101 protein-coding genes, 7 tRNA genes and 6 rRNA genes (2 of these 114 only partly in view) are annotated in these 115,343 nt (G+C 39.2%); 86 read left to right on the forward strand and 28 right to left on the reverse strand.

Translation table 11 applies throughout. The features are described from left to right. The 4 genes from ACZ48W_RS07030 to ACZ48W_RS07045 form a co-directional block, all read left to right on the forward strand. On the forward strand, positions 1–1,292 hold the 3' portion of the coding sequence (locus ACZ48W_RS07030) for a GspE/PulE family protein (RefSeq protein WP_464827633.1). Its footprint begins 220 nt before the window's first position; the window shows 1,292 of its 1,512 coding nt (coding positions 221–1,512); its start codon lies beyond the left edge, outside the window; its stop codon occupies positions 1,290–1,292. After that, positions 1,285–1,884 carry a PulJ/GspJ family protein gene (locus ACZ48W_RS07035; protein WP_464827635.1) on the forward strand — a complete coding sequence of 200 codons (600 nt, stop codon included), beginning with the start codon at positions 1,285–1,287 and terminating at the stop codon, positions 1,882–1,884. The genes ACZ48W_RS07030 and ACZ48W_RS07035 overlap by 8 nt, the downstream gene beginning before the upstream one ends. 131 nt (positions 1,885–2,015) lie before the next feature. Beyond that, on the forward strand, positions 2,016–4,346 hold the full coding sequence (locus ACZ48W_RS07040) for a helicase HerA domain-containing protein (protein ID WP_464827637.1): 2,331 nt from the start codon (positions 2,016–2,018) through the stop codon (positions 4,344–4,346). Positions 4,347–4,408: 62 nt separating this feature from the next. Then, positions 4,409–4,918, forward strand: coding sequence for a PAS domain-containing protein (locus ACZ48W_RS07045; protein ID WP_464827638.1), 510 nt, complete (start codon positions 4,409–4,411; stop codon positions 4,916–4,918). A gap of 35 nt (positions 4,919–4,953) precedes the next feature. Here ACZ48W_RS07045 and pyrE read toward each other — a convergent pair whose 3' ends face one another. The 5 genes from pyrE to ACZ48W_RS07070 all read right to left on the reverse strand — a co-directional run bounded on the left by pyrE (position 4,954) and on the right by ACZ48W_RS07070 (position 7,800). After that, positions 4,954–5,559, reverse strand: a complete 606-nt coding sequence (gene pyrE, locus ACZ48W_RS07050; protein ID WP_464827640.1) for an orotate phosphoribosyltransferase — start codon at positions 5,557–5,559, stop codon at positions 4,954–4,956. Positions 5,560–5,561: 2 nt separating this feature from the next. Next, complete coding sequence (gene frr / locus ACZ48W_RS07055) at positions 5,562–6,119, reverse strand: ribosome recycling factor (RefSeq protein WP_464827641.1); 558 nt, start codon at positions 6,117–6,119, stop codon at positions 5,562–5,564. Positions 6,120–6,264: 145 nt separating this feature from the next. Beyond that, on the reverse strand, positions 6,265–6,606 hold the full coding sequence (secG, locus tag ACZ48W_RS07060) for a preprotein translocase subunit SecG (protein ID WP_464827642.1): 342 nt from the start codon (positions 6,604–6,606) through the stop codon (positions 6,265–6,267). 257 nt (positions 6,607–6,863) lie between these two features. Beyond that, positions 6,864–7,550: a Bax inhibitor-1/YccA family protein gene (locus ACZ48W_RS07065; protein WP_464827644.1), complete on the reverse strand. Its 687-nt coding sequence runs from the start codon at positions 7,548–7,550 to the stop codon at positions 6,864–6,866. 73 nt (positions 7,551–7,623) lie between these two features. Continuing rightward, a complete protein-coding gene (locus ACZ48W_RS07070; protein WP_464827646.1) occupies positions 7,624–7,800 on the reverse strand; it encodes a hypothetical protein in 177 nt (58 codons plus the stop codon). Between the two features lie 367 nt (positions 7,801–8,167). Here ACZ48W_RS07070 and ACZ48W_RS07075 point away from each other — a divergent pair. The 10 genes from ACZ48W_RS07075 to ACZ48W_RS07120 all read left to right on the forward strand — a co-directional run bounded on the left by ACZ48W_RS07075 (position 8,168) and on the right by ACZ48W_RS07120 (position 23,292). Beyond that, positions 8,168–9,679 (forward strand): 16S ribosomal RNA (locus tag ACZ48W_RS07075). A 178-nt stretch (positions 9,680–9,857) separates the two neighbouring features. Beyond that, positions 9,858–9,933: transfer RNA gene (locus ACZ48W_RS07080), tRNA-Ala, on the forward strand. 425 nt (positions 9,934–10,358) lie between these two features. After that, positions 10,359–13,233, forward strand: a 23S ribosomal RNA gene (locus ACZ48W_RS07085). Between the two features lie 157 nt (positions 13,234–13,390). Further along, a 5S ribosomal RNA gene (gene rrf, locus ACZ48W_RS07090) occupies positions 13,391–13,506 on the forward strand. Positions 13,507–14,685: 1,179 nt separating this feature from the next. Continuing rightward, positions 14,686–16,197, forward strand: a 16S ribosomal RNA gene (locus tag ACZ48W_RS07095). A 125-nt stretch (positions 16,198–16,322) separates the two neighbouring features. Then, positions 16,323–16,399: transfer RNA gene (locus tag ACZ48W_RS07100), tRNA-Ile, on the forward strand. A gap of 330 nt (positions 16,400–16,729) precedes the next feature. Continuing rightward, positions 16,730–19,604, forward strand: a 23S ribosomal RNA gene (locus ACZ48W_RS07105). A 157-nt stretch (positions 19,605–19,761) separates the two neighbouring features. Next, positions 19,762–19,877, forward strand: a 5S ribosomal RNA gene (gene rrf / locus ACZ48W_RS07110). Together the 16S, 23S and 5S rRNA genes with 2 tRNA genes alongside form the textbook arrangement of a ribosomal RNA operon. Before the next feature lie 821 nt (positions 19,878–20,698). Further along, positions 20,699–22,129, forward strand: coding sequence for a DUF3373 family protein (locus ACZ48W_RS07115; RefSeq protein WP_464827648.1), 1,431 nt, complete (start codon positions 20,699–20,701; stop codon positions 22,127–22,129). 224 nt (positions 22,130–22,353) lie between these two features. Continuing rightward, positions 22,354–23,292: a DUF302 domain-containing protein gene (locus ACZ48W_RS07120; RefSeq protein WP_464827650.1), complete on the forward strand. Its 939-nt coding sequence runs from the start codon at positions 22,354–22,356 to the stop codon at positions 23,290–23,292. Positions 23,293–23,344: 52 nt separating this feature from the next. On the opposite strand, the gene ACZ48W_RS07125 is transcribed toward ACZ48W_RS07120, so the two are convergent. After that, positions 23,345–23,782 (reverse strand): MOSC domain-containing protein, encoded by a 438-nt coding sequence (locus tag ACZ48W_RS07125; protein WP_464827652.1) that lies wholly within the window; start codon positions 23,780–23,782, stop codon positions 23,345–23,347. Between the two features lie 362 nt (positions 23,783–24,144). On the opposite strand from ACZ48W_RS07125, the gene soxC reads away from it, so the two are divergent. The 4 genes from soxC to soxZ all read left to right on the forward strand — a co-directional run bounded on the left by soxC (position 24,145) and on the right by soxZ (position 27,479). Beyond that, positions 24,145–25,458 (forward strand): sulfite dehydrogenase, encoded by a 1,314-nt coding sequence (gene soxC / locus ACZ48W_RS07130; protein WP_464827654.1) that lies wholly within the window; start codon positions 24,145–24,147, stop codon positions 25,456–25,458. Then, positions 25,439–26,575 (forward strand): c-type cytochrome, encoded by a 1,137-nt coding sequence (locus ACZ48W_RS07135; RefSeq protein WP_464827656.1) that lies wholly within the window; start codon positions 25,439–25,441, stop codon positions 26,573–26,575. The genes soxC and ACZ48W_RS07135 overlap by 20 nt, the downstream gene beginning before the upstream one ends. 96 nt (positions 26,576–26,671) lie before the next feature. Continuing rightward, positions 26,672–27,127: a thiosulfate oxidation carrier protein SoxY gene (locus ACZ48W_RS07140; protein ID WP_464827658.1), complete on the forward strand. Its 456-nt coding sequence runs from the start codon at positions 26,672–26,674 to the stop codon at positions 27,125–27,127. Positions 27,128–27,176: 49 nt separating this feature from the next. Then, positions 27,177–27,479, forward strand: a complete 303-nt coding sequence (gene soxZ / locus ACZ48W_RS07145) for a thiosulfate oxidation carrier complex protein SoxZ (protein WP_464827660.1) — start codon at positions 27,177–27,179, stop codon at positions 27,477–27,479. Positions 27,480–27,548: 69 nt separating this feature from the next. Here the strand turns inward: soxZ and ACZ48W_RS07150 are convergent, their stop codons facing one another. Beyond that, positions 27,549–28,016, reverse strand: coding sequence for a hypothetical protein (locus tag ACZ48W_RS07150; protein ID WP_464827662.1), 468 nt, complete (start codon positions 28,014–28,016; stop codon positions 27,549–27,551). Between the two features lie 91 nt (positions 28,017–28,107). Between ACZ48W_RS07150 and ACZ48W_RS07155 the strand changes: the two genes are divergently transcribed. Continuing rightward, positions 28,108–29,127, forward strand: a complete 1,020-nt coding sequence (locus ACZ48W_RS07155) for an MBL fold metallo-hydrolase (protein WP_464827664.1) — start codon at positions 28,108–28,110, stop codon at positions 29,125–29,127. 29 nt (positions 29,128–29,156) lie between these two features. Here ACZ48W_RS07155 and prfA read toward each other — a convergent pair whose 3' ends face one another. Next, positions 29,157–30,224 (reverse strand): peptide chain release factor 1, encoded by a 1,068-nt coding sequence (gene prfA / locus ACZ48W_RS07160; protein WP_464827666.1) that lies wholly within the window; start codon positions 30,222–30,224, stop codon positions 29,157–29,159. Positions 30,225–30,272: 48 nt separating this feature from the next. Next, complete coding sequence (gene rpsT, locus ACZ48W_RS07165; protein ID WP_464827668.1) at positions 30,273–30,542, reverse strand: 30S ribosomal protein S20; 270 nt, start codon at positions 30,540–30,542, stop codon at positions 30,273–30,275. Positions 30,543–30,729: 187 nt separating this feature from the next. On the opposite strand from rpsT, the gene glmM reads away from it, so the two are divergent. The 3 genes from glmM to ACZ48W_RS07180 are packed head-to-tail and all read left to right on the forward strand — an operon-like array spanning position 30,730 to position 33,460. Then, positions 30,730–32,067, forward strand: coding sequence for a phosphoglucosamine mutase (gene glmM, locus ACZ48W_RS07170; protein WP_464827669.1), 1,338 nt, complete (start codon positions 30,730–30,732; stop codon positions 32,065–32,067). Then, a complete protein-coding gene (lspA, locus tag ACZ48W_RS07175; RefSeq protein ID WP_464827670.1) occupies positions 32,067–32,516 on the forward strand; it encodes a signal peptidase II in 450 nt (149 codons plus the stop codon). Before glmM ends, lspA begins: the two co-directional genes overlap by 1 nt. Then, the gene (locus ACZ48W_RS07180) at positions 32,513–33,460 is read left to right on the forward strand and encodes an esterase-like activity of phytase family protein (protein ID WP_464827671.1); all 948 of its coding nucleotides are present in this window, start codon (positions 32,513–32,515) and stop codon (positions 33,458–33,460) included. The genes lspA and ACZ48W_RS07180 overlap by 4 nt, the downstream gene beginning before the upstream one ends. Here ACZ48W_RS07180 and ACZ48W_RS07185 read toward each other — a convergent pair. Next, positions 33,452–34,234 carry an inositol monophosphatase family protein gene (locus tag ACZ48W_RS07185; RefSeq protein ID WP_464827672.1) on the reverse strand — a complete coding sequence of 261 codons (783 nt, stop codon included), beginning with the start codon at positions 34,232–34,234 and terminating at the stop codon, positions 33,452–33,454. The two genes, ACZ48W_RS07180 and ACZ48W_RS07185, sit on opposite strands and share 9 nt — an antisense overlap. Positions 34,235–34,258: 24 nt before the next feature. Between ACZ48W_RS07185 and ACZ48W_RS07190 the strand changes: the two genes are divergently transcribed. Then, a complete protein-coding gene (locus ACZ48W_RS07190) occupies positions 34,259–35,095 on the forward strand; it encodes a paraquat-inducible protein A (RefSeq protein WP_464827673.1) in 837 nt (278 codons plus the stop codon). On the opposite strand, the gene thiI is transcribed toward ACZ48W_RS07190, so the two are convergent. Further along, positions 35,083–36,543, reverse strand: a complete 1,461-nt coding sequence (gene thiI / locus ACZ48W_RS07195; protein ID WP_464827674.1) for a tRNA uracil 4-sulfurtransferase ThiI — start codon at positions 36,541–36,543, stop codon at positions 35,083–35,085. The genes ACZ48W_RS07190 and thiI overlap by 13 nt on opposite strands. A gap of 692 nt (positions 36,544–37,235) precedes the next feature. Next, positions 37,236–40,448 (reverse strand): choice-of-anchor I family protein, encoded by a 3,213-nt coding sequence (locus tag ACZ48W_RS07200; RefSeq protein WP_464827675.1) that lies wholly within the window; start codon positions 40,446–40,448, stop codon positions 37,236–37,238. Between the two features lie 155 nt (positions 40,449–40,603). On the opposite strand from ACZ48W_RS07200, the gene ACZ48W_RS07205 reads away from it, so the two are divergent. Together ACZ48W_RS07205 and ACZ48W_RS07210 are read left to right on the forward strand one after the other, a co-directional pair. After that, complete coding sequence (locus tag ACZ48W_RS07205) at positions 40,604–40,828, forward strand: hypothetical protein (RefSeq protein WP_464827676.1); 225 nt, start codon at positions 40,604–40,606, stop codon at positions 40,826–40,828. A gap of 492 nt (positions 40,829–41,320) precedes the next feature. Further along, entirely contained in the window at positions 41,321–42,478 is a 1,158-nt protein-coding gene (locus ACZ48W_RS07210; protein WP_464827677.1) for an IS256 family transposase, read from the forward strand. A gap of 41 nt (positions 42,479–42,519) precedes the next feature. On the opposite strand, the gene ACZ48W_RS07215 is transcribed toward ACZ48W_RS07210, so the two are convergent. The 3 genes from ACZ48W_RS07215 to moaC form a co-directional block, all read right to left on the reverse strand. Continuing rightward, on the reverse strand, positions 42,520–42,867 hold the full coding sequence (locus tag ACZ48W_RS07215) for a hypothetical protein (RefSeq protein WP_464827678.1): 348 nt from the start codon (positions 42,865–42,867) through the stop codon (positions 42,520–42,522). A 433-nt stretch (positions 42,868–43,300) separates the two neighbouring features. Next, positions 43,301–43,570, reverse strand: coding sequence for an HP0495 family protein (locus ACZ48W_RS07220; protein WP_464827679.1), 270 nt, complete (start codon positions 43,568–43,570; stop codon positions 43,301–43,303). Further along, positions 43,554–44,024 carry a cyclic pyranopterin monophosphate synthase MoaC gene (gene moaC / locus ACZ48W_RS07225; protein WP_464827680.1) on the reverse strand — a complete coding sequence of 157 codons (471 nt, stop codon included), beginning with the start codon at positions 44,022–44,024 and terminating at the stop codon, positions 43,554–43,556. The genes ACZ48W_RS07220 and moaC overlap by 17 nt, the downstream gene beginning before the upstream one ends. A 161-nt stretch (positions 44,025–44,185) precedes the next feature. On the opposite strand from moaC, the gene ACZ48W_RS07230 reads away from it, so the two are divergent. The 4 genes from ACZ48W_RS07230 to ACZ48W_RS07245 are packed head-to-tail and all read left to right on the forward strand — an operon-like array spanning position 44,186 to position 47,691. Then, the gene (locus ACZ48W_RS07230) at positions 44,186–44,860 is read left to right on the forward strand and encodes a recombinase family protein (RefSeq protein ID WP_464827681.1); all 675 of its coding nucleotides are present in this window, start codon (positions 44,186–44,188) and stop codon (positions 44,858–44,860) included. A 1-nt stretch (position 44,861) separates the two neighbouring features. Beyond that, complete coding sequence (gene ccoG, locus ACZ48W_RS07235) at positions 44,862–46,310, forward strand: cytochrome c oxidase accessory protein CcoG (protein ID WP_464827682.1); 1,449 nt, start codon at positions 44,862–44,864, stop codon at positions 46,308–46,310. 9 nt (positions 46,311–46,319) lie between these two features. Then, a complete protein-coding gene (locus tag ACZ48W_RS07240) occupies positions 46,320–46,508 on the forward strand; it encodes a hypothetical protein (RefSeq protein ID WP_464827683.1) in 189 nt (62 codons plus the stop codon). A 13-nt stretch (positions 46,509–46,521) separates the two neighbouring features. After that, positions 46,522–47,691, forward strand: a complete 1,170-nt coding sequence (locus tag ACZ48W_RS07245; protein WP_464827684.1) for an NAD(P)/FAD-dependent oxidoreductase — start codon at positions 46,522–46,524, stop codon at positions 47,689–47,691. A gap of 479 nt (positions 47,692–48,170) precedes the next feature. Here the strand turns inward: ACZ48W_RS07245 and ACZ48W_RS07250 are convergent, their stop codons facing one another. Next, complete coding sequence (locus ACZ48W_RS07250) at positions 48,171–49,421, reverse strand: IS110 family RNA-guided transposase (protein ID WP_464827685.1); 1,251 nt, start codon at positions 49,419–49,421, stop codon at positions 48,171–48,173. Positions 49,422–49,638: 217 nt separating this feature from the next. On the opposite strand from ACZ48W_RS07250, the gene ACZ48W_RS07255 reads away from it, so the two are divergent. The 8 genes from ACZ48W_RS07255 to ACZ48W_RS07290 all read left to right on the forward strand — a co-directional run bounded on the left by ACZ48W_RS07255 (position 49,639) and on the right by ACZ48W_RS07290 (position 55,391). After that, positions 49,639–50,031 (forward strand): DUF6858 family protein, encoded by a 393-nt coding sequence (locus ACZ48W_RS07255; RefSeq protein WP_464827686.1) that lies wholly within the window; start codon positions 49,639–49,641, stop codon positions 50,029–50,031. Next, positions 50,031–50,435, forward strand: a complete 405-nt coding sequence (locus tag ACZ48W_RS07260) for a hypothetical protein (protein WP_464827687.1) — start codon at positions 50,031–50,033, stop codon at positions 50,433–50,435. The genes ACZ48W_RS07255 and ACZ48W_RS07260 overlap by 1 nt, the downstream gene beginning before the upstream one ends. 480 nt (positions 50,436–50,915) lie before the next feature. Beyond that, the gene (tpx, locus tag ACZ48W_RS07265) at positions 50,916–51,431 is read left to right on the forward strand and encodes a thiol peroxidase (protein WP_464827688.1); all 516 of its coding nucleotides are present in this window, start codon (positions 50,916–50,918) and stop codon (positions 51,429–51,431) included. Positions 51,432–51,603: 172 nt separating this feature from the next. After that, a complete protein-coding gene (locus ACZ48W_RS07270; RefSeq protein WP_464827689.1) occupies positions 51,604–52,923 on the forward strand; it encodes an IS1380 family transposase in 1,320 nt (439 codons plus the stop codon). Positions 52,924–53,201: 278 nt separating this feature from the next. After that, complete coding sequence (locus ACZ48W_RS07275) at positions 53,202–53,780, forward strand: L,D-transpeptidase family protein (protein WP_464827690.1); 579 nt, start codon at positions 53,202–53,204, stop codon at positions 53,778–53,780. 13 nt (positions 53,781–53,793) lie between these two features. Beyond that, positions 53,794–54,180 (forward strand): hypothetical protein, encoded by a 387-nt coding sequence (locus tag ACZ48W_RS07280; RefSeq protein ID WP_464827691.1) that lies wholly within the window; start codon positions 53,794–53,796, stop codon positions 54,178–54,180. A gap of 6 nt (positions 54,181–54,186) precedes the next feature. Further along, positions 54,187–54,780 (forward strand): L,D-transpeptidase family protein, encoded by a 594-nt coding sequence (locus ACZ48W_RS07285; protein WP_464827692.1) that lies wholly within the window; start codon positions 54,187–54,189, stop codon positions 54,778–54,780. An 86-nt stretch (positions 54,781–54,866) separates the two neighbouring features. Further along, positions 54,867–55,391, forward strand: coding sequence for an Lcl C-terminal domain-containing protein (locus ACZ48W_RS07290; protein WP_464827693.1), 525 nt, complete (start codon positions 54,867–54,869; stop codon positions 55,389–55,391). A 20-nt stretch (positions 55,392–55,411) separates the two neighbouring features. On the opposite strand, the gene ACZ48W_RS07295 is transcribed toward ACZ48W_RS07290, so the two are convergent. After that, a complete protein-coding gene (locus tag ACZ48W_RS07295; protein WP_464827694.1) occupies positions 55,412–56,188 on the reverse strand; it encodes a UDP-N-acetylmuramate dehydrogenase in 777 nt (258 codons plus the stop codon). Positions 56,189–56,390: 202 nt separating this feature from the next. Further along, positions 56,391–57,257: a menaquinone biosynthesis family protein gene (locus ACZ48W_RS07300; RefSeq protein ID WP_464827695.1), complete on the reverse strand. Its 867-nt coding sequence runs from the start codon at positions 57,255–57,257 to the stop codon at positions 56,391–56,393. Positions 57,258–57,413: 156 nt separating this feature from the next. Here ACZ48W_RS07300 and recA point away from each other — a divergent pair, with 156 nt between their 5' ends. The 5 genes from recA to ACZ48W_RS07325 all read left to right on the forward strand — a co-directional run bounded on the left by recA (position 57,414) and on the right by ACZ48W_RS07325 (position 62,011). Further along, positions 57,414–58,451 carry a recombinase RecA gene (gene recA, locus ACZ48W_RS07305; protein WP_464830480.1) on the forward strand — a complete coding sequence of 346 codons (1,038 nt, stop codon included), beginning with the start codon at positions 57,414–57,416 and terminating at the stop codon, positions 58,449–58,451. A 142-nt stretch (positions 58,452–58,593) separates the two neighbouring features. Next, positions 58,594–59,664, forward strand: a complete 1,071-nt coding sequence (locus tag ACZ48W_RS07310) for a hypothetical protein (protein ID WP_464827696.1) — start codon at positions 58,594–58,596, stop codon at positions 59,662–59,664. A gap of 170 nt (positions 59,665–59,834) precedes the next feature. After that, positions 59,835–61,109 carry a phosphopyruvate hydratase gene (eno, locus tag ACZ48W_RS07315; protein ID WP_464827697.1) on the forward strand — a complete coding sequence of 425 codons (1,275 nt, stop codon included), beginning with the start codon at positions 59,835–59,837 and terminating at the stop codon, positions 61,107–61,109. Positions 61,110–61,131: 22 nt separating this feature from the next. Then, positions 61,132–61,383 carry a hypothetical protein gene (locus ACZ48W_RS07320; protein ID WP_464827698.1) on the forward strand — a complete coding sequence of 84 codons (252 nt, stop codon included), beginning with the start codon at positions 61,132–61,134 and terminating at the stop codon, positions 61,381–61,383. 4 nt (positions 61,384–61,387) lie between these two features. Next, positions 61,388–62,011, forward strand: a complete 624-nt coding sequence (locus ACZ48W_RS07325) for a hypothetical protein (protein WP_464827699.1) — start codon at positions 61,388–61,390, stop codon at positions 62,009–62,011. Here the strand turns inward: ACZ48W_RS07325 and ACZ48W_RS07330 are convergent. The 5 genes from ACZ48W_RS07330 to ACZ48W_RS07350 all read right to left on the reverse strand — a co-directional run bounded on the left by ACZ48W_RS07330 (position 62,008) and on the right by ACZ48W_RS07350 (position 67,816). Beyond that, a complete protein-coding gene (locus tag ACZ48W_RS07330; RefSeq protein ID WP_464827700.1) occupies positions 62,008–63,165 on the reverse strand; it encodes a cation:proton antiporter in 1,158 nt (385 codons plus the stop codon). The two genes, ACZ48W_RS07325 and ACZ48W_RS07330, sit on opposite strands and share 4 nt — an antisense overlap. After that, on the reverse strand, positions 63,152–64,000 hold the full coding sequence (locus tag ACZ48W_RS07335) for a biotin synthase (RefSeq protein WP_464827701.1): 849 nt from the start codon (positions 63,998–64,000) through the stop codon (positions 63,152–63,154). Before ACZ48W_RS07335 ends, ACZ48W_RS07330 begins: the two co-directional genes overlap by 14 nt. An 11-nt stretch (positions 64,001–64,011) precedes the next feature. Further along, the gene (gene topA, locus ACZ48W_RS07340) at positions 64,012–66,210 is read right to left on the reverse strand and encodes a type I DNA topoisomerase (RefSeq protein ID WP_464827702.1); all 2,199 of its coding nucleotides are present in this window, start codon (positions 66,208–66,210) and stop codon (positions 64,012–64,014) included. A 196-nt stretch (positions 66,211–66,406) separates the two neighbouring features. Continuing rightward, positions 66,407–66,973: a dCTP deaminase gene (gene dcd, locus ACZ48W_RS07345; RefSeq protein ID WP_464827703.1), complete on the reverse strand. Its 567-nt coding sequence runs from the start codon at positions 66,971–66,973 to the stop codon at positions 66,407–66,409. A 27-nt stretch (positions 66,974–67,000) separates the two neighbouring features. Beyond that, complete coding sequence (locus ACZ48W_RS07350) at positions 67,001–67,816, reverse strand: peptidylprolyl isomerase (RefSeq protein ID WP_464827704.1); 816 nt, start codon at positions 67,814–67,816, stop codon at positions 67,001–67,003. A 369-nt stretch (positions 67,817–68,185) separates the two neighbouring features. Between ACZ48W_RS07350 and rfbA the strand changes: the two genes are divergently transcribed. The 17 genes from rfbA to ACZ48W_RS07435 all read left to right on the forward strand — a co-directional run bounded on the left by rfbA (position 68,186) and on the right by ACZ48W_RS07435 (position 84,858). Beyond that, complete coding sequence (gene rfbA, locus ACZ48W_RS07355; protein ID WP_464827705.1) at positions 68,186–69,076, forward strand: glucose-1-phosphate thymidylyltransferase RfbA; 891 nt, start codon at positions 68,186–68,188, stop codon at positions 69,074–69,076. Continuing rightward, positions 69,073–69,645: a dTDP-4-dehydrorhamnose 3,5-epimerase gene (gene rfbC / locus ACZ48W_RS07360; RefSeq protein WP_464827706.1), complete on the forward strand. Its 573-nt coding sequence runs from the start codon at positions 69,073–69,075 to the stop codon at positions 69,643–69,645. Before rfbA ends, rfbC begins: the two co-directional genes overlap by 4 nt. Continuing rightward, entirely contained in the window at positions 69,638–70,546 is a 909-nt protein-coding gene (gene rfbD / locus ACZ48W_RS07365; RefSeq protein ID WP_464827707.1) for a dTDP-4-dehydrorhamnose reductase, read from the forward strand. The genes rfbC and rfbD overlap by 8 nt, the downstream gene beginning before the upstream one ends. After that, complete coding sequence (gene rfbB, locus ACZ48W_RS07370) at positions 70,546–71,607, forward strand: dTDP-glucose 4,6-dehydratase (RefSeq protein WP_464827708.1); 1,062 nt, start codon at positions 70,546–70,548, stop codon at positions 71,605–71,607. Before rfbD ends, rfbB begins: the two co-directional genes overlap by 1 nt. 76 nt (positions 71,608–71,683) lie before the next feature. Continuing rightward, positions 71,684–72,517, forward strand: a complete 834-nt coding sequence (locus ACZ48W_RS07375) for an ABC transporter permease (protein ID WP_464827709.1) — start codon at positions 71,684–71,686, stop codon at positions 72,515–72,517. Beyond that, positions 72,518–73,873 (forward strand): RNA-binding domain-containing protein, encoded by a 1,356-nt coding sequence (locus tag ACZ48W_RS07380; RefSeq protein ID WP_464827710.1) that lies wholly within the window; start codon positions 72,518–72,520, stop codon positions 73,871–73,873. Then, positions 73,863–74,129, forward strand: coding sequence for a hypothetical protein (locus ACZ48W_RS07385; protein ID WP_464827711.1), 267 nt, complete (start codon positions 73,863–73,865; stop codon positions 74,127–74,129). The genes ACZ48W_RS07380 and ACZ48W_RS07385 overlap by 11 nt, the downstream gene beginning before the upstream one ends. Then, positions 74,122–75,195: a DegT/DnrJ/EryC1/StrS family aminotransferase gene (locus tag ACZ48W_RS07390; protein ID WP_464827712.1), complete on the forward strand. Its 1,074-nt coding sequence runs from the start codon at positions 74,122–74,124 to the stop codon at positions 75,193–75,195. The genes ACZ48W_RS07385 and ACZ48W_RS07390 overlap by 8 nt, the downstream gene beginning before the upstream one ends. Continuing rightward, a complete protein-coding gene (locus ACZ48W_RS07395) occupies positions 75,192–75,893 on the forward strand; it encodes a WbqC family protein (RefSeq protein WP_464827713.1) in 702 nt (233 codons plus the stop codon). Before ACZ48W_RS07390 ends, ACZ48W_RS07395 begins: the two co-directional genes overlap by 4 nt. Further along, positions 75,890–76,699 carry a sulfotransferase family protein gene (locus tag ACZ48W_RS07400; RefSeq protein WP_464827714.1) on the forward strand — a complete coding sequence of 270 codons (810 nt, stop codon included), beginning with the start codon at positions 75,890–75,892 and terminating at the stop codon, positions 76,697–76,699. The genes ACZ48W_RS07395 and ACZ48W_RS07400 overlap by 4 nt, the downstream gene beginning before the upstream one ends. Then, the gene (locus tag ACZ48W_RS07405) at positions 76,700–78,166 is read left to right on the forward strand and encodes a lipopolysaccharide biosynthesis protein (RefSeq protein ID WP_464827715.1); all 1,467 of its coding nucleotides are present in this window, start codon (positions 76,700–76,702) and stop codon (positions 78,164–78,166) included. 1 nt (position 78,167) lies between these two features. Beyond that, positions 78,168–79,202: a glycosyltransferase gene (locus tag ACZ48W_RS07410; RefSeq protein ID WP_464827716.1), complete on the forward strand. Its 1,035-nt coding sequence runs from the start codon at positions 78,168–78,170 to the stop codon at positions 79,200–79,202. Next, positions 79,199–80,146 (forward strand): glycosyltransferase family 2 protein, encoded by a 948-nt coding sequence (locus ACZ48W_RS07415; RefSeq protein ID WP_464827717.1) that lies wholly within the window; start codon positions 79,199–79,201, stop codon positions 80,144–80,146. Before ACZ48W_RS07410 ends, ACZ48W_RS07415 begins: the two co-directional genes overlap by 4 nt. Beyond that, entirely contained in the window at positions 80,143–80,985 is an 843-nt protein-coding gene (locus ACZ48W_RS07420; protein WP_464827718.1) for a glycosyltransferase family 2 protein, read from the forward strand. The genes ACZ48W_RS07415 and ACZ48W_RS07420 overlap by 4 nt, the downstream gene beginning before the upstream one ends. Next, positions 80,975–81,961 carry a glycosyltransferase family 2 protein gene (locus ACZ48W_RS07425; RefSeq protein ID WP_464827719.1) on the forward strand — a complete coding sequence of 329 codons (987 nt, stop codon included), beginning with the start codon at positions 80,975–80,977 and terminating at the stop codon, positions 81,959–81,961. Before ACZ48W_RS07420 ends, ACZ48W_RS07425 begins: the two co-directional genes overlap by 11 nt. Further along, complete coding sequence (locus ACZ48W_RS07430; RefSeq protein ID WP_464827720.1) at positions 81,948–82,715, forward strand: glycosyltransferase family 2 protein; 768 nt, start codon at positions 81,948–81,950, stop codon at positions 82,713–82,715. Before ACZ48W_RS07425 ends, ACZ48W_RS07430 begins: the two co-directional genes overlap by 14 nt. 40 nt (positions 82,716–82,755) lie before the next feature. Further along, entirely contained in the window at positions 82,756–84,858 is a 2,103-nt protein-coding gene (locus ACZ48W_RS07435) for an STT3 domain-containing protein (RefSeq protein WP_464827721.1), read from the forward strand. A gap of 5 nt (positions 84,859–84,863) precedes the next feature. On the opposite strand, the gene ACZ48W_RS07440 is transcribed toward ACZ48W_RS07435, so the two are convergent. Then, on the reverse strand, positions 84,864–85,883 hold the full coding sequence (locus ACZ48W_RS07440; RefSeq protein WP_464827722.1) for a glycosyltransferase family 4 protein: 1,020 nt from the start codon (positions 85,881–85,883) through the stop codon (positions 84,864–84,866). Positions 85,884–86,030: 147 nt separating this feature from the next. Between ACZ48W_RS07440 and ACZ48W_RS07445 the strand changes: the two genes are divergently transcribed. Both ACZ48W_RS07445 and gltX read left to right on the forward strand, forming a co-directional pair. Then, positions 86,031–86,297 carry a ComEA family DNA-binding protein gene (locus ACZ48W_RS07445; RefSeq protein ID WP_464827723.1) on the forward strand — a complete coding sequence of 89 codons (267 nt, stop codon included), beginning with the start codon at positions 86,031–86,033 and terminating at the stop codon, positions 86,295–86,297. Positions 86,298–86,400: 103 nt separating this feature from the next. After that, positions 86,401–87,789 carry a glutamate--tRNA ligase gene (gene gltX, locus ACZ48W_RS07450; protein ID WP_464827724.1) on the forward strand — a complete coding sequence of 463 codons (1,389 nt, stop codon included), beginning with the start codon at positions 86,401–86,403 and terminating at the stop codon, positions 87,787–87,789. A 72-nt stretch (positions 87,790–87,861) separates the two neighbouring features. On the opposite strand, the gene ACZ48W_RS07455 is transcribed toward gltX, so the two are convergent. Then, complete coding sequence (locus tag ACZ48W_RS07455) at positions 87,862–88,497, reverse strand: MqnA/MqnD/SBP family protein (RefSeq protein WP_464827725.1); 636 nt, start codon at positions 88,495–88,497, stop codon at positions 87,862–87,864. An 86-nt stretch (positions 88,498–88,583) separates the two neighbouring features. Between ACZ48W_RS07455 and ACZ48W_RS07460 the strand changes: the two genes are divergently transcribed. The 5 genes from ACZ48W_RS07460 to ACZ48W_RS07480 all read left to right on the forward strand — a co-directional run bounded on the left by ACZ48W_RS07460 (position 88,584) and on the right by ACZ48W_RS07480 (position 93,235). Further along, positions 88,584–88,805: a MoaD/ThiS family protein gene (locus ACZ48W_RS07460; protein WP_464827726.1), complete on the forward strand. Its 222-nt coding sequence runs from the start codon at positions 88,584–88,586 to the stop codon at positions 88,803–88,805. Between the two features lie 100 nt (positions 88,806–88,905). Next, entirely contained in the window at positions 88,906–89,340 is a 435-nt protein-coding gene (locus tag ACZ48W_RS07465; RefSeq protein WP_464827727.1) for a molybdopterin synthase catalytic subunit, read from the forward strand. Positions 89,341–89,360: 20 nt separating this feature from the next. Next, on the forward strand, positions 89,361–90,566 hold the full coding sequence (locus tag ACZ48W_RS07470; RefSeq protein WP_464827728.1) for a molybdopterin molybdotransferase MoeA: 1,206 nt from the start codon (positions 89,361–89,363) through the stop codon (positions 90,564–90,566). Positions 90,567–90,891: 325 nt separating this feature from the next. Beyond that, on the forward strand, positions 90,892–92,142 hold the full coding sequence (locus tag ACZ48W_RS07475) for an IS110 family RNA-guided transposase (protein ID WP_464827685.1): 1,251 nt from the start codon (positions 90,892–90,894) through the stop codon (positions 92,140–92,142). Positions 92,143–92,581: 439 nt separating this feature from the next. Continuing rightward, the gene (locus tag ACZ48W_RS07480; protein WP_464827729.1) at positions 92,582–93,235 is read left to right on the forward strand and encodes a LexA family transcriptional regulator; all 654 of its coding nucleotides are present in this window, start codon (positions 92,582–92,584) and stop codon (positions 93,233–93,235) included. Between the two features lie 20 nt (positions 93,236–93,255). On the opposite strand, the gene ACZ48W_RS07485 is transcribed toward ACZ48W_RS07480, so the two are convergent. Further along, the gene (locus ACZ48W_RS07485; RefSeq protein WP_464827730.1) at positions 93,256–93,594 is read right to left on the reverse strand and encodes a TraR/DksA family transcriptional regulator; all 339 of its coding nucleotides are present in this window, start codon (positions 93,592–93,594) and stop codon (positions 93,256–93,258) included. Between the two features lie 167 nt (positions 93,595–93,761). Between ACZ48W_RS07485 and ACZ48W_RS07490 the strand changes: the two genes are divergently transcribed. From ACZ48W_RS07490 to ACZ48W_RS07500, 3 genes are all read left to right on the forward strand, one after another. Then, positions 93,762–95,765, forward strand: a complete 2,004-nt coding sequence (locus ACZ48W_RS07490; RefSeq protein WP_464827731.1) for a thioredoxin domain-containing protein — start codon at positions 93,762–93,764, stop codon at positions 95,763–95,765. Beyond that, on the forward strand, positions 95,766–96,128 hold the full coding sequence (locus tag ACZ48W_RS07495; RefSeq protein ID WP_464827732.1) for a DUF309 domain-containing protein: 363 nt from the start codon (positions 95,766–95,768) through the stop codon (positions 96,126–96,128). 126 nt (positions 96,129–96,254) lie between these two features. After that, complete coding sequence (locus ACZ48W_RS07500) at positions 96,255–97,529, forward strand: SagB family peptide dehydrogenase (RefSeq protein ID WP_464827733.1); 1,275 nt, start codon at positions 96,255–96,257, stop codon at positions 97,527–97,529. Positions 97,530–97,681: 152 nt separating this feature from the next. On the opposite strand, the gene ACZ48W_RS07505 is transcribed toward ACZ48W_RS07500, so the two are convergent. Then, the gene (locus tag ACZ48W_RS07505; RefSeq protein WP_464827734.1) at positions 97,682–98,014 is read right to left on the reverse strand and encodes a translation initiation factor; all 333 of its coding nucleotides are present in this window, start codon (positions 98,012–98,014) and stop codon (positions 97,682–97,684) included. A 118-nt stretch (positions 98,015–98,132) separates the two neighbouring features. Then, a complete protein-coding gene (locus ACZ48W_RS07510; protein ID WP_464827735.1) occupies positions 98,133–98,870 on the reverse strand; it encodes a YaaA family protein in 738 nt (245 codons plus the stop codon). Between the two features lie 153 nt (positions 98,871–99,023). On the opposite strand from ACZ48W_RS07510, the gene ACZ48W_RS07515 reads away from it, so the two are divergent. From ACZ48W_RS07515 to ACZ48W_RS07595, 17 genes are all read left to right on the forward strand, one after another. Further along, positions 99,024–99,100, forward strand: a tRNA-Thr gene (locus tag ACZ48W_RS07515). A gap of 50 nt (positions 99,101–99,150) precedes the next feature. Beyond that, a tRNA-Tyr gene (locus ACZ48W_RS07520) sits at positions 99,151–99,235 on the forward strand. Between the two features lie 22 nt (positions 99,236–99,257). Further along, positions 99,258–99,334: transfer RNA gene (locus tag ACZ48W_RS07525), tRNA-Gly, on the forward strand. A gap of 178 nt (positions 99,335–99,512) precedes the next feature. Continuing rightward, positions 99,513–99,587: transfer RNA gene (locus tag ACZ48W_RS07530), tRNA-Thr, on the forward strand. Positions 99,588–99,707: 120 nt separating this feature from the next. Further along, on the forward strand, positions 99,708–100,916 hold the full coding sequence (gene tuf, locus ACZ48W_RS07535) for an elongation factor Tu (RefSeq protein ID WP_464827736.1): 1,209 nt from the start codon (positions 99,708–99,710) through the stop codon (positions 100,914–100,916). Between the two features lie 55 nt (positions 100,917–100,971). Then, positions 100,972–101,124 carry a 50S ribosomal protein L33 gene (gene rpmG, locus ACZ48W_RS07540; RefSeq protein WP_011979817.1) on the forward strand — a complete coding sequence of 51 codons (153 nt, stop codon included), beginning with the start codon at positions 100,972–100,974 and terminating at the stop codon, positions 101,122–101,124. Between the two features lie 62 nt (positions 101,125–101,186). After that, positions 101,187–101,262: transfer RNA gene (locus tag ACZ48W_RS07545), tRNA-Trp, on the forward strand. A 17-nt stretch (positions 101,263–101,279) separates the two neighbouring features. Then, positions 101,280–101,459 carry a preprotein translocase subunit SecE gene (gene secE / locus ACZ48W_RS07550; protein WP_295419007.1) on the forward strand — a complete coding sequence of 60 codons (180 nt, stop codon included), beginning with the start codon at positions 101,280–101,282 and terminating at the stop codon, positions 101,457–101,459. Positions 101,460–101,467: 8 nt separating this feature from the next. Beyond that, a complete protein-coding gene (gene nusG / locus ACZ48W_RS07555) occupies positions 101,468–101,998 on the forward strand; it encodes a transcription termination/antitermination protein NusG (RefSeq protein WP_464827737.1) in 531 nt (176 codons plus the stop codon). Between the two features lie 34 nt (positions 101,999–102,032). Continuing rightward, a complete protein-coding gene (rplK, locus tag ACZ48W_RS07560; RefSeq protein ID WP_464827738.1) occupies positions 102,033–102,458 on the forward strand; it encodes a 50S ribosomal protein L11 in 426 nt (141 codons plus the stop codon). A 69-nt stretch (positions 102,459–102,527) separates the two neighbouring features. Next, positions 102,528–103,232, forward strand: a complete 705-nt coding sequence (rplA, locus tag ACZ48W_RS07565) for a 50S ribosomal protein L1 (RefSeq protein WP_464827739.1) — start codon at positions 102,528–102,530, stop codon at positions 103,230–103,232. Between the two features lie 206 nt (positions 103,233–103,438). Further along, positions 103,439–103,924 carry a 50S ribosomal protein L10 gene (gene rplJ / locus ACZ48W_RS07570; RefSeq protein ID WP_464827740.1) on the forward strand — a complete coding sequence of 162 codons (486 nt, stop codon included), beginning with the start codon at positions 103,439–103,441 and terminating at the stop codon, positions 103,922–103,924. 83 nt (positions 103,925–104,007) lie between these two features. Next, complete coding sequence (gene rplL / locus ACZ48W_RS07575) at positions 104,008–104,382, forward strand: 50S ribosomal protein L7/L12 (protein ID WP_464827741.1); 375 nt, start codon at positions 104,008–104,010, stop codon at positions 104,380–104,382. A 178-nt stretch (positions 104,383–104,560) separates the two neighbouring features. Further along, positions 104,561–108,718, forward strand: a complete 4,158-nt coding sequence (rpoB, locus tag ACZ48W_RS07580; RefSeq protein WP_464827742.1) for a DNA-directed RNA polymerase subunit beta — start codon at positions 104,561–104,563, stop codon at positions 108,716–108,718. Next, positions 108,711–113,240, forward strand: coding sequence for a DNA-directed RNA polymerase subunit beta' (gene rpoC, locus ACZ48W_RS07585; protein ID WP_464827743.1), 4,530 nt, complete (start codon positions 108,711–108,713; stop codon positions 113,238–113,240). Before rpoB ends, rpoC begins: the two co-directional genes overlap by 8 nt. Before the next feature lie 283 nt (positions 113,241–113,523). Next, positions 113,524–114,183: an REP-associated tyrosine transposase gene (locus ACZ48W_RS07590; RefSeq protein WP_464827744.1), complete on the forward strand. Its 660-nt coding sequence runs from the start codon at positions 113,524–113,526 to the stop codon at positions 114,181–114,183. 263 nt (positions 114,184–114,446) lie between these two features. Then, positions 114,447–115,343: the 5' portion of an IS110 family RNA-guided transposase gene (locus ACZ48W_RS07595; protein ID WP_464827745.1), read on the forward strand. 108 nt of this gene lie beyond the right edge of the window; 897 of the gene's 1,005 nt are visible here — the first part of the coding sequence; it begins with the start codon at positions 114,447–114,449; the stop codon falls past the right edge of the window.

The following is a 115,343-nucleotide window of genomic DNA, read 5'->3' on the forward strand; positions in this document are numbered from 1 at the left end:
TGAAAAATAAATTTCTGGAGATCCAGACAGGGTCTGACTTTGAAGAGATGTCAACTACTTCGGATGAACTCATAGAAGTAGAGTCAGATCTTCTGGAATTCATCCGAAATTCACAGGATCTGCTTTCAAGTGAAGAATCCGCACCCATTATCAAACTGGTCAATTCACTTTTTTTTCAGGCACTTCAGAAAGGTGCAAGTGATATCCATATAGAGAATGGAGAAAAAAAAGGTGAAGTAAGGCTGCGTATAGACGGAGCACTTAAAAAGCATATTGATCTGGAAAAAAGTATTGTGACTTTGGTGATCAACCGTATCAAGGTTATCTCCAATCTGGATATTTCAGAGAAAAGAGTACCCCAGGATGGCCGTACACAGATCAGTATCTCAGGCAAAACACTGGATGTAAGGGTTTCTATCCTTCCTACCTATCATGGAGAGCGGGTGGTCATGAGGATACTGGCACAGAGTGAACATATCCCGACACTTGAATCTTTGGGATTTCAGGATGATATAACACGAAACCTTTACAGACTTTTAAACCATGCACACGGAATGCTGCTTGTTACAGGACCTACAGGCTCAGGTAAATCCACCACACTGCATGCCTGTTTACAGCATATTGCAACGCCGGATAAAAACATCATTACGGTAGAAGATCCTGTAGAGTACAATGCAGACAACATCAGTCAGATACAGGTCAATACAAAAGTAGGACTTACCTTTGCTGCCGGTCTGCGATCCATCCTGAGACAAGATCCGGATATTATCATGGTAGGGGAGATCCGTGATTCTGAAACAGCAGATATTGCTTTGCGATCTGCATTGACAGGGCACCTTGTTCTCTCTACTCTGCATACAAATGATTCGACTTCCTCTCTGAGCCGTCTGATGGATATGGGCATAGAAAACTTTCTTATCTCTGCCACACTTTTAGGTGTATTGGCACAAAGACTTACCAGAAAACTCTGTGTAGCATGTAAAGAAGAAGCATTACTGCCACCGGCGATTGCCGAAGAGATAGATGTACCGGCAGAGAAGTCCTATTTCAAGGCAGTGGGCTGTAAAAAGTGTGATTTTACAGGCTACAAAGGACGACAGGCAATAGGTGAACTTTTTATTATCGATGATAACGTAAAAGAGATGATGAAAGACGGATTCAATGACCATCAGGTTAGGGAAGTAATGAAAAAGAATGGTATGAAAACGATTGCAGATAAGCTTAAAGAGATGCTTCTGGCAGGAGAGACAAGTTATGAAGAAGCGATCCGTGTCGGCTTGATGGATGGCTGAAAAAATGTCTAACCGAAGTGCATTTACGCTGATAGAGGTGCTTATCTCTATTGCACTTCTTGGACTTATTCTCCCTGCACTTTACAAAAGTGTAGATCTGCTGCAAGATTCCAACCAGCACCTCTTTACCTATTTGGAAAAATCCAAAGAAGTCAGTAAAGTCACACAAACACTCTATTTGGATATTTTAAGTTCTGATGGTAATATCAATATCACAAAAGATGAATTTAGCAGGCTGTGTATAGAAAAAACCCAAAATTCTCTCTATGCATTGCCTGTGGCAAAAGTATGCTGGGTTGTATTAAAAAGGGATAATACACTGCTGCGGGTGGAAGGAAATGCCTATACTCTTCCTCTGGGAGCAGAAGACAAAGTGGAAGTCGATCCTGTGATGCAAGATCTGGAGACCTTTGATGTCTATTATCAAAAAGACAAGGTTCTGGTACTCTTGCAGGAGAAAAGCAAAGAACCGATCAGTTTTATGGTGCAGGGTGTTTCCGCGGCAGTAAAGAAGAAAAAATCCAAAAAGATCGAAAAGAAAGTTCCGATACTTCCGAAAGATACAAATCTTTCTACTCCCTCTCCTGCATAAAAGTAAGCTTTCTTCCCTCTAAATTCTGTTACAATAATTGAGAGAATATCCAAAAATCATCGATCAAATAAGTCCGGAAGATGTGCCTGGAACGACTCAAAAACCCTTTACAAAAGCAAAAGGAAGATTGTATGCAAGAGATCTATGAAAAGTTAGGACTGTTTTATCTGGGAAGAGATGTAGATAAAACAACAATGGAAGCAACGGATGCACTTACATTGCTGAAAAACAAGAATTTTACAACACATGCTGCCATTATAGGTATGACAGGTTCCGGTAAGACAGGGCTTGGGGTAGGCATCATAGAAGAAGCAGTGATCGACAATATTCCTTCGATCATCATAGATCCAAAAGGAGACATGGGTGACCTCTGCCTTACGGATCCCAGTTTCTCTTCAACCTCTTTTGAGCCATGGGTAAAAGATGAAGCAAACGCCAAAGAAGCAGATGTAGGTGAGTATGCGAAAAAGATATCCGGTATATGGAAAGAAGGCATAGAAAGTTCCGGACAAACGGCTGAACGGGTAAAAAAGTTTCACCAGGTGAAAAAGACTATCTATACCCCGGGAAGTTCTGCCGGAGTAGCGGTCAATATTATGTCTTCGCTGGAGACACCTCCTTCAGAGATTATGGAAGACAGTGATACATTTGCTTCCTATCTCAAAAGTACAACAACAAGTCTTCTTTCACTGGTAGGGATAGATGCTGATCCTTTGGACTCAAAAGAGTATATCCTTCTTGCTCAGATCATTACAAAATCCTGGTTGGAAGGGGAGGATCTGGGTATAGAAAGTATCATAGGAAAGATCATTAACCCTTCCTTTAAAAAGATAGGGGTACTTCCTTTGGATGACTTTTATCCGCAAGATGTCCGCTTTAAACTTGCAACAAAGTTCAATTCTCTTCTTGCAAGTCCCAGTTTTTCACTCTGGATGCAAGGAGACAATCTGGATATTCAAAAGCTTCTTTACGATGAAAACGGCAAAGCAAAAGTGGCTATTTTCTCTATCTCCCATTTGAATGATGAGGAGCGTATGTTCTTTGTCACATTGCTGTTGAACAAATATATTGCATGGATGCGTCGTCAAAGCGGTACATCAGCACTTAAAACACTACTCTATATGGATGAAATATTCGGCTTCTTCCCTCCCACCAAAAATCCGCCGAGCAAAGAACCGATGCTGCTTCTTCTGAAGCAGGCACGGGCCTTTGGTGTCGGTGTGGTGCTCAGTACCCAAAATCCGGTAGATCTGGATTACAAAGGGCTTTCAAATATCGGTACATGGTTCATAGGACGATTGCAGACAACCCAGGATATAGAGAGAGTGATAGATGGACTTAGAGGAAAAGTAGGCTCCAGTTTTGATAAAAGTGAGATCAGGCAGTTATTGGCGAATCTGAAAAAGAGAACTTTCTTTCTCAAGAGTGCACACTTGGATGATATCCGTCTTTTCAGTACGCGCTGGGTTATGAGTTACCTTAAGGGGCCATTGAAAAGAGATGAGATATCTGCATTGATGCAAACACAAAAAGAGAGCCGGAGTCTCAAGACGGAAACAGTAGATACCATGATACGGAAACATGATGGACTGGAAAGTTTTCAACATATAGATGACTCGATACCGCAGTATTATGAACCGGATGCAACACAGAAAAATATCTTCTCTCCAACATTGGGAGCGAAAGTAAAAGTACATTTTTATCAGCAGCGCAGAGGGATCGATGAGGAAAAAGAGCTTTGTCTCTTTCTTGCTCTGGATGGAAAAGAGCAAATTCTTTCCTGGGAGGATGCAGTTGGGGAAGAAGTGAATTTTACACACTTTCCTACAGTTGCACCTACAGGTGCAAAATTTTATGCACTTCCCAATATTGTTCTGGAAGACAAAGGATTGAAAAGAGCTATACGGGAACTCAAGGAAACCCTTTATCAAAAAGAAAATATAGAGCTTTTCCGTTGTACTTCACCCAAATTGGAGTCCAAAACAGGAGAGTCCCGTTCAGATTTTATTGTAAGGCTGCAGGATACTTTACAGGAGAAGAAGGAGATCGAAATAGAAAAACTCCAGACACGTTATAGTACGAAAGAGAAAACACTTTTGGCAAGACTTTCTCGTGCGAAAGAGCGTGTAGATAAAGAAGCATCAGATTCCACCGGAACAATGATAGAAGCAGGGATCGCTGTACTTGGAGCCCTTTTTGGACGTACCAGTCCTGCAAAGATAGGACGTGCGGTCAGCAAGGGCAGCAAAATACTCAAAGAACGGGGAGATATGAGTAGAGCAGAAGCACGGATGGCAGCTATTAAGGATGATATTGAAGCATTGGAATATGAACTTGAAGATAAGATAGATGCATTAAATGATAAATTTGATGTAGAGAATTGTGAAATTGAAACATTTAAAATAAAACCGCGCAAGACGGATATAGATGTAGAGATATGTGCCATAGTATGGAGAAGATAAAGAGAAGTTTAAAATAACTTATAATATAATAAAATATTATCTTTAAACATAGGATGTTCTAAATGCTTACATATACAAATAGAAATACCGGCAATATAGTACAGCGTCATGCAGTTCAGGACAAAGTATTTTCTTATACAGGAAAGACCATGATACTTGAAACAGATAAAGAAGGGTATATTACCTATGCAAACAGAAGGTTTGTAGAAACAAGCGGTTATCTCAAAGAGGAATTGATAGGACTTCCGCATTGTATTCATATGCATCCCGAAATGCCTGAAGATATTTTTAGAGATGCATGTCAAATGACATCATCCGGAAAAACATGGAGTGGGTATGTAAGAAATATTTCCAAAGAGGGGATCTCTTATTGGACAAAAACAGTGATCCAGCCGAAATTTGATAATGATCAAAATATCATAGGCTACATGTCTACCAGAAAAGAACCTGAAGAATCAGAACTTTTGAATGTAATTTCAGAGTATAAAAAATTAAAAGAAGCAAATAATACGGGACAGAAGAGTCAATACTGCGGAGAAGTATATCTTGGAAGAGGTTCATGCAGTTTCTAAAACCGGGCATCATAGTCTGATACCCGGTTTTAGAATTAATTCTTGCTCCCAGGTTTAACAGCGATACTGCCTTCTTTACACATAGGACATTCCTCAGGACTGAACATTTCGAAAGTAAAGTCTTCCAGTGAAAAGAGTGGTAGATCCTTTGGAAGCTTACACTCAGGTTTTGCTTCATTCTGACCACCTACACGTTTACAGAATCCACGGTTTGCAAGAGAAGCAAATGCAACGACTTTTGCACCGAGTGCTTCAATGGCCTGTGCCGCTTTGAGTGCAGAACCGCCTGTTGTGATGATATCTTCACAGATAATGATCTTCTCTCCGGGACGTACTTCAAAACCGCGACGCAGCTCCATACCTCCCTCTTTCTTCTCAACAAAGATAGAGCGGACATCCAATGAGCGTGCCAGTTCATATCCTGCGAGAACACCGCCCAGTGCCGGAGCACAGACAGTATCGACTTCGATCCCTGAATCACGGATCATCTTTGCCAGTGCATCAGTGAGTTCAGCCACCTTTTTGGGATACTCTAGTACTTTTGCACTTTGAAGATAACGTGCAGAGTGGTTGCCGCTTGCGAGAAGGAAATGTCCGTCAAGCAGAGCATTGGCATCTTTATAGACCTGTTCTACATTCATTATTATACCTTTAGAATATCTGCTTCTTTGTTTTTAAACGCTTCTTCTACTTTGGCAATATGCTCATCAGTGATCTTTTGTATCTGTTCTTGGGCTTTTTTAGATTCATCTTCACTGATCTCTTTCTCTTTTTCAAGCTTTTTGATCTTGTCATTACCGTCTTTTCTAACATTTCTGATAGCAATTTTGGCATGCTCTACCATTCCTTTTGCCTGCTTTACGATCTCTTGTCTCTGTTCGGATGTCATAGGCGGGAAAAAGAGTTTAATGAAGTCTCCGTCATTATTTGGATTCACACCGATATTTGCTTCCTGGATAGCTTTTTCAATAGCTCCGAGAAGATTCTTTTCCCATGGTGTGATACTGATGGTAGTAGCATCGGTTGCAATAACGTTTCCTACTTGATTGAGTGCGGTCATTGTACCGTAATAGTCTACTTTGATATTATCTACGATCCCCGTTGTGACCTTTCCTGTTCTAAGTGTAGCGAAGTCTCTTTTCAAGGCCTCTATACTTTTTTGCATATTTTCAGTTGTGTGTTCGAAAATTTCATTTACCATAACCATCTCCTTGGTATTATTTTAGGGAAATTTTACCCTTTTTTACCTTTTTATGTACTTCATTGATCTATTAAGGAATGCTATGGATGGGGGGTAGAAAGATAGCAAGAAGGGATTATGCCTTCTTGTCGAAATTTTTTAGATATCAGTTGGCTGTTGGAGCGGCTGGAGCAGCAGGTGCTGTACTTGCTGGGGTTGTAGGGGCAGCTGGAACAGCTGCATTGTTTTTAGGAACGATAGTGTCCGCAACTGAACTGCTGCTTTCTGAAGTATAAAGATACCCTAAAGTCAATGTATTTACAATAAAAAGAAAGGCAAGTGAAAATGTAAGTTTTGCAAGAAATCCTGTAGGGCCTTTTGCTCCAAATACAGATTCGTTACTTCCGCTGTAAGCACCCAGCCCTATACTTGAACTTTTCTGCAGCAGTACAGCGATTGTAATAGCAATTGCCAATACGATTTGTACGATTAAAAGTGTTGATGTCATTTATTCCTCTTTACTTTATTTAAGTAGCCCAAACTGAAATCGGGTATAATTTTGGCGATTATACCCAAACTATATTGAAACAGTGATAAAGCCGTCAATAATGGTATAGTAAAGTAATAAAATAAATTTGGGATCTGAGATTTGGTTATGGAGTACTGGTAGAGATATAAATGATCAAAAATGATCAAAAATGATCTTTGACAGTTTCCTGCTGGTTGAGATATGACATCTTTTAAAGATGCCAATCCCAATTTTTATTAGTCATCACTGCCAAAAATGCCAAGAAGTTGAAGTATTGCGGTGAACATATTGAGGAAATCCAGGTAAAGGGAGACAGCCGCATCTACAGGTGAGTCATAAGCCCCATTGGCAATATTCTGCGTATCATAGATAGTAAAGATACCAAATAAAAGCAAGATACCCGCTGTAATGACAACATGCATTATAGGACTTTGAAGTATGAACATATTGACAAGTGAAGCAATGATAACCACAATAAGCGTAATAAAAAGTGGTTTTCCCCAACTGGAATAATCTGTTTTGCTGTTAATCGCAAAAAGACTAAGTGCACCAAAAAGAACAGAAGTCATCAAGAAAGCATTTCCTATTACTGCACCGTTTCCTGCGCCTATCAATGAAGCCAAAAGCGGCACCAAAGAGATACCTGTAACAAAAGTAAAGACAAAAAGTGCTGCCAGATTTAATCCGGGTTTATTTCTTGTCATACCGAGCCCGATAAAAAGCATAAAGAGTTCAAATCCGAAAATAAACCATTTATATTGTAATACGGTCTCTGCATAAGGCATCGTAACATAAGCCCCTGCTGCTGCAGCTATCATGCTAGCAGCCAAGAGTTGGTAGGTTCGCTTCATAAAACTTATAGAAGCCCCTTCTTGTACATAAGCAGCTTCTGCTGATGTATAATTTCTATCATATAAAGCCATTGTATTCCTTCTAAATTATTGAATTTAGTGCAAGTATAGTGGAGTCAGATTAATCTAAGGTTAATAGAATATTTTATTCGATATTACGTTGTTTCTGGAGGCTAAGATACTCATTCTGTGCCTTTTCTGCTTCCGTTTGATTGGATTTTATCTGGTCTTTGGCTACCTTCTCTTTGGAGGGAGAAAGTTCAGGCGTCTCCATGCATCCGGAGATAATCAATAAAATAAGAAAAATAAATAATGATCGCATAGAAAGTCCTTAATTATAGTTGATGGTTATTGTAAATAAAGTTGTCTTAAAAAAAGATATGAAAGTGTTATTAATAATATAATAATGTAAGCAAAGAATTTTTTTCAATAAATTTCAAATATTTTCACAAAAACCCTTGACAAGGGAAAGTTTCGGTGCTATAATACGCGTCCAACAACACATGGACGGCTAGCGAGTTGCTAGGAAGAGTGTTGATGAATGATCTTTGACAACCAAATATAAGTAAACAAATCAACGTCTATTTGAGATTTAATTTTTGCACTTTTTTAAAATAATAAAAGTGATATGAATTAACTTAAGTAGAATAACTTAAGTGATTCTGACAATGGTTCAAACCATTCTATTTTTAATGGAGAGTTTGATCCTGGCTCAGAGTGAACGCTGGCGGCGTGCTTAACACATGCAAGTCGAACGAGAACGGTCCTAGTTTACTAGGATGTCAGCTAAGTGGCGGACGGGTGAGTAATGTATAGTTAATTTGCCCCTTGGAGGGGGATAACAGTTAGAAATGACTGCTAATACCCCATACTCCTTTCTACTTAATGTAGATTGGGAAATGTTTTTTCGCCAAGGGATAAGACTATATGGTATCAGTTAGTTGGTGGGGTAATGGCCTACCAAGACAATGACGCCTAGCTGGTCTGAGAGGATGATCAGCCACACTGGAACTGAGACACGGTCCAGACTCCTACGGGAGGCAGCAGTGGGGAATATTGCACAATGGAGGAAACTCTGATGCAGCAACGCCGCGTGGAGGATGACGCATTTCGGTGTGTAAACTCCTTTTATATGGGAAGATAATGACGGTACCATATGAATAAGCACCGGCTAACTCCGTGCCAGCAGCCGCGGTAATACGGAGGGTGCAAGCGTTACTCGGAATCACTGGGCGTAAAGCGCGCGCAGGCGGTCTGATAAGTTGGATGTGAAAGCCTACGGCTCAACCGTAGAACTGCATCCAAAACTGTCAGACTAGAGTCTGGGAGGGGAAGATGGAATTAGTTGTGTAGGGGTAAAATCCGTAGAGATAACTAGGAATACCAAAAGCGAAGGCGATCTTCTGGAACAGTACTGACGCTGAGGCGCGAAAGCGTGGGGAGCAAACAGGATTAGATACCCTGGTAGTCCACGCCCTAAACGATGAATGTTAGTCGTCGGGTAGCTAGTCTATTCGGTGATGCAGCTAACGCATTAAACATTCCGCCTGGGGAGTACGGTCGCAAGATTAAAACTCAAAGGAATAGACGGGGACCCGCACAAGTGGTGGAGCATGTGGTTTAATTCGAAGATACGCGAAGAACCTTACCTAGCCTTGACATATATTAGAACACACCAGAGATGGAGTGGTGCCTTCGGGAGCTTTTATACAGGTGCTGCACGGCTGTCGTCAGCTCGTGTCGTGAGATGTTGGGTTAAGTCCCGCAACGAGCGCAACCCTCGTCACTAGTTACTAACGGTTCGGCCGAGGACTCTAGTGAGACTGCCTTCGCAAGGAGGAGGAAGGTGAGGACGACGTCAAGTCATCATGGCCCTTACGGCTAGGGCAACACACGTGCTACAATGGGCAGGACAATGAGACGCGATACCGCGAGGTGGAGCAAATCTATAAACCTGTTCTCAGTTCGGATTGTAGTCTGCAACTCGACTACATGAAGCTGGAATCACTAGTAATCGTAGATCAGCTATGCTACGGTGAATACGTTCCCGGGTCTTGTACTCACCGCCCGTCACACCATGGGAGTTGATTTCACCCGAAGCGGGGAAGCTAAACTGGCTACCCTCCACGGTGGGATCAGCGACTGGGGTGAAGTCGTAACAAGGTAACCGTAGGAGAACCTGCGGTTGGATCACCTCCTTTCAAGAGTATAGATGATGTAACCTCACAGTGCATCATCACAACAAATAAGACAATGAGATGTTTAAATTGTTCAATCAATAACTTATGTTTGGTTGTCTAAGATCATTGGGATCTTTGACTTAAAAGTATAGTTGAGAAAGATAGTCTATCACTATCCACTGTCACTATCACTAATTCTGGGGAATTAGCTCAGCTGGGAGAGCGCCTGCTTTGCACGCAGGAGGTCATCGGTTCGATCCCGTTATTCTCCACCATTTGATGCATATTGCACAAAAGTTTTTGACTCACGTACTTTAGTACGCTTCGCCAAAAACATTTTGCACAATCTACACCAAATCACGTGGAATGAAAAACTTAATTCAAGTTCTTAGAAAAGAGTTTGAATTAGGTTTTACACCTAAAGTTATTTAACTTATTATTGTTAAGAGTCTAACGTAATGTTGCAAAACGAGACGAAGTAATTTATTTTACTAAGTCAGATTTTACAAAAAATTACAATTTAACATAAACATATTAACTATAAAGAATTATCTTTAGAAATTAATATCTTTCATGTGCAAGAAACTCAATATTTAGAAGACGTAAGAAATCTTCGACTTATTAAACATACAAAAACGAACCAAACGTGGAAACACAGAAGAGTTCATTTTGCATTTAATAAGGTAGTACCTTAGAATTAAGTAAATTAATCTAAGGGCAGATGGTGGATGCCTAGACCAGGAGAGGCGATGAAGGACGTACTAGGCTGCGATAAGCCGGGGGGAGCTGCCAAGAAGCTTTGATCCCCGGGTTTCCGAATGGGGCAACCCGGCATGGTGCGAATCATGTCACTCTTTCGAGAGAGCGAACGTAGGGAAGTGAAACATCTCAGTACCTACAGGAAAAGAAATCAACCGAGATTCCCAAAGTAGCGGCGAGCGAAATGGGATTAGCCCTAAAATCTTTGAGGTGTTAGTAGAATAAGCTGGAATGCTTGACCGCAGAGGGTGAAAGTCCCGTATACGAAAACTAATCATAGACTATTCGAGTAGGTCGGGACACGTGGAACCCTGACTGAATATGGGAGGACCACCTTCCAAGGCTAAATACTACTCCAGGATCGATAGTGAACCAGTACCGTGAGGGAAAGGTGAAAAGAACCGCGGCAAGCGGAGTGAAATAGAACCTGAAACCATCTGCCTACAATCATTCAGAGCCCCATGCTATATGCGGGGTGATGGACTGCCTTTTGCATAATGAGCCTGCGAGTTATGGTGACTAGCAAGGTTAAGCAAACGCGAAGCCGTAGCGAAAGCGAGTCTTAATAGGGCGCTAGTTAGTTGCTGTAGACCCGAAACTAAGTGATCTATCCATGGGCAGGTTGAAGCTGGTGTAAGAGCTAGTGGAGGACCGAACGGGTGAAGGTTTAAAACTTCTCCGATGACCTGTGGATAGGGGTGAAAGGCCAATCAAACTTAGTGATAGCTGGTTCTCTCCGAAATATATTTAGGTATAGCGTCATGTTCGAAGCATGAGGGGGTAGAGCACTGATTGGGCTAGGGCCTATACCAAGGTACCAAACCCAGTCAAACTCCGAATACCTCATGTGAATTCATGGCAGTCAGGCGTAGGGTGATAAAATCCTATGTCGAAAGGGAAACAGCCCAGACTACCAGCTAAGGTCCCAAAGTTCTATTTAAGTGGAAAAGGATGTGGAGTTGCTTAGACAACCAGGAGGTTGGCTTAGAAGCAGCCATCCTTTAAAGAAAGCGTAACAGCTCACTGGTCTAGCGATTCTGCGCCGAAAATATAACGGGGCTAAAATAGACACCGAAGCTGTAGATTTGTACATTAGTACAAGTGGTAGGAGAGCGTTCTAGTCAGCATTGAAGCCATACCGGTAAGGAGTGGTGGAGCGGCTAGAAGTGAGCATGCAGGCATGAGTAGCGATAAAACAGGTGAGAATCCTGTTCGCCGTAAACCCAAGGGTTCCTACACGATGCTCGTCAATGTAGGGTTAGTCGGGTCCTAAGCTGAGTCCGAAAGGGGTAAGCGATGGCAAATTGGTTAATATTCCAATACCAACTGATAGTTTAGTACGAAGGGGGGACGCATAGGGTTAAACGAGGTCACTGATGGAATAGTGGCTCGAAGGGTGTAGATAAGCTGGATAGGAAAATCCGCCGGCTGTTTTCGAGACCTGACAGGCTGATGACGCTCTTCGGAGTTGATTCAGAATCGTTGATACCGTCGTGCCAAGAAAAGCCTCTAAGTGTATTATTAGTTGCCCGTACCGTAAACCGACACAGGTGGGTGAGATGAGTATTCTAAGGCGCGTGGAAGAACCCTGGTTAAGGAACTCTGCAAACTAGCACCGTAACTTCGGAATAAGGTGTGCCTACTTTTGTATATGGATTTACTCCAGAAAGCAAAAGAGGTTGCAACAAAGAGTCCCTCCCGACTGTTTATCAAAAACACAGCACTTTGCTAACTCGTAAGAGGATGTATAAGGTGTGACGCCTGCCCGGTGCTTGAAGGTTAATTGATGGGGTTAGCTTCGGCGAAGCTCTTGATCGAAGCCCAAGTAAACGGCGGCCGTAACTATAACGGTCCTAAGGTAGCGAAATTCCTTGTCGGTTAAATACCGACCTGCATGAATGGCGTAACGAGATGGGAGCTGTCTCAACCAGGGATCCAGTGAAATTGTAGTGGAGGTGAAAATTCCTCCTACCCGCGGCAAGACGGAAAGACCCCGTGCACCTTTACTATAGCTTGACACTGCAATTGGGATATATTTGTGCAGGATAGGTGGGAGGCTTTGATGCTGTGGCGCTAGCTGCAGCGGAGCCATCCTTGAGATACCACCCTTATATATTCTGATTGCTAACTTGCGCCAGTTATCCTGGCGGAGGACAATGTCTGGTGGGTAGTTTGACTGGGGCGGTCGCCTCCTAAAAAGTAACGGAGGCTTACAAAGGTTGGCTCATGTCGGTTGGAAATCGACAGCAGAGTATAATGGTACAAGCCAGCTTAACTGCGAGACGTACATGTCGAGCAGAGACGAAAGTCGGTCATAGTGATCCGGTGGTTCTGTGTGGAAGGGCCATCGCTCAAAGGATAAAAGGTACGCCGGGGATAACAGGCTGATCTCCCCCAAGAGCTCACATCGACGGGGAGGTTTGGCACCTCGATGTCGGCTCATCGCATCCTGGGGCTGAAGCAGGTCCCAAGGGTATGGCTGTTCGCCATTTAAAGCGGTACGCGAGCTGGGTTCAGAACGTCGTGAGACAGTTCGGTCCCTATCTGCCGTGGGCGTTGGATGATTGAGGAGAGTTGCCCCTAGTACGAGAGGACCGGGGTGAACGAACCACTGGTGTACCAGTTGTCCTGCCAAGGGCATCGCTGGGTAGCTATGTTCGGATGTGATAACCGCTGAAAGCATCTAAGCGGGAAGCCAACTCCAAGATGAATCATCCCTGAAGATCCGCAGAAGACTACTGCGTTGATAGGCTGGGTGTGTAAGTGATGTAAGTCATTTAGCTGACCAGTACTAATAGATCGTTTGTATTTACTTTATTCTTCAATAGGTACTACCTTATTAAGTGCAAACTTATTAAGAAAGTATTTCTTAAAGTTGTAATTACAACATTACGCCTAGACTCTTAACAATACTAAGTTTCTCTAAACTCAATCAGAGAGAATTAAGCACATTACGGTGTTCTTACTTCTCTTTGTGGTGGGGCTAGAGGGAGGGTCATACCCAGCTCCATTCCGAACCTGGAAGTCAAGCCTCCCATCGCCGATAATACTGCAGGCTACGTCTGTGGGAATGTAGGTCGCTGCCACATTGAGTTTTTATCTAACCTCTTAACAATAATCTATCAACTTTTACTTTTACTTTTACTCTTAATAATTTATCTTTTTATCTATTTCTTTATTTCTTTATTTCTTTATTTCTTTATTGTTCTGTCTTTTACACCAACTTCCGTATCTTACTTTAATTTGCTCTCCTCTCTTGCTTTCTATGGTTCCTTTTTTTATTTGTTAATGCAATAAATAAAGAAACGAACCCAAAAAAACAAAATGTAAGGAACTGCCGTGATCGAAATCTCTTTCTTACTTGGGTAATTCTTTTACCTAATGGATTTTCTTTTGATATAGGGTAATTATTCCTGTTTTAATTGGCTAATGGCTGCACTCTTTGTCTTGAAAATTTATTGAGCATATATCAATTGTCCAGGAATAACTGTCTTTGATTATGACAAATGGAAATTCTTAGTTATCAAACAAACAGCTTTATCATCATATGACAGCTCTTTGTACTTTTTTCTTTTCTAAAGAAGTCTTTGTTATCGAAAATCGCATTTGCTGACTTTGGATTCGTTTTCTTGTTTCTCGTATCAACAAAGAAGAAAACGCATGAACAAACCAAATAATAACTACAATAAAAGCTTTGTTTACTATAGTCTGATCAAAACTTTGATGAAAAAACTATTGATTAATCGTCGATTAACTCCTCATTAACTCTCATCGTTTATAATGTTATTAGAAAAGGTGACCATCCCCTTTCAAGAGAATTTGTTTTACTCCTTGTCCAAATTTGTAAACTTCCTTGTTTTTCCCTCTCTTGATCCGGTCACCTTTTACAGAAGAGCCTTTTCCCCTTAGATTTAACTTCCCTTATTTTGTTGGGCTCTTCGCCCTTTGATAGAGATAAATAATATCTATCTATAACAGCGTATATTAGGGCTTCGGTGATTATTTTTAAAGAATTTCAAATATTTTCACAAAAACCCTTGACAAGGGAAAGTTTCGGTGCTATAATACGCGTCCAACAACACATGGACGGCTAGCGAGTTGCTAGGAAGAGTGTTGATGAATGATCTTTGACAACCAAATATAAGTAAACAAATCAACGTCTATTTGAGATTTAATTTTTGCACTTTTTTAAAATAATAAAAGTGATATGAATTAACTTAAGTAGAATAACTTAAGTGATTCTGACAATGGTTCAAACCATTCTATTTTTAATGGAGAGTTTGATCCTGGCTCAGAGTGAACGCTGGCGGCGTGCTTAACACATGCAAGTCGAACGAGAACGGTCCTAGTTTACTAGGATGTCAGCTAAGTGGCGGACGGGTGAGTAATGTATAGTTAATTTGCCCCTTGGAGGGGGATAACAGTTAGAAATGACTGCTAATACCCCATACTCCTTTCTACTTAATGTAGATTGGGAAATGTTTTTTCGCCAAGGGATAAGACTATATGGTATCAGTTAGTTGGTGGGGTAATGGCCTACCAAGACAATGACGCCTAGCTGGTCTGAGAGGATGATCAGCCACACTGGAACTGAGACACGGTCCAGACTCCTACGGGAGGCAGCAGTGGGGAATATTGCACAATGGAGGAAACTCTGATGCAGCAACGCCGCGTGGAGGATGACGCATTTCGGTGTGTAAACTCCTTTTATATGGGAAGATAATGACGGTACCATATGAATAAGCACCGGCTAACTCCGTGCCAGCAGCCGCGGTAATACGGAGGGTGCAAGCGTTACTCGGAATCACTGGGCGTAAAGCGCGCGCAGGCGGTCTGATAAGTTGGATGTGAAAGCCTACGGCTCAACCGTAGAACTGCATCCAAAACTGTCAGACTAGAGTCTGGGAGGGGAAGATGGAATTAGTTGTGTAGGGGTAAAATCCGTAGAGATAACTAGGAATACCAAAAGCGAAGGCGATCTTCTGGAACAGTACTGACGCTGAGGCGCGAAAGCGTGGGGAGCAAACAGGATTAGATACCCTGGTAGTCCACGCCCTAAACGATGAATGTTAGTCGTCGGGTAGCTAGTCTATTCGGTGATGCAGCTAACGCATTAAACATTCCGCCTGGGGAGTACGGTCGCAAGATTAAAACTCAAAGGAATAGACGGGGACCCGCACAAGTGGTGGAGCATGTGGTTTAATTCGAAGATACGCGAAGAACCTTACCTAGCCTTGACATATATTAGAACACACCAGAGATGGAGTGGTGCCTTCGGGAGCTTTTATACAGGTGCTGCACGGCTGTCGTCAGCTCGTGTCGTGAGATGTTGGGTTAAGTCCCGCAACGAGCGCAACCCTCGTCACTAGTTACTAACGGTTCGGCCGAGGACTCTAGTGAGACTGCCTTCGCAAGGAGGAGGAAGGTGAGGACGACGTCAAGTCATCATGGCCCTTACGGCTAGGGCAACACACGTGCTACAATGGGCAGGACAATGAGACGCGATACCGCGAGGTGGAGCAAATCTATAAACCTGTTCTCAGTTCGGATTGTAGTCTGCAACTCGACTACATGAAGCTGGAATCACTAGTAATCGTAGATCAGCTATGCTACGGTGAATACGTTCCCGGGTCTTGTACTCACCGCCCGTCACACCATGGGAGTTGATTTCACCCGAAGCGGGGAAGCTAAACTGGCTACCCTCCACGGTGGGATCAGCGACTGGGGTGAAGTCGTAACAAGGTAACCGTAGGAGAACCTGCGGTTGGATCACCTCCTTTCAAGAGTATAGTTCATGCTTCTCACAAAGTATGAACACAATCAAAAGACTTGGTTTGTTTATATGTTCGATCATAACTTATGTTTGGTTGTCAAAGATTATTAGGGTCTTTGATTTAGTTCATATGGGCGTATAGCTCAGCTGGTTAGAGTGCACCCCTGATAAGGGTGAGGTCCCAGGTTCAAGTCCTGGTACGCCCACCATATGTTTAATAGAAGTATTTTATGGAATATTTCTATTAGGCATTTGTCTAAAAGTTATTTAACTTATTATTGTTAAGAGTCTAACGTAATGTTGCAAAACGAGACGAAGTAATTTATTTTACTAAGTCAGATTTTACAAAAAATTACAATTTAACATAAACATATTAACTATAAAGAATTATCTTTAGAAATTAATATCTTTCATGTGCAAGAAACTCAATATTTAGAAGACGTAAGAAATCTTCGACTTATTAAACATACAAAAACGAACCAAACGTGGAAACACAGAAGAGTTCATTTTGCATTTAATAAGGTAGTACCTTAGAATTAAGTAAATTAATCTAAGGGCAGATGGTGGATGCCTAGACCAGGAGAGGCGATGAAGGACGTACTAGGCTGCGATAAGCCGGGGGGAGCTGCCAAGAAGCTTTGATCCCCGGGTTTCCGAATGGGGCAACCCGGCATGGTGCGAATCATGTCACTCTTTCGAGAGAGCGAACGTAGGGAAGTGAAACATCTCAGTACCTACAGGAAAAGAAATCAACCGAGATTCCCAAAGTAGCGGCGAGCGAAATGGGATTAGCCCTAAAATCTTTGAGGTGTTAGTAGAATAAGCTGGAATGCTTGACCGCAGAGGGTGAAAGTCCCGTATACGAAAACTAATCATAGACTATTCGAGTAGGTCGGGACACGTGGAACCCTGACTGAATATGGGAGGACCACCTTCCAAGGCTAAATACTACTCCAGGATCGATAGTGAACCAGTACCGTGAGGGAAAGGTGAAAAGAACCGCGGCAAGCGGAGTGAAATAGAACCTGAAACCATCTGCCTACAATCATTCAGAGCCCCATGCTATATGCGGGGTGATGGACTGCCTTTTGCATAATGAGCCTGCGAGTTATGGTGACTAGCAAGGTTAAGCAAACGCGAAGCCGTAGCGAAAGCGAGTCTTAATAGGGCGCTAGTTAGTTGCTGTAGACCCGAAACTAAGTGATCTATCCATGGGCAGGTTGAAGCTGGTGTAAGAGCTAGTGGAGGACCGAACGGGTGAAGGTTTAAAACTTCTCCGATGACCTGTGGATAGGGGTGAAAGGCCAATCAAACTTAGTGATAGCTGGTTCTCTCCGAAATATATTTAGGTATAGCGTCATGTTCGAAGCATGAGGGGGTAGAGCACTGATTGGGCTAGGGCCTATACCAAGGTACCAAACCCAGTCAAACTCCGAATACCTCATGTGAATTCATGGCAGTCAGGCGTAGGGTGATAAAATCCTATGTCGAAAGGGAAACAGCCCAGACTACCAGCTAAGGTCCCAAAGTTCTATTTAAGTGGAAAAGGATGTGGAGTTGCTTAGACAACCAGGAGGTTGGCTTAGAAGCAGCCATCCTTTAAAGAAAGCGTAACAGCTCACTGGTCTAGCGATTCTGCGCCGAAAATATAACGGGGCTAAAATAGACACCGAAGCTGTAGATTTGTACATTAGTACAAGTGGTAGGAGAGCGTTCTAGTCAGCATTGAAGCCATACCGGTAAGGAGTGGTGGAGCGGCTAGAAGTGAGCATGCAGGCATGAGTAGCGATAAAACAGGTGAGAATCCTGTTCGCCGTAAACCCAAGGGTTCCTACACGATGCTCGTCAATGTAGGGTTAGTCGGGTCCTAAGCTGAGTCCGAAAGGGGTAAGCGATGGCAAATTGGTTAATATTCCAATACCAACTGATAGTTTAGTACGAAGGGGGGACGCATAGGGTTAAACGAGGTCACTGATGGAATAGTGGCTCGAAGGGTGTAGATAAGCTGGATAGGAAAATCCGCCGGCTGTTTTCGAGACCTGACAGGCTGATGACGCTCTTCGGAGTTGATTCAGAATCGTTGATACCGTCGTGCCAAGAAAAGCCTCTAAGTGTATTATTAGTTGCCCGTACCGTAAACCGACACAGGTGGGTGAGATGAGTATTCTAAGGCGCGTGGAAGAACCCTGGTTAAGGAACTCTGCAAACTAGCACCGTAACTTCGGAATAAGGTGTGCCTACTTTTGTATATGGATTTACTCCAGAAAGCAAAAGAGGTTGCAACAAAGAGTCCCTCCCGACTGTTTATCAAAAACACAGCACTTTGCTAACTCGTAAGAGGATGTATAAGGTGTGACGCCTGCCCGGTGCTTGAAGGTTAATTGATGGGGTTAGCTTCGGCGAAGCTCTTGATCGAAGCCCAAGTAAACGGCGGCCGTAACTATAACGGTCCTAAGGTAGCGAAATTCCTTGTCGGTTAAATACCGACCTGCATGAATGGCGTAACGAGATGGGAGCTGTCTCAACCAGGGATCCAGTGAAATTGTAGTGGAGGTGAAAATTCCTCCTACCCGCGGCAAGACGGAAAGACCCCGTGCACCTTTACTATAGCTTGACACTGCAATTGGGATATATTTGTGCAGGATAGGTGGGAGGCTTTGATGCTGTGGCGCTAGCTGCAGCGGAGCCATCCTTGAGATACCACCCTTATATATTCTGATTGCTAACTTGCGCCAGTTATCCTGGCGGAGGACAATGTCTGGTGGGTAGTTTGACTGGGGCGGTCGCCTCCTAAAAAGTAACGGAGGCTTACAAAGGTTGGCTCATGTCGGTTGGAAATCGACAGCAGAGTATAATGGTACAAGCCAGCTTAACTGCGAGACGTACATGTCGAGCAGAGACGAAAGTCGGTCATAGTGATCCGGTGGTTCTGTGTGGAAGGGCCATCGCTCAAAGGATAAAAGGTACGCCGGGGATAACAGGCTGATCTCCCCCAAGAGCTCACATCGACGGGGAGGTTTGGCACCTCGATGTCGGCTCATCGCATCCTGGGGCTGAAGCAGGTCCCAAGGGTATGGCTGTTCGCCATTTAAAGCGGTACGCGAGCTGGGTTCAGAACGTCGTGAGACAGTTCGGTCCCTATCTGCCGTGGGCGTTGGATGATTGAGGAGAGTTGCCCCTAGTACGAGAGGACCGGGGTGAACGAACCACTGGTGTACCAGTTGTCCTGCCAAGGGCATCGCTGGGTAGCTATGTTCGGATGTGATAACCGCTGAAAGCATCTAAGCGGGAAGCCAACTCCAAGATGAATCATCCCTGAAGATCCGCAGAAGACTACTGCGTTGATAGGCTGGGTGTGTAAGTGATGTAAGTCATTTAGCTGACCAGTACTAATAGATCGTTTGTATTTACTTTATTCTTCAATAGGTACTACCTTATTAAGTGCAAACTTATTAAGAAAGTATTTCTTAAAGTTGTAATTACAACATTACGCCTAGACTCTTAACAATACTAAGTTTCTCTAAACTCAATCAGAGAGAATTAAGCACATTACGGTGTTCTTACTTCTCTTTGTGGTGGGGCTAGAGGGAGGGTCATACCCAGCTCCATTCCGAACCTGGAAGTCAAGCCTCCCATCGCCGATAATACTGCAGGCTACGCTTGTGGGAATGTAGGTCGCTGCCACATTGAGTTTTTTAACTATCTTCAATTTCAACTTATCAATCAACTTTTTACAATTATAACTTACTCTTAACAGTTTATCTTCATCTTTTTTCTATTGTTCTGTTATGTTCTATCATTTTCTATTATTTCCTTATCTTAGTTTAACTTGCTCTCCTCTTTTGCTTTTTGTACTACGACGAAAAAGAAAGGAAAGTAACCAAAAAAGCACCGTCCCGGCATAAACAAAAAAACGTAAGGAACTGACGTGATCGAAATATCTTTCTTTCTTATGTAATTTTTTTGCCTTATGGGTTTCCTTTTGATATTGGATAATTATTGCACTCGTCAGCAGTTTGCATTTTGTTCTTTTCTTGTCTGTTACATTAACAAAGAAGAGAAGGAATGAATAAATCAAATTATAAACGTAAATAAAACTTTACGAGTTTTTATTAAAACCTTGATGAAAAAACTATTGATTAATCGTCGATTAACTCCTCATTAATTCTCATCGTCTCTAATGTTATTAGAAAAGGTGACCATCCCCTTTCAAGAGAATTTGTTTTACTCCTTGTCCAAATTTGTAAACTTCCCTGTTTCTCCCCCCCTCTCTTGATCCGGTCGCCTTTTACAGAAGAGCCTTTGAAGCCTAGAACTTCTACTTATATTTTTTCTTATATCCTCTTATTTTTAGTTCAAATAAGGATTATCCTTTAATAATTTTTATAACTTCATATTAAATAACTTTAAAACTCATTAATTTTTTGTTAATTTAAGTGTAAACTTAGGATTTGTATCTTAGACTAGGGTTACATGTTTTTGGACAAACATAAATTTAAGGAGTAAACATGAAAAAAATTGTAACGATGTCACTTGTCGCGGCAATGGCAATGACTAGTGCGCATGCTGTATCTAACTCGTCACTTGCAGCGAAGTTATCTGCATTGGAAGCAGAGCTTGCAACGGTGAAGAAGGATCTTAAGAAACAAAATAAAAAGATCAATAAAGTAAAATCACATGATGCGAATGATAACATCAAATGGGGTGCTGACTTAAGAACAGCGATTGACAACATCAATTATGATATGGCAGATGGATCAAGTCAAGGGAAGAATGATCTTATGTCTATGAGACTCTGGTTAAATATGGCATACTCACCTGACAGTCATAATGTTTTCAAAGGGCAACTTTCTATGCATAAAGCATTTGGTGCTGATTTTGGCGCTAGAGGCTGGGGTATGGATAACTTTGACTGGGTAACGAATGAAGCACTGACAAATGATAATTTGAGAGTACGTCAAGCATACTGGCTTTATTTAGGAGACAAAGCATTTGGTGCAGATATTCCTTGGACATTCTCTATAGGAAGAAGACCGTCTACAAACGGATTCCTTGCAAACCTGAGAGATGATGATGCAGCACAGTCACCACTTGGCCATGTGATCAATGTTGAGTTTGACGGTTTGAGTTCAAAACTTGATCTTTCCAATATTACTGGTGTACCTGGTATGTCAATCAAACTTTGTATGGGACAAGGTTCAACAAATGCAGCTGCAAGATTCAGTACGTCGACAGATTATGCCAATCTTGATGGCGCAGTAGATGATATTGCACTTGCAGGATTTATCTTTGAACCATATAATGATGGTCAGTATATTGTAAAATCGACATATTACAAAGCATTTGACTTACCGGATGTTGTTGATCCTATGGATCCAACTGCTGGAATGGAGAATGTAGGTGATATGGAAGGTGCTGCTCTTTCTGTATTGGTAGACGGTCTTACTGATGATGGTTTCTTGGCAGATACAAAAGTATTTGGTTCATTTGCATGGAGTAAAACACACCCGGATGATGGTGAATCAATGCTAGGTTCTTCAGAGAATGAGACAGGTACATCATACTGGTTCGGTGCACAAGTACCTCTTCTTGGCGGAAAACTTGGTGCTGAGTTTAATCATGGAAGCCAGTATTGGAGACCATTCACCTATGCGGAAGATACAATGATCGGTTCTAAATTGGCGGCCCGTGGTGATGCTTTTGAAGTATATTATACATATCAGTTAACTGAATCATTAAGTGCGCAACTTAGATATACGTCTATTGATTACGATTATACAGGAAGTAACGGATTCTTTGGAAGTACAACAGGAACTTCTTACAGTATTGATGATGTTAAAGCATGGGCTGCTGCCGGCGATCTGACAGCACAGGGTATGCTGCCTTATATTGTAGAAAAAGCACAGGATGCTAGATTCTATATTAGATACAGATTCTAATCCTCTTTAACAAAGGGTTTTCCCCTTTGTTAACCTCTCTTTACTTCTTTCCACATTTTACACACTTTTCTTTTTTATACTATATAAATATAAATTATAAATATGGATTAAAAGATGTTTGGTTATAATATTATATTGTTCTGAATAATGGTAACATGCTTCAGAATTTTGGCGCTTTCTTTACGATAGATAAGCGTCAACCTATTCACACACAAAGGAACACAATGAAATCAATGATCAAAGGTTTAATGGTAGCACTTTTGGTAACTACCGGACTAATGGCAGAGGCAGCTCAAGAAAATGATGTTAGAGTATTTACATCCGATAATACAGAGGGAAAGATCACAGCAAAAAGTATAGAAGAGGCATTTAAAAAAGCAGGTTTTTTCATAGCGGCGAATAATGATATGAATTTTCCATTCAAGCGTGACTTTAAAACAACTCCTTTTGATGTTTATAATCTCATGGTTGTATTCAGAAAAGATACGGCTTTGGCATTGGCTGAAAAATATCCTGATATCGGACTTTTCACACCTATGAGTATGTCTATTTATACAAGAAAAGGAGATAAAACCATTTCTGTTTCATCTCTTGAAGCTTCAGCAATGGCTAGAATGATGAATATCCCTGAAGATAATCCGGAAATGGTTGCATTGGGCAAGAAAGTAGAAGAGGCACTGAAAGCAGCTATGCCTAAAGGTAAATTTGTACCTCTCCCGTATAAGATGAAAAAGCCTACACATGATATTATCACTCGTGTTACATTTGAGCAAAAAGGTGATGACTGGGAAGAGGCGAAAGATGATTTTGAAACAGCATTTGAAGAGCAGTTGGCTCCAAACGGATTTGTGATGGCCGGATTTACTGACTTGAACTATGATTTTGACGAACATGATAAAGACTGGTATCTTTTCTATGATGTCTATTCAATCTGTAAAATTGCAGTGATCTATGAAGTAGCAAAACTACATCCTGAAGCTGGTGCTTTTGCTCCTTGTTCAGCATATAAATATCAGAAAAAAGATGAAAAGACAGTGCATATGGCATTCCCTAATGTATATAAATGGATTGCAGCACTGAATATAGAAGACAAAGCATCGATCGATGTACTTCTTGATGCTCAGAAGAGATTTGAAGATATGTTATTAAAGATCACAAAATAGTGATACTTAATCATGCAGGCAGACTGCCTGCATGATGCATAGTTAAAAACAACTAAGCCAAGAGATAGATACTGTCTCCTACTTTTACAGACCCCTCTTGAATAACTTTCCCAAAAATACCTCTGTCATTTCTTAATAATTTCGGTAACAGTTTATCTGCTTTGGATAGATGATTACATAATGTACAGTTTTGACTGATCTCGAGAACAGTATCACCTATTTGAAGTTTTGTCCCTATATCCAAATGATAAGGGTTGTAGTCTATTAATAAGTTTTCACCCAAGGTACCGTAGGGAATATCGATTTGATGTTTCTTAACAAGTTCATAGCTTTGAATAGATGTAATTAGCACAGACCTCTGTATATCTTTATTATAATGCTTGTCTTCAATAACTCCCTGCGTATCTACTTCTATTTCTCTTTTAGCTATGGGAGTTGAACTCTCTTTTATTGAGATATAGAGAGACAGAACTTTTCCTACGTGTATCATTTATATAAAAATCCTTATCAATTAATGTACCTATTCTAACATAAAAAGATTAGATATTAGATGAGAAATTCAGCTTATAATATAAAGTAGATCACTGTTAATATTCAGGTAAGTATTCTCCATTATACTGTCATATATGATTTATTTTTAAAACATATATTTTATTGATAATAATCACATATTTTATTGATCATGTATTTTGAAATGTAATAATTTGTATATATTTTACAAATATATTAGAAAAAGTGATAATTATTCAATAATTACTTGACATTTTAATTTGTTTTCTATTACAATCAAACACAATAGTAACTCTAACTATAACCAAAATTGAGTATTACTAATAAAAATAAGGAGGTTATATGACTAAGATAAGTAAAGCTTCTCAGGCTGAAACACAGCAGTCCAGCAGAAGAGACTTTTTTAGAAAAACAGCGGCGTATTCGGTCAGTGCATTGGCAGCAGCAAGTGTAATGGCACCGGTAAAAATAAATGCAGAAGATGATCCTGCGATCGTAGAAGAAAAACCATGGGGGACAACATTCGGTTTCCCTGTAACACATAATCTTTATGGACAACCATCTCCATATGAGCATCATGTTACAAGAAGAAATACAAAACTTCTTTCTTCCGGAAACTACTATGCATCGATAGCAATGTGTCCAATTCATGAATTACACGGTATCATAACACCAAATGGTCTTTTCTTCAGCCGTAGTCATGGAGGTACTGCAGAAATCGATCCGAATGAGCATCGTTTGATGATCCATGGTTTGGTTGAAAAGCCACTGGTATTGACTATGGATGAGTTGAAAAAATATCCAAGTGTAAGCAGAATTCACTTTATTGAGTGTCCTGCAAACGGTGGACCGGAGTGGAGAGGGCCTCAGTTCCCTTCTATTCAGTTTGCCAAAGGAATGATGAGTTGTGCAGAGTGGACTGGTGTTTACATCAAAGATATTCTTAAAGATCTTGGCCTTAAAAAAGAAGCATTATGGATGTTGGCAGAGGGTGCAGACAATTCACATATGGGTAGAACGATACCTGTAGATAAAGTTCTTGATGATGCAATGATTGTATGGGGACAGAATGGTGAAGCGTTACGTCCTGAACAAGGATATCCTATAAGATTGCTTGTTCCAGGTTGGGAAGGTAACCTTTGTGTTAAATGGCTTAACAGACTTGAATTTGCAAGTGAGCCTTTCTATGCCAAAGAGGAAACAGCAAAATATACTGCGCTCAAGCCAAGCGGAAAAGCAATACAGCATTTCTATGCCAATGAGGTAAACTCTATCATTACATCACCATGTCCGGATAAACCATGGATTGACCTGAAAAAAGGTGACATTGTTGAGATCGAAGGTTTGGCATGGAGCGGTATGGGTACGGTCGAAGGTGTTGATATCTCTTTTGACGGCGGTAAGAACTGGGTTGAAGCGAGTCTTAAAGGATTGGTGCTGCCAAAAGCATGGACCAGATTCAGCTATATCTATAAGTATGAGGGTAAACCACTGCTTCTTTCAAGCCGTGCAAGAGATGATGCCGGTCATATTCAGCCTTCTGTCAAGCAGGAAAGAGAAGTTATGGGTGTAGAATCCATATATCACAGAAATGGTATAGCAACATGGGAAGTTACAGAAAAAGGAGAGGTGAATAATGTTCAAGTCTTATCATAAATTATTATTATCAACAGTTCTGGTTGCTGCTGCAACTTCAACTGTTGCATTTGCAGGGGATAAAAGTGTATCTCATACTTATGCAAATGGGAAAAAAGTCATCGATGGTGGTGTAACTTATCCTGTAACAAAAGGAAAAACAGCATCATATTATGTAAATACAAAAGCATCTAAAGGCGGATTTACATTTGGTAGAAAACCAACAACTAATGAGATAAAAGCCTGGGATATTGATGTAATGCCTGATGGTACAGGTTTACCGGAAGGTAAAGGTACAGTTGAAGAGGGTGATACAATCTATGAAGAAAAATGTGCATCATGTCACTTTGACTTTGGTACGGGAGGTGCCGGATATCCTGCATTGCAAAAAGGTAATGCCTATGAAGGTCAAAAGTCACTTAAGAACCAAAGATTAGGTCCAGATGATGATGGTCCGATACGTGTTTTTGGAACATACTGGCCAGCAGCAAGTACATTATGGTGGTACATTAAGACAGGTATGCCTCACCCGGCACCAATGACTTTGACAAATGATGAAGTCTATGCATTATCTGCATATATTTTATCAATTAATGAGATGACAATAGACGGTGAAGAACTTGATGATGAATATGAGTTGAATAAAGAGAAGTTCATGAAGATCGTTATGCCAAACAAAGATGGATTTGAACCTAAAATTGATGGTCCAAAAGGTCCGGATAATGCACGTGCATATTTCAATAATGTTAAAAATTACGGAAATGGTACAAGATGTATGAAAAACTGTTTTGACGGTAAGCCGGTACTTGCAAGAATCTCTGGGGCAGGAATCAGTGATTATGAACCACCTATTTCTACAAAGAGAGAATTGCCTCCGAAAAAAGAGGGTGCAGGTGCTGAGCATCCGGGGAAGAAAACTTATGAGGCATCATGTGCAGTATGTCACGCAACAGATGCAATGGGTGCACCGGCAGTAGGCGATAAAAAAGCATGGGAAGCTGTGCTTAAAAAAGGTTTGGATAAAGTCTATGCTAATGCGATTAACGGTATCAACGGAATGCCTCCAAAAGGTGGAACATCATTGGATGGTGCCAAAATGAAAGAAATAGTAGACTATATGGTCGGTGCAAGTAAATAAGAGCATTCACATTTGCTTCACAATAAATTTGTAATATAATAGGAAAGGGTGTAAAAACCTTTTGCTTCATAGTAAATCTATATTTAAGGAAACAACATGAACAGAAGAAAATTTTTAGGTTTAGGTGTTATGGCAGTAGCTGCAATGCCGGCGACTTTGAGTGCATTGAGTACAATTGACTTTAGAGCGACAAAACCTGATACATGGACTGCACATAAAGTAGATGCAGCAATTAAAGCACTTTACGGTGATATCAAGGTGGAAGAGAGCGGTGTAACGGTAAAAGCACCAAAAGTTGCAAGTAACGGTGGAGCGATCCCTGTAACAGTAAAATCTGACCTCTCTGCAAAATCAGTAGCGGTATTCCAGGATGCCAATCCTGAAGCGACTGTATGTGTATTCAACACAGACAAAGATTCGATCATTGATTATATGTTCAAAATCAAAATGAAAACCTCTGGTACAATTACTGCGATCGTTGAAGGTCAAGATGGTAAGTTCTACAAAGGTGCGATCACTATTGAAGTTGCTAAAGGTGGATGTGAAGGTTAATTTGACCTTTCACACAGTTTGAAATAAAAAGTAAAGATAAAGGAATATCATGGGTAATATGAAAATTAAAGCAAAACTAAAAGGTGATGTGATTGGTGTAAAAGCGATGGCTAAACACGATATGCTTACTTACGACCAGGCGAAGAAAAAAGGTAAAGAAGCAAATTTCATTACACATATCACTGCTAAAGTAGGTGACAGAGTAGTTTATGATGTATCTACAAGCCAGTTCTGGTCCAAGAACCCGCAGTGGAAGTTTAAATTCAAAGGTGCAGCAAAAGGTGATATGGTAGATATTACTTGGACAGACCTTTCCGGAAAAACTGTTACTGAGAGCAAAAAAATTAAATAATTTTTTTGCATATCTGTCTTGACCTTCGGGTCAGATAGAGTAATATTCTATAAGTCACTTAAGAGTGATTTATATGGTTTTACTTACTTCAAACCAGTGTGTTACGACTCTTGTGAGTGTGGCCTCTTTTCTTCTTTTGAAATGTCCATTCAGATCAAACCCTTCCGTACCGTATCCCTCTTTGTATTCATTGATAAATGCCGCATAGGTATCTTCTTTCATGGCAGTAATTTCATAGGTGACTTTGTCATAGATAAGCCCATCCTCTTTACTCTGTTCTCTTGATATTTTGTTGACATTAATACTACCGTATCTCTCTTCTTTTGTTTGTGTCATATTCATCTCAAGGTATGCACGCATGGAAGTGATCATATGCTCTAACTGTGGCAGTGGTATATCATTCTGATTGGCCTCTATAACTGTTGCTAAGACCTTAGTGTATCCCCATGCTCCGCTTACAGAAAGATCAGTGTCAAATGCTGACCTGATCACGTCTTTAAGATCGTTGTCGGATGCTATTTGTTTAAAATCTGACATATTCACTCCATTTATGAATTCAATAACGCGCATTATAGCCTATTTACTAAAATCACACTATAATCTGTAAAGCAGATAGTTAGGAGAATATATGAAAAAGTATATTGGGTTGTTTATGGTCGTATTATGGGCTGCAGCAGGAGTTCAAGCGATAGAAACAGAGAAATCGGTGATAAAAAAAGCATCATCAGGAACAAAAGAGAGTGAATTTACTTTAGGTCAATATGGTGCATTCAAGTTTGAAAAAGTCAATGGCAATGTTTATGTGATGCATGGACCTGTGGTAGAACCGAACAAAGAGAATGAAGGGTTTATGAATAACCCTGCCATCATAGAGGGAAAAACAGGTCTGATCATTGTTGATCCGGGCGGGAACTATAATGTAGGTAAGAAGATCTTGGCACAGATAGAAAAGGTAAGCAAGAAGCCTGTTTTGGCAGTTTTCAATACGCATAAACATGGTGATCATTGGTTTGCCAATAAAGCCATTGTAGAGAAATACCCTCATGTGACCATCTATGCACATGAACATATGATCAAGGTAGCCAAAGAGGGGGAGGCAGATAAGTGGTACGGGATACTGGATAGAATGACTGAGGGGAATCTTGAGGGGACAAAAGTGTTTGCCTACCCTACAAAAGCACTTAAAATGGGCGACAAAGTAGAAGTGGATGGAGAGACTTTTGTGGTAAGACATCCCAAAGTTGCACATACGGATACAGATCTTCTTATTGAGCATGTGAACAGTAAAACACTCTTTTTGGGTGACAATGTAATGAGAGGGCGTTTGGGTGCATTTGACAGCTCTTCCAGTCTTTTAGCCAACATTACTTTGCTTGAAGAAGTAAAATCCCAAAAAGCCTTGACATTATATGTTCCCGGACATGGAAGATCCGGAAAGAGAGATGAGACAATAGATCCTTATGTGAATTATCTGAAAATTGTTAAAGAAGAGGTAGCTAAAGCCTATGAGGATGATAAACAAGCCTATGAAGTGAAAGATAAAGTACTTGAGCGACTTAAAGCGTACAAAGATTGGGATGCAATAGATCATGTCTTGGGAAAACATATGAGTAAAGCATATGCTGAGATAGAGATGAGTGATATGTAACACAGCACGTATGTGCTATGTAGTTAAGTTTAAAGTCCGGCTTCCTGAATAGCTTCTGTTTGTGCATGTGCAATAAGTGGATCAATCACGAGTTTTAAGTTCCCGTTGTTCATTACATCATCCAATGCATAAAGCGTAAGTCCTATACGATGGTCTGTGAGCCTGTTTTGCGGGTAGTTATAGGTTCTGATCTTTTCAGAACGATCCCCTGAACCTACCTGGAGTTTTCTTTGGCTTGATGTTTCATCAAGTTGTTTTTGAAGTTCTGCTTCATAGACCCTTGCTTTGAGTACTTTCATTGCTTTATCTCTGTTTTTATGTTGTGACTTCTCATCTTGGATCGCCACAACGATACCTGTCGGAATGTGTGTTAAACGTACAGCAGAATCTGTAGTGTTAACTGATTGTCCCCCACATCCGCTTGAACGGTAGACATCCATCTTGATCTCATTCGGTTTGATATCCACTTCAACATCATCTACTTCAGGGATGACCGCTACAGTGATGGCAGAGGTATGTACACGCCCTTGTGTTTCTGTATCCGGAACACGTTGAACACGGTGGGTACCTGCTTCATATTTGAGCTGAGAGTAGACACCCTCACCTTTGATCTGTGCAATGAGTTCCTTGTATCCTCCGGCAGTTCCGTCATTGGTACTGACGATTTCTACTTTCCACCCCATTTGCTCAGCATAGCGTGAGTACATTCTAAATACATCAGCCACAAAAAGAGCACTTTCGTCTCCTCCGGCACCGGCTCGAAGTTCAAGGAAAATGTTTTTGTCATCATTTCTGTCTTTGGGGATCATAAGGATCTTGATCTCATCTTCCAAAGCAGGAAGCATGGGCTCAAGTTCACTGAGTTCCTCTTTTGCTAGATCACCTAGCTCGGCATCTCCCAGAAGTTCTTTGTTCTCTTCTATGGCATCAGCAGTCTCTATGTAGAGTTTTGCTTTTTCTACCAGATCATTAAGCCCTGACTGTTCTTTGCTGAGTTCTGTCATACGGCTGATATCACTGGCAATATCCGGAGAACTTAGAAGTTTGCTGATTTCGTTATATCTATCGATGAAAGGTTGAAGTTTTTCTTTGAACATAGGCGTTCTTTATGTTAGATTGTGTTTATGAAGGGGTATCGAGACTGCTTATGCAGCTTCGATTTTGTTTACCATTTTATGAAGACGACTTACTTTTCTAGCTGCAGTTGTTTTTTTGATAAAACCTTTGCTTACTAGTGAGTGGATTTGTCTGTTTGCTACTTTGAATGCTTCTGCCGCTGCAGTTTTATCTGCTGCTTCTACCGCTTCATGTACTGCTTTAGTGATGTTTTTGATTCTTGTTCTGTAATATCTGTTTCTTTCAGTTCTTACAGCAGTTTGCAAAATACGTTTTTTTGCTGATTTATGGTGTGCCATAGTCGGTTCCTTTAAGTGTTGTCTCGAATATAGATTAGTACTTTCTAGCTATTTCGAGTGAAATTAGTGCGCGAATGATATCCAAAATAACATTAAAGAATTATTAAAAAATATTTTTGAAAGTGTTTAGAGGTACTCTTAATTAAAGTTCCGTTAAAATTAAGACATTATATTTAAGGAAATTATTGTGACACTTTTTGGAACAGATGGCGTACGCGGGAAAGCAGGTAAAAAAGTAAATGCAGTTAATGCTATGAAATTGGCGATGGCAACAGGAATTTACTTTAAGCAGTTTAGAAAAACCAATAAGATCCTGGTAGGAAAAGATACAAGACGAAGTGGTTATATGATTGAAAATGCCATTGTTTCTGGATTGACTGCAGTAGGTTTCGATGTGATCCAGGTTGGTCCTATGCCCACACCGGCCATTGCCTTTTTAACAGAGAATATGCGCTGTGATGCCGGTATTATGATTTCGGCAAGCCATAACCCGTATTATGACAATGGAATCAAATTCTTTGATGGAGAGGGTAATAAACTTAATCGTGATGAGGAAGAAAAGATTGAGACGATCTATGAAGATGATGAAGCAATAAATGCGGCACAGGCTACAGGCAGATCTATAGGAAAATCAAAAAGAATCGATGATGTGATAGGTCGTTATATTGTACATATCAAGAACTCATTTCCCAAACCGTTGACACTCTTCGGAAAGCGTATAGTAATAGATTGTGCAAATGGCGCAGGTTATATTGTCGGTCCTACCATTTTCCAGGAATTGGGTGCTGATGTCATCGTTATAGGAGCTAAACCGGATGGATTCAATATCAATGAAGGCTGTGGTGCAATGTATCCTGAAAATCTGGGCAAAGCAGTATTGGAGTCTCGGGCGGATATAGGGATCGCACTTGATGGTGATGCAGACAGGCTGGTCATGGTAGATGAAAAAGGAGAAGTGATCGATGGAGATAAACTGATGGGTGTTCTTGCAGTGTATCTTCAAGATCAAGGAACACTGAAAGGTGGAGGTATGGTCGCTACTGTAATGAGCAATCAAGGGCTTGATGAGTATCTTTCAGGACAAGGTCTGAAACTTTTAAGATCTGCAGTAGGGGATAAAAATGTGGTAGAGATGATGCAGGCAAACGGTATGAACTTCGGTGGTGAGCAGAGTGGACATATTATTTTTTCTGATTATGCAAAAACAGGAGATGGTATTTCGAGTGCTTTACAGGCATTGGCATATTTGGTAAGTACAGAACAGAAGGCCAGTGAAGCATTTAATCCTTATGAATCATCTCCTCAACTACTGGTAAATTTATGGGTAGAAGAGAAGAGAGAATTTGAAACGATCAAGGGGCTGGATCTTCTGAAAGAAAAAGTTGAGAGCTTAGGTATGCGACATCTTTTCCGATATTCGGGTACGGAAAACAAGATACGCCTCTTACTTGAAGGCAAAGATGAAGCAAAGCTTGAGGCAATGATGGAAGAGTGTGTGCGTTTCTTTCAGGGAGAGCTGGTTTAATGCGGGAAGTTGCTGTCTTTCTGATTGTTGTATTGGGGACATTCATTATCGATCAGAATATCAAGTCGCTTTTTCTTGAAGGCTATTATCATGCAGGTACATGTATAGACCTGGAGCTGCATTATAATAAAGGTGTTGCTTTTTCCATGTTCTCTTTTATCGGTCCTTATTTGAAATGGATACAGAGTCTTTTGATCATTGCAATACTTTATTATGTTTTTTCGGAAGGTTATATTAAACGATATGCTTTCCCGACAGGGCTGCTTATAGGCGGAGCGCTGGGTAATGTGTATGACCGTTTTGTACATGGTGGAGTGGTTGATTATGTCGCATGGCATTGCGGGTTTAACTTTGCAGTATTCAATTATGCGGATGTTGCTATAGATATTGCGGTTGTATGGATCGTTATCGGGGTATATTTTTTCCCTGAAAAATCTCAGGCAAAATGAGAAAGTTCCTTGTTTTTATACTTTGCCTCGGATGGCTCTACGGAGGTGTTTCTTCTGTCAATATTATTCCGGATCAGGGAGAGGATCATTGGACGGGTATCCGGATTCTTGACCAGAAGCAACTCTCTTTTGAATCTATTGGCGGTATAACATTTTCTGAGATCTCAGATATTGCCTATCACCGGCAATCTAAAAAACTGTATATGGTGAGTGATGAAGGAAAGCTTTTTGTTTTTAAAGCCAAATTCATGGAAACGATAGAAGAATTAGAGGCACTTTCCTCTGTAAAACTTAGAAAAAAGAACGGTAAGAAATTTAAAAAATGGCGCCGGGACAGTGAAGGAATGACGCTTGACGGAAGAGGAAGGCTTCTTATCTCTTTTGAAGGAAAAGCAAAAATAGCCTGCTTCCATAAAAATTCCAAGAAATATGGACATCTGATACAAAAATACCATTTGCCTAAAAAATTAAGAGATACCAAAAATTACCGCAGTAAAAACAAATCTCTTGAAGCCCTTGCCTGGCATCCACAATATGGTATATTGACTGCTGCCGAATGGCCTTTGAAAAGAGATGATAAGAAAATACATACGATCTATGCTTTGAGCGGAAAAGAGTGGCATTTTAAAGCAGAACCGGAAGCGAAAAGTGCTGTCTCTGCCATAGAAGTGATGGATGACGGGAATGTGCTTGTTCTTGAACGCTCGTATACGGGATTACTGAACCCTTTTGTGGTAACATTGAAAAAAGTGTATTTAAAACAGTGTAAAAAAGGGGTATGCAGAAGTAAGGTTATAGTAAAGATGAACAGCCATAAAGGGTGGAATATTGATAATTTTGAAGGTTTGGCAAAAGTAGGCCCCCATCGTTATGTGATGATCAGTGATGACAATGATAACTTTTTTCAGAAAACACTTTTAATTTATTTTGAGGTACTAGATTAGCTCGAGGTATCCCAGTAGTTGTTCATGTACTTTTCCATTACTGGCGATGATGCTTTTATCATCAAAATCAAATGTTTTTCCATGTACATTGGAAACTTTGCCACCCGCTTCTAAAAGTATGAGTATTCCTCCGGCAACATCCCACGGTTTTAAGTCTATCTCATAAAAAGCATCGAACTTACCTTTCGCTAAGTAGCAGAGGTCAACAGAAGCAGCACCTAAACGGCGTATGTCTCTGATGTGTGGTAGTAGATTTGTTATGCAGTTGATAACCCAGTGGTATTCGATACCTTGGTTGACTTTTGCATAAGGGAATCCTGTAGCGATGAGGGACTGTTGGAGTTTGTCTTGTTTGCTTACGGCTAGTTTACTTCCATTACAGTAAGATCCTTTACCTTTGACTGCCCAGAACATCTCTTCCAAGACGGGGTTATACACTACAGCCATTACAGGGTTTCCTCCTTCCCATACTCCTAGAGATATAGCAAGATAAGGTATACCGTGGATGAAATTTGTGGTGCCATCTATGGGGTCTATATAGATAGCCTTGTTGTAATGGTAGTTACCTTTGTGACTCTCTTCACCGACAAGGGTGTAGTCCGGAAAATATTTTTTAAGTTCTTTTAAGATGAAGTTCTCTGTTTTGACATCATACTCCGTAACGAGATCAACAACACCTTTATGGGTTATCTCTTTTGATGTATGGTAGCCTTCTTTAACTATTTTTCCCGCATCTTTTGCTATCTGTTTAAGTATTTCTATTTTATTATCCATAATAAAGTATAGTATAATCTCCCTATGAAAAAACAGTTACTCTATACTATATTAATACTTCTTTTGGGCATGATGGTGTTTTTTGGTTCAAAAGCCTATACTCAGGCAAAAGCATATGAAAGAGCAACGGCATTACTTGTGAGTCATATGAGTGCAAAGAAATTGGCAGAATTTCAGCTTAAAGAGCTTGCCGAACGCTTCTCTTTAGGACTTTACAAAAATGGTAAAAAAGACAATCTTGAAAAATTGAGAGTAGAACAAAAGATTCACAAAAAGAAGAGTCAAGTGTATACACTCTATTTTATACTGTGGCTTCTTGGAATACTGGGGAGCTATTTCTTGATCTCTTTACGGGTATTTACTTTTTTTGGTTCTTTAGCTGCATTGGTGACGTTGGTGTTTGGACTGATCACTCCTGTTATGATGGTGACTATTCACAAAGAAGTGGAGTATTTGGGTGATGTGGTACTTTCATTTGAATCCAAAGGAGTCATTGGTTCTATTGAAAAACTTTTTGGAAGCGGAGATATTGTAGTGGCGATAGCCATATTGCTTTTCTCTGTATGTATACCTATGGTTAAAACACTCTCGTTACTTTTTGTTTCTCTCTTTAAAGATAGTAAATTTGCTCATGGTATCGTGACATTTTTTAAGATGATAGGAAAATGGTCGATGGTAGATGTCTTTGTGGTGGCGACTTTTTTAGTCTATCTTACTGCAAACAAAGGAGATGTAAGTCGTGCAGAGGTTGAGGTGGGGCTTTACTTTTTCCTTGCATATGTGATCGTCTCTATGTTGGTGAGTCTGAGTGCAGACAGGATGTTGCACAGGAGCAAAGCAATCAATGATCAGGGTCTGTAAACCCTTACATTTTCACGTGACTCCGAGTCGCGTAAGTATTGTGCATGCAGTTGGCTCATAATACCTTTTTCACAGTAGAGCAGGTACTCTTTGTCCTGTGGTAATTTTTTAAACTCTGTTTTGAGTTTATAAAAAGGTATCTTAATACATTTGCAAGGCGTAGTAATGCACTCCTCTTCAGCACGAATATCTATGACAACATATTCTCCTTTGGTCAGATCATGTATTACTTCTATCGGGGCTGCGTTGCTTACATCATCTATGATCTCATCAACATAAATCTTAACAGAGTCTTCCACAGCTTTGTCCAGTACAGTGTAATTAAAACGTTTGGCTTCTTTTTCCATACGTTTGTACGAACCGTGTACAATGGGATTCTTGGAGATGACACCGCAATACTCCGGCATATTTTCTGCAAATCGGCGGGTGCCTATTTCATTGGCTATATTGATGATATCCGGTTTATTCATTGTTGCCAGCGGGCGCAGGATAAGTTTATTGGAAACTTGGTCTATAAGAGCCAGGTTACGCAGTGTCTGACTGGAGACCTGTGCAACACTCTCACCCGTTACAAGTGCATCTATCTCCATGGAATCAGCGATCTTTTCTGCTGCCATGAGCATGAGGCGTTTAAGGGTAACTCCCATATATGTTTCATGGGTAGAACGGAATATCTCTTCTATGACTTTATCAAAAGGTACAGAGATAAAAGAGACACGATGTGAAGCACCATACTTCGACCAAAGGTAGAATGCAACCTGTTTTACTCCTATTTCATGAGCGATACCCCCAAGGTTAAAGAAAATAAAGTGGGTTTTTATCCCGCGTTTCATCGTCAGATAACTGGCTACTGTAGAGTCAAAACCACCAGACATAAGAGAAAGAATGTCTCCTTGTGTACCTATAGGAAAACCACCGAGTCCTGCATGTTTGGTGGTGATGATGTTGAGTTGTTTGTTAATGAGTTCTATGCGCACTGTTACTTCCGGCTGATGCAGGTCTACGCCTTTTGCATTGCAGTGTGCCAGCATATACCCTCCAACTGTCTGCTCCATTTCTGTAGAGTTGAAGGAGTGTGTACCTGTACGTTTTGCACGGATCACAAAGGTTTTGCCTTCCACCTCTTTTGCCATCACTTCTGCAACTTTTACTTTAATGTCTGAGAGTTCATCCATGCCATCAAACTGTAAAGCTTCAAGTACCTGTTCTATGCCGGGAGTGTGTAACAGGGTTTGTCGTACCTCTGTAAGTACATCCGTGGGGGTAACGACTTCTATTTTATCGCTAAATTTTTTAACTTTAATTTCAGGGCTGTATATTTTTAAGAGTTTTATGAGGTTATTGTAGAGTTGTCCCACCATCTGTCTTTTGGCAGAAGAGCCTTTCACCATGATTTCAGGAAAGAGTTTTAAGATAAATTTCTGTGTATTGACTGATGTGAATTCCACGATTTATAGCCTTGTTTTTAAAGAACATTATAACACAAGAGGACTAAGGCTTGAAACAATATGTATGGGTTGAGAAGAATATACTTATTCCAGATATCGGCTCGGAACTTGGCGAAGCGCATTTGCTAAAGAGTATCTGTCCAAAGGAGACAATGTCTATGCCATAGGGAGAAGTTTCCCGAAAGAGCTTGACCATGATCCTCATTTTTTCTTTTTTCCTTTTGATTTTAGTCAAACTTTTATGATACAGATCCGTATTAAAGAGTTCATCGACAAACACTCGTTTGATCTTGTTATTTTAAATGCAGGTATCTTTTCTCGTTCCCACGTTGCACGTGGTAACCCATACTCTAATATGAAAATAAAAAAGTTTATAAACTGCCCTTGGAAGATTTCTCTCAGCAGACACGGTCATACAAGCATAAAGGGAACAGGCTGAATTAATCTTGTTCAGCTACTTTTATTTACGCCATAATACATAAAGTATATAATAAAAAAATCTTAACTTTCGTACCTAAATACTCCTTAACAGACAACCTTGTCAACAAGAGGATCTCCATTTGCTACACCATGATAGAATACAACATCTGTGTAATTATTTAAAGTATTTTCATCTCCGCATCCACTTACAGATGTAGAGATAAAGAGTGCCGTAGCGCTTAATGCTGATATTTTTATAAACTCTCTTCTATTTATTTCACCTCATAAATTGCAGTTGAACCACTCATTTCATAAGAGACTAAAAGTAATGCTTTACCATTTGGTGACTCTTCTGCTGGTATAAACTTCATTCCTTCAGGAGAGATATCATCTTCAATTTCAGCTCTGTGATATGCCACAAATTTTACATTATTGATATCAGTGATGTCATAAACCAAAATAGCACTTTGTCTCTCAAGTCCTACAAATGCATATGTTTTATCTCCTACTGTTCCAACTGCAAGTGCTTCAGGTTCTCCACCTTTATTACCACTTCTTCCATCCATTTCACCATCATCTTGATTAAAAAGTTCTGGCTCATAAAGTGCGATTTTTTCCTCAATCTCATCTCCACTGTCAAATACCAAATTTGCATTCTCATCCCAGATAGAAAAACTTCTAGCACCGTAGCTGTAAAGTTTATCGTAGTCACCATCGCCATCGGTATCTCCCATGTCTACTACAACTTTTAAATCGTTCTCATCTTCATAGTCATTTGCTATAGCACTATCTAAATCAAGTTTAGAGATTTTTGATTCATCGTTAAAATCCCCATACTCTCTACCGTCACCCTCATTGGCAGTCAAAAGATATGTTGAGTTATCTGGTGTGTATGATACGATGCTGTCAGGCATATAAAGACCATAGAGCTCTTTGTATGATTTTCTTATGATTTTGCCTTCTTCTTCAATATCTATTGTATTGCCACTCTCAGGAGTCCAAGCTTTGGCACCAAGAGATTTCACCAGCTCTATTGAACTATCTGTTAGATTGACTTTTGCGATTGCATTATTCTCCTGCAATGTAATATAAGCATAATCTCCACTTACTGCTATATATTCAGGCTCTATATCTTTTTCCTGGTCATCACTAGGTGTATCACCAAGTCTTACAGGAGTCGAATCATCTGCATCTGTAAGGGCAACTGATGAGAAGTTTATATCTGTATATGAGCCGTCTGAAACATTGATAATTCCAACAGAACCTATAGGATCGATACTATAGTCATCATTTGGTTCACCTTCGTTTGCTACAATTATTTTTGTTCCGTCTTCGTTGAATGTTAGCATATCTGGAAGATATCCAACAGTTACATTTTTATCATATTCTCCATCTGTATCAAAAAAGACGACTTTACCTTTTAGTTGTTTTAAGCCAACAGTATCGTTACCATTCTGCACCGCAACCGCAACGCTTTCGTTTTTTACTGCTACAGAGTTTACACCCGTTCCGTATGGTGACAGATCTATCTGGGATACTAATTTTGGTGTTTTAATATCTGAAATATCAATAATATCAATTTTGTTTACAGCCCCATTCGTTACAAACATTCTTTTGCTTGTTTTATCATACGCAACAATTTCTGCTGCTGCTTCCGTAGTTGTGTTGAAGCTAGCAACTTTTACAAGAGATGAATTGAAATTTTTTATACAATGTTCATCAGGAGAAAGTTTTTCAATACCCTCGTTGTTTTCAGCTTTATTCTCAACATACGTTACAAAGCTCATAGCATAATCAAGATAAGTATCTACTCCTGTACCTCTCTCTTCTTGAACAGTTGCAAATGTTGTGTATCCATCTTTTCCACCTGCAATATAGCTGTTTGTGACTATTGTATACATTGTATCCATATCAATAGCTGACCACTCTTTCGTCTCTCTGTCCATAATTTCTAAATTACTTACTCTTTCATTTGCAGGATTATTTTCATCTATATCGTATCTCAGAGCATAAGCATAAGGAAAAGATCCGCTTGAACCACCATTGTCAATATAGTTAGCAAGTGCATCTTCAAGCACTTGTTTGATCTCACTTCCTTTCATATTAATTTCAAAAAGTGTATTGGAAAACGGAAGAAGTTCATAAGCTGTACCTATAGTGATATTGCCTTCGTTCACAGTGATGCGAACTCCACCGGCATTTTGAATACAAGCATCAGCAAGATTGCTTAACTCGTAAAACGACTTTGCGACAATTGGTGCTATTTCACTTCCAAGAGGCAAGAGTGTACCGTTTATATCTCCATAATCAACACCAGGAATTCTTATATGTCGTAAGTCACTTTTAGCACTGCCTATAACGGTTTCTTTTTGAGCATCTACTTGATCTTTATACTCCTGTATCATAGAGTTTATAGCTGCATCTTGTGAAACTATTTCAACGCCAGTTTGTTCAATAATATTATCAACCTGATCTTTTACCTCGCTACTTAGTGCAACATAGTTTCCATCAGCATCTTTTTGTGTAAAAGTATCTCCAATGAGCATGTAAGCTTCACCGCCACACTCTTGTACTATACCATTTGCATTAAATTCAACTTCAAGATCACCAACTATTTTTGCATATTGTCCTGCTTGTGCTATACAAACTTTTTCGCCATCTGCATTCGTTGCCTCATAAGGGTAAGCCTCTTCACTAGAAGCAAAATTTGAAAAATTTCCAAGATATGTATGTGAATCACCGCCAACTATAACATCAACACCTCTAAGTTTTGCTGCCATTTCTTTGTCTGCAGAAAAGCCCTGATGTGTAAGAAGAATAATTTTATCTACACTTTGATTGCTAAGCTCATCTATATATTTTTGGGCAGTTTCCAGTTCATCTAAAAACTCTATCTCATCACTTGGATTTGAAGAATCTCTTGTCTTTTGAGAAGTTGTGATACCAATAATACCTATTTTTTCACCTCCAACCTCTTTTATAGTATATGGGCTGAAACTGTTTTGTAAAATATTTCCATCTATTGGTACTATATTCGCACTCAAAACAGATATATTGTCATCTAGTCTATCTAAAAAGGTTTTAAGGGCATTATCACCATCATCAAATGAATGGTTTCCCAAGGTATAGGCATCAAAGCCAATGGCATTAAGCATTTTTGCATCTGCTTCACCTTTAAAAAGTGTATAGTAAAGTGTTCCTTGGAAAACATCTCCCGCATTAAGTGTTAAAGAGTTTGAATGTTGACTTCTAAGTTCCTGTATTTTTGTAGCAACTCTAGCATATCCACCAGCATCATAATAAACTTTTGTCCCATCATCAAGATAGAAACTTGATGATTCACTGTCAAGATGTGAGTGTGTATCATTTATATGAAACAAAGAGAGTGAGTATTCTTGTTCTGTATCTGTATTATTGCTGTCACAAGCATTGAAAAAGAGTATAGCAGATGTTACTATACTAAGAGGGAGAATGTTTTGCTTCATTGTTGTATATCCTTTTTTTTGTATTTTATTATGCTATGGAAACAAAACGGAAACAAAACAGTTAGACAATGTCCTTAAAAGTTCGCAATTCCCAGAACGGTATAGGTATCAAGCAATAACGATAACTTACTTTATGCTCCAACCAAGGAGTAATCATGCCAAGACGGTCACGTATAGAGATAGCAGGGTATCAGCATATTATCAACAGAAGTGTAGAACAAAGAGTTGTTTTTAAAGAAGCATCTGATTATGAATATTTTGAAGAGCTGATATGCTTCTATATGAAATACAAAAGTATTGGGTATATCTCAGCCTGCTGTGAGCGGTGTGATAAGGAGGAGTTATCATTATCACCCGACCACTATACTTCCTATACTTAGAGGAGGATTACCATTGTATCGAGGAGTATATGGCTACACATTTCCCTTTATAACAATCTTCATATCCTGATACCTAAAAATAGTAGGTTTGATCAATTTTAATTGTTTGCCAATATTTTAAATCGAAACTTTATTAGAAAAAAATATATTATTTTTATTTTAAACTTCCTCTTGTATTGCAACTTTCATGTCTTTGTATTTAAAGATATTCGGATTAATAATTGCAATATTTTCTTTCAGAGATTCTGATATTGTACTACTAGAAGAAATATATAGTGTCTTTCTAATCAAATAATCTTCTTGATTTTCTTCAATATCTGAAATGTATGATTTAAGAGTTTCATATTCGATTTTAATTTTTAAATATTTTCTTATACTTAATGCTCCAAAATTAAATTTAAATTTAAATTTTTCTAGTTTATAATGGTAGTGTCATAAAAGTTCTGTAAATTCAAAAATCAGCTATTGTTTTATAAAAAAAGGAAACGATAGATGAAAATAGAAAATGACAAGATAGAATTTGACATGAATGAGTTTACACCTTTACTGCTTCAAGACAAGCAAGAGGGCTTTAGACGTATAGGAGAGATGTTTCTCAATGCAGTACTTGAAAAAGAGTTTGCAGCCTTTATAGGGGCTGAAAAAAGTCAAAGGAATGAAGACCGTAAAGATTATCGAAACGGTTCTAAGGAGAGACGGTTAAAGACTACATTGGGTGAATTGAATCTTTTAAGACCGTATGCCAGAAACTCTAAATTTGAAACAAAGTTGTTTGAAAATTATTCCAGAGTTGATAAAGCTTTAGCCTCCATAGTAGTAGAAAGTTATCTCAAGGGAGTCTCAACAAGAAAGGTAGAATCCATTGTGGGTGAATTGGGTATCGATCTAAGTCATGAGACCGTAAGCAGGCTCTCACATGAACTTGTCACGACCTTTAAGTATTCTGCACTTGATGCTTATTATCCCTATTTGTATATTGATGCCACATATCTTAAAGTATTTGATGGTGTACGATTTGTTTCCAGAGCTGTGATGGTCGCTATTGGGGTCAATGATAATGGGATGAGAGAAATACTTGATATTGCCCCAATGGAGAGTGAGTCCTATGATACCTATACAGATTTTTTTGATGGCTTAAAAGAACGAGGAATTGAAAAAGTAGATCTGATTATCTCTGATGGTCATAAGGGAATCAAAAAAGCTGCCAGGGAAAGTTTCGTCGGCTCATCCTGGCAGTTTTGTACGGTACACGTAAAGCGTAACCTAATGAAGATTGTAGCAAAAAAAGATTTGGAAGAAGTTTTAGCCTACCTCAATGATGTACTCTCATGTGATACTTTTGAACAAGCAACTTCTGAAGCTAACGGTATGATCGCAACTTATGAAAACACTCATCCAAAATTGACAGAGTTTCTTATGAACAATCTTTATGATGCTTGTATGTTTTTAACTTTCCCTAAAACACACAGACGCAAAATACACTCTACCAATATACTGGAACGATTTAACAAGGAGATCAAAAGACGAACAAAAGTAATCGGTGCATTCCCTAATGATGGCTCAGTACTAAGACTTTTAGTACCTTTGGCTATTGAAACAAATGCAAAATGGCTCACCAGAAAATATGTTAATTGGGATAATTTGGTATAATTACAAAAAGCTGAAGATGAAATTACAGAAATATTCTGACGCTACCTTAAATTATCGTACCGTTTACACGTAAGTTCCAATATATACATATTTTCCATATCATTATGAACTTTTATTTTTGTTTCTTTAAAATCATTTTGTGCTTCTACCCAGATATTGTCTTCGCCATAAAGATAAAACAATTTAACAGTTTTACCATCATCATTAACCTGAGAGCCTTTCCACACACCAGTCAATAGCCTACCTTCAAAACTCACAGTAATCCCATAATCACCATCTCTCAAAATGATGGCACCTTTATCTTTATCACCTACGCAAGTATATGCTGTTGCATAAGTATCTACAGCCAAAATGGATAGGATAGATAGAATTGATAATATTTTTTTCATTGAATTTCTTTACCTTTTTATTATAGAGAAGTATATAGTCGCTGCTCCCCATCCAGCACTTCAAATAATAAACGCAATTTTTTACTTGGGAGGATCATCTTTAATCACATGTTTTTTTACTTCCAAGTAAATATATTATACACAAATTATATCAAGCACACATATTTTTCAATACGTTGGGATATCTAAATAATCTTGTTAGCAAACCTTATAAGGCATAAAGGAGACAGGCTGAATTAATCTTATTCAGCTACTTTTATTTACGCCATAATACATAAAATATATACTGAAAAAATTGTAGTTTATGTGTAAAAGTAGCCTGTCCCCATTATCTGGTCCCCATTATCTCTTTTGGTGGATACCATGTTGGTGGACTTTTCTAAACTAATTATATGTTAGGTAATTGTATCTAAAATTCAAAAAGTATTTTGAATTAAATCACCATCTCAACATCATCATGGTTCTGAAAGCATTTAAAAAGCCTGTCCCGCTCTTCCTGGCTTTCTACGATACAGCTTGCATTGTAACTGTGAAATTTTCCTGTTCTTGATGGATTTCCAAGAGAACAGAGGTGCTCTTTCTCTCCCATCACTTCTTTGATACAGGCAAGCAGAGTTTCTTTATCTCTGCCTATGAGTTTAAATCCCCAATTGGTCGGGTATTCTATTTGTGGTTTTTCTTGTGTTTTATCGTCTAAAATCACCGCTGTTCCCTCCTGATTTCTGTTCTAATTGTACATTTCTTATCACCATACCTTTATCAATGGCTTTAAGCATATCATAAATAGTAAGTAATCCTATGCTTACACCGGTCAGTGCTTCCATTTCTACACCTGTCTGTCCGTTAAGCTTGGCTGTGACAGTAAGTTTGAAACCAGGCAGTTCCGGCAACTCTTCAATGTCTGTTTTGACTGAAGTAAGCATAAGCGGATGACACATAGGAATGAGTGTACTTGTCTGCTTTGTTCCTTGTATCGCTGCAATGACAGCGGTTTGAAGGACGGGCCCTTTTTTTGCAGAGTTGGCGACAACCGCATCAAAGGCAGGCTGACCTACCTCGATGATACCGCTTGCCGTTGCAATACGTGTTGTATTGTCTTTTTCTGAAACATCTACCATTTTAGGTTTATTCTGTTCATCAAGATGTGTTAAGTTCACTAATGCATCCTCATAGTTTAAATTTTAATTATTTTAGCATAAAAAATGACGTAAATAAAGCGATCTTGACGAAAAAAGACCTAAAGTGACGTTTTTAATATAAAAATAAGTTAATTTTAACATCATCCAAGTTAAAATTGTCAAAATGACAAAGGAGAAGTATGAATTATGCGTATTTAAGACAAATGCCAGACAACAATAATATGTCTGAGCAGCAGCGTAATATCCTCTCGTTTTCATTGGCTCAAAATCTGGAAATAGAGAAGGAGGTTATAGAGTATTCAAGCAAAAATCATCTCATAGAAGAGAGAAAACAGTTTGAAGAATTTATGCACTCTCTTGAAGAGGGGAGCAGTCTTGTTGTGGATACACTTTCCGTGTTAAGTGATCGTGCGGAAGAGTTGATCAAGATCATTAATTGTATGTTAAGTCACAGTATTGATCTTTATATCGCCAGTGCAAAAACGCTTATCAACAAAGAGACCACAGTAGTAGAGATATTTCCCTTGCTGAATGACCTTCGTGAAGCACAAAAAGCAAAATCAAACAAGATAGGACGTCCGAAAGGAAGCCGTTCTTCCTCTAAGTTCGATGCGTATCAGCCGCAGATCATCTCTTTACTGAAAGAAGGGATGAATGTGAGTGCTATTGCAAGGGAGTTAGGCGTAAGTCGAAGTTCTTTGAAAGATTATATAGTGTCAAGAGGGATAAGAGAATTGGTTGAAGGTTCCTGGATGGAGATCAATCAGCCGCAAGATATTTCAGGTACGGATAATACCCTGTTGGTATGTCCGTTTGAACAAGAGAAACAACAAAAAGAAAAAAGGATATCGTAAAATGGAAGCAATTACGAATGAAGAGACAAAACCAAAGAAGAATCAGGCAAAAGAGTATTTAAAGGGGTGGGTGCCTTACCGTATTAAGCGGTATTGGGCATATGTGGTCGCAACGATCATGGCTCTTGTGATGCCTTGGATCACTATCGGGGGGAATCATCTTTTTCTATTAAGTTTTGATCATAAAAAACTACACTTGGCAGGTGTTGCATTTGATATGCAGGAACTCTATTTGATGCCGTTTCTGCTTATGCTGCTTTTTCTGGGGATCTTTGCGGTCACAGCAGTAGGCGGTAGAGCATGGTGTGGATGGGCCTGTCCCCAGACTATTTTTAGGGTTATTTACAGAGACGGGATAGAAACAAAACTTTTAGGCTTGAGAAAACGTATCAAAAACAAGCAAAAAGATCCGGATATGAGCAAACCTGAAAATCAGGTAAAAAAAGTGATCGCGATTTTACTTTGGTCTATTCTTGCATTTATCGCAGCAGCGGATTTTTTATGGTTCTTTGTTCCACCTGAAGAGTTTTTTGCATATTTGCAAAATCCTGGCGAGCATATGATGCTGTTTGGTATGCTGATAGGAATAGCACTCTTTATTATTATTGATGTAGTATTTATCAAAGAGGATTTTTGTATCTATATCTGTCCTTACAGCCGTGTACAGTCAGTGCTTTATGATGATGATACTGTTATGGCTATTTATGATCCTCATCGTGGGGGTGATATTTATGAGGGACAAGGATATGACAGACATAAGGTATATGATAAAACAAAAGATCTTCTGGCTGCTGATCCGACAGCAGAGTGTACGACATGTGAGAGTTGTGTGACGGTATGTCCTACACATATTGATATACGTAAAGGACTTCAGCTTGAGTGTATCAATTGTCTGGAGTGTGTAGATGCCTGTACAACTGTGATGGGTGCATTAGGAAAACCTTCTCTTGTGAGATGGTCCAGTGAAAATGAAGTCATTTATCAGAAAGGTAAGACGAATTACTTTAGACCTAAAGTCATAGCATATTTTACAGTGCTGGTATTGGTGCTTGTGGCGCTGTTTGCGATGGGTAGTAAAAAAGAACATATGCTTTTAAATGTCAATAAAACAACAAGACTTTACAAAGTACTGGATCATGGTGTAGTAGAAAATGATTATCTTTTCTTATTTGCAAACACAGATAGCAAGCCACATACTTACTATTTTGAAATTGTAAATAATGATAAGATAGAGATCAGCAGACCTAAAGAGTCTTTCTCTATTGCTCCGGGGAAAAAACGAAAAAAAGTGGTTGTCTTACGGACAAAAGAAAAGTTGGCAGACAATGCAAGAAAAGATGTGCCTATTCCTGTGACAATCAGGGCATTTGCAACGGATGACAAAGAGAATATCGTAGTAGAGAGACATACGGTGTTTGTTTATCCTCGTTCAGATATGCTTAAAAAGTAAGGAGTACTCATGCATAATGGAGAACCTACTTTGGATACAATAGAAGATTATAATGGACAGGAAAGCAAAGAAAAAAGAATGATGGTCTGGATCGTTATTCTCTCAGGATTGCTTATAGGTACAGTATATGGTATTGTAAAAGCGAACAGCAGTGTCAGTGATGAGATTCCGGTGCACTCTAAAATAATAAAATATTAATAAGGAGTCAGTGATGGCAAAAGTATTGGTACTTGGTGGTGGATTTGCCGGTGTTGAAGCAGCGATCTATCTCAGAAAACAAGAGCTTGATGTCACACTTGTGAGTGATAGAGACTATTTTTATATCTATCCTACGTCTATTTGGATCCCTACAGGCGAGGCAGCGAAAGAGGATGTCTCTGTCCCTCTTGATAAACTGGCCTTTGTACACGGATTTAAACTGATCATTGACCCGGTAACCAAGATAGAGCCTAAAGAGAAAAAAGTCATATTGCAGAGCAGCCGTGTGCTGGAGGGTTATGATTATATCGTCGTGGCACTGGGACAGGATAAAATACAACACAAAGGGATGGAACATACTCTCTCTATCTGCGGAAAACCGGAAGAGGCAACAGAATTGTATAAACGTTTGGATGCCTTGGTGCAGAAAGGTTCCGGAAAGATCGCTATGGGCTTTGGCGGGAACCCGAAAGATACTTCTGCTGTACGCGGGGGGCCTGCGTTTGAAGTTTTATTTAATGTAGATACCTATCTGAAACGAAAAGGTTTGCGGGAGAACTTTGAACTTACTTTTTTTGCACCTATGGAAAAACCCGGTATAAAAATGGGGCATGGTGCTGTGGCAATGATGGACAAAATGTTTGAAATGACACATATTCATAAAAAAGTAGGTTCCAAAATCATCTCTTTTGAGGCTGACGGTATTCATTTTGAAGATGGTACAAAGATAGAATCCGATCTTACAATGTTCATTTCTGCAGGTACAGGACAAAGTATCGTGGCAGCATCAGGGCTTCCTTTGAGTGATGCAGGCTTTGTTGTAACTAACGAATATAATGAAGTAGAAGGTTTTGAAGGGATATATGCTATAGGGGACAGTGCATCTCTGATGGGACCGGACTGGAGAGCAAAACAGGGTCATGTTGCTGAGGTAATGGCTCGGAATGTAGCATATAATATTTTTCAGCATGCACAGAATATAGATTCGAAAAGGGGATATCTGGAGCATATCAATATACTTTGTGTCATGGATACCGGAAACGGTGCAGCCTTTGTGCATAGAGATGACAAAGGTGGGAAGATGATTCCTATGCCAGTGATCGGTCACTGGATGAAAAAAGGCTGGGGCTGGTACTGCCGTAACTCCAAACTGGGAAAAATCCCTCGAATACCTGGAATGTGAGCCACGTTAAGAAAACGTGAACTGCTTCACGTTTTTAGTGGCGGAACCGAAGCGGTCGTAACGAAGTGCAGCCGCGAAGGTCTGGAGAGGTGAAAAGCAAGTAACAACAGTGCATCATTCATACTAGCTATTAAAAACAATATATGCATGAAAGATCAGAAAAATCTTTTGCAGGTTACTTTTTTATACGCTCTGACAGAAGATTGAGATCAGTCAGAATTATGATTAGATAAATTTATATTTATTATAATACTAAGTTTTATATTAAATCGGTAAAATTTCAAAATCTTTAAACAATAAACCATCCTATAAAGAATAGCTTAAACCAATAGCTGTTTTTTATAGACAGAGGTATCCTGTTGGATTATTTGAGTATTTGAAAAGAATATTCAAATGATCAAATAGATACTAAAACAATATTTGGTCAATGTTCATTAAAAACTCATTGTTTTCACAAGTGCTAAAACTAACGGGAATATTTACCTGTTGGGGATAAATACTCTATGGGCTTGATAAGGTTCATTGTGTTTGACTATGGAATACATGATCGCTGCTATTTTCTTGGAGATAATGATTAAAGCTTCTTTCTTGGATTTACCCGAAGAGACTTTGTCTCGAAAGATCTTGTTTAGCTGAGGATTGTGCAATACAGATCCTACTGCAGCCATATAAAGTGCATGTTTGGCAATAGGTATGCCTCTTTTTGCAAGCCTGCCTATAGAATTGGAGTTGCCAGATTGATACTGTGTAGGATAAAGACCAAGATAGCCAATAAAAGCTTTGGCTGAATCAAATCGCCTGAGATCTCCACATTCTCCTAATATGGCAGAAATGGTTTTATCTGAGATACCGGGTATACTTTGGAGATTTTCAATAGAATTGTCAATTGTATTTATTTCTTCGGTAATAAGTTGTTTGATTTGTTCTTCAATATGCTTCTTTTCTTGACATAAAAGCTCTAATATCCTAATATTAGTAGTGATCATTAGAGATCTGGCTTCATAGGCACGACCAGCATATACTGAAGTATTGGCAAGATCGATCAGGAACTTGGCTTTATCTTCAGAGAAGTTGTTACCTTTGATATGACGGAATAGACGAGTCAGCTTCTTTGGCGTAGCTTTTTGCATATCTATTGCAGTAGGGTAGACTTTGATGATCGCAAGTGCTGTCTTGGTAAAGATATTTGGAAATACTCTGCCAATCTCAGGATTGACAGTCGCCATTACAGTAGAGATTTCCCTCTTGATGGTTTTTATCTTCTTCTCCAGTGAACGTTTGGTTCTGCCTAATACCTTGACTGAATGATAGGCATCATTGGAGATATGACTCTCTTTGTATTTACCGGTAGATAAAAGTTCCGCAATGACATAGGCATCAATCGCATCATTCTTTACTTTTCGTATGGTACGGAAATCACGAAACTTGGCAGTCTGATAAGCGTTTAGCAAAACGGCTTGGTAGTCATTGTCTGTAATATATTCATACAAATTCTCAGAAAAAGCTCCTGTTGATTCTATACCAATAATAAAATCATCATTGTCTAATGACAGGTTGGCAAACTGTTCAATCAGCCTTCTTAACCCAAGAATATCCGTATAGATCCAAAATGGTTTTACAGCAAATTCACCAGCATCATCCAGGATGCACACATAATGTTTTTTTTCAGCAACATCAATTCCAACATAATACATTTTAAACCCCTTGAGTGTTAGTTTTAAAGTTCTCATAGCTTCGTGTTATACAAGGTAGAAGTTCTTACACTCCTCCTTAGCATCCTATAGATGATTTTATAAAGCTAACACAAGACGTTTTATGTGCTGGTACCAAAGTCCAAAAAGGAAAAAAACTTGTTTACTGTTAGCTTTTGTGAAAACTATGAGTCTTTATTGAACTCAACCTTATTTTATCGATTTGGTTGATAAATAGATTATACGAAGGAAAAGAATGAAACAGATTACAGTTATGGAAAAATATCCGGTATTTACCATTGAGATAGCTAAAAATGAGACAACATACAGAAATATAGATGAGATACTGGCATATCTTAAGTCACAAATAGAAGCACATCCTGTTGCTACATACATTGGTGAATTTGACCATTATACACATACTAAAAATCTTGAAGTAGGTGAAGTTTCAGAAAATATCAAAGATGCAAAAAATATTATCTGTTGTTTTGGAAAAGTATTGCCAAAACCGGAAGTACTGGCAGTAAGACCTAGAGCAATCGGGGTGGCTGAGTTGGCTGAAAGTTTTGTGATCAGCTTTTTAGAAGCACCAAATCCCGATGCAAATGCTGCGATGGAAAAATGGACTAAAGGTATTGCAAACGTATAATGCAAATACTTAAACTCCTCACTTCTTTCTTTTGGCTTCTTCTTGTCGGATGCCAAGAGGATTTCCCTACCTATTCCGGCTTTTGTAATGAAAACAATATGCCTCCTCCTAAATGTCTCCACTATATAGTTCTTGACAAGAAAGATAAAAACCTACTGGAAAAACATTTTGGACTGAAAGATGATACTGCCTGTGAATATCGTGCTGAATTGATCAGATATCATGTGGGTACGTGCAACAATCCTGTTGTTAAAAGTACCGGTGGAGATTTTAACGGGTATGTGCGTGTAGAGATCAAAAAAGGCTTTACATGTTACTACAAAGTACAAAGTGATTTTAAAAATGATGAGAATGCAGCATTCAAGAGAGTGCTGAAACGTATAGAGAAAGAGATCAAAGAGTGAAAATAGTTTCGGTTTTCCTTTATCAAATTTTAAAACTTTAGGATTCAGGTGATGAAAGTAACCCATATCATATATCTTTCATGTCAAAGTGCTTCTTGTTAACAGCTAAGATGTAGGGTCACAGCTTTCATTCTCTATACTGCGTTTCGTTCATAAAACCAATGACCCCAGCAGGGTTTGATTGGCTAAACAGCTAAACATTCTTTGTCTTGCACAGCGGTGCAATGCCCACAGCTTAAACAGTTTTCTACACGGATAGTCAAAATAAGAGATTTTGTTATTTTCATGGAATTGATCAAAAAAGGTTTCAAGTGTTACCATAAGGTACAAAATGACTACAAAAGTGATGTGGGTGCAGTGTTTAACAGGGTGTTGGAACGTATCCAAAATAAGATAAAACAGTTAAAAAAAATCAATTAAGACTATTTTTATCCGATTTAGGTCATAATACGTGTATCAAAATTATTTAAAGGATATTAAATGGCAACAGTAACATTTAAAAACGACACAGTATGTAACCTGGCAGGAACAGAGATCAATGTAGGTGATACAGCTCCGGAAGTAACAGTAGTAAATTGTAACCCAATGCTCCAAGATGAAAAAATCGGCGGAGAAGGTAAAGTACAAATGGTAGTAGTAGTACCTTCATTGGATACACCGGTATGTGATGCAGAAACTAGAAAGTTCAATACAGAAGCAGCAGCTATCGATGGTGTTGAAGTAATCACAGTATCTATGGACCTTCCATTTGCAGCAGCAAAGTTTTGTTCAACTGCAGGTATTGACAACTTGAAAGTATGTTCAGACTTCAGAAACAAAGATTTTGCAAATGCATATGGTATGCTTCTTGCTGATGGTCCTTTAGCGGGTGTAACTGCTAGAGCTATCTTTGTTATCGGTAAAGACGGAAAAGTAGCCTATAAGCAACTTGTCCCGGAAATTACTGCTGAACCTGACTATGCTGAGGCTATTGCTGCTGCCAAAGCTGCGGTATAATCATCAGTTTAAAGCCCTTCAGGGCTTTAAACCTCTTTCCCCTTTTTCCCAAATCCCGAAATAGAAAAACAAAAGAATAAGTGAAGATGCCGTAAAATACGAAGAAAGCCAGAGAAAAAGCCCACTCAACGCTTTCACCCAATGGGTGAGCTTTTTCCAGGAGGATAAAAGTATGGCACAAAGTGTTTTAAATTTCACTGTAGAGAGCACCGAAGAGAGACTGACACCCAGAGCAGGAGAGGCAGTCTTTGGAGAGTTTTTAAAAGCAATCAAGCTTGATCGGTTATGCAACCGATATCTTCCTTTACCTAAAAGTAACCGAGGCTACGATCCTTATACCTTTATCCATTCACTTGTTCTAATGTTACACAGTGGAGGCAGATATCTGGAGGATATCCGCACCCTTCAGTCCGATCACGCACTCCAAGAACTACTTGGGATAAAGCATATTCCCACAGCAGACAGTATCGGCAAATGGCTCAAACGCTCCGGCAAAGTCAAGATGTCGGGGATGGAAAAACTCAACCGTACCTTGCTACAACGCTATCTTCGCAGAATAGATGAACCTTTGGTGCTTGATATTGATGCAACCGTGATAGAAAGCCATAAATCTATTGCGTTTACCACCTATAAAATGTTCCCGGGATTTACTCCCATCATTGGGCATCTTAATGGCGGCTATGTGATTCATCAGGAGTTTAGAGCCGGTAATGTAGCACCTGCTGATCATAATCTTGCATTCGTCAAACAGTGTGAAGCACAACTTCCCAAACATCGAAAACTCTCCTATCTGAGAGCCGATAGCGCTTCGTATCAGTCATCACTGTTCAATTATTGCAATAATCGTAATATCATCTATGTGGTAGGCGGGCATCTTGACAGGAGTGTACTGACAAACATTGAAACAATTGATTCCTGGGAACCCCTTAGAACAATAAAAGGTACCGCACATCATCTCAAAGAAGAGGTAGCAGAATTTTACCACACGATGCAGAATACCGATCATGCCTTTCGTATGATTGTGATTAAAAAAACCACCACCCCATTGCTGCATGGCATGGAGGCGTTTCTAAGCCAGGAAGAGAAGCTGGCACTCGCTTCTGAACGTTACAGTGTGATTGCCACCAATGACTTGGAGAAAACAGCTGAAGAGATTGTACGCTTTTACCGACAACGGGGTGATACCAGTGAAAACCGAATCAAAGAACTGAAAAACGGGTTCAATCTGAAGTACCTGCCAACTTCAGACTTTCAAGCCAATGCGCTCTACTTTCATATCGGTACATTGGCATACAACCTGTTCATACTCTTTAAACGTATATTACATGTCAGCTGGCAAAAACACACCATTCAAACCATTCGCTATAAACTGTATCATATTGCAGGTAAAGTAGTCCATCATGCTCGCCAAATCGTGCTTAAAGTCAATGAAGCGTTTGTGGATATCCTCAATCACATACGGCATCAATGCTATTTGCTCAGTTTAGAGTAGCAACTTCACCACTGCGGCATTCCCTTTATCATTTCTTCTTCAGACAAAGTGACAGGATAGCTATGTCAAAAAATCAGGAAAATGGCTTTAAAAAGAGTATTTGACGCACCACTTTGTTGACATAGGGATACAAAGAGCTCTTTTAAGCACACTTTTTTACAGTTCGGAGACAAAAACGGGTTATAGTCTCTCAATTTTTATGAAATGAATTTTCTATTTCGGGATTTGGGTTTTTCGTATGACTTTACCTTTTCCTCCATTTTTGTTACAATCCCGTTATGTTTATGTATCATAGAATTATTTTATTCTTTACCACTTTTTTTCTTATATTGTTTACCGGTTGCGGAAACCCTGAAGTGAAAGGGAACAGATATACACTGGATGAATGCAAAAAAGAACTTCTTGAAGCGGAAGACTATGTAGAGGGTGAAAGCATAGATCTTATCATTGTTGAAAAGAAGGAGCGTAAAATGTATCTGTACAAAGACAATAAAATACAAAGTACGATCCCTGTTTCACTAGGAAAAGATCCTGTAGGTACCAAGGTGCAAAAAGGGGATCATAAAACGCCGGAGGGAAAATTTTGGATCCATCGCAAGCTTTGTTCTCCAAAATATTACCGTTCGCTCTGTATATCCTACCCCCGTCCGGAAGATAAAAAGAGAGCGGCTGAAAAAGGGGTCAACCCCGGAGGGGATATTACGATCCATGCACAGCCTACCTGGAATGCAGATGGAAGAGGTGACAGTTATACTCTCTCCCAGAATTGGACAGAAGGCTGTGTGGCTGTAACGAACAGTGCTATGAAACAGTTATGGTATGCTGTACGCGAAGGTGTACCGATCATCATACGATAAAGGAAACCCGGTATTGGCATATACGCAAAAACAGATAGATAAGTTCAACCGTCAAAAATATATTACGGAACTGGAGAAGATCAGTAAAAATCTTTTTCGTATGTTTCGGGATGAAAATGTATCTTCTCAAAGTTTTGTGGTAAAATTTGGGCAACTCAAAAAAAAGTTTGATGCAAAAGTTGAAGTACAGCTTGATTCGGAATATCATCAGCAGTTGAAAGCCTACATAGATAGACTTTATCGAGCAACATGTTTAACAGAAGATTTTACGGATGAAGACTTTGCTGATATGCGTGAAGCAGAGATGAGCAACCTGAATCGTCTTCAAAAATTGAAAAACGGTACTTCCTATAAAAAAGACAAACACAGATCGAAACATCAAAATGAAGATTGGGGATAAAATAGAATGAAATTAACAGCAACAGTATCAGGGATCCTGACATTGGGATTTCTCCTAAACGGATGTGTAGAACAGTCTGTTTCCTATGGCAAAGCAGATAAATCACCGTATGAGACCAAAGAGTGTATCAAAGAGTTATCCATCGGTGCAGAGATCGATCGTGGAAACGAAATAGACAAGATCGTAGTATATAAATCCAAAAGAAAAATGTATGCCTATAAAAAAGGTAAGGTTATAGAAGAGTTCCGTATCTCATTGGGTAAGAACGGAGATAAAGGAAATAAAGTACAGGCAGGCGATTACAGAACGCCTGAGGGAAGTTATTGTATCGTAAGAAAGAAATGTGATCCAAGACTCTACAAATCTCTCATGATCTCTTATCCGAATGAAGCAGATAAAGCCAGAGCCAGAGCCAGAGGTGTTAATCCGGGAGGGTATATCACTATCCATGGACAACCCAAGTGGAATGCAGACGGGCGTGGTGACAATTATACTCTTTCCCATGACTGGACAGAAGGATGTATGGCTGTGCCAAATCTTGCAATGGATAAACTTTGGAGAGCAGTTAAAAAAGGCGTAAAAATAGAGATTCATGCATAATTTAAAATAATCTCCTAACTTTTAGCTGAATTTGATAAAGGTTATATTATCATATTGAATAATATTGGACTTTGAAGGAGAAAAAGATGAAAAAACTGGTTCTAACAGCATGGGTACTCTTGTCGGCAACACTGTTAATGGCAGGGGGAAATGTGAACTCAAATTTACCAATGGTGGCAGATATTCCTGCGAAGCCGTGCAAGGCAGACAAGGTATATATTGAAGCAGATGCAAAGCTGATGTGGCAGGATCAGGCATATACAGATGCGGAAGATGGAGCCTACAAGCAGGAACATTCTGTAGGCAAGGCAGGAAAATGGAAACATGCAGAGAATTACTGCCGAAGATTAGAGTATGCAGGATATGCAGACTGGAGATTGCCTACAGCAGATGAATTAATGAATGTACATAGAAAACCCGGCCAAGTATTTACCTATTTCAGAGGTCGGGATTTTTGGACATCCACACCGGCATCAAAAGGAAAATATTATGTGATCTATCCGGCTGATGCCTATCGTTATGAGCATAAAACAAAAAGATCCAATTATATTCGATGTGTACGCTGCCTGCATGAAGGTGATACGGAAACAGGACCTAAGATCGTAAAATAATTGCCTGTTGATATTGGAGTTCAGAGGAGTTTTATCTCCTCCTGCAACTCTATATTGAATTTTTTAAAGATTTTCTCTTTCGCCAGATCAATAAGGTATTTGGCTTCCTCAAAAGTGCCGTCTCCCAGATTAACCAGGAAGTTGGCATGGACATCACTCCATTGCATATCACCTTTTCTCATGCCTTTTAATCCTACAGCTTCGATGAGTCGACCTGCATAGTCACCCTCTGGATTTTTAAATGCAGAACCAGCACTTGGTTCAAGGGGTTGATTGGAACGCAAACTTAGAAGTTCATCCAGCAGAGCCTGCTCAAATCCTTCTCTAATACTGAATTTGGCAGCTGTAGCTGTTCCATTGAGTTTGGCAAAACGATATCCATATCTGATATTTTCTTTTGCGATCCATTGACCATTTATCTCTACGCTATGCAAGATATTAAATATCTCATAGGTTTTGACTCCGGCATTCATAGCAAGTATGCCACCCAGTGTGCCTGGAAGCTTGGAACAAAACTCAAAGCCGGAGATATTATGTTTTTTAGCATAAGAGACGATGCGACCTGTAGGCATCGCAGCACCGATGATAAGCAGGCCATTCTTTTGTTCTATCGTTGCAAAATCTTTACTTAACATCATAAGGGGAGGGGGAGTTGGTGAGACTAAAAGATTGTTTGCCCCTCCAATGAGATATCTGTCCGTAGGTATGGTATCACCTTTTTCTATCATAAGGACTTCGGTAGGCTGTCCTACTTTGATACTTGAGTATTTGGAGAAATCAATGATCTTAGTGTACATGGAGTCCTCCGTGTACACTAAGATCAAGTGAGGAGTGAGGAGTGAGGAATAAGGAATGCAGGTATGTTTTTTGCTTTGGCAAAAAACTTTTATTATTTAAGGTTTTTTTGATGTACTTTTTTATAATCATTCCTACTTCCTACTTCCTACTTCCTACTTCCTACTTCCTACTTCCTACTTCCTACTTCCTACTTCCTACTTCCTACTTTGAACGAAGTTCACTGTATTCTCTGGGAATAAGATAATCCTCTGTTTTGATAGGTGTATCCCACAGTCCATGTTCAAACCCTATCTCATACAGTGTATCAAGTGCTTTGAGTTGTAGCTTTGAGAGTTCAACGGACTCATCTGAAGCATACATATCAAGATATTTCTTAAGCATTTCATCAGAGATGCGGACAAGATTGTCTGCTTCAAGTTTACTACAGAGCTCTTCTTTTTTATCGTTAGCCACTTTTACGCCATCTATAAGAATATTTTCTATCTCAATGGCACGGTTTAGTGGCAAGCTTCTTCTGATAGCCATACCGCCAAGAGGAAGAGGCAGTCCTTCTCCTGCAAGTTCAACCCATATATCCCATACTTCTTTTTCAACTTCCAAACTTTCATCAAAATCCAAGATTGACTCATGGATAAGTACACCAGCATCTACTTTTCCGCTGACGACTGCTTCTTCGATCTCTAAAAAATCCATATAGACAGGTCGTGCTTGGGGATAATAGATTCTAAACAGCATGGCATTGGTGGTATATTTTCCTGAGAGTGCCACTTTGAAATTACGTTTGAGTTTTTTATCTTTACGGCGTATGAGTTTTGGACCATAGCCCTCCCCAAAACTGACAGCAGTACGAAGCAGAGCATACTCTTCTTTGATAAGCGGGTACATTCCAAAGCTGATAGCACTTACATCATACGTCCCTTTAAGGGCTTCAACATTAAGGGTCTCTATGTCTAACCCGATGTTTTCAAATTCGTAATCTTTGGTATCAATCCAACCGAATTTAATGGCATAGTACATAAAGATATCGTCTGCATCGGGTGAATGGGCTAATTGAATGGTTCTTGGCATTATTTCTCACTTGTGATATAGTAAATGTATTTTATCATAAGCGTCCAAAAAAAGAAATTTTATAAAAAATATGTCAATTTGACATATTTTTGCACCTCTCACGAGAAACCTATTAAAATGGTGTTAGAATTTCACATTAAGGATCGAAGGATGACTATGGCAATGGATGCAAACAAGCAAAAAGCTTTGGATATGGCAATTAAACAGATCGATAAAACGTTTGGAAAAGGAACGTTAATGAGATTAGGAGATAAGGAATTTGAACCTATTGCTGCTATCTCAACAGGATCCCTTGGACTGGATATGGCACTGGGGATCGGCGGTATTCCTCAGGGGCGTATCATAGAAGTGTATGGACCAGAGTCTTCGGGTAAAACAACACTTGCTTTGCAGACGATCGCTTCTGCACAAAAAGAAAATATGGTTTGTGCATTTATTGATGCTGAGCATGCATTAGATGTTGTGTATGCTAAAAACTTAGGGGTAGATACAGATAACCTTCTTGTTTCTCAACCGGATTTTGGTGAACAGGCACTGGATGTGCTTGAAACACTTACCCGTTCAGGTGCAGTTGACCTGATCGTAGTCGATTCTGTAGCTGCACTGACACCTAAAAGTGAGATAGAGGGTGATATGGGAGATACCCATGTAGGGCTTCAGGCGAGACTTATGTCACAGGCACTTCGTAAACTCACAGCCATTTTACACAAAACAAACACAACGGTGATCTTCATCAATCAGATCCGTATGAAGATCGGTACGATGGGATATGGTTCTCCTGAGACAACCACAGGTGGGAATGCATTGAAGTTTTACTGTTCTGTTCGTATCGATGTGCGTCGTATAGCGACACTGAAACAGGGTGAATCACAGATAGGGAACCGGGTAAAAGCCAAAGTGGTCAAGAATAAAGTGGCACCACCATTCAGGCAGGCAGAATTTGACATTATGTTTGGTGAAGGTATCTCTTATGAGGGAGAACTTGTGGATTATGGTGTAAAGATGGATATTATAGACAAATCGGGTGCCTGGTTCAGTTATGGTGCGGAAAAATTGGGGCAGGGTAAAGAAAATGCCAAACTTACCATTAAAGAAAACCCTGAACTCAAAGCAGAGATAGAAGGCAAAATCAAAGATGCTCTGGGATTTGGAGAGGCCCTTACCGTAGATGAAAGTGAGATGAACGAAGATTAGACCTTTACTGTCTGCAAAAGATGAAGACCGATGCAAATGATCATGCAGATCTTCGAAGTCCCTTTTAAAGCAATCTGATCCTTAAAAAATATATAATAATACAAAGTAAACTGTACAATTGTATATTGCAGAGGAAGAAAAAATGTTTATAAAAAGTATTTTAATCCCGGTGTTGCTGTTGTCTTTTCTTGATGCCGGCAGTACGATGCCCGCAAAACAAGAGACTGGTGCTATTGATAAAACACATGAGGCTGTTTCCCAGAAAGTTATTGAATGGTCCGGAAAGATCGATACGGTGATCAGCAGTTGGATAGGGAATCCTGAAAATAATGAAGAAACAAGGGCGGATGGAAATAGATCGGGCAGTGCAGACAGTGAAATAAATTCTATAGATGCATTTTTTAAGAATGAGAAATTTCTTGATGAGACAGAGAGTGTTTTTGTCCGTTTTTGGCTGGATAATAAGCTGCAGTCCAAAGGACCTGGTGATATGAACTTGAGGATCAGTGCCCAGCTCCCCCTCAGCAGAAGCAGGAAAAATTTTAAGATATTCATAGAAGATCTTACCCTCGATAATGCCAAAGATATCCTGCATGATAATAGAGATGAAGAAGATTCCGCTCCTGATATAGGTATCCATTATTTTGTACCGGAAAAGTATGGTATACATTCCAGATATTCACTTGGATTCAGCGGTCTTGATCCTTTTGTCAGTGCCAGGTACAATCTGCAGTTCAGTGTCAATGAATGGTTAATAGAACCTATACAGTTCTTTACGTATTCGGGTGAAAATGAATTCGGGGAAGGGACCACTGTATATTTTGATAAAAAACTTCAGGAACTTTCTCTTTTCAGGATACAGGCCCACCAAAAAAGCAATGCAGGAACAGAAGGGCTGGAATACGGGCTTGCCCTGCAATACTACTGGCGCCCGAAAAAAAATACAGGATGCAGATTCTCCCAATCATTTCTGGGAAATACAGAATATACATATACTGCCGAAGGAGGGGAAACAAAGAAGTATAGCGGGATCAATAACTATACCACATCCTTCAGCTGGAGAGAGAGTATTTGGCGAAAATGGATCTTTTATGAGATCAGCCCCGGTGTGAGTTTCCAAAAGAAGTATGGCTATGAACCGAATTATACTTTACGCTTCCTCATTGATTTCTATTTCGGTCAGGATCTTAGCCCCTATAGCAAAGGGGAATAAAGGGTTTGATTCCCCTTAGGAAAAAGATTTTGGCATACTCAGGATATATCAGAAATCATGATGTCTGTTCCTGACGATACAAATGACCGAAAGCACACTCATTTAAGTATAGGGTAAATTTCGATAAAATAATAGATAAATGTAAAATATCGGATATATAAAGGAAACAGATGATTTTTATCGATGAGATTGTAGCAACAGAAGTTATGGACAGCCGGGGGAATCCTACGGTCCGTGCAACAGTAAGTTTAAGTGACGGTACAGTTGAAAGTGCCATTGTACCGAGTGGCGCAAGTACGGGTAAACGGGAAGCATTGGAACTTCGTGACGGTGGTGACAGATATATGGGTAAAGGGGTAAGACAGGCCTGTGAAAATGTAAACGGGCCTATCTATGATGCACTTGTAGGACTCAGCCCGTTTAATCAGGCTGAGATCGATCTTACAATGAAAGAGCTTGATGGTACTGAAAACTATGGCAACTTAGGTGCGAATGCTGTACTTGGTGTTTCTATGGCAGTGGCACGTGCAGCTGCCAAAAGTATGGGTATGCCTCTTTACCGCTACCTTGGCGGGGCAAATGCGGTTGTCATGCCGGTACCAATGCTTAATATTATTAACGGCGGTGAACATGCGAACAACTCTGTGGACTTTCAGGAATATATGGTCATGCCGGTAGGTTTTGACAGATTTTCAGAAGGGCTGAGAGCATCTGCTGAGGTCTATCATACACTTAAAAAGATCATCGATGAAATGGGAGAGAGTACAGCAGTTGGTGATGAAGGCGGGTTCGCTCCAAATCTTAAAAGTAACGAAGAGCCTATTCAGGTCATTATCAAAGCGATTGAAAAAGCAGGGTATAAGCCTGGTGAAGAGATCGCTATCGCACTTGATGTTGCGGCGAGTGAATTGATCAATGAGGAAGGTAAATACGTACTGAAGTCTGAAAACAGAGAAATCACAAGTTCCGAACTTATCGCATATTATGCAGATATGTGTGACAAATATCCTATCGTTTCTATTGAAGACGGGCTCAGTGAAGATGACTGGAACGGATGGAAAGAACTTACGGAAGTACTGGGAGATAAAGTACAACTTGTGGGTGATGATCTGTTCGTAACCAATGTAGCTATACTTGCTGAAGGGATAGAAAAAAATATTGCCAATTCTATTTTGATCAAACCGAATCAGATCGGGACGGTATCTGAAACAATGCAAACGGTAAGACTTGCACAAAGAAGTGGGTATACTTGTGTGATGAGCCACCGTTCCGGAGAGAGTGAAGATACTTTCATCGCCGATTTTGCCGTAGCGCTTAATACAGGTGAGATCAAAACAGGTTCTACAGCGAGAAGTGACAGAATCGCCAAATACAACCGACTTCTTGAGATCGAAGCAGAACTTGGGCAGTTTGAGTATCTGGGTGCATCGCTTTTTGCAAAATAGGTAATACGGACGGAGAGTGCATTTGGAAAATACACAAAAAGTAGAGATGATCGCCGGGTTGTCACTCAAAGCACTTTTGGTGACAGCAATAGGTATTTTACTTTTTGGTATCTATGTAGGCATTTTGATTTATGGCGAGAACTCGTTGACAGTTTTAAATCACTTAAAAGAGAAAAAACAAAGTTTGAAGAAGGAAGAGAAAGCATTGAAAGCTGAGAATCAAAAACTTCAAAAAGAGTATTTCGAATTAAAACAATTAGAACCTAAGGAGTAGAGAAATGAAGCGATATATATGGGCAGCAATGGTATTGGTATTTACAGGTGCAAATGCATCGGATAATCCTTTCGATCTGAACACAAATCTTAAAAAGATCGATCAGGATCAAAATGTACTACTTTCCGAACTAAGAAAGATTGCCGAAGCAAAAGAACTGCAAGAAGAAAAAGCTGAAGAGCTTCAAGAGGATACTGACAGTGATATAGCAGAAAAAAATGAAGCGGTAGAACAAACAGTCACAGAAGAGGAAAAGCTTCGGAAGATCAAGAAAGAACAAGCTGAGATCGAAGCACAAAGAGTGAAAAAAGAAAAAGAAAAGTTGGAAAAGATCAAAAAAGCAGAAGCAGAGAGACTGGCAGCGGAAAAACGAGAAGTTGAAAAATATGAAGCGCAGAGAGCTGAGAAGAAAAAACGTGAAGAAGAAGCATTGGTCCAATTAAAAGAAGAACAGGCAAGACGCGAAGTTGAGCAAGCAGCAGAAAAACAAAAGCTTTCTCCGAAAAAAGAAGAAGTGGCAGAAAGTACTGCTGCTGATATTGATCTTTCCCGTGAAGCGATCGAAGCTGCAAAAGCAGCCGATAAAGCATATGAAGAAGCCGTAGCTGAGGTGGATAGAGAAGATTAATTCTCTTTCCTCCGGGTATGCTGCAGTAATTTAATACTGATCATTGAGATCAGGATCTCAAAAATACTTGCCAAAATAAGTTGATAATAACTCAAAAGATCCAATAGCTTCGTTTCATATCCAATAGTAGCAACGGCTACAAGAAGTGTCAGCGGCATAGAGAGGGAGAGTGCAATAAGCAGTGCATCTCTTGATCCGCTGATGCCCTTCAGGACTACAGCCGCCAATATTCGTGACAAGATCATTAGAAAAGTAATGAGCAGCGCTCCTGAAACCACCCCTTTTACAGCAAGAGATCCAAGATCTAATGATGCCCCGACATGAATAAAAAACAGCGGTACTAAAAATCCAAAGCCAAGACTTGACATTTTCTCTTCCAGTTTCTTTTCATGATGGAAAAATGCGGAAATGCCCATACCGGCGATAAATGCACCCAAGGCAACTTCGAGTTCCAAAGAGAGCATGACTGCGATTAAAATGAAAAATAGTGCTATGGCAAGACGTATATCCTGGTCAGAAGTATCGAATTTCGGAACAAGGGTATTTTTGAATTCCGGAAACCACCAGAACAGAAGATGCAGCAACCTGTAGAGCAGATAGACTGAGGCCATAAAAAGAACAAGGTATCCGATTTTTGTTATCAGTGCAAGATTGACACCGGTTGTACTGGCAGCATCAAAGATGGTAAGTACAGCAATACTGATGATCTCTCCCAATACACCTGCGATAAATGCCAGGTGTATCCATGATTGTGTTTTACCGTATGTTTTGGATAATGAGGCGAGCAAGCCGATGGAGATAAGAGGCATAGAGATAATAGTGATCGTATTAAGATGGAACATCAGCCCTGATGAAATAGAGAAGAAAAACATAAGAGCCAGGAAGAACATGGATTTTTGAATGACTATCTTTGGACTTTTTGTGATCTTTTTCAGGTCAACTTCCATCCCTGCCAGAAACATAAGATACAGAAAGCCTACTTCAGCAATAAGATCAAAATATTGGTTATCCCCGATGAAACCGATATAGGCAAAGACAGAACCAAGGATGATCTCTACGGGAGGTGTAGGGATACGAAGCATTTTTGCAACAAAAGGAGTCCCCCAGATCAATAGAGAGAGGGTAAGGATCTGTGTAATATCAGTGGGTATCACAGCTGGTAGCTACCTCATAGCCTAACTTTTCCAACATGATCCGGTCTTTTTTAGGTTCCAGGCCGGAAGTGGTCAGATAGTCTCCTATCACAATGGCATTGGCTCCTGCTTCAAACATTTGCTTCTCCTTTCCGCTAAAAAGAAGTTCTCTGCCTCCGGCAACCATGAGCATGTTCTCTTCACCCAGTAGGGAACGTGCCTTACGGATAATATACAGTGCCTCATCCATGGTTATATTGCGTGTTTTGATGGGCAGGGCAGGGTTCGGGTGGTAAAAATTGAGAGGAGTGGATGCCGGCTGTAATGAAGCAATAGCCTGGAGAAGTGCATCTCTGTCTTCCCGTGATTCTCCCATACCGAAAATACCTCCGCTGCAGAGTGCCAGGCCTACAGATTTTACATTTTCGCAAGTATTATACCGTTCGCTCCATGCATGTGTCTGACAAATATCTGTATAATACCGTTCTGAAGTTTCCAGGTTATGGTTGTAGCTGTCTATGCCATGCTTTTTCAGGTAGGCAAGCTGCTCTTTGTCTGCTGTTCCGTTACAGGCAATGAGGTTCAGCCCCTCTACTTCCGCTTTGACCGCTTGTGCCGCACGGGCAACAAAGTCAACTTTTTTGTCATCAAGCCCTTTTCCTGCCGTTACAAGACAGTAGCCCAGGGCTCCATTCTCTTTTGCCGATCTTGCTTCATCGACGATCTGTTCAATGCTCTTATAGTTATAGCGTTCTATATCGGCATGGTATCTCACACTCTGTGTACAGAACTTACAGTCTTCCTGACAGGTACCGCTGAGTATATTGTTGATGGCACATAAAAATATTTGTTTCATGGGGGGACTCTTTATTTCACTTCTTCTTTATATTTGCATTTAAAGCACTCATATATCTCTTTGCCGCGTACGGTTTTCCTGCCCATGGTATAGTCACACTCCGGGCATTTCTTCTCTACCGGTTCGAAATTGGCAATGAATTTACATTTAGGGTAGTTCTCGCAGCCAAAGAATTTTCCTCTTCGACCTTCTCTTTCCTGAAGTTTTCCTCCGCATTCAGGACAAGGAACGGCAAGTTCTTTCGGAGGTGTAAGCGATTTGGCATTCTTACATTTCGGATAGGCGGAACAGGCAAGGAATTTTCCTCTTTTGGAATTCTTAATGACCATAGGTGAACCACATTTCTCACATTTTTCATCAGTCTCTTCAGGCTGTTCTACTTCTGTACCATCCGTATTTTTGGTATATTTGCATTTAGGGAAATTACTGCAGGCAATGAATTCACCGTAACGTCCTTTCCGTAAAAGGAGCTCTGAGCCGCATTTTGGGCAGTTCTCTCCTGTAGGGATGGCAACCTTCAGGCTTTTAATGTTCTTTTTCCCCTCTTCGACTTTTTGCATAAAAGGTGTATAGAACTCTTTAAGAATGGTCTGCCAATCTGTTTTGCCCTCTGCCACTTCATCCAGGGTCTCTTCCATATTTGCAGTAAAACTGCTGTCAACGATCTCAGGAAAGTGCTTCTCCAGCATCTCTATGACGGTAAAAGCAATTTCAGTAGGATGGATACGTTTTTTTTCTATCTCGATATATTTACGTGTCTGCAATATGGTCACGGTAGGGGCATAGGTACTTGGACGGCCGATACCCAGGGATTCCAGTTTTTTAATGAGACTTGCTTCATTGTATCTGGCTGGTGGTTCGGTAAAGTGCTGCTCCTGCTTGATATCATCAAGGCTTACAGCCTGACCTTTTTCCAATTCTGGTAAAAGTTTGTCTTTTTCACTATATCCGGCCACTTTATAAAAACCGTCAAAAAGGAGTTTTCTCCCGCTTGCTTTAAAGGTACATTTATCACCTTTGAAAAGGATACTTTGTGATTCAAGCTGTGCTTCTGTCATTTGGCATGCCAGGAAACGGTTGTAAATGAGTCTGTAGAGTTTCAACTCATCTACCGAGAGATAATCCGCAGCCATTTTAGTATCAAACTCTACCATAGTAGGACGGATAGCCTCGTGTGCTTCTTGTGCCCCTTTTGATTTCGTTGCATAGTTCTTCGCTTTGGACGGAAGGTATTTGTCTCCATAGGTGGCTTTGATGTAGTTACGTGCAGCATTTACAGCCTCTTTGGCAAGGTTGAGCGAGTCGGTCCTCATATAGGTGATGACCCCCATCGTGCCTTTATCTGTTTTAACACCTTCATACAGTTTTTGTGCGACCATCATGGTTTTCTTGGGAGAAAATCCCAGTTGGGTAGAGGCAGCCTGCTGCAGAGTGGAAGTCATAAAGGGTGGTGGTGTTTTGGTCTTCCTCTTGGTTTTTTCTATAGATGAAACGCTGAAAGATTCAGATTTTGCAGAAGTGACTATCTCTGTTGCATCCGCTTCAGTCCTGATAGTAAGTTTGTCTATTTTGAGTCCATTATAGTCATAGATGGAAGCATCGATATTCTTTTGGAAAAGTGCATCTATCGTCCAGTATTCTTCCGGTTTAAAAGCTTTGATCTCGCGTTCTCTGTCTACGACTATTTTTAGTGTAGAACTCTGCACTCTACCTGCACTTAAGCCTTTTTGTATCTTGCTGGCAAGCAAAGGAGAGAGTTTGTAACCGACTATACGGTCCAACAGTCTTCTTGTCTGCTGTGCATCCACACTGTCCATGTCTATCTTGCGCGGTGTCTCAAGTGCATGCTGGATAGCGGATTTGGTGATCTCATGAAAGACAATACGGGGAAGCTCTGTGGGTTCTTTCCCTATAGCCTTGGCAATATGGTAACCGATGGCTTCTCCTTCACGGTCCTCATCGGTTGCGATAAAGATGGTTTCAGCTTCTTTGGCCAGTTTTTTCAACTCTTTGACGGTAGGGTTGGCATCTCTGGGAATAGAGTATTTGGGTACAAGGTCCCCAGTTTCTTCGTCTATAGTGATACCAAAGGTACTTTTTGGGAGGTCACGTATATGTCCTTTGGATGCAATGACTTTGTATCCCTTTCCCAGGAAATTGGTAATGGTACGTGCTTTTGCCGGTGATTCGACTATGATTAGGTTTTTCATTAATGACTTACTTTATATAAGGAATTTTTGGCATTGTAGCACAAAAGAGAGTAAAAGAATATAAGTTTATTTTGTTTTAGGCAGGGAAAGAGAGAAGAAAGTAGATTAAGTGACACGATATGCTACGGGAATAAAGTTCGGGTAACTACACTGTTGCTGAGACCTCTTCAGCAGTAGGTTCATGCAACAGCGTGTATTATTTTTCTTTTAGAATCCGAGGCAGAGTGATCCCTGTTTGACTCTGATACTTGCCCTTCCTGTCCGAATAGGTTGTTTCACACTGCTCATCACCCTGTAAAAAGAGTACCTGGGCAATACCCTCATTGGCATAGATCTTTGCCGGCAGGGGTGTAGTATTGGATATCTCTATGGTGATATGCCCTTCGAAACCCGGTTCGAACGGAGTGACATTGACAATGATACCGCAACGTGCATAGGTACTTTTGCCTAAACAGATAGCCAGGGTGTCACTGGGCATTTTAAAGTACTCTATGGTTCTCGCAAGTGCAAAAGAGTTGGGAGGAACGATACATACGTCACCTTTGAAATCCACTACATTGTTCTGGTTGAAATCTTTTGGGTCGACCACTTCCGCATTGATGTTCGTAAAGATCTTGAATTCATCAGAGACACGAATGTCATACCCGTAGGAACTTAGCCCGTAGCTCACTACACCTTCACCCACAAGCCCTTCGCAAAAAGGGGTGATCATCTCTTCTTTTGTTGATTTTTCACGTATCCATTTATCAGACTTTAGTCCCATAATTTTCCTTGATTCTTTAAAATTGTATTATCTGAGTATCTGAACGTCAGCGTTCGTTCTCATTTTTGAAAAATAGTCTTTAAGTGCTTTTCCCTGCTGCTCCTGTCTCCATCTTGCGGCTACAGCTCTTTTTGCAGATTCAAAAGGCATACTGATACGCCCTTTTTTTGACTTTACTTTATAGACGATATAGCCGTTACCGGTATTCAGAGGACGGGTATATGCACCATTTTTTGTTTGCAGCAGCATAGAGAGAAGTGAAGGGTTCATCTTCTTTGTTTTCTTGGTGACAGAGCGGATTTTGATCCCTTTAGTACTTTTTGTACGAAGGAATTTTTCTATGGCTTTCTGTGAGGCAGCCGAATACTCGACTACACGGATAGTGGAAGGAACGGTAAACTCTTTTTTATGATTTCTGTAAAATATTTTTAGTTCATCTTCGCTTGGGGCAGGGATGGTAGCTACTACCTTTTCTCTATAGAATTTTTCTTTTTTCATAGCATTTCTGATGGTAGAACGGTATTTTGTCCAGGAAGTTCCCTGCTGTTTCAGGATTTTTTGCATTTTGGGTACAGAGATATGGTTCTGTGCCGCTATCTGGGATATTTTTGCATCTATTTCATCTTCTGAAACAAGGATGTTCTTCATAGCAGCTTTTTGGAGTCTGTCCTGAATAAGCAGATTGATGGCTTCCTCTTTTGAGACCCGTGCCTGTGTCTGTACCGCACGAATTTCCGCGGTAGTGACAGCTTCTCCCTCAACAATGAGGGCGATACCGTCAACCATTTTTGCATGAAGCAGTGCTGTAAGTGTAATAAATCCAAGTAGAATCAGTTTTTTCATGAATATGTTCCAGAATATGATAAATTTAAAAAATTATAACATAATCGGGTAAAGATTAGGATATCAATTATGCAGAATAAAGTTTTTTGATTTAAGTATTTTAAAATATTTTATCTCCTTCGATCAGTATCCGGATATTCTAAAATAAAAAAAGGGCAGAATTATCGATAGAAAAGTCTTTCGGATCGATGGGTCTGGGAAGATCTGTATAAATGTATCAAAAAGAACGATACAGGCATAAGGAGGAAAGAATCTGAAGGAGGTCCTGCATCTCCGGTTCGAGAGACAGAGTGAGATAAGGAGGATAAGGGTTTTTGGCTATAATATCGGACAACATACAAGTATCACAGAAAGAGAACGGAGAGGAAAATGAAGGGTATTATTTTGGCAGGAGGAAGCGGTACGCGTCTTTATCCTATTACGAGAGGTATCAGTAAGCAGCTTGCCCCTATTTACGATAAACCAATGATCTATTATCCCCTGTCTGTATTGATGCTCTCCGGTATTACGGAAGTACTGATCATCTCTACACCGCAGGATCTTCCCCGTTTTGAGGAACTTCTGGGTGATGGTTCGGAAATAGGAATGAAGTTCAGCTATAAAGTCCAGCCTTCCCCGGATGGACTTGCCCAGGCATTTATTCTGGGAGAAACATTCATCGGTGATGATGATGTTTGTTTGATCCTGGGAGACAATATCTTCTATGGACAGGGGCTTACAAAACTGCTTGAAAAGTCTGTCAGCCGGGTTGTTGAAGAGAATAAAGCAACGGTATTCGGCTATTACGTCAAAGACCCGGAACGGTACGGGGTTGCCGCTTTTGATAGTGAGGGTACTGTCATCAGTATAGAAGAGAAGCCTGAGAAGCCTGAAAGCAATTATGCAGTGGTAGGTCTCTATTTCTATCCGAACTCTGTGGTGGAGATTGCTAAAAATGTAAAACCGTCTGCACGGGGTGAACTGGAGATCACAACAGTCAATCAGACCTACCTGGCAGCGAAAGAACTCAAAGTGGAACTGATGGGGCGCGGCTATGCATGGCTGGATACAGGTACACATGAAAGTCTGCTGGAAGCTTCAAATTTTATCCAGACTATTGAAAATCGTCAGGGACTTAAAATAGCATGTATAGAAGAGATCGCTTTTGAGATGGGGTATATCAGCAAAGAACAGCTTATTGCCCTGGCACAGCCACTTAATAAAAACCAGTATGGCCAGTATCTTTTACGCCGTGCAGAAGAGGGAATTGTCAAAAGATGAATTTTATAAGAACAGAGATTCCTGATGTGGTCATTATTGAGCCAACAGTGCATGGTGATGAACGAGGATACTTTATAGAGACATTCCGACAGGACAAACTAGAGGAATTTCTTGGCTTTAAGGTGAATTTTTGTCAGGATAACGAATCCAAGTCGAGCCGTGGTGTTCTGCGTGGTCTGCATTATCAACTGCATCCGGCTGCCCAGACCAAACTGGTACGGGTAATCAGGGGCAGAGTACTGGATGTTGCTGTTGATATCCGACAGGGTAGCCCCACGTTTGGACAACATGTCACCGTGGAACTGAGCGGGGAGAACAAACGTCAGGTATTTGTTCCCAGAGGTTTTGCGCATGGGTTTGTCGTGCTTGAAGATGATACGATATTTGCCTATAAAGTCGATAACTATTACAGTCCTGAAAATGATCGTGGTATGGCATTTGATGATGCTGCATTAAATATAGATTGGCAAATGGATCCCTCCGAGTTAAAGCTTTCCGACAAAGATACCAGACAGCCTGCTTTCAATGAGGCAGAACACTTTGACTTCAAGGTAGATCTCTATGCCTAAGAAGATATTGGTAACCGGTGCCAATGGCCAGCTTGGAAGTGAATTGCAGGTACTGGCAAAAGCACAAAACAAAGATACCTTTATTTTTACAGACAAAGAGACTTTGGATCTAAGTTCAAAAGATAGTATTATTGAGTATTTCAAAGACAAAGATTTTGATGTGATCATTAACTGTGCAGCATACACTGCCGTTGATAATGCTGAGGATGATGAAGAAACGGCATATGCCATAAACCATAAAGCTGTAGAAGTACTGGCACGCATAGCCAAATCAAAAGATATAAAGCTGATCCATATCTCAACGGATTATGTCTTTGACGGTAAAAATTTCAAACCTTATGTTGAAGATGATCCAACCCATCCACAAAGCATTTATGGGGCAAGTAAATTTGCGGGAGAAGAGGCTTTGGTCTCTGTCAATCCGGACAACGCCATTATCATCCGTACTTCTTGGGTCTACTCATCTTTTGGAAACAATTTCGTCAAAACGATGCTTCGACTTGGAAAAGAGCGAGATGAACTTGGTGTGATCTTTGACCAGATCGGCACACCGACTTATGCCAGAGATTTGGCTCAAGCCATAATCCATATCATTCAACACTCAAAATTGCCCCGTCAGGAAATGCCCTTGGGGTGCAACACTCAAAATTCTGTAATGGTTTATTATTATAGTAACGAAGGTGCTTGTTCCTGGTATGATTTTGCCAAAGCGATCTTTGAGATATCAGGAATCCAATGTGAAGTAACCCCGATAGAAACAGTGGAGTATCCGACACCTGCAGCAAGACCGAGCTATTCTCTGCTTAATAAGTCCAAGATCAAAAAAGAGTATAATATCACTATACCGTATTGGCGTGACAGTTTAAAGGAATGTTTGGAAAAGATGGGAGAAAGAAAATAATGTTTGAAAATAGAGATAAAACTATTCTGCTTACAGGATGTGCCGGTTTTATAGGTTCAAACTTTGTACCGTACTTTTTAAATAAATATAAAAATCATAATATTGTTAATCTTGATCTTCTGACTTATGCCGGTGAACTTGAAAATTTAAAAGAGTGTGAAAATAATCCAAGATATAAATTCATCAGAGGCAATATCTGTAACCGGGAATTGGTTGAATTCATTTTTAATGAGTACGATATTCAGGGTGTCATCCACTTTGCAGCAGAATCTCATGTGGACAACTCCATTAAAAATCCGGGAGTATTCATAGAAACGAATGTTAACGGTACCTTTACGCTTATAGATGTAGCCTGTAAATACTGGATGGAAAAACCTTTCAGATACAAAGAAAAGTATGAAGGATGTCGTTTTCATCATATTTCCACAGATGAGGTTTACGGTACACTGGGTGATACAGGTTTGTTTACCGAAGAGACACCCTATGCACCGAATTCCCCATACTCAGCATCAAAAGCTTCCAGTGATATGATCGTAAGGTCCTACCGGGAAACGTACGGGCTCAATACGGTCATTACAAACTGCTCCAACAACTACGGTCCGAAACAGCATGATGAAAAACTTATTCCGACCATCATCAGAAAAGCTTTAGCGGGTGAATCTATTCCTATTTACGGAGATGGCAAGAACATCCGTGACTGGCTCTATGTACTTGACCACTGTAAAGGTATTGACCTTGTGTACCATACAGGGAAAGAGGGGAATGTTTACAATATAGGCGGAAGAAACGAACGCACTAACTTGCAGATCGTAAACCGTATCTGCGAGATACTGGATGAAAAAGTCCCACCACAGAGTAATTTAAAATTAATAATTCAAAATTCAAAATTGGATAGCTACAAAAGTCTTATAACTTTTGTAACTGATAGGGCTGGGCATGACAGACGCTATGCTATCGATGCAAGCAAGATAGAAAATGAGCTTGGCTGGAAAGCAGATGAGAATTTCGAGAGTGGGATTGTGAAAACAGTTGATTGGTATTTGGAGAAATATCTTGATTAATGTAACAAAAACCTATATACCAAAGCTTGAATTGGTTAAAATTTATTTTATAGGATAGGGGTTTATATATATTATAATGATAAAAAATAAAGATTTTGAGTTTACGATAGAAGCAGGGCGGGCAGAACGTCATTACTGGATGGACTTATGGCGTTATCGTGAACTTTTTTATATCTTGGCTTGGCGTGATATTGCTGTTCGATACAAACAGACCATCATAGGTGTTTTGTGGGCAGTGTTGCGACCACTGCTTACTATGATGATTTTTGTTGTGGTATTTGGAAAGATCGCCAAACTCCCCAGTGAAGGTGTACCATATCCTATTTTTGTATTTGCGGCTATGCTTCCATGGACCTTCTTTGCTACGGCTTTTTCGGATGCCAGCAACAGTCTCATAGGCAATGCCAATCTCATTTCAAAAGTTTACTTCCCTAGACTGATCATCCCTGCTGCATCGGTGATCGTTGCGGGAGTGGATTTTCTGATCTCTTTTGTGATCCTGATAGGATTGATGGTATGGTATCAGTACATGCCGGACTGGCATATACTGACATTACCGTTTTTTCTGTTGCTGGCTTTTTTTGCTGCTCTTGGGACAGGTCTCTATATCTCTGCACTCAATGTCAAGTATCGGGATTTCCGTTTCGTTGTTCCTTTCATTGTGCAGCTTGGGCTCTACATCTCTCCAGTAGGCTTCAGTACAACTATAGTTCCGGAAAAATATCAACTGCTCTATTACCTTAATCCTATGGTTGGTGTCATTGATGGTTTCAGATGGGCGATCAGTGGAGGAAAGACGGCTTTCAATATGACTGAACTCTTCATGTCTGTAGTGATGATCGTAGTACTGTGTGTTGTCGGGATCTATCATTTTAGAAGAACAGAAAAAACTTTTGCGGATGTGATCTAGATGAAAAAAGTATTGGAAGCGATCGCTCAAGGTGAAAACCAGACAGTAGAATTCAAGTGTTCTTTTCAAAAAGAGGTCATAGAATCTATTGTCGCTTTTGCCAATGCCAAGGGTGGAAAAGTTTTTATTGGTGTAGATGATAACGGTAAGATAGTCGGTGTTGAACTTAAACAGGAAAGTTTACAAAGTTGGATCAACCAGGTAAAGCAAAACACTTCTCCCTCCGTTATTCCGGATATGGATGTTGTAGAGATTGACGGCAAACAGATCGTTATGGTTGATGTTAAAGAATACCCCATAAAACCGGTAAGTTACAAAAACAGATATTTGATGCGAAAGCAAAATTCCAATCATGTCATGAGTATGGAAGAGATAGCCAATGAGTACCTAAAGACCAAAAACAGTTCCTGGGACTATTATGTTGATGAGAGACAAGGCTTTAACGATATCAGCCTTGAGAAAGTAGAACAGTTCATTAAGAAAATAGAAGACCATTTTGGTAAAAAGTTTGATGACACCCCTATGCAGATATTGCAAAAGTATGGTCTGACGGTAGATGACAAGATCACTTTTGGTGCGTATCTGCTTTTTTCAAAAGATTTTAACGCTATCTCAGGTGTTCAGGCAGGCAGGTTTAAAACCCCGACAGATATCATCGACAGTGTCTCTTTGAACACAGACCTCTTTACCGAGATCGATGAGCTTATAATTTTTCTCAGAAAACATTTTATGGTAGAGTATATCATTACCGGGAATCCACAGAGAGAAGAGCGTTATGATTACCCTTTGGAGGCTGTTCGGGAGATCGTTCTCAATATGATCGTACACAGAGACTACCGTGACAGCAGCGATAGTGTCATCAAGATCTTTGACGACAGAATAGAGTTTTTCAACCCGGGTGATCTGTATGATGGATTAACAGTTGAGCAGCTTGTGTCCAATCAGTACAAATCTAAAACCAGAAATAAACTGATAGCACTTATGTTCAAAGAGTGTGGTCTTATAGAAAAATATGGTTCCGGCATAGGGCGCATCAAAAAGCTTTGTAAAGAGCACAATATAGTGGAACCAAAATTTGAAGAGATGCAAAAAGGTTTTCAGGTAACACTTTTTAAGAAACTTCTTTCTGAAAATATGGATGAGGGAATAAATGAGGGAATAAATGAGGGAATAAATGAGGGAATAAATTCTCTCTATATTTATATGCAAAACAACCCGGGGAAAAGGGTCTCTCAAGTTGAAAAAGAGCTTCATATCCCTGCCAAGACTCTGGAGCGCTGGGTAAAACAGTTACGAGATGAAAACAAGATAGAGTATCGTGGGAGCAAGAAGACGGGAGGTTACTATGTCAAATAGTTCAGATGTAGCCATAAAAGTCGAGAACCTCGGTAAAAAGTACATCATTAACCATGAAAAGCAGGAGCCGTACAAGACCTTTCAGGATGTTCTCATAAACGGTGGGAAAAAGATCATCACTTCACTTAATCCGTTTGAAAAAAGTACCGTCGGACAAGATGAAAGCAGAGAAGAGTTCTGGGCACTTAAAGATGTGAATTTTGAGAGTGGGATTGTGAAAACAGTTGATTGGTATTTGGAGAAATATCTTGATTAATGTAACAAAAACCTATCTTCCGGATAAAAAAAAGTATCAAAAGTATATTGATCAAATATATAAGAATGGATGGGTAACCAACAATGGTCCACTTGTAAAAGAACTGGAAAGACGTTTAGCCGAATACTTGGGTGTTAAGAATATCGTGTTGGTTGCCAACGGTACAGCTGCACTGGAGATAGCCTATAGAACTTTGGACCTCAAAGGTTTTGCCGTTACGACACCTTTTTCTTTTGTTGCAACAACAAGTTCACTGGTGACAAATGGCATTAAACCTATTTTTGCAGATATTGATCCAAAAACGTTGAATATCGATCCCAAAAAAATAGAAGCGCAGATCACCCTGAACACTTCGGCTATTGTACCTGTGCATGTTTTTGGAAATGCTTGTGAGGTAGAAGCCATAGATGAAATAGCAAAGAGACATGACCTGAAAGTCATCTATGATGCCGCGCATACCTTTGGTGTGAAGTATAAGGGGAAAAGCCTTTTGAACTATGGGGACATTTCTACATTGAGTTTCCATGCTACAAAACTGTTTCACACAATTGAAGGTGGTGCACTGATCATCAACGATGATGAACTGGTTCAAAAGGCGAGGTATCTCATCAATTTCGGCATTGAGAATGCAGAGACCATTCCTGAACTTGGAACCAATGCAAAGATGAATGAATTTGAAGCGGCGATGGGGCTTTGTATGCTCGATGAGATGCAAGAGGTTTTCAGAAAAAGAGAAATTGTCCATGAACGGTATGAAAAAGAGTTGAAAGGATTTGTCCAGTTGCAAAAACAAAATCTGCATTCAACACAAAATTACGGTTATTTCCCCATTATCTTAAAAGATGAAGAAGAAACTTTAAAAGTGCAAAAAGCTTTAAACAAAAAACAGATCTTTCCAAGAAGATATTTCTATCCATCGTTAGATACTTTGAATTATATTGAACCAAAACAAACTAAGACGATATCAAGAGATGTTTCATCCTGTATTTTGGCTTTACCGATGTATTCTGAATTAAGAGCAGAAGAACAAATGAAAATTATTGATATTATAAAAGGTATATTATGACACTTGCGATCATGCAACCATATTTATTACCTTATATAGGATATTGGCAATTAATGAATGCTGTGGATGTATTTGTTATATATGATAATATTCAATTTTCAAAAAAAGGTTGGTTTCATAGAAATAACTTTTTGATGAACGGGGAAAGAACTATGTTTACAATTCCTCTTAAAAAAGATTCCGATTTTTTAAATGTTGTTGAGAGAAGATTAAGTGATGATTCAGAGAAACAAATTGGAAAGATAATAGCTCAAATAAAAAACAGTTACAAAAAATCTCCATATTACGATGATGTGTTTCCATTGATTGAAGAGATTTTTTTATACCACGAAAAAAATCTCTTTTTATATATTAAGCATTCAATTGAGATGATATGTAATTATTTAAATATTGATACTCAGATAGTAGTGTCTTCAATTATTGAAATAGATCATACTTTAAAAGCACAAGATAAAGTTATAGCTATAAATAAAAGTTTAAATTCTACAAAATATATAAATCCAATTGGCGGAACAGAATTATATGATATAGAGAGTTTTAAGAAGGAAACTATTGAACTTCAATTTTTGGAATCGGAAGTTCCTGAATACAAACAATTTGGTGATAAATTTATACCATTTCTATCAATCATAGATGTAATGATGTTCAACAGCAAAGAACAAATCCAAGATATGTTAAAAAGGTATCAGTTAGTATGAAAAAAATAGCGATCCATTCCGTACCGCGTTCTGGCTCTTCCTGGATAGGTCAGATATTCAACAGTTCACCGGATGTTATCTTCAGATTCCAGCCACTCTTTTCTTATGCTTTTAAAGATTATTTGTCTCCTTTAAGCTCGTTAGAGGAGATCAATATCTTTTTTCAAAAAATAGCCCAGAGTGATGATCCATTTCTTCTGCAGCAGGATAAAGTTGATAAAGGGATCTACCCTGTTTTTGATAAAAATGCATCGTCAACACATATTGTTTATAAAGAAGTAAGATATCATCATATACTGGAAAATCTGTTAAAAACTGATCCGGAGATAAATATCATCGGAATTGTGCGAAATCCATATGCTGTGATAAACTCTTTTCTTAATGCACCACGAGAATTCAGGAAAGATCTTGGTTGGGATGAGTTAAGAGAATGGCAATATGCAAAAAAGAAAAATCTGGACAGGCCTGAAGAATTTTATGGATATGAGAAATGGAAAGAAGTTGTATTATTATTTAAAAATTTAAAAGAGCAATATTCCAATAGATTCTATTTGGTAAAATATGATGAATTGCTCACAGATACACTAGAAAAAGTAGAAAGTATCTTTAGGTTTTGTAATATCGACATGAACGAACAAACAATCTCTTTTTTGGAAGCAAGCACTAAAGAAAATAAAGAGGATACATATTCTGTATATAAGCAAAAAACTGTTGATGATAATTGGAAAAAAGGTCTTAATCCAATTATTATTGATGCTATTTCTGAAGATTTGAGAAACAGTGGTTTGGAAGAATATTTACAATAGATGGGCAGCTTAAAACAACAAGGAACAAAAGCATTCATCTGGGACTTTTTTGGAAAGATGGCTACGCATGGTATGGGCTTTGTTGTTTCTATTTTCCTTGCACGTTTACTTGAGCCTTCTGATTTTGGTTTGATCGCTATGGTAATGGTAATCATCGGGATCGCTTCAGTTTTTACAGATGTTGGTTTAGGTGGTGCTCTTATTCAGAGAAGAAGAGTGCATCCTGTTCACTACTCTTCAGTTTTTTATTTTAATATCTTTATAGGAAGTTTTCTTACTCTTAGTACCTATTTTTCTGCTCAAGGGATTAGTCAATTTTACAATAATGAACAGTTACTTCCTTTGATTCAAATTATGGCCCTTTTGTTTGTTATCAATGCTTTTAGTAGTGTACAAAGTACCCGTTTGCGTAAAGAACTCAATTATGCATTATTGACAAAGATTGGTCTGGTCTCTTCCTTGATAAGTGGTGTTATAGGTATAACTTTGGCATTCTGGGAAGCTGGTGTCTGGAGTTTGGTAGCACAATCACTTACCGGAGGAATAATATACAATATTCTTATTTGGACAAGAGCTAAATGGTTACCTGGTCTGGAGTTTTCTTGGAAGGCATTGACCCAACTCTGGGGCTTTGGATTTCGGATGTTTTTGTCGGAGATGTTAGATGCTGTTTTTACAAGGTTGGACTTTTTGATTATAGGAAAATTGTTTTCCCCTGTAACATTGGGTTATTTTCAGCGTGCAAAATCATTAAACAGTATGGTAATACAGTTCTCTTCGGGAAGTTTAATGGCTGTTCTCTTCCCCATCCTCTCAAAAGTACATAAGGATCTTCCAAGGTTTCAAAATATTATCATCAAGGCAATGGGAGTTGTCAGTTTTGTGACTTTTCTATTGCTCGGGGGGTTGTATTTAGTGTCTGAAGAACTTATTGTATTGCTTTTTTCAGATAAATGGTTGCCCTCGGTTGACTTTTTCAAAATACTTGTTCTAAGTGGATTTGCCTACCCGGTTAGTGCATTGTTGCTTAATATCCTTATGAGTAGAGGAAACTCCAAAGCATTTTTACGATTGGAGATTTATAAAAAACTGATAGCAGCAGTCAATTTCATGGTTTTATATTTTTGGGGAATTGATATGTTTTTGTATGGATTGGTTATTCAGGCTGTTTTAGGAGTTTCTCTCAATATTTCTTTTGCATCACATGAGATACAGCTGTCATTTGCTACTTTTGTAAAACCTATTGTTATGCAAATGGCAATTGCTGTTTCAGGAGTAATAATAATCATGAATATTTTTGAAAATATAGACTTAATAGATATAATTATGCTTATAGTAAAAGGAAGTATCTTTACATTATGGTATTTTATATTGAACTATATATTTAGAACGAGTTCATTTGATTCTTTTATGGAACAGGTAATACCGATGATAGGAAACAAATCAGGGAATAAGGAAGAGAAGTAGTATGTATAGCAGAACGGAAGAAGAGATCATGCAAAAATGGAAAGGTGATCTTAATACACCGATTGTAAGTATCTGCTGTACGACCTACAATCATGAACCTTATATAGCAGAAGCGATAAATGGTTTTTTAATGCAGGAAACAGATTTCCCTTTTGAAATTTTGATTCGGGATGATTGTTCTACAGATAATACGGTTGAAATTGTAAAACAATATTATAATCAGTACCCTAATCTTATTAAACCAGTTTTTGAAAAGGAAAATACGTATTCCAAAGGTGTTAAGCCAATGCCTCAGCTTTATCAAAGAGCAAAAGGAAAATATATTGCTCTTTGTGAAGGAGATGACTATTGGACAGATCCTTTGAAGTTGCAGAAGCAGGTGGAGTTTTTGAAGGGGAGTGGAGAGTATGTAGGGGTTGGGCATCAATCAATTATCATAGATGAATTTTCCAATATTAAGCAAAATTTTTACCGCCAGAATATTCCAGAAATTTTAACTACAAAAGATTTTTTAGAAGAATGCCCTTTTCAAACAGCAACATTTCTTTTTCAAGCAGATATTGTTAAAAGGTATCCTGTAACTATAGATTATTTATCTGGAGATAAAATAATTATGCTTTTAGTAAGTAGATTTGGGTTAATAAAATATATGAATATACCTATGTCACATTATAGACAGCACAGTGAAGGTATGTCATCTATTGTAACATTTGATATGATGAAAAAAGACTTAAATATAATTCCATGGATAACAGAATTTGACCCGTCTTTTCCTAAGTACCGATATGCTTCACATATTCATAAAACAATTATATTTTTTTCAAACAACATTAATTTTACTTCTAAAATGAAACATTTTATTTGGTTTAGTATAGAGTCTTTTTCTTATTTTCCTAAAAATATTCCAGACATAATAGAAATATTTTACTCAATATTAGCATCTAAAGTTCAATTAAGAACCAGACTCCGAAAAACAAAAGAAAATATGTTCAAAAGAAAATTAAAATTTTTTCAGAAAGATAATAATATTCAATGAAATCTTTAAGCCCCTTAATATCTATCGCAATGGCAACCTACAACGGTGAAAAATATTTAAAAGAACAATTGGATTCTATTTATGCGCAAACTTATAAAAATATTGAAGTAGTTGTAACAGATGATTGTTCTACAGATAAAACAGTTGAGATATTGGAGCAATATGCCAGATCTCACGGGCTTAAATATACTGTCAATGAAGAAAATCTCGGATTTGTAAAAAACTTTGAAAAAGTAATTTCCTTATGTGAAGGGGAGTATATTGCTCTTGCTGATCAGGATGATATATGGGAAAAAAATAAAATAGAAATATTGGTTAATGAAATAGGTTCAAACTTATTGATTCACAGTGACTGTATGATCATTGATGAGGACAATAGAACAATAAGGCCTTCATGGAAAAAAGAAGATGGATATTTGTTTAATATTGAAAATTTATTTTTTAGGAATGTTGTAACCGGATGTACGGTTTTATTTGATAAAAAGCTTCTTAAGACAGCGTTGCCTTTTCCTGATGGAATAGTTTATCATGACTGGTGGTTGGCTTTATGTGCAGCTAAAGAAAAGAGCATTGATTATACACCATTATGTTTGACATACTACAGACAACATGTGGGACAAGATACAGGTTTGGGGAATGAAAAACAAATGTTTATTCTCAAAAGAATTTATTTAAATGTTAAAAACAGATACTATAAAACAGACTTCCATAGAGTTATTGCATATAAGAAACATATAAAAAACTTAATTGCAGTAAGAAACAATACAGAATGTGTTAATGGCTATCATAATATTTTGGATGATGCAATTACGTATTTTGAAGATTATTTAAATAACCAAGTCCATATAAAAGCATTTTTTATAGGAATGAAGTATAGTAAAGTAATTTATCCCCATAAAAATTATCTGTATATAAAAAATTTACTTTTGGATATCATTGGATGAGTAAAAACATAGCAGCCGTAGTGGTACTGTACAATCCGGCGAATGATATTGAAGATAATATTAGTTCTTATTTGGACCATATAGATAAACTCTATGCAGTAGATAATTCCGAACATAAAAATGATTTCCTGATTGAAGAGCTGAAAAAAAACAAAAAAATAAAATACATTGATAATAGAGGGAACAGAGGTATTGCACATGCTCTGAATGTGGGAGCAGAAGAAGCTATAAAAGATGGATATGACCTTCTTCTAACCATGGACCAGGACAGCAGGGCAAGTGAAAACATGATGGTTCAAATGCTGGAATGTTTGAAAAAATCCAATATTTCCGATGTTGGAATTGTCTCACCCTTTCATGCCAGTAAATTCCATACCAGTTCCAAAGAGAGTGGATGTATAGAAAAAAAGATGGTCATGACATCCGGAAATCTTTTGTCGTTGGAAGCATATAAAAAAACGGGCCCTTTTTGTGAGGAACTGTTCCTGGATTATGTCGATAATGAATATTGTCTTAGGCTGCAGAGGTATGGATATAAGGTAATTCAGGCTTCTGAAGCGATCTTGTACCATAATTTAGGGGAACTTTCCAAACATATACTCTTTGGAAAAAACATATATTGCTATAATTATCCTCCGATCAGATATTACTACCGTACAAGAAATGTCATTGCTGTGAATAAAAAATTGGGATATTTCGATCATCTGTATGTAAAAGAACTTTTCAAAGATATCATTAAGATATTTTTATATGAAAAGAATAAAATGAAAAAGTTCCAACATATATATCTGGGTACGGTAGATGCCATCAAAGGGAAAATGGGCAAATATGACAGATAAAAAAATTTCTTTTATAGTAGTAAACCATAATTATATGGTAGATATACAAAAACTGATATCTTCCATTTCTGCATCGATCCCGTCTGATCAATATGAAGTTGTGATTGTTGATAATGCATCAACAGACGGAAGCAGAGAGTACTTCAGTAGACTTAGTGATGAGATAAAATATATCTACTTAGATAAGAATATAGGGTATGGAGCTGCAAACAACATTGGAGTCAAAGCATCAAAAACAGAGGTGATCGTGCTGATCAATCCGGATACTTTGATCCGGGATGAACGTTTTGATATATTTATAAATGAAATACAGAATAAAGATACCGGAGTATTGGCTCCTAAAATAATCTATCCGGATGGTAGGATACAACCAAACTGCGGAGCATATGCTACATTGAAAACATATATGATGCAGGCATTCAAACTAGGTTACCTTGTCAGAAAATTCAACCTTGTTCATGCGCTGCAGAATATAGCACACCATTTTCCTTTTCTTCAAAAAAATTTAATAGGTACTTACCTGGACAACTTTTCTCATCATACTGTGCAAAAAGAGTGTGACTGGGTAAGCGGTGCCTGTATGATAATAAGGAGAAAAGTTTTTACTGATGCAGGAGGATTTGATGAGAACTTTTTTCTGTATTGTGAAGATGAAGATTTGTGCAGACGGATTGCGGACAAAGGATACAGTATTTATATAGATACCCGATTCACTGTTGTTCATAATGAAGGATTTGCCAAGTCAAGAGAGAGCCGGGAGCTGACTTTCGCAGCTAAGCACAGAGACAAAAGCAATATATATTATCTGCAAAAATACTCTGGTCCATTTAGTTCAGGTGTATTGAGAATCTTTTATTTTTTCCAATATCTTTTAAGTACATTGCTGTATATGGTCTTTGATCCGAAAGCAGCAAAAACATATTTTAAAGCACTGCCTGATCTTTTTAAAAGGATGAATAACAGTGACGAAAAATAATATGACAGTCTCTATTATAATGCCTCTGTATAACTGTAAGGATTTTGTTGAAGATTCGATCCGTTCAGTTATACAGCAAACATATCAGGACTGGGAGCTGATAATTGTTGATGACAGATCATCCGACAGATCAGTTGCTGTTGTAGAAAAATGCATGAAAGATGAGTCACGGATAAAGTTGTGTCAGCTGGAAAAGAACAGTGGTGCTGCTGCGGCAAGAAATCATGCTATTGCATTGGCACAAGGGAAATATATTGCTTTTCTGGACAGTGATGACCTCTGGTCTCCAAATAAGCTTGAACAGCAGATAGCTTTTATGCGGGAAAATAAGTCTTTATTGAGCTTTACAGCATACCAATGGATAAGTGAAACAGGTGAGATCCGGAAGAACGCGATACAGGTACCAGAGTATGTAGTGTATAAACAATTGTTGCAACAAAATATCATAGGGTGTCTTACCGCGATATATGACAGTTCAAAGATAGGCAAATTCTATTTTGATACTTCTCTGGACAAGCATGAGGATTATCAGTATTGGTTGGAAATTTTGAAGACTATCCCACATGCAGACGGCTTGAATATACCGCTTGCCTATTATCGTATACGCCAAAATTCCTTATCCAGTAATAAGTTGGCTGCTGCATCCTATGTTTGGAAAATATTGCGGGAATATCAGGAAATACCATTACCCAAGGCTATGTATTACTTCAGTACATATATAGTAAAAAGTTTTATTAAGTACTATAGTAAATAAAATTGTCTATAATTTATCAATTTAAACCATGAGGAGAGTTATGTTTCAAAAAAAATCAAATCAAATCGATTTTAACAATGTGGTTTTATTGAGTTTTATCGCATATATTTTCAGTTTTGCAATTCGTATGATATGGGTGTATCAGTTCCAGGACAATCCGAATTTTTACTGGAACGGGGAGCTGATGATCAATACCAATGATGGGTATTATTTCGCGGCAGGTGCACAGAAAGTACTTGAAGGTCTGCATATGGAAAACCCCCGTATACCTGACATATGGAGTTATGGAACAGTGTTTTTTACGGTACTTCTGACCAAAATAACACCATTCAGCCTGGAAACGGTCATACTCTATATGCCGGCGATCATTTCAAGTCTGGTCGTTATTCCCATTATTCTGATCAGTAGACTTTTCAATATGACACTTTGGGGCTTTTTCGCTGCGTTGCTCGGGTCTATAGCGTGGAGTTACTATAACCGCACCATGATAGGCTACTATGATACCGATATGTTCTCTGCCATGGCACCGATGTTCATTCTGTATTTTTTAATGAAAAGTACGATCGATTTTAATCTAAAGTCGGCACTGTATGCGGCATTGGCAATAGCGATTTATCCTTTTCTTTATGATGCGGGAGCATCTATTGTGTATGCAATGGGAATACTTTACGCAGCATATATGATCTATTATCATCGGCATGAAACGACAACATATAATTCGATCATTTTGGTATTTTTGGCGTTAGTGCCGTTCCCTTTTGTCGACCCTTATTCTTATATTGCCAAGATATCGGTACTTGTGGTTGGCTATCTTTTGTTACAAAAAGTTTCTATTGAAGAGAAAAAATCCATGCTGTTGATCGGAATACTTTTTTTACTCTTTATGTATTTTGGAAATGTGTTCGGTTTGATCCTTTCCAAAATAGCATTCTATACTTCAACAGGTACATCGGATGTGGGACTTCATTTTTACTCTGTAACACAGACGATCAGAGAAGCAGGAAAAATTCCCTTTGAGACTTTTGCGAACAGGATCTCCGGTTCACAGATCGGGCTGATCCTCTCTCTCATTGGTTATATTGTACTGGTCATGCGCCATCGGGTGTTTATATTGGCTTTGCCCCTTGTCGGCATAGGGATGTTCGCGCTGTTCGGAGGACTCAGATTTACAGTATATGCTGTACCTGTAGCCGCAATGTCAGCGATCTATCTCTTTTTTGAAGCAGGAGAAGTTTTTAAAGATAAAAAATTCAAATATGTATTTGTAACTGTTGCAACAGCAATGATGCTTTATCCGAATATTCAACATATCATTGCCTATAAAGTACCTACCGTACTCAATAAAGCAGAAGTAGAGGACCTGGTAAAACTTGACAAGATAGCTGATTCCAAAGACTATACATTAGGCTGGTGGGATTACGGGTATCCTGTTTGGTTCTATTCCGATACCAATACGCTTATTGACGGTGGTAAGCACAATAATGACAATTTTATTATTTCCAGGATCCTGCAAACCTCTTCTCCTGTCCTGGCTGCAAACTTGAGCCGTCTAGCAGTTGAAACATATGTGGATTCCCATTATGCAACAGTGGCAGATACGATATTCAGAAATAAACCCGATCCGGACCTTTTCCTGTCGGAGCTCGAAGATCCCTCCTATCAGCTCCCGAAAAAGACAAGAGATATCTATCTTTATCTTCCGTATCGCATGATGAGGATCTTCCCTACAGTATCTGTATTCGGTAATCTGGACCTTGCTACAGGCAAAGCAGAGAGAAAGGTCATATTCTACCCTGCCGGTATAGCGAAGAAGAGCAAAGGGATCATTACATTGAGAAACGGTATTGTTTTTGATGCAGAGAAAGGCCAGATAATGGTAGGGCAACAGAAGAAAAATGTAAAGCACTTTATTGTGACACAGAATACAAAGGACGGCAAGATAAAGCTGCGATCACAACTTTACCATGCAGACGGAGAATATGCTGTAGTCTATATGAAAAGTTACGGGCAGTTCATTGTGATGGATACAAAGACATTCAATTCGATGTATGTACAGATGTTCATACTCGGAAAATATGATAAAGATCTTTTTGAACCGGTGGTCTCCTCCCCGTATACCAGAATATACAGACTGAAAATATAGGAAGCCTAATCTGCTTCTGTACTTTCAGCAGCTTCCTTTCGATAGAGATAACGATAGAACAATGTATACAGTGTAATGAACAGCAGAAAGGTGATCAGATTGGCACCGGAATTATTGGCATATAATACAGGAATCAGTATAAAAGGGGCTATACAGACGAGTATCAGCAGTGAGGTAAGAGGATTATTTCGGGTAAGATGTTTGTAGACAAGCATATGCATATGGCAGGCATCCGGTTCCATAGGTGAATGCCCCATGCGCAGTTTACGATAAATAGAAAAGAGTACTTCCCACACAGGATAGCCCAATACAGTAAGTATGAACCATGGACTGACCTTTTCATAATTGCCCGCAAGGAAGATACCGATAAGAGCCACAGCAAACCCTAACATATATGCCCCTCCGTCTCCAAGAAATATGTTCCCTTTTGGAAAATTGAATAAAAAGAATGCAAGCAATGCAGAGATCATGATCAATGTAATATAGAGTACTTCCCGGTTGCCTACCTGAAATGCAACAATACTGAATGCAAGAAGTATCAGTAAGACGACACCGGAAGCAAGCCCGTTAAAGCCATCAATGATATTGACCGCATTCATTAAACCGATAATACTGAAAATACTGAACAGAACACCGATCCCGTAAGGTATATGAATACCGAGACCCAGATAGGTCACCACGGAATGTGTCAGTAATACAGATGCAGCGGCAGCAACGCATTGTAAAACAAGCCGTGTTTTTGGTTTAAGCGACCGATGCAGGTCTTCAAAGATACCACTTAGAAAAGCAAGAAAAAGGGGTAATAAAAGTTTCCATCCCAGAGGAGTGAAAAGAAGAAAGAACATACCGAAGAATATACCGATACCCCCTGATCTTGGTGTGGAACGATCATGAAAATTCTGAGGTTTGTCCTCTGTATGGGAATCTATGAAGAAATGATGCTTATGGGAAAAATAGATAACAAGCAATTGCAGCAGAAATGAGACAATGAATGCTCCGAGAAGAGACCAGGCTAATTGACCCATTGCCATCCTTTTTTTAACAAGATTTTAGCATAATACACTTCAAGAATGTCAGATAAGAATGGTGTTAAGGAGTTGCGAACCTGCATAATTTAATTTATGCTATACTTTTTAAAGTGATTTTTCAGATAAGTGGAAAGGAAGAAGATCATGTTGAAAAAAATTATTTTGGGTGTAGTGACTGTTGCAGTTACTTCGGTTTTCGGTATGACCCTCAGCCAATTGAATTCAGCAACAAAAGCAGAACTTACAGAGATCAAGGGTATTGGTGAAGTGAAAGCGGCAGCGATCATTAAAGAGAGAAAAAAAGAGACATTCACCTCGTTTGAAGATCTGCAGAGAGTCAAAGGCATTGGTAAAGTGATCGCAGACAATATTAAAAATGATGTAAGATCGGGGTCCAAAGGAAAACACTGAAAAGAAAAAGTAAATCAAAGCAAAATAGAGCCCTCCATTAGACTATAATCCTCCTTAACCACATTTTCGATACAATTTCATTAATTTATTTCAAGGTATTACTATGACAGTTACACGTTTCGCACCTTCACCTACGGGTTATCTACATATCGGTGGTCTCAGAACCGCACTTTTTTCCTGGCTTACAGCCAAACACAATAACGGGAAGTTTCTGCTTCGTATAGAAGATACAGATATGGCGAGAAACTCTGAAGAAGCAAAAGATGCCATACTTCAAGCATTTGAATGGGTAGGCATGAGCTATGACGGTGAGGTTGTTTACCAGTCCAAACGTTTTGATCTTTATAAAAAGTATATTGAGCAGCTGCTTGAAGAGGGCAAAGCCTATAAATGTTATATGACAAAAGAGGAGCTTGATGCACTGCGTGAAGAGCAGATGGCTAGAAAAGAGCGTACCCGTTATGACGGACGCTACCGTGATTTTACGGGAACTTCTCCTGAGGGTGTTGATCCGGTTATCCGTATCAAAGCTCCGCAGGAGGGTACTATCTCTTTTGTGGATGGTGTCAAAGGTGAGATGAATATTGCTGCAAGCGAAGTGGATGATTTTGTTATTGCTCGTGCAGACGGGGCACCTACCTATAACTTTGTTGTTGCCATCGATGATGCATTGATGGGGTTGACCGATGTGATCCGGGGAGATGACCATCTTTACAACACACCTAAGCAGATCGTTGTCTATAATGCTTTAGGATTCAAGATCCCAAATTTCTACCATGTTGCGATGATCAACAACGAACAGGGTAGAAAACTCTCTAAAAGAGACGGTGCAACAGATGTTATGGAGTATAAAACAATGGGTTACTTGCCGGAAGCATTGCTTAATTTCCTTGTACGTTTAGGCTGGAGCTATGGTGACCAGGAGATATTCAGTATTGAAGAGATGATAGAGTTGTTCGATCCTAAAAATATCAATAAGTCCTCATCGAACTACAATCTGGATAAACTGCTTTGGCTCAATGCACACTATATTAAAAACACACCCAATGAAAAATTGGCGGAGTTATTAAAAGAGTTTGATGTGAACATAGCAGAACATGACAAACTGGAGATGCTTTTAGATGCGACTAAAGAGCGGGGCAAGACACTTGTTGAGTTGGCAGGCCAGATCAATCTTATTCTCAATACTCCGACAGAGTATGATGAAAAATCTGTAAAAAAAGCATTTAAAAGTGAAGCCAAAGAGATATTGACAGATTTTATTGCAATGCTCCAAACATGGGAGAAACCGCTGCACCTTCCATCTGATTATCATGAGGTCATGGAGAAGATCGTAGCAGATAAAGAGATAGGATTCGGGAAGATCGGTATGCCGCTTCGTGTGAGTCTTCTTGGAAGCATGACAGGTTCAGGACTGGATGAGATCATGGCTATTCTGGGTGTGGATGAGACGATCGAGCGTATAGAGAGAGCGGTGAGTACGATTGAATAAATAATTGCTATAGAAATATCATAAGGTGTGTGGTGGATAACCCAAAGGCATTCCCTGAGGGCACCACGCACCCTACGATTTTAAAAATAACTTCAAAGACTTCTTAGCTCTATAGTCCATTTTGTAATGAATATGCTTCAAATACCAAGTAAGCTGTTTGGGTGTGATACCTCTTTTTTTTGCTTCTCTTTTTAAAATATATTGAGGGATCTTTGTTTTTGTTTTTCCAAATGCTTTTGCTAATTTTTGTATGGCTTCGTCATGTCTGTTGTAACAAAGTCTTGCAAAAACAAAAGGGAGTCCGGTTTTTTCATACCATACTTCAGCCAGATCGATCCCTTTACCGCCATTAAGATAGTATTTAAGCGCCTCATCACCTATAAGTACTCTGCCTTCCAGGTCCAGGATGCGTGCCAACTGGTTGGAAGTGGCAGAAGCGGGGTCACTTTCATTTTCCCCTTCTAAAAGCAGTACGCTGTAGACTTTCTTATGGGCAATGATACCCAAGTCTGTACATTTACACTTTCTAGAGGTTATAGAAGAGATGAATGCGGCATTGACCTCTCTTCTTTTAAGTGCCTGGTTGATCTGCGAGGGAACAGCACGCTTGTATCGAAAACTCATTTTGGCGGCATTGTTCCTAATGTAACGGTTGAGAAATATTTGAAAAGGGAGAAGGTTAAGATAGCTGATAGAACCAAATAACATAACGGAAATTCCTCTCAAAAGACAGTTTAAGCGTAATTATACCAAACAAGAATTATAATCAGCGTAATTTATAAAAAGAGTATTTCATGGTAAAAGTAGAATTTTTAGGACCTATCGGTAAAGCACCTATTGAGATGGAAGCGGCTACATTGGCAGATGTGGCGGACCGACTCAAAGAAGAGAGTGAATTGAGCAATTGGCTGGACAAATGCGCTGTTGCATTGAATGATACTATGGTCAATGATCTCTCAACAGTATTGAAAGATGGAGATAGGGTTTCTATCTTACCTCCAGTATGTGGGGGGTGATATTTGACGGAGTCAAATATCAAGTGAATAGTGAGGAGTGAATAGTGAATAGTGTTGGTATGCATTGCATTGCAATGCTTTATGTATGGGGGGCTTTGTAATGGAACTTTATGACGGACCATTAGATGTCAAAGAGATATTTGGTCGTTGGCTGGATGAGCAAGCTGAATCAAACTATGGTGCATACATTCCCTTTGTAGGAACTATACGAGCAGAAGATGGCATAGAAGCGTTAAGCTTTGATATTTATGAACCTATACTTCAAAAGTGGTTTGATGAGTGGCAAGAGAAAGCTAAGGAACTGGGTGCTGTAGTAAAGATGGCACATGCCAGAGGGGATGTTCCTGTGCATACCTCTTCGTATGTATCTGCAGTCTTTTCACCTAAACGCCGTGTAGCTTTGGAACTGATAGATGCGTTTGTGGAGGACTTTAAAGCTAATGCTCCTATTTGGAAGTATGATGTGAAGAACGGTAAACGTATTTACGCTGAAGACAGAAGTACTCCTATGGATGGTTCTGGACTTTTAGCATAAGAATAAAGGAATAAATAAAAATGGCATTTATGCATTTTGATGAATCAATACAGATGATACAGGATCTTGAGATCACTAACTATAAAACAAAGAAACTCTATCTCATGGATGCACTTGGGTATGTATTGGCTGAAGATATTATTGCAGACCATAACTCACCAGAGTTTCCAACCTCTGCGATGGATGGGTATGCGATCAATCATGAAGATATGGCACTGGGAAGACTCAAAGTAGGCAGTATCAATCCGGCAGGATCTGCACTTAAAGAGGAAGTGATCGGAGGAACCTGTATCAAAACATTTACAGGTTCTCTTATGCCACATGGCGCAGATACCCTCATCCCCATAGAAAATGTAGAGGTGGAAGGTGACGAGATAGTCATCAAAGAAGAAGTACCTCAAGGATTTTCGGTAAGAGAAGTAGGTGAAAACTATGCAAAGGGGCAACGTCTCATTCCTAAAGGTACAAAGATAGATTTCCCTCAGATAGGTGTGATGGCAAGTTTGAATATCGTAACCCCTTTAGTTTACGAGAAGCCAACAGTTGCCATACTCTCAACAGGCTCTGAGCTTCTTGAGCTTGGAGAGACACAAGCCAATGATGCACAGATACGAAGTTCAAATAACTATATCCTGGAAGCTATCGTTAAAAAGTATGATGGTTTACCTATGCAACTAGGCTGTATCAAAGATGATAAAGCCAGCATTACCAAAGCTGTCTCCGATGCCCTTGAGAAGAGTGATATTGTAGTCACTACGGGCGGTGTGAGTGTGGGTGATTTTGATTTTGTCAAGGATGTTATACGGGAGCTAGGCTGCGATGTTGTCTTTAAAGGGGTCCGTGTAAAACCGGGACAGCATATTATGGTCGCAAGAAAAGGGGACAAGTTCATTGTAGGATTACCGGGATTCGCTTACTCTTCTACAGTTACAGCACTGCTTTACGTTGTACCCCTCATAGAAAAGCTTCAGCAGGGTAAAAGTTCACTACGGAAAGTAAAAGCAAAACTCAAAGAACCATTTGTCAAACGTGCAAAAAAAGCCGAATTTACAGCATGTAATATTTCTCTTATGCAGGGAGAGTACTATGTTGACTTCAAAGATAAAAAAGTCGGTTCATCAGCGATCCTTACCAATATGCTTGGAAATGTGGCACTTCTTGTTACATCAGAAGAAGATACTTCCAAAACAGTCGGTGATGAGGTAAGTGTACTCCTGTTGGACTAAACTGCCAATTTTGCCTGTATTTTTAAATAGAGGGCAAGCTCTGCTACTGTTCTACATCCGGAATTGATCGCTTCATTAAGTAAATTTCTGTTTCTTTTAAAATCCATTTTGTATCCTTCGTATAATCTATTTATCAACCAAATCGATAAAATAAGGTTGAGTTCAATAAAGACTCATAGTTTTCACAAAAGCTAACAGTAAACAAGTTTTTTTCCTTTTTGGACTTTGGTACCAGCACATAAAACGTCTTGTGTTAGCTTTATAAAATCATCTATAGGATGCTAAGGAGGAGTGTAAGAACTTCTACCTTGTATAACACGAAGCTATGAGAACTTTAAAACTAACACTCAAGGGGTTTAAAATGTATTATGTTGGAATTGATGTTGCTGAAAAAAAACATTATGTGTGCATCCTGGATGATGCTGGTGAATTTGCTGTAAAACCATTTTGGATCTATACGGATATTCTTGGGTTAAGAAGGCTGATTGAACAGTTTGCCAACCTGTCATTAGACAATGATGATTTTATTATTGGTATAGAATCAACAGGAGCTTTTTCTGAGAATTTGTATGAATATATTACAGACAATGACTACCAAGCCGTTTTGCTAAACGCTTATCAGACTGCCAAGTTTCGTGATTTCCGTACCATACGAAAAGTAAAGAATGATGCGATTGATGCCTATGTCATTGCGGAACTTTTATCTACCGGTAAATACAAAGAGAGTCATATCTCCAATGATGCCTATCATTCAGTCAAGGTATTAGGCAGAACCAAACGTTCACTGGAGAAGAAGATAAAAACCATCAAGAGGGAAATCTCTACTGTAATGGCGACTGTCAATCCTGAGATTGGCAGAGTATTTCCAAATATCTTTACCAAGACAGCACTTGCGATCATCAAAGTCTACCCTACTGCAATAGATATGCAAAAAGCTACGCCAAAGAAGCTGACTCGTCTATTCCGTCATATCAAAGGTAACAACTTCTCTGAAGATAAAGCCAAGTTCCTGATCGATCTTGCCAATACTTCAGTATATGCTGGTCGTGCCTATGAAGCCAGATCTCTAATGATCACTACTAATATTAGGATATTAGAGCTTTTATGTCAAGAAAAGAAGCATATTGAAGAACAAATCAAACAACTTATTACCGAAGAAATAAATACAATTGACAATTCTATTGAAAATCTCCAAAGTATACCCGGTATCTCAGATAAAACCATTTCTGCCATATTAGGAGAATGTGGAGATCTCAGGCGATTTGATTCAGCCAAAGCTTTTATTGGCTATCTTGGTCTTTATCCTACACAGTATCAATCTGGCAACTCCAATTCTATAGGCAGGCTTGCAAAAAGAGGCATACCTATTGCCAAACATGCACTTTATATGGCTGCAGTAGGATCTGTATTGCACAATCCTCAGCTAAACAAGATCTTTCGAGACAAAGTCTCTTCGGGTAAATCCAAGAAAGAAGCTTTAATCATTATCTCCAAGAAAATAGCAGCGATCATGTATTCCATAGTCAAACACAATGAACCTTATCAAGCCCATAGAGTATTTATCCCCAACAGGTAAATATTCCCGTTAGTTTTAGCACTTGTGAAAACAATGAGTTTTTAATGAACATTGACCAAATATTGTTTTAGTATCTATTTGATCATTTGAATATTCTTTTCAAATACTCAAATAATCCAACAGGATACCTCTGTCTATAAAAAACAGCTATTGGTTTAAGCTATTCTTTATAGGATGGTTTTATATAGGGATTCTCCTTATAAAGGAATGCAAAATTTGTTTCACAAATTTTGCCCACACTTGTAGAAGTCCCTTTACAATTGCCCGTAGGAAATACCCTTGGGGTGCCTCTCACAAAAGCTTCGATTGAAACCTTAGATAGTTAAATATGTCAAATTGTACTAATAAAATTAAAAATAGTTAAAAAATATGTCAAATTGTCATACTTTTAAGAAAAATAGCATATAATATGGATATGCATACAAAATAAGGAGTCAAAATGTTAGTTTTAGGTGAAATCATAGAAAAACTTAAAGATGTGATCTCTGAGACCAAGATCGGAGGTAAAGTATTTGATAAAGATGTTGCAACAGCATTGAATATCCCTCAGGCAACATTTGCAACGATGAAGAAAAGAAACTCCATCCCCTATGAGGAGATACTTGAGTTCTGTGCATTGAAGAAGATCTCGGTCAATTGGCTTTTTTTTGATCAGGCAGTAGATATGCTAAAGGCAGAGACAGATAAGTTCTTTCAGGTACGTTATTTTTCAGATATCCGTGCAAGTGCCGGTGGCGGTGCTGAAGTGTTTGATGAAAATTTTGAAACCATCACGCTTGATGAAAAGATCATGCATAATATGGTAGGGATGGGGAGTACAGAGCTTGAAGCCATTCATGTTGACGGTGAGTCTATGGAGCCTACTTTACAGGATGGGTCCATTGTCTTCGTAGACAGAAGCCAAACCAATATCAATAAGGACGGTATCTTCATTGCCTCAACCACAGCCGGACTTTTCATCAAGCGTATCCGTCAAAGAGCAGACGGTATGGTAGAACTTATTTCAGACAACAAAGCATATTCTCCAGAAGTTTTAGCTCCGGATGAAGTAAGTATTGTGGGGAAAGTAGTGGGAAATATTGAAAGTTTGTAGGGTGCGTTTGCTAACGCACCCTACGTATTATTTGCACATTCTACACATCTAACAGATTCAGGGCGTACTGTCATACGTCCTATGCCAATATCCTCTTCACACTCTATGCAGATACCAAACATGGGTTTATTTATGCGTAAAAGAGCATTTTGAAGTCTGGTAAGGCGTATTTTGGATTCATCCAGTATTTTGTTGTTTACATGCTGTTCTCCCATAGCCTCCAGACGTGTAAGTCTGCCGAGGGAACAGTCAGGGGAGATGGGTTTGACTTTCTCTTCGAGTATACTGATCTGCTTTTTTAAGAGGCTAATATCCTGTTCTATCTTCTCTTTAATGGTCTCTTTCTCTTTTGCTGTCATTGTGCACTACTTTATGATATAGTTGGGTTATTATAACAGAACTTCGGAAGTGGAGACTTTAGTCCCACCTTACAATTATTGATTTTTGGAAGCTATATATAACTTAAGTAGTAGTTTGGATTTTCTGTGGAACTGAAGTTTCCACTTCCAATGAAAGAAGGAAGAACTTGAAAAAAATATTGATATTTTGCATGTTGTCATTATCTATTTTTGCAGAGAATAACTATACCAATGCTCTCATCAAAGAGGATTCTCCCTATCTGCAGCAACATGCACATAATCCTGTCAATTGGTATCCTTGGGGCAAAGAAGCGTTAGAGAAAGCTAAAAAAGAGAAGAAACTGATATTTCTCTCCATAGGTTACAGTACCTGTCACTGGTGTCATGTAATGGAAGAGGAGAGTTTTACAGATACCGAAGTAGCAAAACTGTTGAATGAACACTATATTTCTATAAAGGTAGACAGAGAGGAGTACCCGCAGATAGACAAAAAATATCAACAACTTTATATGAGTGTTCATGGGGAAAGAGGAGGTTGGCCCCTGAGTCTGTTTATGTCGCCTGATGCAAGGGTCTTTCATTTGGCAACGTATATACCCAAAGAGGAAGGATATGGTTCTGACGGGATGATGAACATGCTTCCCTCTTTTGTGAAGATGTATCAAACACAGTCAAAGAAGTTTCAGCAACGTATAGATAAACATCAGGCATTGGCAATGCAAGGAACCCAAAAACAAAGTGCTAAAACAAAACTGACACTTGATGTGATGGATCAGTTTGTAAAAGAAGCAGCACAGGAGTTTGATGGTCAAAATGGAGGATTTGCCAAAAGACCTAAGTTCCCGGAAGCTTCAAAGATAGCGTTGTTGCTTGATATTTATAGAATAGACGGGGACTCACAAGCACTGCATATGGCCGAGCTTACACTTAAAAAGATGGCAGAGGGTGGTCTTTATGATCAGATAGGAGGAGGCTTCTTCCGTTATACAACAGATGAAGCATGGCAGATACCTCACTTTGAGAAGATGCTCTATACCAATGCAGAACTTATACCCCAATACGTTACACTCTATGAACTTACAAAAGATCCTCTCTATAAAAGAGTTGTGATCGGGACGATTTCTCAGATGGAAACATATTTTATGAGAGAGGGGCTCTATCTTTCTGCCAGTGATGCAGACAGTGATGGGGAAGAGGGGGGATATTTTATCTACAGTTATACAGATGTGTATAAAGGACTTTTGGAAAAAGGACTGAAAAAAAGTGAAATAGAGAAAACATTGTCCTACCTTGGTATAGAAGAAGACGGGAATATTGATGGAGAGTTTTCTCATGCCCATATCACTGGAGATAAAGTACCTGCCAAGCTTGAAGAGGTTAAAGCCTATTTGAAAAGCTCACGTAAAAAAAGAACCTTTCCGTTTGTAGATACAAAAATTATCACAGCCTGGAATGCGATGATGGTAAAAGCACTTTTTGCTGCTTCCAAACTTGATAACCGTTATTTGGAAGTTGCAACGCAACGACTGAACAGGCTTTTAAAATTGATGCGGACAAAAGATACTTTGTATCACCAGGTTTTATTGGGTAAAAAGCCTAAGCAGGAAGGTTTACTGGAAGACTACGCTTTTGTAATGGATGCATTGATAGAAGGGTATTTGAGAACGTACAATAAAGAATACTTGACAGAACTTCGATCTTTAGTCAAAGAAGCACTTAACAAGTTTTACAAAAATAGACGATGGTATTTAAGTGATGATAGCATACAGGCTTTGGCAGACTTTGATGACAGGTATTATACTTCTGCCTTAAGTGTCATACTTGAAGACTTTGTCAGACTTGCTAGTTTAACTGAGGAGCTTGATTATAATGAAATAGTCAAAGAGACCATTAAAGAGAGTGGCGCAGTATTACAAAACAGTCCTGCAAAAGCACCAAAACTGGTACATGTTTTTTTACGTCTCAAAATGGGTGATGTCATTATTAAATCAAAGTTTCAAAATTTAGCACAGTCAAAAAAACAGATAGAAACATTTAAGTACCCTTTTGTTTTAAGCAAGATCGAAGAGAGTGATAAGTATCTTGCCTGCAGAGTCAATAGCTGTTTTGCATATGATACCAATGTCACAAAGTTATTGCAAAAGATAGAAGAAACAGTACATAGGAAATAGATGTTAAAAGAGAATTATGATCTGGAGGGTGCATTGCGTGAGTATGTAGCTTTGTTGGAAAAAGAAGCGTACTTTGAAGCACATGAAGTACTGGAAGAGGTGTGGCATCCTCTGCGTAAAGCCGATCATCCATTAAAAAATTTGGCAAAAGGACTGATCAACGGTGCTATTGCATTTGAGCATCTTAAACGGGATAGAGAAAATGCAGCACTTAAGGCACGTAAAGTAATGTGCTCTTTTGATAGATATAAAGGGCTTGCAGCATCAGATATTGAACATGTTCAGCTTTTTCAAAATGCATGTCAAATGATCGAAATATTAAAAAGTAGACACAGTGAGGTTTTTGATGTTCTGGTACCATAATATGACTAAACAGTATCATTATAGACGTACATTGAGCAAAGCTCTATGTACTACGTTAACACTGTGTTTGCTTCAGCAGCAGGCTCAAGTGACTAGTCACTTTAAATATCAAAAGGGGAGTATATAATGTTTTGGTATCACAATATGACCAAACATTCATATCACTCTGTACGAACCAATCCCAATAGACTTTCATGGGAAGACCAACCCAGTACCTATAAGAATTATCCTGAGAGTTATGCAAAGTATAAACTTGATCTGGAAAAAGAGGAAGATAACTTTCTTTATCATATTGCAGGGTTGACAGCAAAGAAAACCTATCCGAACGGTGAGTATTATCTTCGTATCAATCCAAGTGCAGGAGCCCTTTATCCCAATGAACTCTATTTTCAGGTACGAGGAGTTGAAGGGATAGAAGATGGGATCTACCATTATGAGGTAAGGTCCAGCTCTATTACACTACTTCAAAAGATCACAGAAGAGGTGGGATTGGAGCCTTATTTAGGTTACGCAACAGCCATGAAAGGGTATCTGTTTTTAGTCTCAGCTATCTACTACAGGTCTTCCTGGAAATATAAAGACAGAGCCTTTCGCTATTGCCTTTTAGATGCCGGGCATCTTTTGGGCAGCATAGAAGCAAGTGCGTTACTGAAACCCCATGCGGTACAGATAGTCTATACCATTGAACGGGAAAAACTCAACCGTATGTTTGGATTTGAAGCGCGTGAATGGTTTTTAGCCGGTGCAAGTATGGCTGTACCTATGCAAGATAAAGAGATACGTGCGATAGAGTTTGAACTTCCTTATGTAGATGGCAGCAGAACGTTTGAAGCCAATCCTCTTATAGAAGAGGCTTATGAAGAGACGACTGTTTTAGAGGGATGTAAAAAAGCCATTAAAGCTCCCAAGTTCACCTACAATGCTCAAAAACTTCAAGAAACTATTTTCTTTCGCAGGTCTCAGAGAGGTTTTCAGGAGGGTGCCATCACCAAAGGACAATTCAACTACATTATGGAAGTGTTAGCGCAACCTGTATTGAGTGACTGTGATGAAGAGGTAAGTATCTATGCAGTCGTCAACCGTGTGTTGGATATGCCTTTGGGACTCTATAAAGAGGGTGAGTATATCAAGTATGGTGATCTTGCCAAACAGGCAGGGTACCTCTGTTTAGAGCAGTATAGCCTCTCTTCAGCAGGAGCAGTGGCTTTTTTTCTTACTTCCAAAGCGAAGAACTACCAGGTACTTTATCAAAAAGCAGGGATTATCGGTCAGAGACTCTATATCGCATCACTTTATTTAGGGTTAGGGTGTAGTGGCATAGGGGCATATTATGATGATGAGGTAAACACCTTTGTAGGCAATGATGAAATGGTACTCTATGCTTTGGCCATTGGAAAATAGTTTTCTCAGTTTTTTTGCATAAAATCATAAGATAATTAAATTTTATTTAACTATTAACCTTTTATTTTAGTTCTAAAAAAATGAAAGGCTTATATATGGATAGATTACCATGGTGGAATGACGCATGTAAACAGATGCATGAATTGGAATAATTATTTTTTAAACCTGTATCCAAGTGTCTCTAATTGTTGGCGCAGGATATCTGGTATATCTCCCTGAAACTCCAGAGTATTCTCTTTTACGGTTCCTCCGGTACCCAACTTCTTTTTGAGTGTTTTTACTAAAGCTTGAAGATCGCTTTTAGATAGGTAAAAGGGTTTGACTATGGTAACAACTTTTCCTCTTCGTTTCTCTTTTGCAAAATGAAGCTGATGTTTGTTGGGTTCTTTTATTTCAGTTGAGGTTTTTTGAACAGACTTCTCTTTATTATCCGATGACCAGTCATCATCAAAATTCGCACCCATTTCAAATAGATTCTCTTTCAATAGTTCTCCTTAATTATAATTCGTATCGAACAGTATCCCAAGTATGACCATCAGCACCAGAAGAAAGACCATGGTCCTGTAAAGGGCCTCTTCACTGGGGAGTCTCATGCCGATCCTTTTAATTTTCTATATTATATATGATCTCTGTTTTGTTCTTCTTGGTCTGGATCTCATGGATACTCAACCCCTCTATAGGAAGTTTCATAAATTCATCTATGGATTCAATACCTGCTTTAGCCATCTCTCTTAGTACAATGCCTCGATAGGCTTTTGCCCAGTGGCTGACTACTTTGCCCTCTTTGATAAACTTGAGTGTAGTATATGGCTTGGCAGGTTTGTAGAACTTGTCATAGAAGCCTGCCCGCAAATCAAGTATCTCTTCATCTTTGAGATACTCCTCCATAAGAGCAGCTCCATGATCATGATAGAATCTTTCTACTTTGGTCTCTCCCACAGATTCTCCCTGCTTGAGACGATATTCCGGGATGAGATCATCGGCCCGTAAAAAACCAAAGAGGTTGGAACAGAGAATGACATGGTTATCTATGTAATGTTGAGCATGGTCATCCAGTTTACTATAGGAGAGATGATCAAAAGCAACACCGGTATACCGTTCTATGGCTTTCATGGCAGGTTCATGAATGATATCTTTTTTATGTTTTAAGATATCAGTCTCTTTTTTAAGTCCGAACATTTTAGAGAGTTCCTGCAAGTCGCCTTTTTGCAGAATATTTATATACTGATGCAAGAGTTGTGTACGATAAGGCAGGAGTGCTTCAAAAAGTAATCTGTCCGGTCTGAATGGTTTGGTACCACCCGATATCTTTGTTTCACTGGGTGCTAATAGTATTTTCATTAAAGAAATATCCTTCTGTCAAATATGATGGTATTCTATAGAAATTAATTAAAAAAGAGAAATTTTGATTTTTTTTTAAAAAACACTTGACTTTTAAAATGTTTTTGTCTATAATTCCCGTCCATTTTAAGTGTAATAACTTTTAATGATGGTGCTGGTGTAGCTCAGTTGGCTAGAGCAGCTGATTTGTAATCAGCAGGTCGGGGGTTCGAGTCCCTTCACCAGCTCCATAATATAATTATCAGTGTTTGAACCAGTAATATAAACAAACAATCTAAGTGGTGAGTTACTCAAGTGGCCAACGAGGGCAGACTGTAAATCTGCTGACTATGTCTTCGAAGGTTCGAATCCTTCACTCACCACCATTTGTTAAGTAACATAAACGACGCGGGAGTAGCTCAGTTGGCTAGAGCGTCAGCCTTCCAAGCTGAGGGTCGCGGGTTCGAGTCCCGTCTCCCGCTCCATAAACTGGGAGCTGTGTGAATTATGTACTTAACACTAACTACTTCACATTTAAAAGCTTCACATTTTTATTTATTATTTCATGCAGTAGGCTTAATGGTTTATTATTTTATTATGCTTACAAATAGATTCATGAATGACGAAACACACAATTGATAGAGTATGCTTTATGCATATAGTGCCCATATGGCTCAGGGGTAGAGCACTTCCTTGGTAAGGAAGAGGTCGTGAGTTCAAGTCTCACTATGGGCTCCACCCTTTCAATAGTATGGACAAAAGTATTACAGATATGTAATAGTTCTGTCCATATGGTATGGGGTCTAAGATAATTTAGGTATAATACTGCCTTTAAAACATTTACGCTAGGAGAAAAGCATGGCTAAAGAAAAATTCGAACGAACTAAACCGCATGTTAACATCGGTACTATCGGTCACGTTGACCACGGTAAAACTACATTAACTGCTGCAATTACTGCTGTACTTGCAACTAAAAACAATACTGCGCTTATGGACTATGATCAAATTGATAATGCTCCAGAAGAGAGAGAAAGAGGAATTACAATTGCTACTTCTCACGTAGAGTATGAAACTGAAAAAAGACACTACGCTCACGTAGACTGTCCAGGTCACGCCGATTACGTTAAAAACATGATTACAGGTGCTGCTCAAATGGATGGTGCGATCCTTGTTATTGCTGCGACTGATGGTCCAATGGCACAAACAAGAGAGCACATTCTTCTTTCTAAGCAAGTAGGTGTACCATATATCGTTGTATTCTTGAACAAAGAAGATCAACTTGATGAAGAAGACAAAGAAGAGATGCTAGAGCTTGTAGAAATGGAAGTTCGTGAACTTCTTTCTGAGTATGATTTCCCAGGTGACGATACTCCAATCATCGCTGGTTCTGCATTCCAAGCACTTGAAGAAGCTAAATCTGGTACACTTGGTGAGTGGTCAGAAAAAATCATTGCACTTATGGATGCAGTAGATGAGTATATTCCTGAGCCAGTAAGAGAAACTGATAAAGACTTCTTGATGGCAATCGAAGATATCTTTACTATCCAAGGTCGTGGTACTGTTGTAACTGGTAAAGTTGACAGAGGTCAGGTATGTGTTGGTGACGAAGTTGAGATCGTTGGCCTTAAAGATACTCAGAAAACAACTGTAACCGGTGTTGAAATGTTCCGTAAAGAGATGGATTGTGGTCAAGCTGGTGATAACTGTGGTGTTCTTATCCGTGGTATCGCTAAAGAAGAGGTACAAAGAGGTATGGTTCTTTGTAAACCAGGTTCAATCACACCACACACTAAATTCGAAGCTGAAGTATATGTTCTTACTAAAGAAGAAGGTGGTAGACACACTCCATTCTTTAACAACTATAGACCTCAGTTCTACGTTCGTACAACAGACGTAACAGGTTCAGTACAACTTCAAGAAGGTACTGAAATGGTTATGCCAGGTGACAACGTTAAAATCGATGTTGAACTTATCGCACCAGTAGCACTTGATGAAGGTACTAGATTCGCTATCCGTGAAGGTGGTAGAACAGTTGGTGCCGGTGTTGTTAGTAAGATAATCGCATAAGACATTTACAAGAGGTTCGCCTCTTGTAGTATGTATTATCTATTAGGAGATAGCAATGAGAGAAACAGTTCATTTAGGATGTGAAAAGTGTACAAGACGTAACTATCACACAACTAAAAACAAAAAAACAACAACAGAGAAACTTGCACTTAAGAAATATTGTAAATGGTGTAAAGAACATACTGTTCACAAAGAGATGAAACTGTAAGTTTTATCCTTTGTAAGATCGTCATTTAAGCATTTGTTTAAATGGCAACCTAAATACTATTTAGGCCAATAGCTCAGTTGGTAGAGCACTGGTCTCCAAAACCAGGTGCCGGGGGTTCGAGTCCCTCTTGGCCTGCCATAACAAAGGTAACAGACATGGGAAAAATTTCAACATTTATTGCAAACGCGAAAGCGGAGATACATAAAGTAATATTTCCAACAAAAGTACAAGTAAGACAAGCATTTTTAGCAGTTGTTCTCGTAGTGACTGTAATATCAATATTTTTAGCATTGGTTGACTTAATGATGTCATCAATCGTATCATCAGTTTTATAGGATAGACAATGGCTTATCAATGGTATGCAATCCAAACATATGCGGGGAGTGAACAAGCTGTAAAAAGAGCAATTGAACAACTTGCGATCGATTACGGTATTGAAGAGAAGATCGAAAGAATCGTCGTTCCTACGGAAGAAGTAATTGAAGTTAAAAATGGTGAAAAAAAGATTACAGAAAGAACACTGTACTCAGGGTATGCTTTCGCACATATAGACCTGGATACTGATCTTTGGCATAAGATCCAATCTTTACCAAGAGTATCTAGATTTATCGGTGAACAAAAGACACCTACTGCTCTTACGGAAGCAGATATCAAAGTGATTTTAGACAAGATGGAGCAAAAAGCTGCACCGAGACCTAAAGTTGATTTCGAAACAGGTGAAATGGTACGTATCATTGATGGTCCGTTCGCCAACTTTACAGGCATGGTGGAAGAGTATGATCTTGACCATGGCAAACTGAAGTTGAATGTTTCGATCTTTGGTAGAAATACACCAGTTGAGATCCTCTACACACAAGTAGAAAAAATCATATAAGACCTAAGCGTCAAATCAAACAAAGGAAGAACAGATGGCAAAAAAGATAACTGAAAAGTTCAAAATGATGATCCCGGCCGGATCAGCAAACCCATCACCACCGGTAGGTCCTGCACTTGGACAACGTGGTGTAAACATCATGGAGTTTTGTAAAGCTTTTAATGAAAAAACAAAAGATAAAATGGGATTCAAGATCCCTGTTATCGTTACAGTATATGCAGACAGAAGTTTTACATTCGAAACGAAACAACCACCTGCGAGTGATCTTATTTTAAAGGCAGCAGGTCTTAAAAAAGGTACAGATAATCCACTTCTTAACAAAGTCGGATCTATCACAAAAGCAAAACTTGACGAGATTATCGATCAGAAAATAGCTGACCTTAATACGAATGACAGAGAAATGGCGGCAAATATCATTGCTGGTTCTTGTAGAAGTATGGGTGTTGAAATCGTAGACTAGTCTTAATTACAGGACAATCATAACCACATAGATTTAAAAAATGTGGGAGCATATAAAGCGGAGAAAATCATGGCAAAAAAACTAAGTAAAAGAAGAGAAGCTCTACTTAAAAAAGTAGATGCTACTAAAGAGTATAGTGTTGATGAAGCAATGGCTATACTTAAGGACCTTAAATCAGCAAAGTTTGATGAGACAGTTGAAGTGGCACTAAACCTCAATGTTGACCCGAGACATGCAGATCAAATGGTTAGAGGATCAGTTGTTCTTCCTAACGGAACTGGTAAAAAAGTAAGAGTAGCAGTATTTGCAAAAGATGCCAAAGCTGATGAAGCTAAAGCAGCTGGTGCGGATCTTGTAGGTTCAGATGAACTTATCGAACAGATCCAAGCAGGTAAGATTGACTTTGATATCGTTATCTCCACACCGGATATGATGGGTGTTCTTGGTAAAGTGGCAAGAGTACTTGGACCAAAAGGTCTTATGCCAAACCCTAAGACAGGTACTGTAACTATGGATGTTGCAAAAGCTGTTGAAAATGCAAAAGGCGGACAAGTTAACTTCAGAGTAGACAAAAAAGGAAATATCCATGCGGGTATCGGTAAAGTCTCTTTTGATGAAGCAAAAATCAGAGAGAACTTTAATACCTTCGTAGAAGCGATCAATAAAGCTAAACCAGCATCTGCAAAAGGTAGATTTATCACCAATGCTGCTGTATCATTGACTATGAGTCCATCAGTAACACTTGATGCCTCAGAAGTAATGGAAATTAAATAATTTAAATATTTTAATACAGAGAGTATCCTCTCTCTGTATGATCATAAATTTTCATCGGTAGAAGCAGAATGCTTTTACGGCTGAAGACTTATGTCTTGATCTTAGACTGAAGATAATAGGGGCGAAAGCTTAATTAATCTATCCGAAAAGGTAGATGAGTATGGAGTACCATATACCCTGTTAGAAGGTCGGAAGGAGAAGAATATATGACAAGAACTAGAAAAGAAGAGTTAGTTGCAGAAATGACAGCAGAGTTCAAAGACGCTGGTGCCATTATCGTTTGTGATTACAAAGGTATGACTGTTGAAAATCTTGAAATTGTAAGAAACCTTGCAAAAGATGAAGATACAAAAGTAAAAGTCATTAAAAACAAGCTTGCTGCGATCGCATTGGAAAATGCAGGTTGTGAAGCAATTGATTTTAAAGACACAAACCTTGTGATCTGGGGTGATACACAAGTTTTACCTTGTAAGATTGCTGATAAAGCTGCTACTCAATTTAAAGATAGTTTTGCAATCAAAACCGGATTAATTGAAGGTAAAGTTGCTAGTATGGAAACCATTAATGCGATGGCTAAACTTCCTACTAGAGATGAGCTTATCGGTATGCTCCTTAATGTTTGGAATGCACCGGTACAGAACTTTACTATTGGTATGAATGCATTGGCTGCTAAATTAGAAGAAGAAGCATAGAGTGGTGAGAGCCACCAGGCTCTTTTAATTTGAAATGCAGTGGCATTTCAACTAATATATGAATATAATTGAAGGAATTAATTATGGCAACAACTAAAGAAGATGTTCTTGAGTTTATCTCAAACATGTCAGTACTTGAGCTTTCTGAGCTTGTAAAAGAATTTGAAGAGAAATTTGGTGTATCAGCACAAGCTACTGTAGTAGCTGCCGGTGGTGCTGCTGGTGCTGGTGAAGCTGCTGAAGAGCAAACAGAATTTGATGTAGTACTTACAGATGCAGGTGCTAAGAAAATCAATGCGATCAAAGTAGTAAGAGCAATTACTGGTCTTGGTCTTAAAGAAGCAAAAGCTGCAGTTGAAGAAACTCCAACTGTACTTAAAGAAGCTGTTTCCAAAGAAGAAGCTGAAGAGCTCAAAAAACAAATCGAAGAAGCTGGTGCTTCTTGTGAGCTTAAATAATTATCATTATTTAAGAGTGCTTAGGCGATCTGCCTAAGCTCAGCTAGACAATCTACTTGGATATAGCGATAAACTATTCGGAGACATTTCATACCCTCGTGTCAATAGTTTTTTTGTATATCCAATATACATATTAAACACACTACATAAACCAAACTAAACCGAAATAAGGATAACCATGTTAAATTCTTTACATTCTGGTAACAGACTTCGTGTTGATTTTTCCAAAACACCAAGAGAAATTGAAATTCCAAACTTGCTCCAGCTTCAACAAAAAAGTTATGAAAACTTTTTAATGTTAGGTGAAAAAGACAGAAAGAACTCTACATTGGAAAAAGTTTTCAGATCTTCTTTTCCCATTCATGATCAGCAGAACAGACTGACACTGACCTACAAAAACTCAGAGATCATCAAACCTAAATATACAGTAAGAGAGTGTATGGAGAGAGGATTGACCTACTCTGTATCACTTAAAATGAATATTGCGCTTACAATTTGGAACAGAGATGAAAAAACGGGTGAGAAACTTGATCCAAAAGAGATCAAAGAGCAAGCTGTTTTCGTACGTGACATCCCTTTAATGACAGATAGAACATCGTTTGTTGTCAATGGTGTTGAAAGAGTTATTGTAAATCAGCTTCACAGATCTCCGGGAGTTATCTTTAAAGAGGAAGAGGGAACAACTGTTGCAAGCAAACTGCTTTACTCTGCACAGATCATTCCGGATCGTGGTTCATGGTTGTATTTTGAATATGATTCAAAAGATATTCTATATGCACGTATCAATAAAAGAAGAAAGATCCCTGTAACGATTCTTTTCAGAGCACTGGATTACTCTAAAGATGATATTGTAAAACTATTCTACCCGACAAAAGAGATCAGTATCAAGGAGAACAGATTCCTTGTAAAATTCGATGCGGAGGATTTTGTAGGAAGAGCAGAGTATGATGTGAAAGATATGAACGGTAATATCGTTGTCAATGCCGGGAAAAGATTGACCAAGAAAAAAGCACAAAAGCTTATGGAAGATGGTTTGGAGTGGATAGAATATCCTCTCGAAATGTTGATGGAAAGACATTTGGCATCAGCAGTAATTGACCAGGAAAGCGGAGAAGTACTTTATGATGTTGTAACACCGCTTGATGAAGCTAAACTTAAGAAGATGATCGAGCAGGGTATTGACAATATTGAGATCATCAATGACCTTGCAGAAGGTACAGACCGTTCTATTATTAATGCATTTATTGCAGATAATGAAAGTTTAAGACTTTTGAAACAGACAGAAGAGATTGATGATGAGAATGTACTTTCAGCGATCCGTATCTATAAAGTAATGAGACCAGGTGAGCCAGTTACACCTGAAGCTGCAAAAGCATTTTTAAGACAACTGTTCTTTGATCCAGAGAGATATGACCTGACACAGGTCGGTCGTATGAAAATGAACCATAAACTTGGGCTTGATACCCCAGAGTATGTTACCGTACTTACTGCCGAAGATCTTATCAACACAGTGAAATACCTGATTAAAGTGAAGAATGGCCAAGGTCATATTGATGACAGAGATCACTTGGGGAACAGAAGAATTAGAGCGATCGGTGAACTTCTGGGGAATGAGTTGCATAACGGTCTTGTAAAGATGCAAAAAGCGATCAAAGACAAGATGACAACGGTATCTGGTACACTGGATGAGTTGATGCCTCATGACCTGGTAAACTCAAAAATGATCACTAATACGATCTTGGAGTTCTTTTCATCAGGACAACTTTCACAGTTTATGGATCAGACAAACCCTCTTTCAGAAGTGACACACAAAAGAAGACTCTCAGCACTTGGTGAAGGTGGTCTTGTTAAAGAGAGAGCCGGATTTGAAGTTAGGGATGTACACCCTACGCATTATGGCCGTATCTGTCCTATTGAGACACCGGAAGGACAAAATATTGGTCTTATCAATACCTTGGCTACCTACTCAAAAGTAAATGAGCATGGATTTATTGAAGCTCCATATAAAGTGGTAAAAGATTGTCAGGTTACAGATGAGATCGTGTATATTACTGCGACACAGGAAGAGGATAAATGTATCGCTCCTGCATCAACAGTAGTAGATGAGAACGGACGTATTGTTGAAGATCTTATTGAAACAAGACTTAACGGTAATATCGAACTTAATGATGCGAAGAGGGTTGACCTGATCGATATCTCTCCGTTGATGATCTCCGGTTCAGCAGCAGCATTGATCCCGTTCCTGGAGCATGATGATGCGAACCGTGCACTGATGGGGTCGAACATGCAGCGTCAGGCAGTACCTCTTCTCAAAACAGAAGCACCGATCGTCGGTACAGGTATGGAGGCTATCGTAAGTCGTGATGCATGGGAAGCAGTGAAGGCGAAGAGAGCCGGTACAGTTGAAAAAGTAGATGCTAAAAACATTTATGTGATGGGTGAAGATGAGAGTGGTGTATTTATAGATCATTATCCTCTTGAAAAGAATATGAGAACCAACCAGAATACGACCTTTACGCAAACACCGATCGTAAAAATGGGAGATAAAGTAGAGGCAAAACAAGTGATCGCAGATGGTGCGAACATGGATCAGGGTGAGCTTGCAATCGGTAAAAATATCCGTGTAGCCTTTATGCCTTGGAATGGATACAACTATGAGGATGCGATCGTTGTTTCCGAAAAGATCATCCGTGAAGATACATTCACCTCTGTGCATACCTATGAAAAAGAAGTAGAAGCCAGAGAACTGAAACACGGTACAGAAGAGATCACTCGTGATATTCCGAATATTCGTGAAGATGAATTGCTCCATCTTGATGAGAGCGGTATTGTTCAGATAGGTACTTATGTAAAACCGGGAATGATCCTTGTAGGTAAAGTAAGTCCTAAAGGAGAGATCAAACCAACACCAGAAGAGAGACTTCTTAGAGCGATCTTTGGTGAAAAAGCAGGGCATGTGGTCAACAAATCACTTTACTGCCCTGCATCTATGGAAGGTGTGGTTGTAGATATCAAAGTCTTTACGAAAAAAGGCTATGAAAAAGATGCAAGAGCTATTCAGGCTTATGAAGAGGAGAAAGCGATCCTGGATTCCGATCATCATGATCAGCTTCTTATGATCGACAGAGAAGAGATCCTGCGTATTGCTAACTATCTTGCGAACCAAGAGTTGATCAAAGATGTTACTATTGGCGAGGCGGAATATAAAGCAGGATCTAAAATCCCTGAAGAGATGATCAAAGAAGTGAACAGATTTGCACTTAGAGGTGTTGTTCAGTCTTACTCTGATGATGTACAAAATGAGTATGAGTCACTTAAGAACTATTTCCTGAAGCAGAAAAAAAGACTTAAAAATGATCATGAAGAGAAATTATCTGTACTTGAAAAAGATGATATTCTTCCTTCAGGAGTAACAAAACTCGTTAAGATCTATATTGCTACAAAGAGAAAACTTAAAGTAGGTGATAAAATGGCCGGACGTCACGGAAACAAAGGTATTGTTTCCAATATTGTTCCGGAAATAGATATGCCTTACCAGGAAGACGGAAGAGCAGTAGATATTATTCTGAACCCGCTGGGGGTTCCGTCACGTATGAACATCGGGCAGATCCTTGAAGTTCACCTTGGACTAGTCGGTAAAAACCTTGGTGAGCAGATAGAAGAGATGTTTAATGATCAGCAGGCAGATTTTATTCAGAAACTTAGAGCGAAAATGATCGAGATAGCGGACGTAGCGAAATTGATGAATGCAAAAGAGTTACTGGGTAATATGAGTGATGAGGATCTGATCAAGTATGCCAGAGACTGGTCAACAGGTGTACGATTTGCTGCACCGGTATTTGAGGGAGCGAACAAAGAAGAGTTCGATAAGCTTTTTGAAATGGCTAAAATGGACAGCGATGGTAAAATGACCCTCTATGACGGGAAAACAGGTGAAAAGATGATCGAGAGAGTGAATGTTGGGTACATGTATATGCTTAAACTTCACCACCTGGTTGACGAAAAAGTGCATGCACGTTCAACAGGACCTTATTCATTGGTTACACAGCAACCGGTCGGTGGTAAAGCACTCTTCGGTGGACAAAGATTCGGGGAAATGGAAGTATGGGCACTTGAAGCTTATGGTGCCGCACATATCCTTAAAGAGATGTTGACGATCAAGTCAGATGATGTCGAAGGTAGAGCAAGAGCGTATAGAGCTATTACCAAAGGTGAGTCTGTACCGGAATCAGGTGTACCTGAGACGATGTTTGTATTGACCAAAGAATTACAGGCACTTGGACTAGACGTAGAGTTATATGAGAGTAAAAAAGAAGTGGAGGGTGAAAATGAGTAAATTTTTAGAGAATTTAACACCAATAGATCTTAACAGTGAAGAGAGACCAAAGGATATAGCAGCACTGCAATTGAGAGTTGCGAGTCCTGAAAAAGTCCTCTCTTGGAGTTATGGAGAAGTAAAAAAACCGGAAACAATCAATTATAGAACCCTCAAGCCGGAAAGAGACGGTCTTTTCTGTGCAAAGATCTTTGGACCTATCAGAGATTATGAGTGTCTTTGCGGTAAGTATAAAAAGATGCGTTACAAAGGTGTGGTATGTGAAAAATGCGGGGTTGAAGTTACTTCTTCCAAAGTAAGAAGAAACCGTATGGGGCATATTGATCTTATTGCACCGGTTGCACATATTTGGTATGTCTCTTCCCTTCCGTCACGTATCGGTACACTTTTAGGTGTAAAGATGAAAGATCTGGAAAGAGTACTTTATTATGAAGCATATATTGTTAAAACCCCTGGTGAAGCAAGTTATGACAGTGAAGGTTTAAGCCCTTTAGCGAAGTATGATGTACTTAATGAAGAGCAGTATCAGCAGATCATGCAACGTTTCGGTGATACAGGTCTGGATGCAAGAATGGGTGGAGAGATCATCCAGGAGTTACTTGCAGACCTTGATCTTGTGGATATGTTTACACAACTTAAGCTTGATATTGAAGCTACAAAATCTGAAGCAAAAAGAAAAACGATCGTTAAACGTCTTAAAGTGATCGAAGCATTCCTTCATTCGGGCAACCGACCGGAATGGATGATGTTAACACAGCTTCCGGTACTTCCACCGGATCTGAGACCTCTTGTAAGTCTTGACGGCGGTAAATTTGCCGTTTCTGATGTGAATGACCTTTACAGAAGAGTGATCAACCGTAACCAACGTTTGAAAAGACTTGTGGAGCTGGATGCTCCGGAAATCATCGTTAGAAACGAAAAGCGTATGCTTCAAGAAGCTGTAGATGCACTTTTTGATAACGGTAGACGTGGAAATGCTGTAAAAGGTGCAAACAAAAGACCATTGAAATCACTTTCAGAAGTGATCAAGGGTAAACAAGGTCGTTTTAGACAAAACCTTCTTGGTAAAAGGGTTGACTTCTCCGGCCGTTCTGTTATCGTTGTTGGTCCGGATCTCCGTATGGATCAATGTGGTCTTCCTAAGAAAATGGCTATTGAACTCTTTAAGCCACACTTGATGGCCAAGCTTGAAGAAAAAGGGTATGCAACAACACTTAAGCAAGCGAAGAAGATGATCGAGAAACAAGAGAATGAAGTATGGGAGTGTTTAGAAGAGGTGGTTGAAAACTATCCTATCTTACTGAACCGGGCACCAACGCTTCACAAACTTTCGATTCAAGCGTTCCACCCAAGATTGATCGAGGGTAAAGCGATCCAGTTGCACCCACTTGTATGTTCTGCATTCAACGCCGACTTCGATGGGGATCAAATGGCGGTACACGTACCACTTTCAGATGAAGCGATAGCTGAAGCGAAAGTATTGATGCTTGCATCTATGAATATTCTGCTTCCTGCATCAGGTAAAGCGATTGCTGTACCTTCTCAGGATATGATTTTAGGTCTTTACTACCTTACACTTGAGAAGAATGATGTGAAAGGGGAAAATAAACTTTTTGCAAACGTAGAAGAAGTGGAGATCGCATTTGAACAGAGAGCTCTTGACTTGAATGCACGTATCAGAACGGTTATTGATGGACAGATCGCAAAATCAACAGCGGGTAGATTGATCCTTAAGTCAATCATTCCTGATTATGTTCCGGAAAAGTACTGGAATAAAATCTTGAAGAAAAAAGATATCGGTATATTGGTTGACTATATTTATAAGATCGGTGGTGTCGCAGAGACAGCTGGTTTCCTTGACAATCTTAAGGATATGGGTTTCAAATATGCTACAAAAGTAGGTGTTTCCATCTCTATTGATGATATTAAGATCCCGTCAGTGAAAGAAGAACGTGTTGCTTCAGCCAAAGAAGAGGTAAAAGAGATCCAGAGACAATTTGGAGCAGGTCTTTTAACAGATCAGGAACGATATAACAAAATTATTGATATCTGGACAGATGCAAATAACAGTATTGCTGAAGCACTTATGGAGCTGATCAAGAAAGATAAGGACGGATTCAACTCTGTTCATATGATGGCAGATTCCGGAGCGAGAGGTTCTGCGGCACAGATCAGACAGCTCTCCGGTATGAGGGGTCTAATGGCGAAATCAGACGGATCGATCATTGAAACACCTATTACGTCAAACTTCCGTGAAGGTCTGAATGTACTTGAGTACTTTATTTCAACACACGGTGCAAGAAAAGGTCTTGCCGATACAGCACTTAAGACGGCGAATGCGGGTTATTTGACAAGAAAGCTGATCGATGTTGCACAAAATGTGAAGATCTCTATGACAGACTGTGGTACACATGAAGGTGTTGAAGTCTCAGATATTGTCGTAGGTAATGAGATGATTGAGCCGTTGGCAGACCGTATCTATGGTAGAGTGCTTGCCGAAGATATTGTAGATCCTATTACTTCAGAAGTACTTGTATCAGAAGGTACAATGATTGATGAAGAGACCGCTGTAAGAGTACAGGATGCAGGAGTAAGATCTGTAGTGATGAGAGCACCGTCTTCTTGTAAGGCACCTAAAGGTATCTGTGCAAAATGTTATGGTCTGAATATGGCGGATAACAAGATGGTAAAACGTGGAGAAGCTGTAGGTGTTATTGCTGCTCAATCTATCGGTGAGCCTGGTACACAGCTTACACTGCGTACTTTCCACACTGGTGGTACAGCAACTGCAGGTAAAGAAGACAGACAGGTTGTTGCGACTAAAGAAGGTTTTGTAAGATATTACAACCTTTCAGTTTACCGTAACAGAGAAGGAAATCTTATTGTTGCAAACAGAAGAAATGCCGGTGTGCTTTTGGTTGAACCAAAGATAAAAGCAGTTACTTCCGGTACGGTTTCAATCGTTGTAACACATGATGAGTATATTGTTTCAGTGAAAGACGGAAATACAGATGATGTAAAATACAACCTTAGAAAATCTGATGTTGCCAAATCAAATGAACTTGCCGGTGTTGCAGGTAAAGTCGAAGGCAAGTTCTTCTTACCGCTGAAAGATGGTGAAAAAGTAGAAGAGGGTGATTCTATTGTTGAAGTCATTAAAGAAGGATGGTCTGTGCCAAGCCGTATTCCGTTTGCTTCTGAATTGAAAGTAGAAGATGGTGCACCAGTAACACAAGAAGTACGTGCAGAATCTAAAGGTACGGTGAAGTTCTTCTTGCTTAAAGGAGATTATCTTGAAGCACACAATGGCGTTAAAATAGGTGAAAAAGTGGAAGAGAAAGGTCTTTTTGCTGTGGTTGTTGATGAAAACAACAGAGAAGCAGCAAGACACTATATTTCAAGAGGTTCAGTAGTCAAAGTGGATAATGATGCCGTAGTAAGCAGAGGGGATCTGCTTTCAGCACCGGAAGTGTCTACACAAGTGGTCATTGCAGAATGGGATCCTTATTCTGAACCTATTATCTCTGAACAAAAAGGTACATTGAAATTTGAAGATATTATTCCTGGTGTAACAGTAGTGGAGCAGTTTGATGAAGTGACTGGTGATACAAGACTGGAACTGAATGAATATATCCCGGCAGCATATAAACCGGCGATCATTCTGGCAACAGAATCTGGTGAGCTGATCCGATATCAGTTGGATCCTAAGACGATCTTGTTTGTGAAAGATGGTGATGAAGTAAGTATTGCAGATATTTTGGCAAAAACACCAAAGGCTGCGATCAAATCAAAAGATATTACCGGAGGTCTTCCAAGAGTTTCTGAACTTTTTGAAGCGAGACGTCCGAAAGACATTGCTCTTATTGCACAGATCGATGGTGTAGTAAGCTTTGGTAAACCATTACGTGGTAAAGAGAGACTGATCATTTCCGGAGACAATGGTCAGGTAACTGAACAGTTTGTTGATAAAAACAAAGTAGCACTTGTACATACCGGTGAGTATGTACATGCTGGTGAGAAATTGACTGATGGAGTTGTTTCGAGTCATGATATCCTTGCAGCACTTGGCGAAAAAGCATTGTATGAATACATTGTGTCTGAAGTACAAATGGTTTATCGTAGACAAGGGGTTAATATCTCGGATAAACACATTGAGATCGTTACTTCCCAAATGATGAGACAAGTAAAAGTAGTGGAAAGCGGTGACAGTAAATTTATTGCTGGAGATATCGTTTCCCGCCGTAAATTCCAGGAAGAGAACCAAAGTGTTCTTGCACTTGGAGGTGAGCCGGCGATCGCTGAACCAATGCTTGTAGGTATCACGCGTTCAGCGGTAGGTGCAGACAGTATTATTTCTGCTGCATCCTTCCAGGATACAACGAAGGTACTTACTTCTGCTTCTATTGCAGGAACAGTGGATACACTCGAAGACCTTAAAGAGAATGTCGTTATTGGTCGTCTGATCCCTGTAGGTACAGGTATGATAGACAATGATGATATTAAATTTACTGCTGCTGAGTAGTTGATGTTGCAGGGTCAATCTTGTTGACCCTGCAGTACGATAAAAAATCTCATATAAAAATAATTTCCAATCTCAGAAAAAACACCAAAAAAACACTATATAAATAAAAGGGGACAAAATAAAAGGGGACAGGCTACTTTTAACCCAAGATAAGCTATCATTGTATAGCCAAAAAAAGGATTACCATGCCACGCATGCCAAGAGGAGAGACAGAAATAAAAGGGGACAGGCTACTTTTAATCCAAGATAAGCTATCATAGTATAGCCAAAAAAAAGGATTACCATGCCACGCATGCCAAGAGGAGAGACAGTAGGAGGAATATACCATATTATCAATAGAGGGAATATGCGTATGCAGGTCTTTGATGATATGGAGGATTATGAGTATTTTTTAGAATTACTAGAAAAAGCAAGCAAAAGAGAAAATGTAGAGATACACGCCTATTGTCTCATGCCAAACCATTTTCATCTGCTTCTCATACCACAAGAACCCAATAGCTTGAGTAGACTCATGCAATGGGTGATGACATCCCATGTACGTTACTATCATAAAAAGAATAAAACTTCAGGACATATTTGGCAAGGAAGATACAAAAGCTTTATGGTAGAAAAAGAGAGTTATTACATCACACTCATACGATATATAGAAGCCAATGCAAAAAGAGCAAAACTCGTAAAAAAAGCTCAAGATTGGGATTATGGTTCATTAATGGAAAGAGAACATAAACATAGAACCTTACTCACTAAAACGTATATAGATTTAGATGAGGACTGGACAGCGTATGTCAATACGCCTATGAGAGAAGGAGAACTGCATACTATACGAAACTCCGTAAACAGACAAGCACCACTGGGAGAGGAAAAGTGGCAAGTAGAAGCTGCCACGAAATATGGTATGCTATCTACACTAAATCAGAGAGGACGACCTAGAAAAAATGTGTAAAAGTAGCCTCGTATCATACAAAACCACTCATTTAAAAGCCATTAGGATAAAATAAAAGTGAGAGTTCACGATAAGTTGGAATTAGCCGAGGCGATATTGTAAAAGGTATCAGCTTGTGGGACAGTTAAACAATCGAACCTAAGAAGCTTGAGTGGAAACAGGGTCACATAAAGTAGACCGAATTTGACGAGTCTAAGCAAGGTTCGATGATCAGGTCATACTTTTGTAGACCCTACCGAACTCTCCAAATAAAAGGAGGTTCCATGAATAATTATATCGGAATAGATATATCTAAAGCAAGTCTTCAAGTTTATATTCCTAAAAACAACCTAGATATAGAAGTAGAAAATACAAAAAAAGGTTTAAAGAAGCTAAGTTCAGAACTTAAAAAAGTTTATGGTAAGGTAGCCAGTGATGTGATTTGGATATATGAACCCACAGGTAGTTATTGGACATTAATAAAACAATATTGTCATGAAAATACTATCTCTTGTTTTATTGTAAAACCATCACAAAGTGCAGCCTTTGCAAAGACTATAAAAAATAGAAACAAAACAGATATTGTGGATGCTAGAATGCTTTATCGTATGTACACTATAGCCACAGATAATAATATTTGTATTCCCTCTTATGATAAAGCACAAGAACAGCTACAGAACCATATACGCTACTACAAATCTTTAGTACGAGAGCGTGTAGTAAAAACAAATCAATTAGAAGCTTCACTAGCTAGAGAAGATGAAGTATTTATTCTTCGTAAATTACGTGCTAAAATAAAAGCTTTAAAAAAAGAAGAAAAAGAGATAGTGGAGAAAATGCTTAAGCTCATAGCTCTCACACCAAAATATCAAAAACAGTTAGAGTCTATCACCTCATTTAAAGGTGTTGGTAGTTTATCTGGTATTGTATTGCTTGAATTTTTTATGCGTTACAAAGATGCCAATGCAAAAGAGATAACAGCATTAGCTGGTCTTGACCCTATAGAGGTAAGTTCTGGTAGCTCCATGCATAAAAAGTCACGCATATCAAAACAAGGTTCCAAACTTATACGCAATACACTTTTTATGGGAACAATAATTTCTATACAATACAACAAAGAAATGAGAACATTTTATGAGAGGTTAAAAGAGAGAGGAAAACATACTACATCTGCTCAAATA

This window comes from Sulfurovum aggregans, from assembly GCF_055385215.1.

Bases quoted from the DNA above. Each gene is read 5' to 3' on its own strand.
- ACZ48W_RS07035 (WP_464827635.1), top strand. From the start codon at position 1,285: ATGGCTGAAAAAATGTCTAACCGAAGTGCATTTACGCTGATAGAGGTG.
- ACZ48W_RS07040 (WP_464827637.1), top strand. From the start codon at position 2,016: ATGCAAGAGATCTATGAAAAGTTAGGACTGTTTTATCTGGGAAGAGAT.
- ACZ48W_RS07045 (WP_464827638.1), top strand. From the start codon at position 4,409: ATGCTTACATATACAAATAGAAATACCGGCAATATAGTACAGCGTCAT.
- pyrE (WP_464827640.1), bottom strand. From the start codon at position 5,559: ATGAATGTAGAACAGGTCTATAAAGATGCCAATGCTCTGCTTGACGGA.
- frr (WP_464827641.1), bottom strand. From the start codon at position 6,119: ATGGTAAATGAAATTTTCGAACACACAACTGAAAATATGCAAAAAAGT.
- secG (WP_464827642.1), bottom strand. From the start codon at position 6,606: ATGACATCAACACTTTTAATCGTACAAATCGTATTGGCAATTGCTATT.
- ACZ48W_RS07065 (WP_464827644.1), bottom strand. From the start codon at position 7,550: ATGGCTTTATATGATAGAAATTATACATCAGCAGAAGCTGCTTATGTA.
- ACZ48W_RS07070 (WP_464827646.1), bottom strand. From the start codon at position 7,800: ATGCGATCATTATTTATTTTTCTTATTTTATTGATTATCTCCGGATGC.
- ACZ48W_RS07115 (WP_464827648.1), top strand. From the start codon at position 20,699: ATGAAAAAAATTGTAACGATGTCACTTGTCGCGGCAATGGCAATGACT.
- ACZ48W_RS07120 (WP_464827650.1), top strand. From the start codon at position 22,354: ATGAAATCAATGATCAAAGGTTTAATGGTAGCACTTTTGGTAACTACC.
- ACZ48W_RS07125 (WP_464827652.1), bottom strand. From the start codon at position 23,782: ATGATACACGTAGGAAAAGTTCTGTCTCTCTATATCTCAATAAAAGAG.
- soxC (WP_464827654.1), top strand. From the start codon at position 24,145: ATGACTAAGATAAGTAAAGCTTCTCAGGCTGAAACACAGCAGTCCAGC.
- ACZ48W_RS07135 (WP_464827656.1), top strand. From the start codon at position 25,439: ATGTTCAAGTCTTATCATAAATTATTATTATCAACAGTTCTGGTTGCT.
- ACZ48W_RS07140 (WP_464827658.1), top strand. From the start codon at position 26,672: ATGAACAGAAGAAAATTTTTAGGTTTAGGTGTTATGGCAGTAGCTGCA.
- soxZ (WP_464827660.1), top strand. From the start codon at position 27,177: ATGGGTAATATGAAAATTAAAGCAAAACTAAAAGGTGATGTGATTGGT.
- ACZ48W_RS07150 (WP_464827662.1), bottom strand. From the start codon at position 28,016: ATGTCAGATTTTAAACAAATAGCATCCGACAACGATCTTAAAGACGTG.
- ACZ48W_RS07155 (WP_464827664.1), top strand. From the start codon at position 28,108: ATGAAAAAGTATATTGGGTTGTTTATGGTCGTATTATGGGCTGCAGCA.
- prfA (WP_464827666.1), bottom strand. From the start codon at position 30,224: ATGTTCAAAGAAAAACTTCAACCTTTCATCGATAGATATAACGAAATC.
- rpsT (WP_464827668.1), bottom strand. From the start codon at position 30,542: ATGGCACACCATAAATCAGCAAAAAAACGTATTTTGCAAACTGCTGTA.
- lspA (WP_464827670.1), top strand. From the start codon at position 32,067: ATGCGGGAAGTTGCTGTCTTTCTGATTGTTGTATTGGGGACATTCATT.
- ACZ48W_RS07180 (WP_464827671.1), top strand. From the start codon at position 32,513: ATGAGAAAGTTCCTTGTTTTTATACTTTGCCTCGGATGGCTCTACGGA.
- ACZ48W_RS07185 (WP_464827672.1), bottom strand. From the start codon at position 34,234: ATGGATAATAAAATAGAAATACTTAAACAGATAGCAAAAGATGCGGGA.
- ACZ48W_RS07190 (WP_464827673.1), top strand. From the start codon at position 34,259: ATGAAAAAACAGTTACTCTATACTATATTAATACTTCTTTTGGGCATG.
- ACZ48W_RS07200 (WP_464827675.1), bottom strand. From the start codon at position 40,448: ATGAAGCAAAACATTCTCCCTCTTAGTATAGTAACATCTGCTATACTC.
- ACZ48W_RS07205 (WP_464827676.1), top strand. From the start codon at position 40,604: ATGCCAAGACGGTCACGTATAGAGATAGCAGGGTATCAGCATATTATC.
- ACZ48W_RS07210 (WP_464827677.1), top strand. From the start codon at position 41,321: ATGAAAATAGAAAATGACAAGATAGAATTTGACATGAATGAGTTTACA.
- ACZ48W_RS07215 (WP_464827678.1), bottom strand. From the start codon at position 42,867: ATGAAAAAAATATTATCAATTCTATCTATCCTATCCATTTTGGCTGTA.
- ACZ48W_RS07230 (WP_464827681.1), top strand. From the start codon at position 44,186: ATGAATTATGCGTATTTAAGACAAATGCCAGACAACAATAATATGTCT.
- ccoG (WP_464827682.1), top strand. From the start codon at position 44,862: ATGGAAGCAATTACGAATGAAGAGACAAAACCAAAGAAGAATCAGGCA.
- ACZ48W_RS07240 (WP_464827683.1), top strand. From the start codon at position 46,320: ATGCATAATGGAGAACCTACTTTGGATACAATAGAAGATTATAATGGA.
- ACZ48W_RS07245 (WP_464827684.1), top strand. From the start codon at position 46,522: ATGGCAAAAGTATTGGTACTTGGTGGTGGATTTGCCGGTGTTGAAGCA.
- ACZ48W_RS07250 (WP_464827685.1), bottom strand. From the start codon at position 49,421: ATGAGAACTTTAAAACTAACACTCAAGGGGTTTAAAATGTATTATGTT.
- ACZ48W_RS07255 (WP_464827686.1), top strand. From the start codon at position 49,639: ATGAAACAGATTACAGTTATGGAAAAATATCCGGTATTTACCATTGAG.
- ACZ48W_RS07260 (WP_464827687.1), top strand. From the start codon at position 50,031: ATGCAAATACTTAAACTCCTCACTTCTTTCTTTTGGCTTCTTCTTGTC.
- tpx (WP_464827688.1), top strand. From the start codon at position 50,916: ATGGCAACAGTAACATTTAAAAACGACACAGTATGTAACCTGGCAGGA.
- ACZ48W_RS07270 (WP_464827689.1), top strand. From the start codon at position 51,604: ATGGCACAAAGTGTTTTAAATTTCACTGTAGAGAGCACCGAAGAGAGA.
- ACZ48W_RS07275 (WP_464827690.1), top strand. From the start codon at position 53,202: ATGTTTATGTATCATAGAATTATTTTATTCTTTACCACTTTTTTTCTT.
- ACZ48W_RS07285 (WP_464827692.1), top strand. From the start codon at position 54,187: ATGAAATTAACAGCAACAGTATCAGGGATCCTGACATTGGGATTTCTC.
- ACZ48W_RS07290 (WP_464827693.1), top strand. From the start codon at position 54,867: ATGAAAAAACTGGTTCTAACAGCATGGGTACTCTTGTCGGCAACACTG.
- ACZ48W_RS07295 (WP_464827694.1), bottom strand. From the start codon at position 56,188: ATGTACACTAAGATCATTGATTTCTCCAAATACTCAAGTATCAAAGTA.
- ACZ48W_RS07300 (WP_464827695.1), bottom strand. From the start codon at position 57,257: ATGCCAAGAACCATTCAATTAGCCCATTCACCCGATGCAGACGATATC.
- recA (WP_464830480.1), top strand. From the start codon at position 57,414: ATGGCAATGGATGCAAACAAGCAAAAAGCTTTGGATATGGCAATTAAA.
- ACZ48W_RS07310 (WP_464827696.1), top strand. From the start codon at position 58,594: ATGTTTATAAAAAGTATTTTAATCCCGGTGTTGCTGTTGTCTTTTCTT.
- eno (WP_464827697.1), top strand. From the start codon at position 59,835: ATGATTTTTATCGATGAGATTGTAGCAACAGAAGTTATGGACAGCCGG.
- ACZ48W_RS07325 (WP_464827699.1), top strand. From the start codon at position 61,388: ATGAAGCGATATATATGGGCAGCAATGGTATTGGTATTTACAGGTGCA.
- ACZ48W_RS07335 (WP_464827701.1), bottom strand. From the start codon at position 64,000: ATGAAACAAATATTTTTATGTGCCATCAACAATATACTCAGCGGTACC.
- topA (WP_464827702.1), bottom strand. From the start codon at position 66,210: ATGAAAAACCTAATCATAGTCGAATCACCGGCAAAAGCACGTACCATT.
- dcd (WP_464827703.1), bottom strand. From the start codon at position 66,973: ATGGGACTAAAGTCTGATAAATGGATACGTGAAAAATCAACAAAAGAA.
- ACZ48W_RS07350 (WP_464827704.1), bottom strand. From the start codon at position 67,816: ATGAAAAAACTGATTCTACTTGGATTTATTACACTTACAGCACTGCTT.
- rfbA (WP_464827705.1), top strand. From the start codon at position 68,186: ATGAAGGGTATTATTTTGGCAGGAGGAAGCGGTACGCGTCTTTATCCT.
- rfbC (WP_464827706.1), top strand. From the start codon at position 69,073: ATGAATTTTATAAGAACAGAGATTCCTGATGTGGTCATTATTGAGCCA.
- rfbD (WP_464827707.1), top strand. From the start codon at position 69,638: ATGCCTAAGAAGATATTGGTAACCGGTGCCAATGGCCAGCTTGGAAGT.
- rfbB (WP_464827708.1), top strand. From the start codon at position 70,546: ATGTTTGAAAATAGAGATAAAACTATTCTGCTTACAGGATGTGCCGGT.
- ACZ48W_RS07375 (WP_464827709.1), top strand. From the start codon at position 71,684: ATGATAAAAAATAAAGATTTTGAGTTTACGATAGAAGCAGGGCGGGCA.
- ACZ48W_RS07380 (WP_464827710.1), top strand. From the start codon at position 72,518: ATGAAAAAAGTATTGGAAGCGATCGCTCAAGGTGAAAACCAGACAGTA.
- ACZ48W_RS07385 (WP_464827711.1), top strand. From the start codon at position 73,863: ATGTCAAATAGTTCAGATGTAGCCATAAAAGTCGAGAACCTCGGTAAA.
- ACZ48W_RS07395 (WP_464827713.1), top strand. From the start codon at position 75,192: ATGACACTTGCGATCATGCAACCATATTTATTACCTTATATAGGATAT.
- ACZ48W_RS07400 (WP_464827714.1), top strand. From the start codon at position 75,890: ATGAAAAAAATAGCGATCCATTCCGTACCGCGTTCTGGCTCTTCCTGG.
- ACZ48W_RS07405 (WP_464827715.1), top strand. From the start codon at position 76,700: ATGGGCAGCTTAAAACAACAAGGAACAAAAGCATTCATCTGGGACTTT.
- ACZ48W_RS07410 (WP_464827716.1), top strand. From the start codon at position 78,168: ATGTATAGCAGAACGGAAGAAGAGATCATGCAAAAATGGAAAGGTGAT.
- ACZ48W_RS07415 (WP_464827717.1), top strand. From the start codon at position 79,199: ATGAAATCTTTAAGCCCCTTAATATCTATCGCAATGGCAACCTACAAC.
- ACZ48W_RS07420 (WP_464827718.1), top strand. From the start codon at position 80,143: ATGAGTAAAAACATAGCAGCCGTAGTGGTACTGTACAATCCGGCGAAT.
- ACZ48W_RS07425 (WP_464827719.1), top strand. From the start codon at position 80,975: ATGACAGATAAAAAAATTTCTTTTATAGTAGTAAACCATAATTATATG.
- ACZ48W_RS07435 (WP_464827721.1), top strand. From the start codon at position 82,756: ATGTTTCAAAAAAAATCAAATCAAATCGATTTTAACAATGTGGTTTTA.
- ACZ48W_RS07440 (WP_464827722.1), bottom strand. From the start codon at position 85,883: ATGGGTCAATTAGCCTGGTCTCTTCTCGGAGCATTCATTGTCTCATTT.
- ACZ48W_RS07445 (WP_464827723.1), top strand. From the start codon at position 86,031: ATGTTGAAAAAAATTATTTTGGGTGTAGTGACTGTTGCAGTTACTTCG.
- gltX (WP_464827724.1), top strand. From the start codon at position 86,401: ATGACAGTTACACGTTTCGCACCTTCACCTACGGGTTATCTACATATC.
- ACZ48W_RS07455 (WP_464827725.1), bottom strand. From the start codon at position 88,497: ATGTTATTTGGTTCTATCAGCTATCTTAACCTTCTCCCTTTTCAAATA.
- ACZ48W_RS07460 (WP_464827726.1), top strand. From the start codon at position 88,584: ATGGTAAAAGTAGAATTTTTAGGACCTATCGGTAAAGCACCTATTGAG.
- ACZ48W_RS07465 (WP_464827727.1), top strand. From the start codon at position 88,906: ATGGAACTTTATGACGGACCATTAGATGTCAAAGAGATATTTGGTCGT.
- ACZ48W_RS07470 (WP_464827728.1), top strand. From the start codon at position 89,361: ATGGCATTTATGCATTTTGATGAATCAATACAGATGATACAGGATCTT.
- ACZ48W_RS07475 (WP_464827685.1), top strand. From the start codon at position 90,892: ATGAGAACTTTAAAACTAACACTCAAGGGGTTTAAAATGTATTATGTT.
- ACZ48W_RS07480 (WP_464827729.1), top strand. From the start codon at position 92,582: ATGTTAGTTTTAGGTGAAATCATAGAAAAACTTAAAGATGTGATCTCT.
- ACZ48W_RS07485 (WP_464827730.1), bottom strand. From the start codon at position 93,594: ATGACAGCAAAAGAGAAAGAGACCATTAAAGAGAAGATAGAACAGGAT.
- ACZ48W_RS07495 (WP_464827732.1), top strand. From the start codon at position 95,766: ATGTTAAAAGAGAATTATGATCTGGAGGGTGCATTGCGTGAGTATGTA.
- ACZ48W_RS07500 (WP_464827733.1), top strand. From the start codon at position 96,255: ATGTTTTGGTATCACAATATGACCAAACATTCATATCACTCTGTACGA.
- ACZ48W_RS07510 (WP_464827735.1), bottom strand. From the start codon at position 98,870: ATGAAAATACTATTAGCACCCAGTGAAACAAAGATATCGGGTGGTACC.
- tuf (WP_464827736.1), top strand. From the start codon at position 99,708: ATGGCTAAAGAAAAATTCGAACGAACTAAACCGCATGTTAACATCGGT.
- rpmG (WP_011979817.1), top strand. From the start codon at position 100,972: ATGAGAGAAACAGTTCATTTAGGATGTGAAAAGTGTACAAGACGTAAC.
- secE (WP_295419007.1), top strand. From the start codon at position 101,280: ATGGGAAAAATTTCAACATTTATTGCAAACGCGAAAGCGGAGATACAT.
- nusG (WP_464827737.1), top strand. From the start codon at position 101,468: ATGGCTTATCAATGGTATGCAATCCAAACATATGCGGGGAGTGAACAA.
- rplK (WP_464827738.1), top strand. From the start codon at position 102,033: ATGGCAAAAAAGATAACTGAAAAGTTCAAAATGATGATCCCGGCCGGA.
- rplA (WP_464827739.1), top strand. From the start codon at position 102,528: ATGGCAAAAAAACTAAGTAAAAGAAGAGAAGCTCTACTTAAAAAAGTA.
- rplJ (WP_464827740.1), top strand. From the start codon at position 103,439: ATGACAAGAACTAGAAAAGAAGAGTTAGTTGCAGAAATGACAGCAGAG.
- rplL (WP_464827741.1), top strand. From the start codon at position 104,008: ATGGCAACAACTAAAGAAGATGTTCTTGAGTTTATCTCAAACATGTCA.
- rpoB (WP_464827742.1), top strand. From the start codon at position 104,561: ATGTTAAATTCTTTACATTCTGGTAACAGACTTCGTGTTGATTTTTCC.
- rpoC (WP_464827743.1), top strand. From the start codon at position 108,711: ATGAGTAAATTTTTAGAGAATTTAACACCAATAGATCTTAACAGTGAA.
- ACZ48W_RS07590 (WP_464827744.1), top strand. From the start codon at position 113,524: ATGCCACGCATGCCAAGAGGAGAGACAGTAGGAGGAATATACCATATT.